General features: G+C 41.7%; 88 protein-coding genes, 3 tRNA genes, 3 rRNA genes, 5 pseudogenes and 2 other annotated features (2 of these 101 cut by a window edge). Of the genes and pseudogenes, 24 read left to right on the top strand and 75 right to left on the bottom strand.

The features are described 5' to 3' along the window. Together DTOX_RS21360 and DTOX_RS07025 are read right to left on the bottom strand one after the other, a co-directional pair. Nucleotides 1-508: the beginning of a DEAD/DEAH box helicase gene (locus DTOX_RS21360; protein ID WP_015757027.1), read on the bottom strand. The gene continues 2,168 nt to the left of window position 1, outside the view; only the first 508 of its 2,676 coding nucleotides appear in the window; it begins with the start codon at nucleotides 506-508; its stop codon lies off the left edge, out of view. Between the two features lie 18 nt (nucleotides 509-526). Then, nucleotides 527-1,843, bottom strand: a complete 1,317-nt coding sequence (locus tag DTOX_RS07025; RefSeq protein ID WP_042315517.1) for a radical SAM/SPASM domain-containing protein — start codon at nucleotides 1,841-1,843, stop codon at nucleotides 527-529. A gap of 581 nt (nucleotides 1,844-2,424) precedes the next feature. On the opposite strand from DTOX_RS07025, the gene DTOX_RS07020 reads away from it, so the two are divergent. Then, a complete protein-coding gene (locus DTOX_RS07020) occupies nucleotides 2,425-3,981 on the top strand; it encodes an IS5-like element ISDce1 family transposase (protein ID WP_015757025.1) in 1,557 nt (518 codons plus the stop codon). Nucleotides 3,982-4,372: 391 nt separating this feature from the next. On the opposite strand, the pseudogene DTOX_RS22070 reads toward DTOX_RS07020, so the two are convergent. Next, nucleotides 4,373-5,149, bottom strand: a pseudogene (locus DTOX_RS22070) (transposase); the annotation flags it as partial. Nucleotides 5,150-5,171: 22 nt separating this feature from the next. Further along, nucleotides 5,172-5,332: a sequence feature (23S ribosomal RNA rRNA prediction is too short), on the bottom strand. Between the two features lie 247 nt (nucleotides 5,333-5,579). Here DTOX_RS22070 and DTOX_RS24745 point away from each other — a divergent pair. From DTOX_RS24745 to DTOX_RS06980, 9 genes and pseudogenes are all read left to right on the top strand, one after another. After that, nucleotides 5,580-5,867, top strand: coding sequence for an SOS response-associated peptidase family protein (locus DTOX_RS24745; RefSeq protein WP_083773526.1), 288 nt, complete (start codon nucleotides 5,580-5,582; stop codon nucleotides 5,865-5,867). Between the two features lie 74 nt (nucleotides 5,868-5,941). Beyond that, complete coding sequence (gene tnpA, locus DTOX_RS07010) at nucleotides 5,942-6,238, top strand: IS66 family insertion sequence element accessory protein TnpA (RefSeq protein WP_015757024.1); 297 nt, start codon at nucleotides 5,942-5,944, stop codon at nucleotides 6,236-6,238. Beyond that, on the top strand, nucleotides 6,232-6,594 hold the full coding sequence (gene tnpB, locus DTOX_RS07005) for an IS66 family insertion sequence element accessory protein TnpB (RefSeq protein ID WP_015757023.1): 363 nt from the start codon (nucleotides 6,232-6,234) through the stop codon (nucleotides 6,592-6,594). The genes tnpA and tnpB overlap by 7 nt, the downstream gene beginning before the upstream one ends. Nucleotides 6,595-6,714: 120 nt before the next feature. Beyond that, a pseudogene (gene tnpC / locus DTOX_RS07000) lies at nucleotides 6,715-8,055 on the top strand (IS66 family transposase); the annotation flags it as partial. A gap of 140 nt (nucleotides 8,056-8,195) precedes the next feature. Then, nucleotides 8,196-10,121, top strand: a complete 1,926-nt coding sequence (locus tag DTOX_RS06995; protein ID WP_015757021.1) for a tyrosine-type recombinase/integrase — start codon at nucleotides 8,196-8,198, stop codon at nucleotides 10,119-10,121. Further along, nucleotides 10,118-11,089: a tyrosine-type recombinase/integrase gene (locus DTOX_RS06990; RefSeq protein ID WP_015757020.1), complete on the top strand. Its 972-nt coding sequence runs from the start codon at nucleotides 10,118-10,120 to the stop codon at nucleotides 11,087-11,089. The genes DTOX_RS06995 and DTOX_RS06990 overlap by 4 nt, the downstream gene beginning before the upstream one ends. Further along, nucleotides 11,079-12,107, top strand: coding sequence for a tyrosine-type recombinase/integrase (locus DTOX_RS06985; protein WP_015757019.1), 1,029 nt, complete (start codon nucleotides 11,079-11,081; stop codon nucleotides 12,105-12,107). Before DTOX_RS06990 ends, DTOX_RS06985 begins: the two co-directional genes overlap by 11 nt. Nucleotides 12,108-12,224: 117 nt before the next feature. Continuing rightward, nucleotides 12,225-12,389 (top strand): annotated as a pseudogene (locus tag DTOX_RS22060) (IS66 family transposase); the annotation flags it as partial. Between the two features lie 144 nt (nucleotides 12,390-12,533). After that, entirely contained in the window at nucleotides 12,534-14,216 is a 1,683-nt protein-coding gene (locus DTOX_RS06980) for an IS1634 family transposase (protein ID WP_015757018.1), read from the top strand. Between the two features lie 576 nt (nucleotides 14,217-14,792). Here the strand turns inward: DTOX_RS06980 and DTOX_RS06975 are convergent. From DTOX_RS06975 to DTOX_RS06910, 14 genes are all read right to left on the bottom strand, one after another. Next, a 23S ribosomal RNA gene (locus DTOX_RS06975) occupies nucleotides 14,793-17,728 on the bottom strand. Nucleotides 17,729-17,918: 190 nt separating this feature from the next. Next, a 5S ribosomal RNA gene (gene rrf / locus DTOX_RS06970) occupies nucleotides 17,919-18,033 on the bottom strand. Between the two features lie 103 nt (nucleotides 18,034-18,136). After that, nucleotides 18,137-19,707, bottom strand: a 16S ribosomal RNA gene (locus DTOX_RS06965). Together the 16S, 23S and 5S rRNA genes form the textbook arrangement of a ribosomal RNA operon. Nucleotides 19,708-20,259: 552 nt before the next feature. Further along, nucleotides 20,260-20,649 carry a hypothetical protein gene (locus DTOX_RS06960; RefSeq protein WP_015757017.1) on the bottom strand — a complete coding sequence of 130 codons (390 nt, stop codon included), beginning with the start codon at nucleotides 20,647-20,649 and terminating at the stop codon, nucleotides 20,260-20,262. Nucleotides 20,650-20,899: 250 nt separating this feature from the next. Further along, nucleotides 20,900-21,772, bottom strand: coding sequence for a hypothetical protein (locus DTOX_RS06955; RefSeq protein ID WP_042315510.1), 873 nt, complete (start codon nucleotides 21,770-21,772; stop codon nucleotides 20,900-20,902). A gap of 48 nt (nucleotides 21,773-21,820) precedes the next feature. Beyond that, complete coding sequence (locus DTOX_RS06950) at nucleotides 21,821-22,201, bottom strand: hypothetical protein (protein WP_042315508.1); 381 nt, start codon at nucleotides 22,199-22,201, stop codon at nucleotides 21,821-21,823. Between the two features lie 42 nt (nucleotides 22,202-22,243). Then, nucleotides 22,244-22,747 (bottom strand): hypothetical protein, encoded by a 504-nt coding sequence (locus tag DTOX_RS06945; protein WP_015757016.1) that lies wholly within the window; start codon nucleotides 22,745-22,747, stop codon nucleotides 22,244-22,246. 377 nt (nucleotides 22,748-23,124) lie between these two features. Beyond that, entirely contained in the window at nucleotides 23,125-23,832 is a 708-nt protein-coding gene (locus DTOX_RS06940; RefSeq protein WP_015757015.1) for an MAE_28990/MAE_18760 family HEPN-like nuclease, read from the bottom strand. Beyond that, a complete protein-coding gene (locus DTOX_RS06935) occupies nucleotides 23,819-25,018 on the bottom strand; it encodes a DUF262 domain-containing protein (RefSeq protein WP_015757014.1) in 1,200 nt (399 codons plus the stop codon). The genes DTOX_RS06940 and DTOX_RS06935 overlap by 14 nt, the downstream gene beginning before the upstream one ends. Next, entirely contained in the window at nucleotides 25,011-26,309 is a 1,299-nt protein-coding gene (locus DTOX_RS06930) for a DNA methyltransferase (RefSeq protein ID WP_015757013.1), read from the bottom strand. Before DTOX_RS06930 ends, DTOX_RS06935 begins: the two co-directional genes overlap by 8 nt. Before the next feature lie 181 nt (nucleotides 26,310-26,490). Continuing rightward, a complete protein-coding gene (locus tag DTOX_RS21355; protein WP_015757012.1) occupies nucleotides 26,491-27,675 on the bottom strand; it encodes a hypothetical protein in 1,185 nt (394 codons plus the stop codon). Continuing rightward, on the bottom strand, nucleotides 27,672-29,753 hold the full coding sequence (locus tag DTOX_RS06920; RefSeq protein ID WP_042315506.1) for an AAA family ATPase: 2,082 nt from the start codon (nucleotides 29,751-29,753) through the stop codon (nucleotides 27,672-27,674). Before DTOX_RS06920 ends, DTOX_RS21355 begins: the two co-directional genes overlap by 4 nt. A 257-nt stretch (nucleotides 29,754-30,010) precedes the next feature. Further along, complete coding sequence (locus DTOX_RS06915; protein WP_015756644.1) at nucleotides 30,011-31,144, bottom strand: IS630 family transposase; 1,134 nt, start codon at nucleotides 31,142-31,144, stop codon at nucleotides 30,011-30,013. 60 nt (nucleotides 31,145-31,204) lie between these two features. Continuing rightward, nucleotides 31,205-34,933, bottom strand: coding sequence for a hypothetical protein (locus DTOX_RS06910; RefSeq protein ID WP_015757010.1), 3,729 nt, complete (start codon nucleotides 34,931-34,933; stop codon nucleotides 31,205-31,207). 492 nt (nucleotides 34,934-35,425) lie between these two features. Between DTOX_RS06910 and DTOX_RS06905 the strand changes: the two genes are divergently transcribed. Further along, the gene (locus DTOX_RS06905; RefSeq protein WP_042315505.1) at nucleotides 35,426-35,764 is read left to right on the top strand and encodes a UvrD-helicase domain-containing protein; all 339 of its coding nucleotides are present in this window, start codon (nucleotides 35,426-35,428) and stop codon (nucleotides 35,762-35,764) included. 177 nt (nucleotides 35,765-35,941) lie between these two features. On the opposite strand, the gene DTOX_RS06900 is transcribed toward DTOX_RS06905, so the two are convergent. The 21 genes from DTOX_RS06900 to DTOX_RS06800 form a co-directional block, all read right to left on the bottom strand. Further along, nucleotides 35,942-38,062 carry a UvrD-helicase domain-containing protein gene (locus tag DTOX_RS06900; protein WP_015757009.1) on the bottom strand — a complete coding sequence of 707 codons (2,121 nt, stop codon included), beginning with the start codon at nucleotides 38,060-38,062 and terminating at the stop codon, nucleotides 35,942-35,944. Next, nucleotides 38,055-44,465 carry a DEAD/DEAH box helicase gene (locus tag DTOX_RS06895; protein WP_015757008.1) on the bottom strand — a complete coding sequence of 2,137 codons (6,411 nt, stop codon included), beginning with the start codon at nucleotides 44,463-44,465 and terminating at the stop codon, nucleotides 38,055-38,057. Before DTOX_RS06895 ends, DTOX_RS06900 begins: the two co-directional genes overlap by 8 nt. Beyond that, on the bottom strand, nucleotides 44,462-49,135 hold the full coding sequence (locus DTOX_RS06890; RefSeq protein ID WP_015757007.1) for an Eco57I restriction-modification methylase domain-containing protein: 4,674 nt from the start codon (nucleotides 49,133-49,135) through the stop codon (nucleotides 44,462-44,464). Before DTOX_RS06890 ends, DTOX_RS06895 begins: the two co-directional genes overlap by 4 nt. A 2-nt stretch (nucleotides 49,136-49,137) precedes the next feature. Then, nucleotides 49,138-51,975 carry a DEAD/DEAH box helicase gene (locus DTOX_RS06885; RefSeq protein ID WP_015757006.1) on the bottom strand — a complete coding sequence of 946 codons (2,838 nt, stop codon included), beginning with the start codon at nucleotides 51,973-51,975 and terminating at the stop codon, nucleotides 49,138-49,140. A 509-nt stretch (nucleotides 51,976-52,484) separates the two neighbouring features. Next, nucleotides 52,485-53,435, bottom strand: a complete 951-nt coding sequence (locus tag DTOX_RS06880) for a tyrosine-type recombinase/integrase (RefSeq protein ID WP_015757005.1) — start codon at nucleotides 53,433-53,435, stop codon at nucleotides 52,485-52,487. Then, entirely contained in the window at nucleotides 53,407-53,787 is a 381-nt protein-coding gene (locus DTOX_RS06875; protein ID WP_015757004.1) for a phage integrase N-terminal domain-containing protein, read from the bottom strand. Before DTOX_RS06875 ends, DTOX_RS06880 begins: the two co-directional genes overlap by 29 nt. Nucleotides 53,788-54,182: 395 nt before the next feature. Next, complete coding sequence (locus DTOX_RS06870) at nucleotides 54,183-55,064, bottom strand: zincin-like metallopeptidase domain-containing protein (protein ID WP_015757003.1); 882 nt, start codon at nucleotides 55,062-55,064, stop codon at nucleotides 54,183-54,185. Nucleotides 55,065-55,161: 97 nt separating this feature from the next. Further along, nucleotides 55,162-55,845, bottom strand: coding sequence for a RadC family protein (gene radC / locus DTOX_RS06865; RefSeq protein ID WP_015757002.1), 684 nt, complete (start codon nucleotides 55,843-55,845; stop codon nucleotides 55,162-55,164). Nucleotides 55,846-55,959: 114 nt separating this feature from the next. Continuing rightward, nucleotides 55,960-56,430: a DUF5348 domain-containing protein gene (locus DTOX_RS06860; RefSeq protein WP_015757001.1), complete on the bottom strand. Its 471-nt coding sequence runs from the start codon at nucleotides 56,428-56,430 to the stop codon at nucleotides 55,960-55,962. Between the two features lie 10 nt (nucleotides 56,431-56,440). Then, the gene (locus DTOX_RS06855; RefSeq protein ID WP_015757000.1) at nucleotides 56,441-57,412 is read right to left on the bottom strand and encodes a toprim domain-containing protein; all 972 of its coding nucleotides are present in this window, start codon (nucleotides 57,410-57,412) and stop codon (nucleotides 56,441-56,443) included. 843 nt (nucleotides 57,413-58,255) lie between these two features. After that, nucleotides 58,256-58,957 (bottom strand): hypothetical protein, encoded by a 702-nt coding sequence (locus DTOX_RS06850; protein WP_015756998.1) that lies wholly within the window; start codon nucleotides 58,955-58,957, stop codon nucleotides 58,256-58,258. 60 nt (nucleotides 58,958-59,017) lie between these two features. Continuing rightward, nucleotides 59,018-59,677 (bottom strand): MarR family transcriptional regulator, encoded by a 660-nt coding sequence (locus DTOX_RS06845; protein ID WP_015756997.1) that lies wholly within the window; start codon nucleotides 59,675-59,677, stop codon nucleotides 59,018-59,020. A 36-nt stretch (nucleotides 59,678-59,713) separates the two neighbouring features. Continuing rightward, nucleotides 59,714-60,562, bottom strand: a complete 849-nt coding sequence (locus tag DTOX_RS06840) for an RNA-binding protein S1 (RefSeq protein ID WP_015756996.1) — start codon at nucleotides 60,560-60,562, stop codon at nucleotides 59,714-59,716. 36 nt (nucleotides 60,563-60,598) lie between these two features. Then, nucleotides 60,599-63,082: a VirD4-like conjugal transfer protein, CD1115 family gene (locus DTOX_RS06835; protein ID WP_015756995.1), complete on the bottom strand. Its 2,484-nt coding sequence runs from the start codon at nucleotides 63,080-63,082 to the stop codon at nucleotides 60,599-60,601. Continuing rightward, complete coding sequence (locus DTOX_RS06830; RefSeq protein ID WP_042316865.1) at nucleotides 63,069-63,437, bottom strand: hypothetical protein; 369 nt, start codon at nucleotides 63,435-63,437, stop codon at nucleotides 63,069-63,071. The genes DTOX_RS06835 and DTOX_RS06830 overlap by 14 nt, the downstream gene beginning before the upstream one ends. A 52-nt stretch (nucleotides 63,438-63,489) precedes the next feature. Continuing rightward, nucleotides 63,490-64,557, bottom strand: a complete 1,068-nt coding sequence (locus tag DTOX_RS21350) for a hypothetical protein (protein WP_157862869.1) — start codon at nucleotides 64,555-64,557, stop codon at nucleotides 63,490-63,492. Between the two features lie 35 nt (nucleotides 64,558-64,592). Beyond that, entirely contained in the window at nucleotides 64,593-64,784 is a 192-nt protein-coding gene (locus DTOX_RS06820) for a M23 family metallopeptidase (protein ID WP_042315500.1), read from the bottom strand. A 53-nt stretch (nucleotides 64,785-64,837) separates the two neighbouring features. Next, nucleotides 64,838-65,755 (bottom strand): conjugal transfer protein, encoded by a 918-nt coding sequence (locus tag DTOX_RS06815; protein WP_015756992.1) that lies wholly within the window; start codon nucleotides 65,753-65,755, stop codon nucleotides 64,838-64,840. Nucleotides 65,756-65,838: 83 nt separating this feature from the next. Beyond that, nucleotides 65,839-66,270, bottom strand: a complete 432-nt coding sequence (locus DTOX_RS06810) for a DUF4878 domain-containing protein (RefSeq protein WP_042315498.1) — start codon at nucleotides 66,268-66,270, stop codon at nucleotides 65,839-65,841. A gap of 575 nt (nucleotides 66,271-66,845) precedes the next feature. Further along, a tRNA-Pro gene (locus DTOX_RS06805) sits at nucleotides 66,846-66,923 on the bottom strand. Between the two features lie 77 nt (nucleotides 66,924-67,000). Then, nucleotides 67,001-68,083, bottom strand: coding sequence for a CapA family protein (locus DTOX_RS06800; protein WP_015756989.1), 1,083 nt, complete (start codon nucleotides 68,081-68,083; stop codon nucleotides 67,001-67,003). Nucleotides 68,084-68,263: 180 nt separating this feature from the next. On the opposite strand from DTOX_RS06800, the gene DTOX_RS06795 reads away from it, so the two are divergent. Continuing rightward, nucleotides 68,264-68,617 (top strand): CGGC domain-containing protein, encoded by a 354-nt coding sequence (locus tag DTOX_RS06795; protein ID WP_015756988.1) that lies wholly within the window; start codon nucleotides 68,264-68,266, stop codon nucleotides 68,615-68,617. Nucleotides 68,618-68,685: 68 nt separating this feature from the next. Here the strand turns inward: DTOX_RS06795 and DTOX_RS06790 are convergent, their stop codons facing one another. The 18 genes and pseudogenes from DTOX_RS06790 to DTOX_RS25265 form a co-directional block, all read right to left on the bottom strand. Further along, nucleotides 68,686-69,264, bottom strand: coding sequence for a 5' nucleotidase, NT5C type (locus tag DTOX_RS06790; RefSeq protein ID WP_015756987.1), 579 nt, complete (start codon nucleotides 69,262-69,264; stop codon nucleotides 68,686-68,688). Between the two features lie 95 nt (nucleotides 69,265-69,359). Beyond that, nucleotides 69,360-69,647: a hypothetical protein gene (locus DTOX_RS06785; protein WP_015756986.1), complete on the bottom strand. Its 288-nt coding sequence runs from the start codon at nucleotides 69,645-69,647 to the stop codon at nucleotides 69,360-69,362. Nucleotides 69,648-69,759: 112 nt separating this feature from the next. Then, nucleotides 69,760-70,755: a hypothetical protein gene (locus tag DTOX_RS06780; protein WP_157862867.1), complete on the bottom strand. Its 996-nt coding sequence runs from the start codon at nucleotides 70,753-70,755 to the stop codon at nucleotides 69,760-69,762. A 57-nt stretch (nucleotides 70,756-70,812) separates the two neighbouring features. Then, nucleotides 70,813-71,448 carry an OLD family protein gene (locus tag DTOX_RS06775; RefSeq protein WP_157862865.1) on the bottom strand — a complete coding sequence of 212 codons (636 nt, stop codon included), beginning with the start codon at nucleotides 71,446-71,448 and terminating at the stop codon, nucleotides 70,813-70,815. A gap of 19 nt (nucleotides 71,449-71,467) precedes the next feature. Beyond that, on the bottom strand, nucleotides 71,468-71,731 hold the full coding sequence (locus tag DTOX_RS06770) for a hypothetical protein (protein WP_015756983.1): 264 nt from the start codon (nucleotides 71,729-71,731) through the stop codon (nucleotides 71,468-71,470). Between the two features lie 12 nt (nucleotides 71,732-71,743). Continuing rightward, nucleotides 71,744-73,324 (bottom strand): AAA family ATPase, encoded by a 1,581-nt coding sequence (locus tag DTOX_RS21345; protein ID WP_015756982.1) that lies wholly within the window; start codon nucleotides 73,322-73,324, stop codon nucleotides 71,744-71,746. 27 nt (nucleotides 73,325-73,351) lie between these two features. Then, complete coding sequence (locus DTOX_RS06760; protein ID WP_015756981.1) at nucleotides 73,352-74,326, bottom strand: metallophosphoesterase family protein; 975 nt, start codon at nucleotides 74,324-74,326, stop codon at nucleotides 73,352-73,354. Nucleotides 74,327-74,340: 14 nt separating this feature from the next. Further along, a complete protein-coding gene (locus DTOX_RS06755) occupies nucleotides 74,341-76,161 on the bottom strand; it encodes an ATP-binding protein (RefSeq protein ID WP_015756980.1) in 1,821 nt (606 codons plus the stop codon). 16 nt (nucleotides 76,162-76,177) lie between these two features. Then, entirely contained in the window at nucleotides 76,178-77,161 is a 984-nt protein-coding gene (locus DTOX_RS06750; protein WP_015756979.1) for a DNA double-strand break repair nuclease NurA, read from the bottom strand. Nucleotides 77,162-77,235: 74 nt separating this feature from the next. Beyond that, nucleotides 77,236-77,310, bottom strand: a tRNA-Gly gene (locus DTOX_RS06745). An 11-nt stretch (nucleotides 77,311-77,321) separates the two neighbouring features. Then, nucleotides 77,322-77,398, bottom strand: a tRNA-Asp gene (locus tag DTOX_RS06740). A 155-nt stretch (nucleotides 77,399-77,553) separates the two neighbouring features. Beyond that, nucleotides 77,554-77,931, bottom strand: a complete 378-nt coding sequence (locus DTOX_RS06735) for a DUF3307 domain-containing protein (protein ID WP_015756978.1) — start codon at nucleotides 77,929-77,931, stop codon at nucleotides 77,554-77,556. Further along, the gene (locus tag DTOX_RS06730) at nucleotides 77,922-79,544 is read right to left on the bottom strand and encodes a DNA methyltransferase (protein ID WP_015756977.1); all 1,623 of its coding nucleotides are present in this window, start codon (nucleotides 79,542-79,544) and stop codon (nucleotides 77,922-77,924) included. Before DTOX_RS06730 ends, DTOX_RS06735 begins: the two co-directional genes overlap by 10 nt. 9 nt (nucleotides 79,545-79,553) lie before the next feature. After that, complete coding sequence (locus DTOX_RS06725; protein ID WP_015756976.1) at nucleotides 79,554-80,858, bottom strand: phenylacetate--CoA ligase family protein; 1,305 nt, start codon at nucleotides 80,856-80,858, stop codon at nucleotides 79,554-79,556. Nucleotides 80,859-80,891: 33 nt separating this feature from the next. After that, nucleotides 80,892-81,305, bottom strand: coding sequence for a PaaI family thioesterase (locus DTOX_RS06720; RefSeq protein ID WP_015756975.1), 414 nt, complete (start codon nucleotides 81,303-81,305; stop codon nucleotides 80,892-80,894). A gap of 141 nt (nucleotides 81,306-81,446) precedes the next feature. Then, nucleotides 81,447-81,719: a binding site (T-box leader), on the bottom strand. Nucleotides 81,720-81,791: 72 nt separating this feature from the next. Beyond that, nucleotides 81,792-81,968, bottom strand: a complete 177-nt coding sequence (locus DTOX_RS23625) for a hypothetical protein (RefSeq protein ID WP_169306029.1) — start codon at nucleotides 81,966-81,968, stop codon at nucleotides 81,792-81,794. Nucleotides 81,969-82,207: 239 nt separating this feature from the next. Next, a complete protein-coding gene (locus tag DTOX_RS06715) occupies nucleotides 82,208-82,471 on the bottom strand; it encodes a DUF3243 domain-containing protein (protein WP_015756974.1) in 264 nt (87 codons plus the stop codon). Nucleotides 82,472-82,556: 85 nt separating this feature from the next. Next, nucleotides 82,557-82,850: pseudogene (locus DTOX_RS25265) on the bottom strand (winged helix-turn-helix domain-containing protein); the annotation flags it as partial. Between the two features lie 800 nt (nucleotides 82,851-83,650). Here DTOX_RS25265 and DTOX_RS06705 point away from each other — a divergent pair. After that, nucleotides 83,651-84,808, top strand: a complete 1,158-nt coding sequence (locus tag DTOX_RS06705) for a hypothetical protein (RefSeq protein ID WP_015756972.1) — start codon at nucleotides 83,651-83,653, stop codon at nucleotides 84,806-84,808. Nucleotides 84,809-84,820: 12 nt separating this feature from the next. On the opposite strand, the gene DTOX_RS24740 is transcribed toward DTOX_RS06705, so the two are convergent. Further along, nucleotides 84,821-85,501, bottom strand: a complete 681-nt coding sequence (locus DTOX_RS24740) for a lytic transglycosylase domain-containing protein (RefSeq protein WP_278184574.1) — start codon at nucleotides 85,499-85,501, stop codon at nucleotides 84,821-84,823. A 139-nt stretch (nucleotides 85,502-85,640) separates the two neighbouring features. Then, a complete protein-coding gene (locus DTOX_RS06695; RefSeq protein ID WP_015756970.1) occupies nucleotides 85,641-88,451 on the bottom strand; it encodes an FAD-dependent oxidoreductase in 2,811 nt (936 codons plus the stop codon). Nucleotides 88,452-88,709: 258 nt separating this feature from the next. Here DTOX_RS06695 and DTOX_RS06690 point away from each other — a divergent pair, with 258 nt between their 5' ends. Genes DTOX_RS06690 through DTOX_RS06680 form a run of 3 tightly spaced genes read left to right on the top strand, consistent with a single transcriptional unit; the run spans nucleotide 88,710 to nucleotide 92,018 of the window. Continuing rightward, on the top strand, nucleotides 88,710-89,849 hold the full coding sequence (locus tag DTOX_RS06690; RefSeq protein WP_015756969.1) for a trypsin-like peptidase domain-containing protein: 1,140 nt from the start codon (nucleotides 88,710-88,712) through the stop codon (nucleotides 89,847-89,849). A 58-nt stretch (nucleotides 89,850-89,907) separates the two neighbouring features. After that, nucleotides 89,908-90,585, top strand: coding sequence for a response regulator transcription factor (locus DTOX_RS06685; protein ID WP_015756968.1), 678 nt, complete (start codon nucleotides 89,908-89,910; stop codon nucleotides 90,583-90,585). 56 nt (nucleotides 90,586-90,641) lie between these two features. Beyond that, nucleotides 90,642-92,018, top strand: coding sequence for a sensor histidine kinase (locus DTOX_RS06680; protein ID WP_242652560.1), 1,377 nt, complete (start codon nucleotides 90,642-90,644; stop codon nucleotides 92,016-92,018). Between the two features lie 95 nt (nucleotides 92,019-92,113). On the opposite strand, the gene DTOX_RS06675 is transcribed toward DTOX_RS06680, so the two are convergent. The 3 genes from DTOX_RS06675 to rnhA are packed head-to-tail and all read right to left on the bottom strand — an operon-like array spanning nucleotide 92,114 to nucleotide 94,753. Then, nucleotides 92,114-93,322 (bottom strand): cofactor-independent phosphoglycerate mutase, encoded by a 1,209-nt coding sequence (locus DTOX_RS06675; protein ID WP_015756966.1) that lies wholly within the window; start codon nucleotides 93,320-93,322, stop codon nucleotides 92,114-92,116. A 57-nt stretch (nucleotides 93,323-93,379) separates the two neighbouring features. Continuing rightward, entirely contained in the window at nucleotides 93,380-94,261 is an 882-nt protein-coding gene (gene hslO / locus DTOX_RS06670; RefSeq protein WP_015756965.1) for an Hsp33 family molecular chaperone HslO, read from the bottom strand. A 27-nt stretch (nucleotides 94,262-94,288) separates the two neighbouring features. Then, nucleotides 94,289-94,753, bottom strand: coding sequence for a ribonuclease HI (gene rnhA / locus DTOX_RS06665; protein ID WP_015756964.1), 465 nt, complete (start codon nucleotides 94,751-94,753; stop codon nucleotides 94,289-94,291). A gap of 162 nt (nucleotides 94,754-94,915) precedes the next feature. Here rnhA and DTOX_RS06660 point away from each other — a divergent pair, with 162 nt between their 5' ends. Next, complete coding sequence (locus DTOX_RS06660) at nucleotides 94,916-95,569, top strand: nitrite/sulfite reductase domain-containing protein (RefSeq protein WP_015756963.1); 654 nt, start codon at nucleotides 94,916-94,918, stop codon at nucleotides 95,567-95,569. A 168-nt stretch (nucleotides 95,570-95,737) separates the two neighbouring features. On the opposite strand, the gene DTOX_RS06655 is transcribed toward DTOX_RS06660, so the two are convergent. Further along, a complete protein-coding gene (locus tag DTOX_RS06655; RefSeq protein WP_015756962.1) occupies nucleotides 95,738-97,333 on the bottom strand; it encodes a stalk domain-containing protein in 1,596 nt (531 codons plus the stop codon). A 509-nt stretch (nucleotides 97,334-97,842) separates the two neighbouring features. Between DTOX_RS06655 and DTOX_RS06650 the strand changes: the two genes are divergently transcribed. From DTOX_RS06650 to DTOX_RS06640, 3 genes are all read left to right on the top strand, one after another. Beyond that, on the top strand, nucleotides 97,843-98,379 hold the full coding sequence (locus DTOX_RS06650) for a hypothetical protein (RefSeq protein WP_015756961.1): 537 nt from the start codon (nucleotides 97,843-97,845) through the stop codon (nucleotides 98,377-98,379). A gap of 69 nt (nucleotides 98,380-98,448) precedes the next feature. After that, on the top strand, nucleotides 98,449-99,054 hold the full coding sequence (locus DTOX_RS06645) for a PilZ domain-containing protein (protein WP_015756960.1): 606 nt from the start codon (nucleotides 98,449-98,451) through the stop codon (nucleotides 99,052-99,054). Nucleotides 99,055-99,138: 84 nt separating this feature from the next. Continuing rightward, the gene (locus tag DTOX_RS06640; protein ID WP_015756959.1) at nucleotides 99,139-99,525 is read left to right on the top strand and encodes a YidH family protein; all 387 of its coding nucleotides are present in this window, start codon (nucleotides 99,139-99,141) and stop codon (nucleotides 99,523-99,525) included. 104 nt (nucleotides 99,526-99,629) lie between these two features. On the opposite strand, the gene fusA is transcribed toward DTOX_RS06640, so the two are convergent. Further along, complete coding sequence (gene fusA / locus DTOX_RS06635) at nucleotides 99,630-101,642, bottom strand: elongation factor G (protein WP_015756958.1); 2,013 nt, start codon at nucleotides 101,640-101,642, stop codon at nucleotides 99,630-99,632. Nucleotides 101,643-102,011: 369 nt separating this feature from the next. On the opposite strand from fusA, the gene spoVB reads away from it, so the two are divergent. Further along, nucleotides 102,012-103,562: a stage V sporulation protein B gene (spoVB, locus tag DTOX_RS06630; protein ID WP_015756957.1), complete on the top strand. Its 1,551-nt coding sequence runs from the start codon at nucleotides 102,012-102,014 to the stop codon at nucleotides 103,560-103,562. 50 nt (nucleotides 103,563-103,612) lie between these two features. On the opposite strand, the gene surE is transcribed toward spoVB, so the two are convergent. The 3 genes from surE to folE are packed head-to-tail and all read right to left on the bottom strand — an operon-like array spanning nucleotide 103,613 to nucleotide 105,172. Continuing rightward, nucleotides 103,613-104,389 carry a 5'/3'-nucleotidase SurE gene (surE, locus tag DTOX_RS06625; protein WP_015756956.1) on the bottom strand — a complete coding sequence of 259 codons (777 nt, stop codon included), beginning with the start codon at nucleotides 104,387-104,389 and terminating at the stop codon, nucleotides 103,613-103,615. Nucleotides 104,390-104,413: 24 nt separating this feature from the next. Further along, nucleotides 104,414-104,596 (bottom strand): YpmA family protein, encoded by a 183-nt coding sequence (locus DTOX_RS06620; RefSeq protein WP_015756955.1) that lies wholly within the window; start codon nucleotides 104,594-104,596, stop codon nucleotides 104,414-104,416. Nucleotides 104,597-104,605: 9 nt separating this feature from the next. Continuing rightward, nucleotides 104,606-105,172 (bottom strand): GTP cyclohydrolase I FolE, encoded by a 567-nt coding sequence (gene folE / locus DTOX_RS06615; protein ID WP_015756954.1) that lies wholly within the window; start codon nucleotides 105,170-105,172, stop codon nucleotides 104,606-104,608. 245 nt (nucleotides 105,173-105,417) lie between these two features. On the opposite strand from folE, the gene DTOX_RS06610 reads away from it, so the two are divergent. Beyond that, nucleotides 105,418-105,807 (top strand): TIGR04086 family membrane protein, encoded by a 390-nt coding sequence (locus tag DTOX_RS06610; protein WP_015756953.1) that lies wholly within the window; start codon nucleotides 105,418-105,420, stop codon nucleotides 105,805-105,807. A gap of 75 nt (nucleotides 105,808-105,882) precedes the next feature. Here DTOX_RS06610 and DTOX_RS06605 read toward each other — a convergent pair whose 3' ends face one another. From DTOX_RS06605 to DTOX_RS06595, 3 genes are all read right to left on the bottom strand, one after another. Then, a complete protein-coding gene (locus tag DTOX_RS06605; RefSeq protein WP_242652558.1) occupies nucleotides 105,883-106,836 on the bottom strand; it encodes a hypothetical protein in 954 nt (317 codons plus the stop codon). 97 nt (nucleotides 106,837-106,933) lie between these two features. Next, nucleotides 106,934-107,902 carry an anti-sigma factor family protein gene (locus DTOX_RS06600; RefSeq protein ID WP_015756951.1) on the bottom strand — a complete coding sequence of 323 codons (969 nt, stop codon included), beginning with the start codon at nucleotides 107,900-107,902 and terminating at the stop codon, nucleotides 106,934-106,936. A 1-nt stretch (nucleotide 107,903) separates the two neighbouring features. Next, the gene (locus DTOX_RS06595) at nucleotides 107,904-108,413 is read right to left on the bottom strand and encodes an RNA polymerase sigma factor (RefSeq protein WP_015756950.1); all 510 of its coding nucleotides are present in this window, start codon (nucleotides 108,411-108,413) and stop codon (nucleotides 107,904-107,906) included. 190 nt (nucleotides 108,414-108,603) lie between these two features. Between DTOX_RS06595 and DTOX_RS06590 the strand changes: the two genes are divergently transcribed. Then, on the top strand, nucleotides 108,604-108,813 hold the full coding sequence (locus DTOX_RS06590; RefSeq protein ID WP_042315487.1) for a hypothetical protein: 210 nt from the start codon (nucleotides 108,604-108,606) through the stop codon (nucleotides 108,811-108,813). Next, a pseudogene (locus DTOX_RS22680) lies at nucleotides 108,777-108,989 on the top strand (DUF4368 domain-containing protein); the annotation flags it as partial. The gene DTOX_RS06590 and the pseudogene DTOX_RS22680, both read left to right, overlap by 37 nt. A 177-nt stretch (nucleotides 108,990-109,166) precedes the next feature. Here DTOX_RS22680 and DTOX_RS06585 read toward each other — a convergent pair. The 6 genes in view from DTOX_RS06585 to DTOX_RS06560 are tightly spaced (at most 43 nt apart) and all read right to left on the bottom strand, a layout consistent with a single transcriptional unit that may run on beyond the window. Next, the gene (locus DTOX_RS06585) at nucleotides 109,167-110,018 is read right to left on the bottom strand and encodes an FAD/NAD(P)-binding protein (protein ID WP_015756949.1); all 852 of its coding nucleotides are present in this window, start codon (nucleotides 110,016-110,018) and stop codon (nucleotides 109,167-109,169) included. Continuing rightward, the gene (locus tag DTOX_RS06580; protein WP_015756948.1) at nucleotides 110,011-111,051 is read right to left on the bottom strand and encodes a 4Fe-4S dicluster domain-containing protein; all 1,041 of its coding nucleotides are present in this window, start codon (nucleotides 111,049-111,051) and stop codon (nucleotides 110,011-110,013) included. The genes DTOX_RS06585 and DTOX_RS06580 overlap by 8 nt, the downstream gene beginning before the upstream one ends. Before the next feature lie 43 nt (nucleotides 111,052-111,094). After that, complete coding sequence (locus DTOX_RS06575) at nucleotides 111,095-112,057, bottom strand: 4Fe-4S dicluster domain-containing protein (protein WP_015756947.1); 963 nt, start codon at nucleotides 112,055-112,057, stop codon at nucleotides 111,095-111,097. Further along, entirely contained in the window at nucleotides 112,054-112,488 is a 435-nt protein-coding gene (locus tag DTOX_RS06570) for a hydrogenase iron-sulfur subunit (RefSeq protein ID WP_015756946.1), read from the bottom strand. Before DTOX_RS06570 ends, DTOX_RS06575 begins: the two co-directional genes overlap by 4 nt. Beyond that, nucleotides 112,479-114,461, bottom strand: coding sequence for a CoB--CoM heterodisulfide reductase iron-sulfur subunit A family protein (locus tag DTOX_RS06565; protein WP_015756945.1), 1,983 nt, complete (start codon nucleotides 114,459-114,461; stop codon nucleotides 112,479-112,481). Before DTOX_RS06565 ends, DTOX_RS06570 begins: the two co-directional genes overlap by 10 nt. Nucleotides 114,462-114,496: 35 nt before the next feature. Continuing rightward, a protein-coding gene (locus DTOX_RS06560; protein WP_015756944.1) for a CoB--CoM heterodisulfide reductase iron-sulfur subunit B family protein crosses the window boundary here: on the bottom strand, nucleotides 114,497-115,343 show its 3' portion. It continues 11 nt past the right edge of the window; the window shows 847 of its 858 coding nt (coding positions 12-858); its start codon lies off the right edge, out of view; the stop codon is at nucleotides 114,497-114,499.

The following is a 115,343-nucleotide window of genomic DNA, read 5'->3' as shown; positions in this document are numbered from 1 at the left end:
TTTGGTTAATAATAAAAAGATGATTACGTGTAAAAATGAATGTTTCCCCGAAAACATTAAAACAATAGCTTTTTTTGTTAAGATAGATGTGTTCTCCACCAGAAATTTCGAGATAGAGCCGCCCCCGAAAATTTGAAGTATCGCCGGCAGCTATTTTGAATTCGGCCTTATTCAGACCGTCCAATTCATATAGAGATCTATCGTAAGACGTGCAAAAGATCCCTCTGACATTGTCCAATAATGAAAGAAATTTTATAAAATGCGAAAATGAAAGCAGGTATTTATTCTTTTTAATTTGTCGCGACTCATCACGGAGGAAATCCTTTATTTCTTCCAACAAATCATCAGATAGATTCTTTACACAATCAACCAACAAGACATCAACTGCCTTAAGAGGTCCTGAAAATGTCCGCTTTTTCAGGACCTTTAACTGGCCAAGATATGTCTCAACAAGGCAGTATTGCTCTGTGGACTCTTTTAAATTTATCTTAATAATTAAATCGTTCACTGTAACATCCCCTAAGTCCTACCAATAGAATAAGTGGTTTGCCGCTATCATTTTATTATACAATTTTATCCTGTCGGACTCAGAGCAACCCTCCCTTTGAAAAACAAGCTCCGAATACGGATCAGCCTGTAAAATTGACGGGACATAAGCAATCCTGCAGCCACCTCCACAAATATATTTAAGGTTACAGTCTTTGCAGGGCATTAAATTATCAACATCCGACAGCACGCAGATTTTATCCGCAAGCTGAGCAATTTTTTCAAAAGTCATATCTCTTATGTTTCCGTAACATTTTAAATCAGACACCCTATTGCAAAAAAACACACCACCGTCTGCAGCTACCGTCAGTGCTCCGTATCCGCAGTTGCTGAATAACATTTTATTTTTGTGATTAAGGGCAAATTTTTCAAGTTTGTTACCCGGATAAATGAATTCCACAATGTCCTCGACAGTTTTACGATATGCCTCATTATCAATATGAGTTGATGAATAATCCCGCCCCCCCATAAGCTCATACGAGAATTTTATGTTGAAATTTTCGCTACAAAATGTATCCATCAACAGTTTACCAAAATTAATGTATTTCACCTTATCAATGGGGTACATAGGGGTTACTGCAACTGTTACACGAACTCCTTTGTCAAATAAACGTTTAACAGTATCAAGAGCTCGTTGAAATTGTCCGATACCTCTTATTTTCGAGTTACTCTCCTCATCATAACCATCAATACTCACTTGCACTTCGGCAACTTTATCGGAAATATATTCGACTAAATCATCGGGCCAATCGGTTCCGTTGGTAAGCAAAGTGGTTTTTAGATGAAGTTCGTTTGCTGCTGAGACAATTTCTCTCAGATCCTCACGATTTGTAATCTCTCCGCCGGATAAAATGAGATTACATCCACCGTACCGTTGAAATTCTTTCAGCAAAACAAGTATTTCGTTTGATTGCAACTCATTCTCCAGCGGCGTGCCCGCAAACATATAGCAGTGTCTACAGCAAAGATTGCACTTGTTCGTCATATATAGATTTAGGCTTTTCAATCCCTGCTCTTTCTGCTTGTCGGATTCAAATTGCTTTGCTTCCAATTCAGTCAGCACATACAAGAGGTCGTCCAGACTCAGGTCAGAACTTTCAAGCTGGTTTAGGACATCTTCAATAGAATAGGCAATTAACAAGTCAAATATCTTTTCCTGCTCATGATTATGCAACAAAACCCAATTGGCCGTATCAACAGAAATTATTAAAATACCATCCGGCAAATATTTACGAGATAAGTTATTCGGCATGTTGTATTGTTTTGTAATGTCTAATTGCATCTCACGTTCATCCATAGTCACGTACATACTCCCTCAAAAGAAAATAATCTATAAAAAAAACGATTTATTCATCCTATTTACCAAGCGACAAATAAATCGTATCTATATAATATATCTCATATCGATCAATACTATGTAGAACTAATTTTGGTTCTTTTCACAGCTTTTAAAGCAATACATCGCGCTTACTCGAGCACTGTCTTTGATTTTAGCAACTTTCCATTTTAAAGTAATTTTCTTCATTTTATCAACCTTCCTTATATTAATATTTTTTAGGAACATTATACCACTAACTACATAAAAGTCAATAATATTAATATATAAAGTCCTTTAAGGCTTTATTTCGCACTTTCGGCACATACAAATGTCTATAAATTAGTGCAATAATTTTTACATTGAAGATCATCAGAAACAATAATTCCCTTTAATATTTGCCTCACCTAGGAGACTGTTTCAAAAATCAATCTCCCTAATATAATGTATAGATATTGCAAAGCAGGCTTTAACCTAATTAATAAGATCCAAAGAAAGTCCCCAAAAATACGAGTAAATATGGTATAATTAAAATAAATAACCATATGCGGGGGTATTTAGCCATGATGGGTAAACTAACAAATCAAATTAACTTTTCTGATACAGATGAATGGTATAAACGAATACCCCAAAATTCATTTTGGCATAAAGTGCGTCAATGGGCAGAAGAAAATCTGTCAGATGATGACTTTGCCCATCTATATTCCAGTAATAGGGGACGCCCGTCATTACCCCCGGTGTTTATGCTGAAATCCATACTGATACAGCTTGAAAAACAATACTCCGATCGTGTTATGGAAGAATCAGCAATGTTCGATGACCGCGTAAAATATGCACTTTGCCTTAGCCGTACCCCCCAGATAAAACTTGACCATGCCACATTATGCAGATATCGCAAAATATTCTTAGAAGACGAGCAGGGAAAGAAAATATTAAAGAAAACAATAGAAAATGCAGCAGAAGCAGGGCTATTCGAAGAAGCTAATAAAGATGCTGTCGACTCATTTATGATTCATGGAGCGGCAGCCCGTCAAAGTACCTTTACCATGATCCGGAAAGCCACAGCCCGGGTATTACGCCAGGCTGACGTTGAGGGCTTTATTGAAGATATAAGACAAAAACTCAATCGTGATGATTACCTTAACAATAAAAAACCCACTATAGACTGGGATAACATAGAAGCTCGCAATAAATTACTCACAGAAATGGTCCTTGACGCCAGAACAATAGCCTTATGGGCAAAAGAGAACAAAGCCAAAATCAGTGAAGAACTAAACCAATGCATAGAACTTTTGCAAATAGTAGCAGAGCAGGACATTGAAGAAAAAGATGGAAATATAGCCATCCGTCAGGGTGTAGCTAAAGACAGAATCATATCAGTAGAAGATCCGCAAATGCGTCATGGACGCAAAACAACGAGCAGTAAAACAGATGGTTACAAGGGACACATCATGTCCGGCGGTATAGAAAACAAGATAATAACAGCTGCAGAAATAACTGCTGCTAACGTTCCGGACAGTGAACCTGTACCTGACTTAATCAAGCAGCGTCAAGAAAATACAGGAAGTAAACCTGATTCCCTTAGCGGTGATACCGCATATGGTGGTGCTGAAACCAGAAAACACATTAAAAAAGAAAAAATCAAACTAATCGCCAAAGTACCTCCGTCAACCAATGTAAATGGATGTTTTAATAAAGACAAATTCATCATTGATCTGGATAACAAATTTATAGAATGCCCTGCCGGAGTTCGACTTGAAATAGATAAGGAACTGGGAGAAAAGGAAATATGCTGTAAATTCCCAAAAGAACAGTGTCAAAATTGCGATCTAAGAAATCAATGCACCAAAAGTAAAGATGGCAGAACAGTAAGAATACATCCGCATGAAGCATTATTGCAAAAGGCACGTAAACAACAACAAACAGCAGAGTTTAAAGAGGAGTATCGTTTCCGTAGTCGGATTGAGAGAATAATTTATTGTGTTACTAAAAATGGAGCCCGAAAGGGTAAATATAATGGACTTGAAAAAAATAGATTTAAGTTGCAACTCCATACGGCTTTACATAATATCAAAACAATACTTTCTTTAGCTAAAAAAAATCCTGCGATAGTTGTATAGGGATAAGTGTGTCTATTCGTTAGGAATTATATGGAAAATGGTGTTGTGTATGCTTCATTATGCTGTTTAATTAAATTGTTTGATGCTCTTTTGATAGAAACAATCACCAAATACTGTGGTTTTATCTATTAATTCCAGTTGTGTAGTTGAAATTATTAAGGTAAATCAAAAAAAGAGTATTTTTGAAACGGTCTCCTAGGAGAGTGTTTCAAAAATACTCTTTTTTTATTACCCTCTTCAAGCTAAGTTTATTATGTGCCAATATTAGGCAAATATGTTCAACTACTGAAGATAATTTAGTAAAATCTTAGTACTAATATGGTAATTTAACTATATAAATAACTAACATAGGGATATATCTCAATTTTCTTATAAATGGGCGCACTTCTCCCTATACAACTGAAACAGGATTTTTTTCAGCTACAGTGTGAATAACTTTTATATTATTTATGGCTGCATGAAGCTGCGACTTGAATCTATTTTTTTCATGCCCCTTATATCTACCCTTCCGACCCCCGTTTTTTGTAACACAATAAATTATTCTTTCAACGCGACTACGAAAACGGTATGTCTCTTTAAACTCTTCAGTTTGTTGTTGTTTGCGTGCTTTTTGTAATATTACTTCATGTGGGTGTATTCTTACCGTTCTACCATCTTTGCTTTTGGTGCATTGATCTTTTAATGGACAGTTTTGACACTGTTCTTTGGGAAACTTACAGCATACTTCTTTTTCTCCAAGTTCCTTATTTATTTCCAACCGAACTCCGGCGAATTCTATATATTTGTTATCTAGATCAATGACAAATTTGTCTTTGTTAAAACAACCATTTTTATTTATTGCTGGCGGTACTTTTGCAATTAGTTCGATTTCCTCTTCTTCCATATATTTTCTTGTTTCTGCGCCACCGTAGGCGGTATCGCCACTAAGAGTATCAGGATTTTTACCTGTATTTTCCTTGCGTTGCTCAATCTAGTCTGGTATCGGTTCACTATCCGGGACATTGGCTGCAGTTACTTCTACAGCTGTAATTATTTTGTTATCTTTACCACCGGACTTTATATGGCCCTTATATCCATCTGTTTTGCTGCTGGTAGTTTTGCGTCCATGACGCATCTCCGGGTCTTCTATTGATATGATTCTATCTTTAGCTACACCCTGACGGATGATAAGAGTCTTATTCTTTTAGAAGGGAAAACTAATCTTAAGGTGGGCTTCGCGCTTAGATGCTTTCAGCGCTTATCCCTTCCGGATATAACTACCCGGCATTGCGTGGCGCGACAACCGCGGTACACCAGTGATCCGTACATCCCGGTCCTCTCGTACTAGTAGACTGTTCCGTAAATCCTTTCCTAAATAATTAACTAACTCAACTAAATATTACGGAACCCATGTTTTAACATTAGCACAAAAGCATAAGTAAAATCAATTACAACCATTAGAAAAATTGATCCATAAACTGGTAGGATAAGTTCTTTTTATGTCGAATCATATCCAATAGAACTTAAATATAATTGTTTTGAGATATGCACTAATAATTTATTTTTTTCTATTGGGACTAAGTTGTTTATGAGCATAAAGAATAAACAAATTGTTTTACATGTGCGGTCGATTTACTTTAACAACTGATGTAGCAAAAATTAAAAATCATTTTCATCTTAATGCAAAAGAATTTAAATATAATCCAAGATCTCTAAATCAAAGGGTTATTTCCCTGATGCGATGGGGATTAATACCTCGCTGGGCAAAGGAACAATCTATCGGTTATAAGTTGATAAATGCCAGATCAGAGACAGTAGAACAAAAACCAGCCTTTAGAGATTCTTTTCATCAACGGCACTGCCTTATACCAACTGACGGATTCTTTGAATGGAATGTAAGCGCTTAATTTAAAGGCGCATGGTCAACATACTTTATCTGTGAGAAAATATCTCTATTAAGCCACGGGATGGAGGTATAAAATTGGATAAGCAAGAACAGCATGCACTTGTAGTTGAATGTAGGGCTAGCGGAATGACCGCAAAGGCGTGGTGCCAAGCAAAGGATATCGAATATAGTCAGTATCTTAACTGGGCAAGGAGAGTAAATCGAGAAAAGCAACATGCGCTGCAGCAGTGGGCAAATGTAACGATAGAAAAGGAAAAATGTATCCAAGGTGAAATCCGGCTTAGCTGCGGTAAATGGACAATTTGCGTTGAATCTGGATTCAGTCCTGCCCTGCTTGCAGACGTGCTTAGAGTCGTTGATGGCGTATGCTGAAAGACATCACCAGCTATGACGGGATCTTTTTGGCTTGTGGAGTTACAGATTTAAGGCGCTCGGTAGACGGCCTGGCTATTATGGTAAAACAGCAGTTTAATATGGATCCATTTAAAAACCATCTTTTCCTGTTCTGTAACCGAAGCCGCAATCGTTTAAAAGGCCTAAGCTGGGACAAAAACGGCTTTGTATTATACTACAAGAGGCTAGATGGTGCAGGAGCCCGATTTAAATGGCCTAAAAAGCCGACCGATGTGAGAAACATAACAGTTAAGCAACTACAACTACTCATGGAAGGCATGTCCATAGATCCACCAAGGGGTTTTGGTGAGATAACTGCCAGGAATTTTTACTGAGAAAATTAACTGTAAATGCACAAAAATTATCTGACATAAAAGCACGAATATTTTTATAAAAGTGCCTTAATCCCCTGATATTGCTAGAAAAATAGGCATTTTTGTGGTATAATTACAACTATGGAAAAGATAAATTTGACGGGTCTTACACCCGAGGTAACTGAATATATTTCAAAGCTTGAAACTCAACTTCAGGAACAGTTTAAAACAGTTGAATTACAAAAGGTACGTATTGATCGGCTAACTGATATATTAGTCAAATTCCAGAAGTCTATGTATGGCCAATCCAGCGAAAAAAGCAAGTATGTGCTTGGGGAGGATAATAATCAGCTGTCCCTGTTCAACGAAGCGGAGGTCGAGTCAAACCGACATGCTCCAGAGCCCAACAAAGTAGCTGTTGCCGGGCACACACGGAAAGCCAAGCGGACCAAGGAAGAACTGGCGGCAAATCTTCCCGTAGTGGAAATCCTCTGCGAACTGGAGGAAGATAAGCTTCTTTGTGAAGAATGCGGCGGAGACCTGCGGGTTCTCGGCAAGGAAACAGTTCGGGAAGAATTAGAAATCATTCCGGCACAAGTTAGAGTTCTTCGCTATATTCGGCAAAACTATGTCTGCGAAAGCTGTGAGAAAGAAACGGGTGAAGCAACCATTGTGAAGGCGCCCACTCCCGCACCTGTCATCAAACGCAGTCTGGCTTCAGCATCTACGGTGGCCCATGTCATGTATAAGAAATATGTTAACGGCATGCCACTGTACCGGCAGGAAAAAGACTGGGCCAATCAGGGTGTAATACTCTCTCGAGCAACTTTAGCTAACTGGATCATCCGAGCTGCAATCGACTGGTTGGTACCTCTTTGGGAGACCATGAAGTGTCATCTCCTGAAGCAGGCAGTAATTCATGCTGATGAAACTGTAATCCAGGTGCTGAAAGAGGAAGGAAAGAAGCCATCCTCAGAGTCTCGGATGTGGGTCTACTGCTCGGGTAATACCGGAGATTCGCCAGTAGTGCTGTTTGAATACCAACCCACTCGGTCAGGCGAGCATGCGAGGCGGTTTTTAGACGGTTTTAACGGTTTCTTACAAACTGATGGTTACAGCGGATATGGCAAAGTTCCGGAGGTAACCCGATGTGGTTGTTGGAGCCACCTGCGCCGGAAATATCAGGAGGCAATACCCAAGAGTGGAGATGTTGAAGGCTCTGTTGCGGCGGTGGGTTTTGAATACTGTAACCAGCTGTTCGCCATTGAGAGGGATTTGGCACAACTCTCTCCGGAAAAACGAAAATTACAGCGTCAGGAACGATCCAAACCAGTTCTTGAGGCTTATTGGTCATGGCTTGAAACAGTAAACCCTCTAAAAGGCTCCCGACTTGCCGAGGCTATAACCTATTCAGTTAACCAAAAAACATCGCTGAATACGTTTCTAGAAGATGGATGCATTGAATTATCCAATAATCGCGCTTTATCCACAGGAATATATAATTCTCAGGATTTGCAGAAAACCCTTGTTATTAGCGGAGTTTCTGCCTGAATCCTGAGGATTATGTTTACAATTCATCAACGGCATAGGATACTAGTGGTAAAACTACGAGGAGGGTTATCATGGATCTATGTTATGATGAAGCAGTTCAAGCCGGTCTCAGCGCATATCGCACGCTTGAATATGCAGAAAGTTGCCGTTCTGCATTCCGGGTTGCCTCTAGGGAGTTCAAAGTATATCTGGAAGCAACCGGTCTTCAACATTCCCCCGAACTTGCCCAACAGTGGATTAATGACAGTAAAGAACACTGGAATAACTCCAAACTCAAAAGTTCAAGAAAAGCGATGAGCGTACTGGCAGACATTATGGAAAACGGTTGTGTAACCAAGAGTCTGCAAACTAAAATTGAACGTATGCCACCCTACACTCAGCTTCCAAATTGGAGCAGAACATTGTTGGACAACTATCTTACAAGGATAACTTGCGTCTATGGAACTTTATACCTGAATCAGATAAGAAACGCTTGCTCGCGTTTCTTTTTATTTTTGGAGTATGCAGATATAAGTCAGCCCTCTGAGATTACCCATGACATTGTGAAATCATTTTTTATCAAAGATAGCCATATTTCATCAGAGTCTAAGGATCGATGTAACAATGAAATTCGCCATTGTCTTATGTATATGGCTGACCAGGGACTAATTCCTAAAACCGTAGGACTTGCACTCAACAAATTTGTCATTCCCGATCTTATTATTGTTTCGGAATTACCGGAATCAGAGCGCAATAGATTCTCAAGGTTTTTTAATAATATTGAGAAAGAAATCTCCCGGTCGAAGATGGAATATGACGCGGCTACTACTCAACTAGCTGAAATACATAAAATTTGGAAATATTCGTTCTCTATTCGAAAGTCGTTTATTCAGGCTACAAGAGATTTTAAAGTTTTTATGGATGCAAACTTATTCGCATATTCCAATGATTTGGCTTTGGAATGGCTTGAGTTTCAAAGAGCAAAATGGTCCCGAACAAAGTACCTGGTCTTTAGAAGAGTTCTTCTAAGCATTAATGAGATTTTAATAACGGGGACTCTGTCAACCAGTTGCTTTTCAACTCATAAACCCAAATACTCACTTCCCGGTTGGGGCAACAACTTGTTATCCCAGTATCTCCTGGAGAGAAAACGCGAAGGTTGCGCCAGTTCCACCCTGGGTATGATACTCCATTCCTGTTCCCGTTTCATTGTTTTTTTAGATAATCACGGTATTATCAGTGAAAAGGGGATTACGCCTGAAGTTATTAAGCATTTTCAGGCTCAGGATAACCACAGTACAGTTGAAGGAAAGAACGCCTATGCTATTAAGATCCGTGGTTTTCTAAGGTTTCTTGCCAGAAGAGGTCTGGTACCTGAGACACTCGAACTTGCGGTGTCTACAGAAATGGCACCGCACATATCTATTGTAAATATTTTATCAGATAACCAAATCGACGCTATCTATGCCTTTCGGCAAAACGCTGACCGCCCGATTGAGATGAGAAATGCTGCAATTATTATGTTGGGGCTCAGAATGGGTTTAAGAGCATCCGACATTGCAAACCTTAAACTGACCGACATCTCATGGAAAGATAGTTCAATTTCTTTTATTCAGCAAAAAACAGGTGTGCATTTAAAACTACCATTACCTGTTGATGTAGGTAACAGCCTGTACCGTTATATATGTGAAGGTAGACCCCAAAGCAATTCCCACCATATCTTTATTCATCACCGGGCTCCCTATTGTAGATTTAGTAGTGCTACCTTTGGAAGGTTATTGAAAGCAGCGGTAACAGCTCAGTGTGAAGATGAGGCAATACACGGTTTCCACGTGACCAGAAAAACATTTGCTTCAAAGCTTCTGGCAACTGGCAATCCTGCTACAACAATCGCTGCAGCACTGGGACATGTTGGCGTCGATACAGTTGATGAGTATCTTGCTACCAATGAAGACCAAATGCGTTTATGTGCCATTGGGTTAAAGGGTATCGAATATTCAGGAGGGTTCAGTCTATGAAAAACTATGAGTATCAAAGCCAATTGGCCCCATATATTTCGGGCTTGATCCGGCAAAAACGGGCTGATGGCTATAGCTACGAATTTGAAGCGTATATGCTGGAACGCTTTGATCGATTCTGTATCGAAAACGGATATGATAATGGCAGCCTGACAAGAGAGCTGGTGATGGCCTGGGCTGAGCAAAGGCCATCGGAAAGTAAAAATTATCGCAATCAGAGGGTTTCTTTCGTCAGGCAATTAGCTCTGTATGTGATTTCTTTAAATATGGAGGCCTACATTCCCCGCGCTTTCGAGTCAAACGAAATTTCAGTCCCGCATATTCTATCATTCGATGAAGTACATGAGTTTTACAAAGCTGTTGACAACTTCCTACCTTGCCAGCCAAATTTTCGGCGTTTCTCATTATCATACAGTGTGTTGTTCAGGCTGTTCTACTGCTGTGGGTTACGATTGTCCGAAGGCTGTTATCTAAAAAGATCCACAGTCAACCTCGAAAATGGCTGTCTTTCCATCTACCAGTCAAAGGGGCATAAGGACCGTGTGGTTTTCATGTCTGGAGACATGCTGCAAATGTGTAGGAACTATGACAGGCTCATGCAGAAATTGTTGCCTGACAGGGATTGGTTCTTCCCGGGGCGGGATGAATTTAAACCATTTTCGAAAACAAGCATTGATAAAAAGTTTAGCGAATTGTGGAATATGACTCCTTATGCGGGAAAGGTTGATAAAAAACCTACAGTTCATTCCCTCCGGCATACATATGTGGTAACAAAAATGAATGACTGGATGAAAGAAGGCAAGGATTTCGAAGCCATGATGCCTTATTTGAGCCGATATCTTGGACATGCCTCAATTGATGAAACACAGTATTATTATCATCTGGTTGTATTCGCATTTGAAATAGTCAGAAAGCACGACAGTGTTGCTAAAAGGGTTATCCCCGAGGTGGTCCCCCATGAAGAATAGCAACAGTAATCTGTTTTTCTCAATGACCTATGAGTTTCTTGACATATATATGGTAAAGCAAGTGGGACGGAGTCCTGACACGATAGAGTCTTACAGGGATGCTCTGACTATTTTTCGCAGATACGTGCTGAACGAGCTCAATATATCCATAACTAAATTTACATTTGCACAGTGTACGCGGAACTGCATTTTCGGGTTCCTTGAATATTTGGCAGCTCAAGGGAATAAGCCCGGCACACGTAACCAACGCCTGGCGGCGCTCAAATCCTATCTATGGTTTGCAGCAGACAAAGATGTGACCCTGCAATCCATCGCTCTTGAGCTAAGCCGTATTCCCCAATTAAAAAACCCTGTGACTGAGAAATTCGTACTTTCTGAGGAAGCCCTAAATGCCATTTTTATCCAACCAGCCAGTAGCCGTATGGGATTAAGGGACCGAACTATTATGATCTTATTATACGACAGCGCTGTCAGGCTTGCGGAGATATTGAACCTTCGGGTAAATGATATCTGCTTGAACCAAGATAATCCCTACATCCGTGTTATGGGTAAGGGCAGCAAGGAGCGCGTTGTTGCAATTAACATCAAAACCGTGAAACACGTTAATCAATATCTTGATGTTTATCGCTCAAGGGACAACCCGGATAGCAATCTGCTTTTCTATACAGTCATTAAAGGCAGAGCCGGGAAAATGTCGGAGGGTAACGTGGAACGGTTCATACAGCAGTATGCTGACAAAGCTAGAGAATCTTGTCCGGATATACCGCTACGTGTATATCCCCATATGCTGCGGCGAACAAGGGCTACAAATCTGTACCAGAACGGAATTGAGCTTGCACTTATCTCCAGGATACTGGGCCACGCCTTTCTCGATACTACACGGGTCTATTACGCAAAGCCTTCCTTAGCCATGATGCGCGAAGCGATGGATTCTGTTGAAGCTCCCCAGACGAGAGAAGAAAAACCGCTTTGGGTTGGCTCTGAAGAGGAAATGGCTAAGCTATGTGGTCTTAGGTGAAAAACATAATCCTCAGGATTCAGGCAGAAACTCCGCTAATAACAAGGGTTTTCTGCAAATCCTGAGGATTATATATTCCTGTGGATAAAGCGCGTAATCCAATGTTTTGGATTACGCGCTGAGAATGCAATACGTCCATTTGTAGTCGGACGCAAAGGATGGCTGTTTGCTGCTACGAAAAAAGGAGCCCAAGCGAGCGCAGTGGTTTACAGCATTGTAGAAACAGCAAAAGCGAATCAACTCAATGCATATATCCCACATTCCGTACCCTTAAGGAAATAAATCAATAATTATTACAAACAGATAAACTTAGGCTGAAATTTAAATATTTTTTGTTGAAAAATGCAATGGTAATAGATGTTTTTTTTGCAGGAAAAACAAGCAATGATGTCAAATGCCTCCTTAATAGATTAGGGGGGTAAGTAAATGGAAAACCAAATACTACAAAATATTAATAGCTTACAGGTGGGGCCCAGCGCAATAATAGCTGCACTTACCCGAGAAATAAATTTAGTACAAATCATTAACAATCAGGTAATCTGGGATGAAAAACAATGTAATAATTCACCAGGCCTTTATGTAGAAGCCATGATTATAAACATATTGACAGACCGAAAACCTTTGTACCGAGTATCTGAATTTTTTAAAGATATGGACGTAGAAGCATTATTTGGTCCAACGGTACAAGCAACTGATTTCAACGACGATGCTTTAGGAAATACATTGGATCGATTAGCTGAATCAAATCTAGACCATTTGTATTCTAACATAGTTTTACAAGCACATTTAAAACACCGTTTTAGAGTAGATTTAGCACATGGTGATACTACATCCATTACTGTTTATGGAGATTATGCCAATGCTTCGTCGGAGACATTAAACATAGTTCGAGGATTTAACAAAGACGGCCATCGGGACTGTAAGCAAATAGTAGCTGGTGCAGTAGTAACTCCCGAAGGAATACCTCTTATGGGAACAATAAACGATGGCAACTTAAACGATGTGAAATGGAATCAACAAATAATCGAACAATTGCCGGAAATGTTAAAATCACTTAATAGTCCAGAAACCATATACGTAGCTGATTCAAAACTGGTTACCATAGATAACCTAAAACATTTAGCCAAGAAAAACATTCGCTTCATATCCCGAATTCCTGAGACATTTGGAATAGTACCGTCACTTAAAGATTGGGCCTTTCGCCAAGATAAGTGGCAAGAAATAGAGAATATATCGCTGGATAAAAACGCTGCTGTATATAAGCTTCAGTCCATAAAAGTGAAATTGGGCGACCGTCGTTACCGGTTTATTATCGTACATTCATCAAATCTTGATCAAAAGAAAGAAAAAACATTGAAACGTACTGCTGAGAATGAACAGAAAAAATTAGAAAAAATCTGTAAAGAAATTGGTAAACGAGAATTTGCTTGCGAAAAAGATGCCATCTCGTACTTAAGACATATGAAAAAGAAACAAGACGGACAGTTCTACCATTTAGATGCAGAAGTAATTGCTGAAGAAAAAAAAGGTGTAGGGCGCCCCAAAACAAAAGAAAAGTCCCCCGTAAAAATAATTTATCGCATAAAGGCTATAGTTAGTGTAATGAATGAAACGGCTTGGCAAATGGCAAAAGAAAGGGCATCAACATTTGTACTGATCACCAATTTAAAAAATCCAAGGGAAAATACAGCAGAAACAATCCTTCGGCATTACAAAGAACAAAACACAGTGGAAATGCGCTTTCGCTTTCTAAAAAACCCCGCAATATTAGGTCAAGTCTTTTTGAAAAAGCCGTCAAGAGTAAAAGCACTTGGATATATATTCTTGATAACCCTGTTAATTTATGCACTTATGGAACGTAGAGTTAGACAAAATCTAGCAGCAGAAGGGAAAGCCCTTCAATTAAGCTATCGTTCAAAAGTTAAACAACCAACAGGAATGTTGATTTTGCAAGAGATGACGAACTTTACAATAATTCATATTACCTATAAATTAGGAAAGAAAGAGAGATATTTACCAACCAAAACAAGCAAACAACAATTAGAAATAATCCGGTTGACAGGATTTGATGAGTCGATATACCTAAAAGAATTATATATAGTATCATAAACCCATAACTACTCACCCTAAAATGTTAAATTTGTTTATTTAAAAACATTAAGGTGGTTTGCATTTATTGCAATGTAAATATATTGAATTAATGTAAATATAAAATTCAATAGTAAGGTATAAAAAGTGTAAATTCAATAATATGTCATGTTAATAAAAGTAAATTTATCGGCCTAAAGCAAAATTGCTTGTGTTTGTATATGCTAGATGCGGAACGTGGGATATATGTATCTCGTACATATCTTCAGCAAAATGCCAGGTTTAGACTTTAAAAGCGATCTGTCGTTACTTGAGGATTTGATGCCCTGGTCGCAAAAGATTCCAGATTGCTGCCGCAACACAAAACAATAAAAAGAACTCCCGGTACCTGAGTTGTACTGGGAGTTCTTTTTTTAATGCACCCTTAAATTAAGCGCTTACGCTCCTTTAGAGATTTTGTCGTAATATGTCGTATGGCAAAAATATTTTACTATAGGAAAAAACATCGGTAAATGCAACAAACCCCTAGAGAATATCTCTAGAGGTTAATATTGTATTATTTATACAGTTCCATCAAAACTGCACAGCGTGAATATTAAGGTCAAGCGTTCGACCTATTAGTACCGGTCAGCTAAACACATTACTGTGCTTACACACCCGGCCTATCTACCTGGTGGTCTTCCAGGGGTCTTATTCTTGCGAAGGGAAACCTAATCTTAAGGTGGGCTTCGCGCTTAGATGCTTTCAGCGCTTATCCCTTCCGGATATAACTACCCGGCATTGCCGCTGGCGCGACAACCGGTACACCAGTGATCCGTCCATCCCGGTCCTCTCGTACTAGGGACAGCTCCTTGCAAGTTTCCTGCGACTACGATGGATAGGGACCGAACTGTCTCACGACGTTCTGAACCCAGCTCACGTACCGCTTTAATGGGCGAACAGCCCAACCCTTGGGACCTACTACAGCCCCAGGATGCGATGAGCCGACATCGAGGTGCCAAACCTCCCCGTCGATGTGAACTCTTGGGGGAGATAAGCCTGTTATCCCCGGGGTAGCTTTTATCCGTTGAGCGACGGCTCTTCCACTCGATACCGCCGGATCACTAAGCCCGACTTTCGTCCCTGCTCGACCTGTATGTCTCGCAGTCAAGCTCCCTTTTGCCTTTGCACTCTGTGAGCGCGATTTCCAACCGCGCTGAGGGAACCTTTGGGCGCCTCCGTTACTCTTTGGGAGGCGACCGCCCCAGTCAAACTGCCCGCCTGACAATGTCCACCGGCCAGTTTCATGGCCGTATGTTAGAACTTCAATACTGCAAGGGTGGTATCCCAACGTTGACTCCACCAAGGCTGGCGCCCTGGCTTCTCTGTCTCCCACCTATCCTGTACATGCAATACCAAAATCCAATATCAAGCTGCAGTAAAGCTCCACGGGGTCTTTCTGTCCTATCGCAGTTAGCCGGCATCTTTACCGGCAGTTCAATTTCACCGAGCCCCTCGTTGAGACAGTGCCCAAATCGTTACGCCTTTCGTGCGGGTCAGAACTTACCTGACAAGGAATTTCGCTACCTTAGGACCGTTATAGTTACGGCCGCCGTTTACCGGGGCTTCAATTCAAAGCTTCGAGTTGCCTCTGACCTCTCCTCTTAACCTTCCGGCACCGGGCAGGCGTCAGCTCCTATACTTCATCTTAGCGATTTAGCAGGAACCTGTGTTTTTGGTAAACAGTCGCTTGGGCCTTTTCTCTGCGGCCTCTTCACGCTCCGAAAGTTAAATCTTCACGCTAGTGAGGCACCCCTTCTCCCTAAGTTACGGGGTCATTTTGCCGAGTTCCTTAACGAGGGTTCTCTCGCGCGCCTTAGGATTCTCACCCTACCTACCTGTGTCGGTTTACGGTACGGGCACCAATTAGTCTCGTTAGAGGTTTTTCTTGACAGTATGGGTTCAACCACTTCGGTACTTGTTTTCCCTCCCCATCACTTCTCAGGCTTTGTGTCAGACGGATTTGCCTATCTGACGCCCTACGAGCTTGGACGCGCTTTTCCATCCGCGCGCTTGGCCTTCCCTCCTGTGTCACCCCATCCTGTTAACGACTTTTGGTGGCATAGGATTTTCAACCTATTGTCCATCGCCTACGCCTTTCGGCCTCAGCTTAGGTCCCGGCTTACCCTGGGCGGACGAGCCTTCCCCAGGAATCCTTAGGTTTTCGGCGGGCAGGATTCTCACCTGCCTTTTCGCTTACTTATACCGGCATTCTCACTTCCATACGCTCCACCGCTCCTTACGGTACGACTTCGCTGCATATGGAACGCTCCTCTACCATGTCTTGCGACATCCGTGGCTTCGGTGACATGCTTTAGCCCCGTTACATTTTCGGCGCAGGGCCACTTGACCAGTGAGCTATTACGCACTCTTTGAATGGTGGCTGCTTCTAAGCCAACATCCTGGTTGTCTGTGCAACCCCACATCCTTTTCCACTTAGCATGTCTTTGGGACCTTAGCCGACGGTCTGGGCTGTTTCCCTTTTGACTATGAACCTTAGCACCCATAGTCTGACTCTTGAGTATTTTTTAATCCGGCATTCGGAGTTTGATTGAGTTCGGTAACCGGTGAAGGCCCCTAGCCCAGTCAGTGCTCTACCTCCGGATTTTTTTCTCAAGGCTAGCCCTAAAGCTATTTCGAGGAGAACCAGCTATCTCCGGGTTCGATTGGCATTTCACCCCTACCCACGTTTCATCCGCCTCCTTTTCAACGAAGGTCGGTTCGAGCCTCCACTTTATTTTACTAAAGCTTCACTCTGAACATGGGTAGATCACCCGGTTTCGGGTCTACTCCAACGGACTTGCCGCCCTGTTAAGACTTGCTTTCGCTTCGGCTCCGTCTTTTTTGACTTAACCTTGCCCGTTAGATGTAACTCGCCGGTCCGTTCTACAAAAAGTACGCCGTTAGACTTTTAACGTCCTTCGACTGGCTTGTAAGCATACGGTTTCAGGTTCTTTTTCACTCCCCTTCCGGGGTGCTTTTCACCTTTCCCTCACGGTACTTATCTCTATCGGTTGCTGCAGGTATTTAGCCTTGGGAGGTGGTCCTCCCTGTTTCCCACGGGGTTTCTCGTGTCCCGCGGTACTTGGGATCCACTCTAAACTTCTCGCCTTTTCGTCTACAGGGTTGTTACCTTTTATAACGGGCCTTTCCAGGCCGCTTCGACTAAAGCAATGGTTTGTGATGAGTGTCCCGCTACCCCTAAACTGCAAGCAGTTTAGGTTTTGGCTGGTCCCTTTTCGCTCGCCGCTACTCGGGGAATCGCTGTTGCTTTCTTTTCCTCAGGGTACTAAGATGTTTCAGTTCCCCTGGTGCCCTCCTGTAACTTATGTATTCGGTTACAGGTGACGAGGGTTTGCCTCGCCGGGTTGCCCCATTCGGATATCCACGGATCGTTGCCTGCTTGCGGCTTCCCGTGGCTTTTCGCAGCTTGCCGCGTCCTTCTTCGGCCTGCAGCACCTAGGCATTCGCCGTATGCTCTTTTTTGCTTGACCTATTTTTTGCGCTTGAGAGTTCTATTTGTGTTTCTTAAATAGAGCTTTCTTTTGCTTCACGCTGTGTAGTTTTCAAAGAACTTTTTTTACCGGTTTGTACCGGCAAGATGTTATTTTAACTCAAATCAACAGCTAATTTCTGGCTATTGATTATGTGTTAGAAAAAACCCCTTTTAGGGGCAAATTTAGTTTCCGGCAACGTCTTACTCTCCCAGGGGGTAACCCCAAGTACCATCAGCGCTGAAGAGCTTGACTTCCGTGTTCGGGATGGGAACGGGTATGACCTCTTCGCTATTGCCACCGGAAAAAGTCTTTCAAAACTAAACAGTTGTGTCGATGGATGACCGACCAATATTGAGAAGCCGGTTAGGTCATTTCTGATTGCTAACTTACTTCCAATATCCTTAGAAAGGAGGTGATCCAGCCGCACCTTCCGATACGGCTACCTTGTTACGACTTCACCCCAATCACCGACCCCACCTTCGACGGCTCTCTCTCTTGCGAGTTAAGTCACCGGCTTCGGGTGTTGCCAACTTTCGTGGTGTGACGGGCGGTGTGTACAAGGCCCGGGAACGTATTCACCGCAGTATGCTGACCTGCGATTACTAGCGATTCCGACTTCATGTAGGCGAGTTGCAGCCTACAATCCGAACTGGGACCTGTTTTAAGGGGTTGGCTCTACTTCGCAGTTTCGCTGCCCTCTGTTCAGGCCATTGTAGTACGTGTGTAGCCCAAGACATAAGGGGCATGATGATTTGACGTCATCCCCACCTTCCTCCGTTTTGTCAACGGCAGTTCTGCCAGAGTTCCCACCTTTATGTGCTGGCAACTGGCTGTAGGGGTTGCGCTCGTTGCGGGACTTAACCCAACATCTCACGACACGAGCTGACGACAACCATGCACCACCTGTCTCCGTGTCTTAGTAAACTAAGAAAACCATATTTCTATAGCTGGCACGGGATGTCAAGCCTTGGTAAGGTTCTTCGCGTTGCGTCGAATTAAACCACATACTCCACCGCTTGTGCGGGCCCCCGTCAATTCCTTTGAGTTTCAGTCTTGCGACCGTACTCCCCAGGCGGAGTGCTTATTGTGTTAACTGTGGCACCGAGGGGGTCGATACCCCCGACACCTAGCACTCATCGTTTACGGCGTGGACTACCAGGGTATCTAATCCTGTTTGATCCCCACGCTTTCGCGCCTCAGTGTCAGTTACAGGCCAGGAAGTCGCCTTCGCCACTGGTGTTCCTCCTAATATCTACGCATTTCACCGCTACACTAGGAATTCCACTTCCCTCTCCTGCACTCAAGTTTACCAGTTTCAGAAGCAGTCTCCAAGTTGAGCCCGGAGTTTTCACTTCTGACTTAATAAACCACCTACTCGCCCTTTACGCCCAGTAATTCCGGACAACGTTTGCCACCTACGTATTACCGCGGCTGCTGGCACGTAGTTAGCCGTGGCTTCCTCTTATTGTACCGTCATTTTTCCCTGCTATTAACAGAGAATCTGTTCGTCCAATATCACAGAGCTTTACAACCCGAAGGCCTTCTTCGCTCACGCGGCGTTGCTCCGTCAGGCTTTCGCCCATTGCGGAAGATTCCCCACTGCTGCCTCCCGTAGGAGTCTGGACCGTGTCTCAGTTCCAGTGTGGCCGGTCACCCTCTCAGGCCGGCTACCCATCGTCGCTTTGGTGGGCCGTTACCCCACCAACTGGCTAATGGGACGCGGATTCATCTGTAAGCGGCAGCATTGTAAAGAGGCCACCTTTTCTCTTCAAACCATGCGATTTAAAGAGGTTATCCGGTATTAGCACCGGTTTCCCGGCGTTATTCCTGTCTTACAGGCAGATTATCCACGCGTTACTCACCCGTCCGCCACTAAGTTAAGTAAAAAGTAAACTTTTTTCTTAACTCCGTTCGACTTGCATGTGTTAAGCACGCCGCCAACGTTCGTCCTGAGCCAGGATCAAACTCTCCGTTAAATATGTGAAAAGTTTGATTGCTCATTTGTGTTGGTCTTACTTTTTTCATTAAAAGCTTTCGCTTTTGACGAGGTTTATTAATTCATCCATCTTACACTGTTAGTTTTCAAAGACCTGTTTGTTTGGCCGGTTTTCCGCCGGCAAGAATTTATTTTAGCAGGTCTTGTCCTTTTGGTCAAGAACCAGTTTTTGTTATCTCCACCGCAGCGGCGACAATATGTATCTTACCGAAATTTAAAGTATAAATCAATAGGTAATATTTGAAAATAGATATTAACTGTAATTAACCCTTGGTCCTTCTATATAAACAACAACCCATATTGTGTATTCCGGCTAGTCTGGCCGGATGTTACCGACACATATTATTTATAACTGTGTCTAATATGCTTTAACATAATTCGTAGATATTATCTTATATTAGTTATGGTCTTGTACATTAACTAGCAACCAGAGTTAATCACGAATACCTATTATTTACTCGGACAACAATTTCTTGTGACTCAAAAATCATGCATTATATGAAAAATGGGAAGTAAATTACGTTATGCGATCTTACACCCTGGGAACCTCCCCCAACTTATTCTCAATCATTTCTTTCCCTCCACAGACAATAAATTGTTCAGGATAATCGTAGTTACCTAAATTAGCTGAAATGGCAAGGCAATACTTACAGTATAAGCAGTCATCGATTAGATTTGCATATGACTTCCCTTGCCACATCCTAATATTTATCGGACAGTCGTCAACATGCAGAGCTAATCCTCTTTCAATTTTATATTTTTTCTCCCCTACTAGCTTAACAACTTCGCTAATATATTTTTCGATCTTTTCTTTTTTGTCTTCATATATTTTTATTAATTCCTCTAGCTCTTGTTTCTTTTTTTGGCTATAACCTCTAATCCCTAGTAATTTGCATTTTTCTCTAAGCTTTTTTATAGACACAAGATTTCCTCCTTAAGAGTAGATCATTGTTTTAAACTTATTTTTATCTTCAATTTCTATAAAGCTAAATAATATTAAGTTTTTAAGGATAGGAAAGTTATTTTACTAAGCTATTTGAACTGTGTCTCTCCTTAATGCTCGTTTTTTACCCCGGATTATAAAAGAGCGTAACAGCCTTAAGATTAGCAAGTTAGCCCGGAGCATTATAGAGATCATATTGTAAGCGGGGTAAGATGATATAATCCTATTTTTATCTTTCTCGATCATTATCCAATGGACTGGGTATTTCTTCCAATAACTCTTGCTTGTTCTTAAACTTCAAAAAGAAGAATAAAGTTGAATCAATGATTCTGAGCCTTCTATTCAAACGATCATAATCAAGCAATGGGGGAACTATTATTTTATTATTTTGGATTTCTGACAATCCATGTAATACATATGATATATCACTCGGCCTTACGCTATCAGGTCTATAATGTATAGCTTTAATTTTATCTTGAAGATCCATACGGCTTAGTCCATCCAGCAAATCAGTTATATCCATCTCAATAATAGTTCTTATTACATAGTAAGGCATAGACAATCCTTGAACTTGAACTCCTGCAGTAGCAATGCTTTCTAGTGCTCTTAAATGGCGGGAACTATATTCCTCTACCTTAATTTTTATAGCTTGCTCAATAAAATCCTGATTGTTAATCTCAAAATGAGATAAAGTTTTAACTCGTATTCCTGCCACAAAACATAATTCCTTGCATAGTTCTTGAACTGTTCCAATACTCCCAAAAGCAACGGATATTATTCTTGATATAATTTCGGTTCCTATGGATATGTTTAAATGAGCACATCCATTATCAATAACCGTTTTAAATTCGTGTTCCACCCATGGCTCAACTGGTATTTCCATGATTCTGTCAACCAAATCTCCATTAAATTGAATAAGTCTGTTTTTCTCTCTCCAAACCCCTAAGATTATAAACCGGTACCCCTTTTCCTGGAAAAGGCGCAAATCAAAAGCTAAAGCTTTTTGAATCTCTTCATTTAAATTGTGGAAGTTATCTAGTATTATGAACTTTTTAAATTGACATTTCTCTAGTAGTTCGCTTATAACCTGGGCAATACCCAAATTAAACTCTATAGCCTTATAAGTGATGTCTTGACCTAATTGGCCTCCTTATTCAGTATCTATACCGGCTTTCCCTTCCCCGAAAAATGGAATCATTGCCTTAAACGATGTTTTAATTGCTACTTTCCCGCTTGTCCCTGTTTTCTCGATATTGGTACTTTTAATCTTTACACCAATCTGCCTTAATACAGAACTATAAATTGACTCTGTATCAGACCTTGGTGTGCACCCTACAGCTAAAAAATCGTTCTTATTAAGGTGTTTATGAACAAGTGCTGATTTCCCTTGCTTTGATGAACCATATATAACCATATGTTTATCTGACTCAAGAGCTAATTTAAATCTACCATCTACCTGCTCACGTTCCAAATAACTTAATATCATATTCCTACTTACACCAAACACTTGATCAACACTGATTTCTTGCATATTAGCATCCCTCCAATCTATAACAATAGAGTTTTTGTGTCCCTATCCTCTATTTCTACATATCTCAATTAACATCTCTTTTTCACCTTCTGTAATCAATTTTGGATTTAATGTTTTATCTTTAATTGATTCTAATTCACTGCAACCGGAGGCTAATTTTCTACTAAAATATGCATCGTCAGCTTCATAAGATTTAATTTTTCCAATTAAAATTTTATCCAAGATAACCGGTATTGTTAATATTTTTGAAAAATTCCTGCTACCTATAATGACTACTTCATCATCTTTTGCATTACAGTTCAATGCTGCAATTTCATTATCATTGATTCCTTGAAACAAAACTTTTTCAACATAAAAATATGCAGTGATATACCTTTTATCACCTATCCTAGCATTAAAAAAAACGTATGAGCCTGGTTTAATATGATTCTTTAATATGGTACCATTTTTGCCACTGTTTCCGTAAACAAGTTGCGTAAAACTTGGATCTACATGGCCTGCCTCAGCACATTCAGCACTGTAAGTAATAATAATATGTTCGCTCATTAGCTAACCATCCCCATTCTAAAAATTCAAAGTGAGTAGTAATTACTAGGTCAATCGCAGGCAAAGGATATCTTTTGATAGATTAATAAATCTTCAATCCCTTAATTACGGTATTAGATAATATTTGACTTGACTAATACTAGACTTAACTTAACATTATAGACTCCCATGCGGCACACTATGCCACACCATCAAATAAATAAAAAGTTAATTAACTTTACAGAGTAGACATTAGTTGGTTATATTGATAATGTGAAAGTATATAGAAAATATAGTCCTACCTCCCTTGATCAAAATACAATCTACTACAAAACAAGTAACGTGTAATACATTCCCTGAAAACTACTTACCTATGATCAAAATTTCATTTTCTATATTTAAACTGTTTTTAAATATTTTTGGTTAATATAATTATCACAAATGATAATTTTAATTTCTTCCATCAACATAAGTGCTTTTTTTCTGTAATTGTTATATTCATCTATTGACGGTGGTCTCACCAAATCTCCATGTGCATATGCATTTCTCTTATGCACTAACTCATTTATTTCTTTTTGATATGAATCTACTATAGTAAAATCCATATCTAATTGAAATAATAACTTTTTCAAAACATGTGATTTAAGATTGGATTCAGTATCAACTATATCATCAGGTATCTTTAGCTTTTTTGACATTACTTCACGGTATGTGGTCATAAACTCTTTACGCTTTCCATACATTTGTAGTATTCCATCCGCTTTCAGAGCATTTTCACCTAGAGTAATCGGCTTGTAATTACTGTCGTTTAATCGTCTAAATTCCAATAATATATTTGATGCAGCAAGCCCATCTTTTACATTTACAGTAAGTAATTCACCTCTATTAATGTAATCTACATATATCAACAGCACTTTTTTGCAAAAACCTTCAAAATGGGAATATAAAATGATTATTAGCGATTTTCTATATAGTCCCGCAAAATCTTCATCTCCTGTATCATTTAATTTATAAAAATTCTCCATAGATACCAATTCATAATGCCTTATGGAATATTCATTCTCAATTTCTTGTTGAAGCTGCTCACACATATCATTGTAATTCATGAATTAGTTCTTCCATTCCTTTCCTAACAATACTTACTCTCTGCCTGAAAACACCTATTGAATTTTTACCACCACCAACTGTAGCAGATTTGAAATCTTTGTTCTTTTTAATCTCCATTATTTTTTCACGAAAGTTTTCAACACTAATGGTTTTATCGACTAATTGTTCTAAAACTATTTGCATTCCAGTTGTTATTGCCTCATATTGATAAACATTAAATCCGCTCAAATTTTCTGAATTACCTTTATAAGCCGAAAAGGATTGTTTCCCTAACGCTGCATTTAAAGTACTAAATGTATTCTCAAAAATATCTTTTTCTTTATCATAATCAAATATAGGTTTCTCACTTGAATCTGCCAAGGAAACTATTTCCATATAATTAGTTAAGTATGAAGCAACGTCATGTTTAAAACCATTTTCATCATTTTTTAATGCGAGGAATCGTAGGACAAGTTCTTCCGGAAGTTTCTTCTGTTTTTTTGAACTACTAATATATGCAATTGTCTGAATAAAATCTTTATTTCTACTTAATTCATTGATAAAGTTTATAAACTTACTATTAACTAGCCTAATTGTACAATTTCTTATTTCTTGTGGTTCTAATTTTTCTCCACCAGTATTCAATCTTTTGAACATATGATATTTTAGTTCTGGATTGATTCCTTTTCTCAGAATTTCCATCCGTATATACGAACGTTTCAATTTTATTTTTAAAGCTGCTTGCAAATCCTCAAAAACACAACCATTCAATTCTTTTATTATGTCACACCCTTGCAAAGCGAATGGTGCAAAGTCAACTGTAATTATAGCATCTTCGTCATCTATCTCTATCTCTTCTGATTCAACGTTTTGAACTAAATTAGTTTCAACTTCATCAAGCTTTTTTAACATACCACGATAATTTAAGTATGAAGATATTCTTTGCAAACCATCAATTAGTTCGTATATTCCTTGTTCCAATTCTATAACATAAATAGCTGGTATTGGCATTTCCATTAACAGGGATTCAATAAACCTTGACTGTTTTTCTATATCCCACCTGAATGTTCTTTGGTAGTCAGGGTTAATAATTAATTCATTCTTATCGTACATATCAGCCAATTCATTAAAAGAAATATCAAGTGCTGTAATCTTTAATTCTCTAATCTTTTTTTCAATGATCTCAGTTATGTTCACATTATTCATTTTTACACCCTTTTCTGAAAACAAGTACGAATTCACAATTTGTTTTTTCTTTTCTATAATTATTACTTTTTGTGTTTACATATCTCATATTATTTGTAACAAAATTATATTCGCTATTTATAAGTTCTAAGCCCTCATTTTGGCACATTTCTGTCACAATATTAGGCAAATCAATATGAATGTTTTTAAACCAAGAGTCTTGAACTACAATTATAGCTATCCCTTTTTTTTTAAGAACACGATTAATTTCTCGTAATGAATAGGCCATATCTCGGAAATATTGATAATAGGTTTTATAATAATAACTTTTTGCTGCTTTTGAGTCATGACACGCTATCCTATTCAAAGTTTTACCGCTTAAAGAGTCAATATTACTTATTATGTAATTGGTATTACCTGTAATTGTGGGAGTACCGATCATGTGTTTTCTCAATAAATTAATATCTTGATCTGTGTATCCAAGTAAAGACAGCTCAACTTTTGTATATACTGCATAATCAATTCTAGTACAATAAGGGGGCGAGGTAATGATAAAATCTACACTATTGTTAGTAATACAAATATTTTTAGAGTTGCCGATTTTTATTGTAGCATTAATATCTGGTATTTTTTCAGATATATTTGCAGTATTTTTAAATATATCTACATATAATTCGCACAGATTTTTATAAGTTATACTTATTTTATCTTTTTCTTCTATTTTAGATTTTATCCAGGTAGGATTTGAGCAAACAAAAGGCGTTGTTAGCTTACGTAACAAGATAAATAAAACAATATAGTAAAAGGAAAGTTCACTTGATATTGCTTCGTAGTCCCATAAGGATTTTATATGCTGCTTGCTTTGGGATAAGCCAAAAATTGAATGTATTGCATTTTCTAACTTCCTTATAGCAGATGTCGATTGTGGATCAAACCACTTTCTTAGCGGATCATTTATATCTCTTATTTCTTTGGCTTTATTATTACTTCCAATAACCAAAGACATTTTATTTATATCATTTGAACCTACATTATACAACTTTGCCTTTGCAACAATTACCATTACTGGATTAATATCAAACCCGTAATTTGCATACCCCAAAATGCTAGCAACTAGCGTGGTTGTACCTGAACCATTCCATGGATCTAGAACAATAATATCTCTGTTTTTAGGACAATAAACATCAAATAATTCTTTAACAAAAGCATCAGAAAATCCAGCATAATAACAATACCAATTACTGTTTGCATAAATATTATTATTTTTTAATTTGGGAGTGGTTTTTAATTTAACTAATTTAGTATCATCCATATTATTCCTGCTTCTTTGCGAAATATTATACTCAGTATAGCTCTATATAGATAGAAATATTTATAAAATATTCATTACACCGGCAAATGCTTCTCGTTACAAATAATATGTTAAAATAATATAACAAAATTTACTACTGAGGACAATAAAATATTTCATCTCCACCTTCGCATTATTATTCTTAGCCTTCTATTTGAATTTCTAAATCGTCCAACAAATCTTTGGTCAACTTAGCTAATGGTCGTTTTCCTAAATCCGGTTCAGTAATATAATAACCAAATACTATTCGAAGCATTTCTTCTTTATTTTTAAATAGTCCACGGAAGTTTGTCAAATATTCCGCACATTGGCTATCATTATATATCTGCGCTTTTCGCACCAGCTCTTGGACATAATCTTTATGTGACTGATAGATTTCCCGAAGATGAAATGTATCAATTGAGTTTTTTATTGCCTCCAAATTATTAAGATTCTCTATGGTATATTGGGGTTCGCCGCCCAACAAACAGTCGATATTCTCAAATTTAAATTTCCCATCTTCGCCAAACCCCCGTTCATAAGGATAAATATGCTCTTTATGTCCAAAATCTGAAGTTAACTTAAAACGCGAATTGCATATCTGGCAGCTTGGTATAAAATTGTACATTGACAAAGCCAAAAATGGATATTGTGATTTGCTATAGAAGTGGTCGATATCAGCGGTAGCACGAGCAGATTCACGCGCTATATAATTTGTAATATATTGTCTGTTACAGTATGGGCATACATCAACATGTAATGCTGATAACAATTGATCCCTATACTTTAGTGCAAAAGTATCATAGTCAAATATTTCAGATAACTGTGTGATAACAAGTGATACCTGATCATCACAACATAATGTAATTTTCTTTATTCGATCCACGCTTGAATATACAGTATTTCTTCTTGGTTCGATTTCTAAATCATCCCGAGAGATACCTTGAAACAAGTGAACATTGCCTATATTAATAACGGTTAAGATAATTTTTTTTCTCTCTGAAGGGCGGGAATATTTTAAAGCTTTTTGCTTTGTTACAGGCCAGGCATATATTAAACTTGAATGGCACCTATCTTCTGGATGCAAAACTAAAGATATTCCTTCATCAAATTCCTTAATTTTTTGCGTCAGATTTTGATTAAGAAGATACTTAGAAATTTTCGACGCTGATATTGAGCCACAGTCAAAAAACCATGACGTTAACAGTTGCTTGACAACTTCAGATGTTTCTGGAGCAGTATAATATAGTTCTATTTTTTTAAACAATGAACATATGAGATTTCCAGTGCTCTTAAATATTTCATTTATTATTGTCCATTCAAATCTCTTTGTATTTATTTGGATCATTCGATATCCCCCGAAATAGACTCTATCACAGCTAACGCATTTTTTAACGATTCCTTCAGCTCTTCGATTTTCTTTTTGTCCGGATTCTTTTCATGTAAAGACTTTTTAAGGGCTTGTACCTGTTTACGGAAGACCTTCAACTGAGTATCTTGCTGGTTTTCAAAATATCTGAAAAACATATGCTGCAATTTTTTATGAATGAGTGGCTCTCCAATTGATTCAATTATCCGGCTATATTTTTCGCATTTTTTTCGCAATTCACTGTTTCCTGGATCAAGGCTTAAAAGAATTAAGTTATCACTTATTTCTTTGATAATTTCTTTTGCATAATCTCCAATCGTGCTTTTCATAAAGAAAGAATCGTTTAGGAGAGTATAAATGTTGTTTCCGAAAGTTTGAGCACGGCTGTCAGCATCGATCAAATGAAACATTCCCTCTTTTGGTTGAAGATAAATGGTATTCTGTCTCAGTATATCCGACAACACAAGCGGTGAGTGGGTAGAAATAATAACTTGTATTTCTTTGCCTTCAAATTGTGTGGAAAGTTCATTAAATAGCACTTTAATTAATTTTCTTTGCCACTCCGGATGCATATATAAATCTATTTCATCAATAAGCAATAGCGCACTTTCCCTAAGCCGAATGGGTTCCCCCTCAATAAATTCGTCAAAGAATGGAAGCAAATTAAGCCAAGAAAAGAAGTTTTGAATCGCTCGCTCTCCGGAGGACATATGAAGGTTATCAATCTTTATGTATTTAAGCAAAACGGATTTATCTTTACGAGCTAACTGGTTAATAAAACGGCAAAACAATAGGTATTGCTTCTTATTGCTTTCATATGATATTACCTTATCAAAGCGATGAGCTAAATCATATTCTGGTACATTGGAATATATCGTTTTGCAATCACACAAGATTGAATTTAATTCTTCAATCTCCTTTAGCCCCCACTCATAATAATCTGATTGATTCGAATCATATCCTTGCTGTCTCTTATACGAGTCAATAATATCAGTTATAACAGCAGGAAACATTTTCATAGAGGTAACGGAGTGTTTATTAAGTTCAATGTTATCCCAGCAATAGAACATTTCAAAGATGAGATTAAGGCACTGTTTAGTAAATATCTCTCCCCTCATTTCTATCGGAATCGTATAACACCACGCGGAGAATTCTTTGATTTTTGCCGATAGCCTGTTTATATGTGGATCTTCTGATTTAAAATCATCCTTAGCAATATACCTATAATTTTCCACTTTCTCAATTATCGGAATTGTGCAGGAAAAATCAACATAAAGGTCTTTGCATAGTTTTGATATATATAAATCAGTGTATCCTCTCGAATAAAGGTGATGATAATACAAAACATCACATACTTGCTGAAACTCTATTACAGTCTTATTTTTTATTAGAATACTTTGCAATATATTATACGGATTAAGCTTTATTACCAACCCCTGCGGGTGCTGCACAATCTTTCTGTAGAACCTACCAGATATATTTTTCAGAGAATCTGCTGTCAAACTAATCTTATTGAGATTTCCATGAGTTCCATATCCATTTAAGTCGGAGGTATATCTACTATTGGAAAGATAAATAATCGTTTGCTGTTCTAATAATTCAAGTAAACGGAGTCTTTCCTCTTGGTCAGCTTCATTAATATTGTGAACAACAAACGGAGTATTGTTTACAAACCTTCCCAACTCCAAGTTGTGAATAATTTCAATATTATTTCCAAATTGATATATTAGAATTCTCTTGCTCATTTCATAATCGTCTTGATTCATTTGATGATACTTAGGATCATCGTGTTGTTGATATGGAAGGCAGCTACCTAAATAGATACTTTTAAATAGCGTTGTCTTTCCGGAACCGTTTTCACCGACAATCGCCGTAATATTTTTTATGCAGCCTGTGCAGTACAGGTCCGATCCAATTAGTGAGGCTCTGCTTTCATACGATAATATGTACTTTTCTCTGACCTGCAATGTAAAGCGATGCTCACCATATAGGTTAAAACCTTCGTTCACAATAAAATTGTTTTCGCTATTGTTTATCCAAATATACAACAGTTCCATAGTCCCAACCTTTTCAAATGCATTTTGAACCAAAGTGCTATTATCTTTCGGTGTCATCTATAATATTTAATTGAATTTCTTGCATAAACTGAAGGGTTATTAATTTTTATTTTCTTAACTCTACTTCTCTATCCTGCATATCAGCATCGTATTCATAACTCTTAGCAATAGAAAAGATAATCGCAGCCGTTCTAGTAGAACGATTCCTAATTAACATATCAATAAGCTAGTTAAATAATATAATTTCTACTAATAATTTAAATTATTTCAATATCATCCATTTTGTACTTCCAGCGGTAAACAGTAGGACAATCATTAATTTCTTTTATATATTTGTAAATTCTATCTTTTAATTCTTCTTTAGTTTTTACCCTAATAGCCCTCAGCATTGATTTAGCCATTTTGCCAAAAAATGATTCAATTAAGTTCAACCAGGATCCATGTTTTGGTGTAAAAACAAATTCAAAACGATTTGGGACAGTACTAAGATAAGCCCTTGTTTCTTTTGAAATATGAGCGGAGTGGTTGTCCAATATAATTACTATTTTCTCTATATCTTTGTAGTACTCACTTATCATTTTTAGAAACTCTACAAACTCAATACTACGATGGCGGTCTTCTACTTGAGCTAAGATATGACCTGTTACCAAATCAATACCGGCCATGAGACTAAGTGTACCATGGCGAACATATTCATAATCACGAGCAAGACATGAATACGTTCCAGGAGAAGGAGAAAGATCCGGAGCAATATTTTCTATAGCTTGAATACCGGGTTTTTCATCATATGATATATAAGCATACATTGATTGTTCATCATTTTTTGATACCATTTCAACTTCTTTATAGACATATAACACGTTAGCCATTTTTTGTTCAAATTCTGGATCCCTTTTTTCCAAGTAATATTTAATTTTATGTGGCTTAACTTTGTTTGCTGAAAGTATTTTTGATACTGTACCTTTTGCTAGATTTTGCAGGGTTGGATGGCCATTTTCTACACAATGATTTCGTGCATGTTTGGCTAATAAATCTGTTGTCCATAATTCATAGCTATATCCAAATTCCTTAGGTTTTTGGCAAGCAAGAGAAACAAGCCACGCTTTATCTTCTTTGGTTATTGTATCCGGCCTGCCTGAACGAGGAAGATCATTGAGTGCTATATCTAAGCCAAATTGTAAAATTTTATCTATATGTCGTTCTACTTTTGCACGGTTAGTCTCTAATATTCTACCAATTGAAGCTATTGTTTCTCCTTGATGATACAAGAGAAACATTTTAGCCCGTTCAATATGACTCACACTTTCTGTTCTTGAATGTATAATTTTTTCTAATCTATTTATTTCTTCTGTTGTCAAATCTAATTTTGCTCTTTGACTTATGAATGGCATAGTTTGGTCTCCCCACCTGTTATGTATTATAGGAAATTATATACCATGCCGATTTGTGGTTCAATGATAATTAAGAATTGCTCTACTAGGTGATACCAGTTGAATTTTTTCAGCATCTTCACGGTACTTTTGGGCCAACCTACGTTCTTGATCACCACCGTCATAGAGATTTCTCGAAGTTGTACCTCTGGAATTTAATCGACCACACTCCATTGCGACATCCAGCTGTTTACTTCTTAACTTCTCTATAATCGTTCTGACAGATTCATGTGGCCAAATACCATCCTTACCAACTGGGCAACGCGATAAATAAAAACCGATTCTATCGTCCCCTATTTCTAAACGCCCGGCCTTTTCCAATGCTTCTCTAGCTGCGTTCACCCATTCACTTAGAACTTTTGTATCTATATCTGCACCCTTTTCACCGGGAATAACTGAAATCGTATCAAGTAATTCCCAAGCAATCTCCGCCCTTTGAGTTATTAGTTCCTGTTCTAAATCTTCTTTAGGGTCTTCTTGACCATCATCTCTTTTATATACCCAACACACTAGCTGGGTAAAGAAATTCGGATCCTCAGCAACACTTCTCATCAAAAAGCGCGGTGTGATTTCTTCAAATCTTAAGATTTTTAGGTATAACCATTCAATTTGACACATGACTTGCTCCGGAAGCCCATCAGCATCTTGTAGAAATTGAATAGCTTTAATGATTTCGTACCGGATGGTCTGAATAGATATTTTTTCGGTATTACTTAAATTGGTTACAATTTTGACCAAAATATTAGCGACTAACCCTGAATCAAGTTGAGCTAAGTCATTATTTCCAAATAGTACTCTTGAAATCGTAAACATAGCAGCTAAGGGCCGATCATTTTTCAGGAGTTTAGAAGCAACATAAGAGACTATCTGAGTTTCTTTATTCGGAACATGGTAATAGTTAAGATTAGTCCAGAATTCTTTACTTCCTAAAACAGGTAATTCATCAATGATTTTCAATGTTTCTCGGTTTAAAGGCATACATAATAGATATCTGGCTTTGGTAATTGGTGGCCAATTTTCGTTTTTTTCTAAAACTCTTATCGCATGTTGCAAATCTTTATTTGCTAAACTAGAAATATACCCATTGGAAAATTCTCTTGTCTTTCCTTCGCGATTTAACCAATCTAAAGCAAAGGGGAATACATCTTTTGAAAAAGACGAGTTAAACGCACAGGAACCTAATATATAAGGAAATCCACTCACACCCAATAGTTCATTGATACCATCAATTCCGCGTTCCGAATATATAGCTTCTATGGCGGCTATACGCCTATCCAATATCAAACTTTCGCGTTCTTCATAGTTGACTTCTTTCCTACTAATTGGGTCAATTAGTTTTGGCCAATATTCACTGAAAAGAAAAGATTTTACTTTAATTATGTCATCATAAATTAAATGATTGTATACCTGTTCTAACCGTTCTAATAAGGTGCTTGGCCAGGACCACTGAGCGTCAGGAAATTCTCTGTGGTGTGCCAGAGTAGCACGTAGTTTCTCTAATATTTGATCTCTTATTTCTTTTTTAATTTCCTTTGGATCAATCAAAAACATTCGTTCAATGATTCTATTCTGCTGTTGCTCATTAAAAGAGTTGAATTTGTCAATAAGATCAAGGATTTTAATTTCACTACCTATTTCAAACTCTTGAAGAAGCAACTCAACAATCTGTGAAACATATGATGAATAATCTTCCCCGGACGGGCGTTTTTCTATATTTCCGGACCATTCCCGATACTCCGGTTGACATATTCCGGAGGTCACATGCCTATTGTTCATTAAGATTGAAATCATTAGCCGCCAGGCTACTTTTGGCTGACTGGGTATTAAAACCTTTGTTAATACTTGAATACGTTCTGCATGTGTAGCTGATGTATTATTAATCCATCCCAAATAAATATCAATCAGGGAATTAAAAGGGCGGTTAGCCCAATTTCCACCGGGATCAATTTCCGATAAGCGTGCAAGACACAAACTTGTCCTAGCAAAATATTGTTTATTCCAAGAAAGCAACTCTAAGGCCCATAATAAACCTGAATGGTAGCAACCACTAAATGTACCATTACCTTCAGTTTTAAATAAACCTAGCAGCGGAGATTCCTCACCAGAACTTCCATTCTCTACGGCTTCTAGAAAAACATTAGGAGCAGCTTCGGCTAATAGCTTGGTGATACCACTTATAGAGTACCAAAAAGGGGTATTGTTATTATTATCAAAAATCTTCTTAATCCAACCACTTATCGTATCAGAAGGCTTTACTCCACCCAACTGCTCAGCATATTCATCTCCATACACTGACAAAATTGTCATACTATCAGCTAAACCATGTCTAATAAACTTCGAATAGCGTGGAAGTACACCAATTACCCCCGCCATGTACCGTTCTTCTGAGGGTAAATCGTATGATGGATCGACTTCAGGAATAACTTCTGAGATTACATTACCGAATCTCTCTATATAGGGCTTTGCCACTAATGGAGCTATTAAAAACCATAAATCCATCTTAGATATAATTTGCCAGACTGAGCCAACTTTACGTATTGGCTGGTCTTCCGCATTTGAGAGATTAATGATTGCTCTTTCAAATTCATGATATGGCATACCAGATAATTTCGATAAGATATTCTTATCGTTTTCGTTATCTTCGTTCCACTCCGTTGCAAAAAACATTGCGAAAAGTACTTCCGGAGAGGCCTGACGTTGCCAGCTAGGCGTTACATAATCTATCGGTTCCATTAAGTTATGGCGCAGCAAGGGTTCAATGTAGCCTTTGGTGTCCTGATAGATTTGAGAAGCCTTTTTATCATCAAATCCAAGTTTTTTAATTGCTTCCTGTCTAATTGTCCGGGATTGGCGTGTAAGAAAAACGGAAGCATCCTTTGAGTCCGCTTCATTTACTACTAGTAATACCTTGTGACCTTTCGATAAAGCAAAACCTACCTGGTTTGGCTTAAATCCATTTGGTATTAGAATGAGTGACTGATCACTACCCGCCATTAAATCCCATGATGTTTGATTCCTAATAATTAAACAGCGTGACCTTAGGACATCATCACTTTGTATAACCGACAATACAAAAGCACTTGCCTCAATTGAAGACCTAGATTTAACTTTACAAACGCTTGGAGAACCAGCCAATAGGTTTTTAAGTAGCTTCTGTTCATTCTCACGACCGTATAAAAAGAACTCCGGCTTTAAATTGTTCGCCGTAAGTGAAGCGAACGATTGCCACGACTGATCAACATCCCAAATATCGGCACAGCGCTTGCCAATTACCTCGGCAAACCAACGATGGACCGATGGGCACTGTTCAAGCCAATTCTGTAAGGTTTGAGCATTTATGCCTTTAACATCTTTCCATTCGTTTGTGGATTGTTTAGCCCGAATCCAGGCATCACATTTAGTCCATAAACGAGAAGTCACAAAAACAAATGTTGTATCAGCTGCGTTTAACGGATTAGGATTAGTAAGACGTTTGGAATAGTCATCATCAGCTTTATCTTTAACATCGCTATTAGTACCAAACTCCCATCCCGATATTCCTTCCGGTATATATTCATTGCCTTCCTCAACCTCCAATAGACCATCCCAACCTCCTACCGATATAGAATCACCTGAAGGAAACTTAATTGTTTTAGGTCTACAGGATGCTAGAATTAATTTTTTGACTAGCAAAGGCAAAGTTTCTTCTGCCCTACGCTTTTCTGTAGCGGTCCAATTGGTAATATCGTTAACTGTAACATACCATCCCATATATTCACCTCCATTGCCTTATTTAACTGGTAGCCAAAGCACTCACTTTAATTATTAATGCAAAAATTTATTAGACATAATGAAATAATCCGAACAGAAGTAATCAAAAATAAGAGTCATATATAGTAAATAATATCTTCTTATCCCTTCGAACAAGCGATAATACATAAGCTAAGTGAATTACAATTCAGATCGCTTCATTGCTTAGTCATCCTAGAATTAGCTGAACATTATTACTATTTGACTAAATATCAGCACTACGCCTTCATTTTTTACACATTCATCGGATTGCTAATATATTTCTATAAATTACCTGAAATTCCTTTAAATATTTCAAAAAGCCCAATATTAATCCCACAATAACAAATTAATATTAATATTAAAGGCTTAATGTGTTATTACGTTGAATTATTTACAACATAATCCTTAGAAAACTCATAATAACTGGACAGGAGATGGTTTGTTGCATAACCTGCATATCGGACCAACCGGGTGTCCGGTAAAACCACGGAACTAAAAAAAAGATATCTAAACCTTCTTAAATCGGGAATAAACTCAGACAATATACGGGTATTTACATCTACTGCACAGCAGGGCAGTAAATGGCGGGAAAGTATAAATGTTTCTGCCGCTGGTAAATTAAATATCTATACTTTCTTTGGCTTTGTACAACGTGAATTGCGCAGGTACTGGAACCTGGTAAATGCAAATCATTCTGTGGAACCTATTTTCATAAATATAGAATCTTCTCAATTCCCGACCAGGATTGTGTTAATCAACTACGCAAAAATAATAGGTTCTTTCAAATCAATGCCCCGGCCGGGCGTGTAGCAGTAGGCGGTAAGAAAAGACAACACCATCCTCTACAAAAGTAACCGTTACTCGGTACCGGTGGACACATACAAACCGGGACTAGAATTAGAGCTTAGCATTAAAGATGATTGCATTATTCTCTATCAGCTTTTTACCGACCTCTATAAAAAACACCATGCGATAAATAACGGATTATTATATTAACAAGATAAAGGGGCTGGGCTTCCCGCAGCAGGTAATCACAACCTCTCTCTTAGCCCTAGTCGCCGCCACATAAAGCAGTGCCCGCTCCCTGATTTCATGTTCTTCCCTGACCACCTGATCACCCGATACCGCACCGCTCACAGGCAGCGGCACCACATTATCATTAACCGAAGCAAGGATCATAAACTCAAATTCCAACCCCTTGACCCGGTGCATAGTAGCAAGCCGGATGCCTTCCGCTGCCCTATCATCGGAATTATGCGGGTTGATCTGAAATACCGGAAGTCCCGCAGCTTCAAGCAAACCCTTATAAGCCTCCAGCAGCTTGCCCGTCCTGACTACCAGGCAGGTGTCGCGCCAGTTCTCCTGCCCCAAATGCTGAAGATAATTAACGATAAATCCAATCTCCTCATCCTCTGAGGCAAACACCCGGATAACCGGAGGATGGCCGTGCAGCAGAGACTTGTAACCCTTCTGGTCATCCAATTCCCCGTCCAGATCATCGATCGGCAGATCATTAAGAATCGCCACCGACCACTTGCGAATCTCATCAGTCGTCCGGTAATTTATGCGCAGCTTTCTACTCCGGCCCCGAACATTAATCCCGCACTTGGACAAAACAACCTTGTGCCGGTAGATGCGCTGGTGTGCATCACCCACTATGAATAAGTCGTTCTCCCTCTCCTCCCCGGCAACCGCCCTGAGCAGCCGCATTGCCTGCACACTCATATCCTGAGCCTCATCCACAATGACAGCCTTATATTCCGGGATCTGATACCCTCTTTCGATGAGAATACGTGCGTCCCTCATCGCATCTGCCGGTTCCCGCTTGCCCGCCGACTGTAGCAGCAAACGATACTCCTCAAATACCGGCCAGATGGCGGCTCTCACCTTGCGATCAACACGGGTTCCCCGTCCCAGCCGGGAAGCCTTCAAGTATTCTTCCCTACTGCTAACTTCCTGGGGTTGAATCACACTCTCCCATTCTTCCAGGTAGAACTCATCCGAAAAACCAAGCTCAACCGGAGCCATTGTCAGAGCCTTCCTCCAGTATGATCTTGCTTCCTCGCCGTTAACCAGAAGTGTGGCTGCAATACCGTTTTGCTTCAAAAAACCAGCCACCCAGCGGTCCAGATTGACAACCTCAATCCTGGCCATTGTCCCGGGTGAACAGATCCTGCGCAGTTGATCTTTTATATCCGCCGCCAGGTTGCGGGTAAAAGTGGTGAACAGAATGCGATCTTTACTCCCCGTATACACATTTTCCGCCAGATAGCGAGCCCGGTGAATCGCTGCCACAGTCTTTCCCGTACCCGCCCCACCGAGCACACGAACCGGGCCGTTCCAGTTCTGCTCCACCAGCTTGCGCTGGGCAGGATGGAGAAACACGCGCCACTTTTCCAGAGGCGCCTTCAACATGGCGTGCAATTCCTCATCCTCTTCCACTACCATAAAGCGGCGTTGAGAATTCAAATCAGCCAGTGCCGCCAGAAAATCGTTTTCGTCCACCTGCTTGTCCGCCTCTGTTTCCTGGCTTTGCAGGACTTCCTCCAGAGAATAACCGCAGGACAGGAAAAAGAGGGCCTCAAAAGCCTCCTGGGGCAACCTGCCCGCAGTTTCCTCCAGTTCCTCACCATTACGCAGGGACTTTACCAGCGGCAGCAACTCTTTGGGAACACCCAGTTTCAGCAGGTGGCGGTCGCTGATGCCGGAAAACAGTCCGGGCTGCCGGACTTCCCCCGCTGCCTGACCGGTCTCCTGCGGGCTGTCCCAGACATCATAGACCTGAATACTTCCTGTTTCCGGGTTAATCTTGCATTTCTTACGCTCAGCCCAGGCATAAGCTTCATCATGCGTATCCACCCAGAGCAGCAAATAGACATTCCCCTGCTCCGGCTTTTTAATAATTCCCCGGTAGGAACCACTGATCCGCACTGATCGAAAGTCAGGATCCCTGGCTCCCTTGATTTTCTCATAGTTAATGCCGGAAGAAGTGGGATTAGTGCGAAATTTATTAATAAACTCGGCCACTTTATCTTGTTCTTTGCGTGGAATACGAGAAAAACAGCTTAAAAAATCCGCAGCAATGGCTACAGTTATACGATTACTCAAGCCTATCCCTCCTTAATACTGATTGAAAATCTAAAGGGATTGTTTCCAACGCCGTTAATTCAGACAGGGCAAAAACCCGCCATCCCTCAGAAGTCAGTTTATCAACCAGCAGCAGATATTCCTCTTCCAGAACAGCAATGCGCCGGTCTTCCCAGGCTAGTTCGGCCACTGCCACAACCCGTCCCCCGCTCTGGATTTCCAGACCGGCCTCCGGTACCTCACAACCGTCAGCAGCCAGAAGTTCCAGCAGAGGGTGAACTTCAGCAGCCACAAGGTCTCTCACCGCAGCCCAATCTTCCGTAACCATAACTTCCAGCCCGGCTGCCGGGGCGCTTTTCCCCCTGAAACAAATGCCGTCATATTCATGCTGCTCCAATCCCTCATTGGTTACAGCCAGAGCATTGGGTAGGAAGTGAAATAGATTGTACAACCGCAGAAAACCATTCCACACAGCTTCGTTATCAGCCCCCTGTTCCCCGGTCAGGTCATGCAGTTGCAAGAGGATAAAGGCTTCCACAGCGTCGGCATGCTGAATTGCTGCCGGAGTTGCCGCCGCATAAACGGTGATCCCGGGCACATCCCTGGCTCTCTGCAGGACAATTTTTCCGTAGAATTTTCCTTCCTCAGGGAGCAAATTACCGGCACCGGCCGGCAGTAAACTCTGCACCTGCTCCTGCCAGTCAGTTAAATCCTCAGCATCCTGTGGATTGACGGAAGCCAGCAAATAAGCCAGTGCACCCCTGCTCCAGGCAGCACTGTCGGGATCTTTGAGATAACGTGCCAGCATTGTAAAGCTGTCCTGCCGCTCCATCCGGGCAAAAGGCCGCGTGAAAAATCTCTGCCAGACCGGTGCCAGCATCGCACCGTTTAAAAGAACCTCCGGGCGTAAACCGTCCAGGTAATAATCACCCTGACCGGCACCGTAATGATGTTCAACATCCTTGTAACTCAAGGACCAAACCTGAAAACGCCCGCTGACCGCAATTGCCATACGCTGGGCCATATCCTTTCCCACACGCCGGTTATGAAAGGCGTAACCATCCGTAAACACAGCTATGGGCAGCACCTGTTCCGAAGAACGGGCGGGCCGGAGTAGGAAATCAGCCCGGCAAGGCAGCGAGACACCGTCCGCCTGGTCGAGGTTGACCTGCGGTTCGATTAGCCAGACTCTCCCATCTACGGTCAAAACATACCCCGGCTTGCCGTTGACAATATCTTTGCTCACCTGCACACCGGCACCACCCCAGTGATAGCGCTCCAGTGTCTCAATAAAACGCCGCTCCAGCTCACTGTCAAAAAGCGGGTTCATCTTCACGCTGCCCAGATCCTCAACTTTCTGCAGCTTGTCCTTTTCCGCAACAATTCCTGCCAGCAGCTTTATAGCAATACGGCGCGAGATATTGTTCATCCGGGAACTGCTTTTGTAGCTGTAAAGGCAGCGGTAGCACCCGTCCTTTTCCGGCACATCCTTACAGGAGCACTGCTCCAGGATTTCCAGTGCCTCGGTCAGTACTCTCATTAAAGAGGTTTCCTCCTGCATCAGCTGTTTGAGATATCCTGTTCCCCCGGGAACCCGGTCATAGATGACAAGGTACTGCCTGCGGTAAGAGGCACCGGGTACAGGCTCCTCCTGCAAGGTCGTACTCAGGTGGTCAACACTGCCCTGAAACACCCGCTCCAGGCCCAACTGCAGGGCTGCCACAATAGAAAAAAGTGCAACCTGGATATCATCACCCCATTGTAGGACCGGCAGCAAAACACGAACAGCTTCCGAGGCCATTTCCCGGTACAGGCAGACAAATTCCGTCAGCTTGTCTTCCGTTGACTGCCGGCGGGTTTTGCAGGAGGGAAGATGGCGAATTTCCTTACCCGGCAATTTAACCATACCGCAGTGGGGACATACCTCAAAGCCTTTACTGCGGTAGGTATTCCCGGCAATCATAAACCCGCCGGTAAGATCCTCGGCCAAACCCAGATTTACATCCCGGAAGGTGGCCCTGGCAATATACTCGTAGCCAAAGGGAACATCACTGCCTGCCAGTGCATAGGACTCCTGCACCTGCCCTGGCCCAACCTCAACCAGAAAGGCCTGGTTGAAGAAAGTCGTCTCCCGGTTATCGCTGCTGTCAGTAATATAACTGACCTTGTCCTCAGTAGTTGCATAAACCTGGCGCAACCTCAGAATCTGGCGCACCTGCCAGGCATCCGCCCACCTGGTATCTCCGCAAGAGCGACAGGACCCGCCGGGTGGTTCCAAACCCTCGCGGACGGCATGAGTGCAATTAGGACAGAACCGCCACTTCTCCAATTCGGAGATGCCCAGATCCAGCCTATCCACCACCACTCTGCGCCCGCCGGCATAAAAGGTGCTGGCCGGTGCCAGTTCCCGCATCGCGGCTGAAGCTCCCCGCTCATAATCATAAATAAAGTTTTCGTAAGTGCTTTGGCCTTCCGTCACAGTTTCCCGGCGGCGCCAGATTATTGAGCGCAGAGTAACTCCCGATTCCGGAAAAGCATAGTTGGGCAACAGCCCCTCGTCGGTAAAAAAGTTAAATGTGTCACATTCCCTGATCTTGCTGATAACACTCTGTAACGCTTCTTTTTCACTGAGCAGTTCTTTTAACTCGCTTTCCGTTTCCACATCACGCGGTTTGGCACGATTGGCCTTGATCTGGCTCCCCAGTTTGGTCACTTTTTTATTCAAGACATCCAATTCCTTGAGGATTTCCTCCAACCGTTCGGCCACCCTGTATCTCAGATCACTGTCGCCTGCTTCACCCTGCAGAAAAACACGCAAGCGGTCTACAGTAGACAACTCCAGAACATCATCAAATAGCGCGATAAAACCTGCCAACAGGGCAGCACTGTTTTCATGCACATAGGTCAGAAAGTTTACCGGAAAGCGTGTACTTCTGTCCTTGCTTTTCCATGCCGCTAATACCTGCCCTAATTTGCGCGGGATAGCAGTAACCGGAATTCCGGTATTAACCCACTGATCCAGGCAATAAGCTGTAAGCTGCCTTTCTAGAACTGCCGGAGCATTGAGATAAATCCCCGGCGTGGGAACACCTCCCTGCATCATCTCCTGGGGCTCCAGGAAAAAGTGCAGGTCGTGCGGCTTCGCATTGGCCACAGTAGCATGAAAGGCGTTACCGTCACGGCGTCCGGCACGACCTATGCGCTGGGTATACTGAGCCTGTCCCGGCGGTACCGAACAGAGAATCAGCGAAGAAAGATCGCCAATGTCAATACCCATCTCCAGTGTCGGCGTACAAGAAAGGAGATTGGAAAACCAGGGTTTGCGCGTGGTAATGCCAGACTTAAATTCCTGCTCCACCTTTTCACGATCTTCGCGTTTAAGTAAGCCAGTATGCTCTTTGGCAAATACCCTCTGCACCTGCCCGGAAGAATAGAGATGCCCGTAGTAGTTAACCTTGCCGGACAACTCCCTGTCATAACTGTACTCACCGGCACAACCGGCACGGGTACAAGGTGACCCCTCCATATTGGGCAGAAAAGCAAGGGCTACCGCCATCACATGCCCACACTCCCGGCAGCGGAGCTGCGCCACTTGGTCACTCACAAGGCTGTGCACCGGGTTTAAACCCCAAACCTTCCTGCCCTGAACCTCCCGCTGCACTAAAAGCCCAGCAGCGGCCATTTCCGCAAGGACAATCCTGAATACCTCGTCGATCAGTGTGGCGTACAGGACATAAGTTGACCCCAAACACTTGTCATACCAGCGTTCATACCAGGTGGACCCGTGGCTCCGGTGCAGTGTGTCAAAGCGGCTCTTACGGGTTACAGTCTCGGAAAAGAAGGCAGGCAAACGGGTACCGGGCCCGGCCGTGGGCAGCCACTTGAGCAAATTGCCCAAGTGCCAGGGTGACCCGAAATTTTGAATATATGAATCCAGCATCCACTGGTCAATAGCCCCGTTATTTTTCAGACGCAGCCACAAACCGGCTACCAGCCAGGTGGTTTTAACCATATCTGCAGATCTCAAGGCCTCTATTTCACCGGCAATCCGTTCCTGAATAACCTTAATCACCCCGGCCAGCCTGTCAGAATCGGGCATTAAGACAGAACAGCCTGACTTCTCCAGGGTTCGGCCAATGCGGGCATTCAAACCATACTCGGAATGAATTTCCCAGACCAACCGTTTAGTCACATCGGCAAGCAGCGTGGATCCTGGCTTCAGCCTGCCCGTGCGAAGCATCTCCTGGTAATCGTTAAACCAGATTTTATCCGGCGGCAGGAAGGTAGTGATAAACTCCTCCGGTGTCATTCTGTTCTGCCAGTAGGCCGCAAAGCCCCCGGTAAAGTCATCCAGAGCCAGTCCGCTCCCCCCGTCCTGCACAAAACACTGGAGGGCCGTCCTGAGATTGAAACGATAGGTTCTCGCTGAAAAGAAACCGGCCCGGTGGGCGGCATCCTGCACAGAATCCGAGAAAGCCAGGAGTTTCTTATCATCGTTGTGCGGAGAAGCAAAAACCTGAGAGATCATCACGCTGGAAAGCCCGGCACTCCGGTAGCCTAAAATGGTCAGGCTCTTCTTGCTGCCGCAGAAGGGGCAATCTTCCGTAATATGTACCTGCCCGGAAGCTGAACTCTCCAGCATATTTGGCATAAATACCGGTATAACCTCCCGGCTGCCGCAAGCTGCACAACTCTCTTGAAACCGCGGGTCGGATAAAGTCAAGCAGCGGCTGCAGAGCAGGTAGTGCTGACCTTGAACTTGCTCCTCATTCTCAACCGGAAAAAGATAAGCAACATCCGGGTGTTTGGCAAAAAACAGCACATAAAAGGCTTTTAAATCCTCCAGGGCAACGGAATCATACAGACCTTCACTTTTCTTCACCGATACCCAACCGGTAGCCCAACACTCCCGGCAATGGATTACCGGCAGGGAGCGGCGAAGCTGTTCATGCTTAAGATCATCGGAAAAATGGAGTTCCGGCAGAAATGGCTCACCGTCATTTTCGGCCGGCTTGATCACAGTGCCTACCATGCGTACAAGTTCCCGCAGCCAGAAATTCACCTGCAGCTGCAGGAAAGGCCGCCAGGGCCTTGAGCCGCCCTCTGCTTCCCGCCGGCTTGCATCTTCAGGAGTTTCCTCCTGCCAGATACATGAGGCCGCAATCAAAGCCAGCAGGCCGGTGAGCAGCAGTTCCCGGTACCTACTCCCTCTCTCACCCCGCTCCGGCAAAAAACGCTCCATCTGCTGCAGCACTTCTTCATAACTGAGAATTTTGCTGTCCACTTGTTTCATGATATTTTGAAACAGGTAATGTCCTTTTAACCGCTCCGCCAGTTTGACCTGCCAGTCCGGCTGCTGCATTTCAGCATCCGCAAGCTGCCAGTCAAACCACAGGGCAATCTGGCTACGCAAGTATTCCCCTTCACTCTCATACCTCTCCGGGTCAAGTTTTTCCAGGCTGCTAAAGTCAGGCACAGACATGGATTCTATAAAACTGCTGGCCAAAAACTCGGCTGCACTCAGGCGATCCTCTGTGATAACCGCTTCCCGCTCAAACTCTTCGCCAAAAAGTTGAGCCGCATAACCGGTAAGTTCACTAAAAGAACTGTCATCGCCCAGTGTGGCGGAGGTTCCCACACAACACAGGCAGCCCGCCGAAATATCCAGCCGGGCTTTGAGCCGGCGGATCAGGCAGGCCAAATCTGTTCCTTGAGCACCGTCGAAAGTATGAAGTTCATCCACTACCAGGTACTTCAAGGTATGCGGGCTGTTACCCCGCCACAATTCCCGGTCTTCAGGACGGATAAGCAAGTAATCCAGCATCTTATAGTTGGTCAAAAGAATGTCCGGTGGACTTTTGCGCAGGGTAAGCTTATCCGTGATCACACTGTCCCGCAGCATTACCCTGGACGGATTCTGCTCACTCTCACCCACATAGAGACCGGCAGTAATTTTATTATCGCGCAGTGCAGGTATATCGTGGATTAATCTGGCAATACGGATAGCCTGATCAGTTGCCAGAGCATTCATCGGGTAAATAAAAATAGCCTTAATACCTGAAGTTCCCGCGTGCTGCAGACAGTGATCCAGGACAGGAAACAAAAAGCACTCGGTCTTACCCGAACTGGTTCCGGTGGCTACCAGAGTTGACCGGGCAAAATCACCGGAAAGCCGGTCAAAAGCCTTTTCCTGGTGCAGATAAGGCGTATAGGGCAGGGGAATTCCGGTAAAACGGTTCCGGTTACCGGTACCCTTGCGAAAGGGCAGCCGGATGGTAAGGTACGGGCCCTGGAACAGCTCTTTTTCCCGCACCAGAAACCTCTCCAGCATACCGCTGAAATATGGCGTGGAGGTGGGAAAGGTGGTGCGCAGGAAGTCCTCCACTCCCTGCCTCACCTGTCTTGCCAGTACGGATGGAATCATCTCCGGTTCACTCCTTCCCCGCGCCGCTCAAATTCTTCCCAGGCCGTACGGTAATCTTCCTCACGGTTACAGCAGTCAAACGGTGCTGCATAGGTTATTGTGCGCTCATGCGGGCCGCCGGGAACTGTATCATCCTGGACGGTAACGGAATATTCGCTTTCAGTCCAGTCTTTGATGCTCTCCCAGCTGGGACGGTTCAGCCCGATTCCGGGCAGCCCCTTGTTTGGCGTAAAGACAATGCGGCCCGTCCGGTCATACCAGGTATCATCTTCATAACTGCGGAACACCGGGAACTGCAGCCGGTAGATTGTGCAGAGCTCTTCCAGGGTCAAACCTACCGCCCGGGCTACCAACACATCCAGTTCGAGCAGCGCTTGCCTGCGGGTATAGTCTGTGCGTAGTGCACACTGCCGCTGCCAATCCTGTGTAAGGTTACTGAAGAAGGTGTTGTCAAGTCTTGGATCTTCTTTAGTCCAACGATCTTGGAGGAATTCTTGCTGCCAGCAGTCACACCATAAATCGGCATAGTGAGTTGTAAGGCAATTAAGCCCAAGAATACGAACTATTACATCGTTAGTCAAATCAATTTGAGGTAAGTTCATCCATGTGGTATAAAGATAACTACGACCAGTTGTCTTAATATAGAAATCACCGATCAGGGATTGTGTTACAGCAGCAGTACTCAATAGAATTGATTTATCCTCAAAAGTAACAGAAACAATGCCATGAATATGAGCTACTCCTTTGGCTATAATTGCAGAAACTATAGTCCTAGATCCAGACTGAGAAAGCATATTCCTAAGAGCCAGTCTATAGTGTTCTATCACATTACTGCCATCCCACGTAATACTTGGTATGCGATTACGGTATTCTTCTTCAGTACAAGCAGAAACGTAATTTGAACGAGGGAGATAATTATCAGTAATTCCTGTCAGGTCAATTGGATCATAATCCCCGTTAAATTCACAAATACTTCGAGGTGTTTTAAAAAACGGTGTCGCAACATTAATATGTGGGCCATTTAGGATCAACTCGGATAGTATATCGGGAAACCTGGTTTCACGGCGAATTATTCTGTCATTTTGAGCATTCGTTTCATGCCAAAATTCTGTAGAATAAATTTCACCCGATTTATCACGAATCTTATGTGGATATTCAGATATCCGATACAAAACGCTTAATTGACTCGCCGCATGCAAACCGGGCATCCTGGCTTGTAACACGGGAGTTCCTTCCTCGTCATATAAAGAAGCAAACAAGGCAAGTTCCTCTTCTGAAACATGAATAATTCGTTTAAAATGACCTCTTGTATTCCATTTTCCCTTATCGTTTTTTATGCCTGTTACTAAACCGGTACCATCATTCTCGAAACACTGGTCAACAGTTTTCGGTACATATAAATTTGAAATAGTTTGAAAACTAACTTTCCCGGCCATGTCATTACTGTGAATATTGATTCCATACTGATTATGGTGATCAATTCCTGAAAAAAGCATCAGTTCATTATAAAAGCCAAAATGATAACGCAACCGGTAATATATTTCCTGCCGCAAAACTCCGCCGCGCGCATCGTCATAGACACCCTCAGGATGCACAAACCCAGACACCCCGCGAGCATTTAAAACCATCCACGCCTGTGGCAAAAAGCACTTGTACAGGTTGGTTTGAACCCCCTGCAACAGCGGATAATTCACCCAGGCATTAAGGAAATTCTTAGTACCGGTTGCCTCCTCATAGGCAGCAAGATACTGCCATTCTAGGCTTTTTTGCCGGGCCAGCATATCAGCACGCCGCCGCGACATCTCAGTTGCACTCATTTTGCGAATCACCAGCAACGGATCCCCGTCACCGAGAACATCACCCTCTTCCCATTCCACCTTAATCCAGGGCGGGTTCCCCAGCACCAAGTCAAAACCTCCACGGTCAGCAAAGATATTGGCAAACTCCAACTCCCAGTGCATAAAGCGATATCGTTCAGCCAGTTCTCGCACCAACTTCAGACGCGGCGATTGCTCACACAGACTTGCCAGATCCACTCCCTCACGGGCAAAGAAATTTAACGCCATCTGCTTGGGCAGGGTCTCAGGAAAGAGCGATAACTGTCCTTTCTCCTCGGAATCATAGATATTGCCTTCCAGGATGAGCGATAGATCCATAAGCCATTCCGAACGTGTGGGCAGTTCTTCTGCTGCTTCAACGGGCCAAAACCACAGGGCACACCAGTAATCCATAACCATTTTCAATCTCAAGTAAGGGCTCGACCTGCGCAAGCCCTCTGAAAGAACCTCCTCACGGAAAATACGGTCTTTCATCTGGTTAGGCAGCGGGCTGACCTCCTCCTCGTCATGGCCAAAAACGCTCAAAGCATCCTGTGTGCGACGCTGCACTTCCCGCAAGTGCCCGGTGTGCTGCTCCCAGAGCACATCGATACAGTCCGAAAGCCGCTGTAAAGTCTGCACTTCACTCTGTTTGAAAGGCTTTTTCATACCTTTCAGCCATTCCTTAGTTGCTTTTATTTTTTCAAGACGCAGCTCTTTAATTATCTTGTCAGTGTAATTGACCATTCCTTTGTCAGGGGTCAAAAAATGATAGATCCTTCCCTGCTCCCTACCGGTACCGGGTAGCACACGGGAGGGAACTTGCTTCAACCAAACCGGATCATCGCGTTTTTCAGGCTGCAAAAGATGAGCGGCAAAGACCTGCCGCCGTGCACCTACCAGGGAATTGCCACAGCGCAGTTGATTGCCGAACCAGGGAACATAAGCACCCTTATAGATAGTATTCAGCCAGAGCGACACCTCCGCCAGTTCCACTGCCACAGGGTTTAAATCCACTCCGTAGACGTTGCGGTCAGCTATAAACATCTTCACTTTCTGCAATTCCCTGGCCCGCTCCTGGTGCTGAACAACCTCTCCGGTCTCTTCCTCCCTGCGTTCCAGGTAAGCTTCTGCCAATTGATTGACTGCCTCATTGAGGAAGGCCGCGCTGCCCATAGCCGGTTCGCAGACAGTTAAAGTCAGAATCTCATCCGCCGTCTTACCCTCCAGCAGCTCTTTCAGGGCATATTTGACCAGACATCTGGTTAAAACTTCCGGAGTGTAATAGGATGCCGATCTCTGGCGGTCACGCCCGGCCATGCGGTAGATAAACTTACCTTCCTGGTGTTTTTTCAACCTGGCTCCACCGGCTTCATACACACGCTCGTTTTCCTCGTACTGTGCCAACTGTTTTTCGGTGACAAAGTAGGCAGTATCAAGTTCAGTCGGGTTGCTGCCGGCTTTTTTGACCTCGTACAAATCTTCTTCCGCGAAAAACCCCCGGTAACTGAGAAGTGACTCGTACACGGCACCCAACTGGATGATGCCCAACTGTGCATAGGAGATCCGTCCTCTCAGTCCACCCCGGCCCTTGCGGGAAAGAGACATCAGCCTGATTATTTTCTGCATAACAAAGTTTCTGATCTTGACCTTGTTCAGAAGCTTGGTCAGATTCGGGTCAAACAGGTGCGCCGCCAGAGGCGCGATGACAAAACCATAATCAGTGCCGGGGCCTTGTGCAAAAAGACCTGCGTTCTTATCAATATGAGGAAAGCCCTGGTAGATCATTGCAAAAAGGGTCTTCAACGTTTCATGGATATAAGTACCGTTGCGGGCTTCCTCAGTAGTAAGCTGCACCATCTCCAGATTACGCAGGCTTTCCAGGCTGTAACCCGAAAAATATGTTTGTGAATTTACCGGCACATATTCCAGTTCAGGCCGGGATTCCACATACAGCAAAAACAGTATCCGGTACATAAACCGCAGGCACTCGCGGCTTAGTTGTTCTGCCAACTGCCGTCCGTACACGCCCCTGTGAGCTTGCAATTGCGAGTAGACAGCTTCGTTAGCCAGGAGTTCGATAGCCTCGCGCAGGGAATATTTGAGATCCTCGGAAACGGCAAAAGCATGCCGGTGAGAATTCTCGTCCCATGCGTCCAGCAAAGACTCCCCTTCCGCTGGGCACAGGCTATCTGCGGCCAAAAAAGCAGCCATAGCCTGGAAGGTTGTGGTTTCCCGGCGGGAATAAATCTCTGCCAGGTCAAAGCGCATAAGCCGCTTGGCATTCCATTTCTCCCTGTCCAGCAGCACAAGCTGTGTGTGCCCGGCCAGGATTAACCAGCGCGGCGGCTCGTCTTGGGAAAAAATCATACCCGCATAATCTGCCCAAGTTTCCCCGCCATCCGGTTCAAGCTCACCCTCTGCAAACTGGGACGGATGCAGAGGCAAATCCAGCAAATCGGCTCCCTCATCCTCAATATCAAAAGCCTCGGCAATCCACAGCCTGGCAGCACCGTTAGCATGCTTGATTTCCGCATAAAAGGGCAACCGGTGGCCGGTGTCTGTTTCAACATATAAAATGTCGTGTACCAGATAGCCCAATACTGTCAAAAAAGACTCCAAAAACTCCCGCTGGCCGCCCAATCGCAGTTCGGAGCGACGGGATCGCCGCCACTCTTCGCGCATACGGTTGAAATCACGGGACAAGACCCTCAAACTCTCATAGGGCTGGCGATCTGCCTGGTGGGCCAGGGCTGTCCTCCAGGTTCCCAGATCGTTTTCAAATATTGCGGCCAGATAGTGCTGGCTGTAAAATTCATTCTCAATCCTGATGCCGGTCAGATCAACAGGCATAATTACCGGCCTCCTTTGAACACGGCAGCCACCTGGATATAGGGAATATTCTCGGCTGTCATGGTATCACGTAACCAATCCTGATATTCCGCAAAGACCTTCTCCGCTTCCCTCTGCTTGGCTTCTTTGCGGCGAAGTGCCATTGTACCTGAGTCACTGCCAAAATCAAATTCCAGTTGCTGCATACGGCTGCCTTTTAAAAGCGCGAGAGCCTCAAGCTGCCTGTTAATCTCCGGTAGTGTACGCTCTGTAAATTCCTTTAGCTTGTTTGTCAGGTAGATATGTGCCTGGTTAATTGACTGGCCCAACAGTGACCGGAGTGAAGCCAAATCCAGACCCTGCCCAGTATTGGGTATAACCTTTTTCCCCAACCCTGTGCGCCGGATTACTTCCTCCAGGGATATGATCTCCTTGTATTTATGACCATCAAAGAGTACTCCAAACCACTCATGAATCAGAGGGTGCCCTTTACGATTGGGAACCAGCCCGGAGATAAGAAAAATTGTCTCTTGCCCTGGTAATTCCGGCAAAAGCAGAACAGGCGCCTCCTGCCTTCTCAGCGAGGAGTTTACTTTATCCGACACCCACTCCAGGACCGGGTGAAGCGGCCACAGATAATGAACGGCGGGCCAGGTCCGGGCATCTTTCCGGCTGCGACGGATTTCCACGTCCATAGTTTCACTCCGGGCTGAAAGAACAAACCGCCCGTGTTCAGGGTAAATCTCATCCGGTAAATATTGAAAGCGGTGGGCCAAATCCGGCGGGGCGGTCATTTTGATTTCACGCCGCCTTGTATCCACATCATATTGCAGGGGTTGCAAGCTGTTCAGATACTGCAGTGCATCCTGCAAAAATTCAAACTCGCCGGCATAAAGTGAAACCCGCTGCCGCTGCACCTGCTCCCCCGGCTGTTTGGGAACATTCTGCTGGGCTGAATTAAGAAATAGCTCCAGGAGATCATCAAACTGCGGCTTAAGCTGCTGATCAAAGTCATCGGCAGACATTTCCCGCTCAATTGCCGCAGCAGTAATAGCCGTTTCTTTTTCTTCGTCATACACCCCCATAATGGCAGAAGGGTCACCTATATTCTGCATCGCCTGCAGGTCTTTCTGGATTAAGACCTCTAAAATCCGCACATCGCCACGGATTTTCGGATTACTTGTCTCCGTGACAAGATAATAGATCTCCGGGGTACACTCCTGACCGTAGCGATCAATACGGCCGTTCCGCTGTTGAAAGGTCATCAGAGACCAGGGAATGTCAAAATGAATCAGACGGTGCGACAAAAAGTGGAGATTAATCCCTTCCGAGGCCACGTCAGAAGCAATAAGCAGGCGAACCGGTGAGTTTTCCTGTCCGAAAGATTCCACCACAGCCTGCTGCTCCCCGTCCCCCATCTCACCGTAGAGAACGGCCACAGCATCCTGAGGTAGTCCCAGATCAGCAGGAAGTTGACGCTCCAGGAAGCGCAGGGTTTCAATTCGTTCCGTGAAAATAACCAGGCGATCCGTGGTATCCTGACCTGTCCAACCAAAGGCAGCACTTTTCAGCAATTGCACAAGAGACAGATACTTGCCAAAGTGTGACACTGTAACCGTTTCCAGCGCGGCTTGTAACTGCTCCAACGACTGCCTGTCCCGCTCCGCAGCCGGACCGGAATCCTTGGCCAGGCGGCGCAGGCGGGCTCCGATTGTTTGCAGGCAAGCCGCAGGACTGGAAAGGAGAGCCTTTTCCAGCGTGGTCTTGAAAAGCTGCCCGGCAGAACGCCGGTCATCCAGCATCTCGAATTTCATTTCCGCAAATAGATCAAACACGGCTTCCTCCCACTGAGTCACCGGGCAGGGATAATTATGAACCGTGCGAACTTTAAAAGCATTATCCACCTGGGACTGAATGTCTTTCTTGAAGCGGCGGATATAGAGCTGCTTAATGTCCTCAGGGCCATAGCTTTTGGGATTAGCAATGGCCGTGGGATCCAGCATGTTCATGAGCGAGGCAAAACTCTCCGCACTGCCGTCGTGTGGTGTAGCTGAGAGAAGAATCAGCGTGTCAGAGCGGGAGGCTAATAATTTAGCCAGTTTAGAGCGCAACGAGTTGGTGCCCCTTTCCGCCACGTTATGAGCTTCATCTATAACGATAATGTCCCAGTAAGCAACCTCCAGATAGCACCTGTATTCCCTGTCACGCTTCAGAGTATCGATAGAAATAATTGTCTTGTCGTAATAGTAAAAAGGGTTCTGGTTGCTGGGGATCTTGCTGCGTACCCGGTTAATCCCGGCTGAGTCGAGACGGACCAGGGGAATAGTGAAACGGCTCCACATCTCCTTCTGGAACTGGGTTAGCATGCTTTTTACAGTTAGGACTAAAATACGCTTGCCTTTACCGCGCAGAATCAGTTCGCTTATGAGAACTCCTGCTTCCAGCGTTTTTCCCAGACCGACAGCATCCGCGATCAAAATGCGCTGCCGCGGGCGGGCGAGTGCCTGCAGGGCCGGGTCCAACTGGTACGGTACTGCATTCATGGCGGCCCGTTGTCCGACGTACAGGTTACCGTCTGTCGGTGCCGTCTTTTGCAGCAAACTCTCGATATATAGAATAGAGCGGCGATACTGCGGCGAGTCATCCTGTACCAAGATGGTCTCTTCAGGTCGAAGCGCCCGGATTTCTTCTGCTTCGGTAAGAAAGGTCGCTTCTACATCGCGCACAAGTTCTGAGAGGCCGGTGCAGGCCAGCGCGTACCCGCCGGAAAAGGTCGTATCCCTCCGGCGAACTAGCCACTCTTCACCCCGGATTTCTACACGGGCTCCGGGGGCATAGTTATTGATTAATTGCAGTGTCATTTACACACCACCAAAAACAATATAAATGATATTATTTGTCCTTAGATTTTAGCTTTTGGGTTTTCTAAAGACATAATTAATTTTACCATCGTTAAAGGAAATATTTACTCTTTCGATATTATCTCTCATAATTCAACAATACTATTAAGAAAATGTTATTATATCAATTATTATTACAACACTTATTACATATACCGTTTCAAAAGTATTCGTAAAAACACAATTCGTGTCAGGACAACATGCAGCCAGAGATGAAAAGGGACAACTAAGCACTCTGTCTGCATCCTGCCCTTTGTTTAGGGTCTTTTGCATGTAAATTCTCACGGGCTCCGTCAGTGCAGGCTTCGGCCTGTGAATGTCATTCCTTACGAGTCCTTGGGGCCAGGCTGATGTTTATTGGTAAGTCTTTATCATTTACACAGTTTTTATTTAAGGAACTAGCAAGGGACTACCGTACCGTTGAAGATATCCAGATAAACTATTACCACTCAGTACAGTTTATAGAAACATTACTTAACATAGTTGAAATTTAAATGAGATGTCCCTAAATAAATCTTAGTAACTTCCGGACGATTATGGCCTAAAATCCGTGATACTTCAACTAACGCCCGTTGTATATCCATCCCTCTATCAATTCTCTGAAAATACTCCTTCCTTGCAAATGTATGCCGGAGCCCATGAAATGTCATATTCTTTTCCCGATCTTCCAACTCCCTAAACTTATCCCTATGCTTGCTAATAAACCCCTCTATAGATTTTTTAGCACTATGAGTTTTTTGTCCTGGGCGAACGAAAAGCTTACCTGCATCATTATTAATTCGAACCGAAGCTTCACTCAAAGCCTGTAACGCTTCAGAGGATAACTTTAAATCTCTTTCGCGTCCACCCTTTCCTTTAACATGCAGTATCCCTGTTCTGAGAGCTGCCTCTGCATCCTCTTTACTTAAACGTAAACATTCATGTATTCTCAATCCGGCATGTTGCGCTAAACGCATGGTAAAGGCTACATCTTGCCTTCCCAACTTTTCTGCAAAATCAAGCATTTTTTTAAACTCTCCCTCCGTCCATGCCCGGTCAACTCTACCGTCCGGGGTTGACTTTAATCCGAAAACTTCGTTATCGGATATTCTATTTTTTGCTTTCGGGGTATAGCGGTGAAATAACCGAACAGCCCAAATATCATTTTTTATTACCTTTTCATTTATTCCCTGATCTCGCCGGTACTCGATAAAATCTTTAATGTGCTTGTCCTGTATATTACGGATGTTTTGCATCCTATAATTATTAGCACAAAAAAACAGAAACTGGCGCATACTACTCTTACATCTGTAGATAGAACTCTTTGCCCCAGGGTAATCTTTCCTTGCAGAGTTGAAAACTTTGTCAAATTGTATTAACAGGGTTTGATATATCCCATCTGTTGCTCCGGAATTACCACTTCTGCCTGAACTCCTGGCCATTCAACAGCAACTCCCCCAGTAAAAGTTTATTAATTGGAATCAGATATCGCCTCATAGGTATTTGGCGATGCCAAAATCTAATAGTTGAGATATCAGTAAAAACAGTCTTATCGCTAACCTTTTCATTTTCCAAACGATATTTAATATATGCCTGCACATGCATAGGCTGAATATCCCTGATATCTTTTAATCTGAATCTTGATCCTAAAAAATGTATAAAGGGCTTAACCTGGTGATACCTAACCCGCCTTGTCTTAACCCAGCCAGCCCGGCTTTGCCGGGCAATATCAGATAACTGATCCAGCAATTGATTGACCAGCATTTCAGGATATTTCTTATAACTTGCTCTCATTCCAACCACCATCCTTCTTTAAAAATAGCAAAACTAAATCAAGCCCTCGGACCCGCGTCTTTCTACCTCCGGTATTTGTATTAAAACCGGTTCAATAAAAACCCGCCGACCCAAGAACAACAAGACTCCAACTTCCAACCAGGCGCCCCGTCACATCCGGCCCTATCAGACCAAATGTGACGGGGCAATACCCCGTATACCAGCGCCCCCGGCCTATAATCCATCGTCTTCCGACGTGTAGCCTTCTGCGCTATTTTTAGGCTGAGTAGTGATGCGCAGCCATCACCATTTTTTTGCACGTACAGCACTATTGCTGCTTACCCGCTTTTGCGGGTGTATACCAGGTATACTGCAGCCGGTAGATACCTCGATTCGAGGTGCCAGGCAACCCAGCCCTACCGTGCCTTTAAGCCTTTCGGCCCCGTGGGGTGGCGAACCCCACAGTTCCCGCACCATGCGGGCATATTTTCCGCCGCTGTATTTCCAGCAGCGTCACTTGCATTCAAAATTAACTCGAGCACTGCTTGTACATCAGCCAATACTTTCATAATAGCCTTAACGGCCCCGTTAGCAGAATGCTCATCAGCATAATGTTTTATATATTTATACCCATGATAAACATAGCCTTCATAGCCATATAGTATACAAAGAACCGTTGCTACCGTTTCAGCCACTACTTCCTGTTCTGAATGCTGTCCGCCCTTTAACGGGCGAATGGTAGCGTGTACAGCATGGGCTAATTCATGAAAGAAGGTATCTATATCATGAGTACATAGTAAAATGCTGTTATCCTTTGACCGGTAACAACCATAAAAACGTCCTGTAACCGGACCATAACTTACTTTAACACCATACCGCTCTGCCACTTCAATTAGAGGTGGCATTTCCGCAGGTGAATATTCCACTGTAGGCATATCTGTCCCTTCAGTATCCTCATACCGGAAAACCGGTATACTTTTAAAACCGGTTATAATTACTTTCTCCTCTCCTGTTTCTTTATCTGTAACTTTTTTATTACACGGACCAAGTATATATATAGCCATGGACCCTTTTTTGACGAAGCGCCCAACCTTTTTCCACTGTTCAAACCCACGAGCATCAGCGGTACCGGATGCTAACATTAATATTTGATTTCCCAGAGACCACTTTGCCGAGGGAACATCTTTTTGAGGAAAAAGCAATGTTTTAGCGATTGCCTCCGGCAGATTGCCGCTGGAAAACATGTTAAACAGTTTATTCGTAGCTTCTTCAATCCGGTCTTTTTTATCTTTATTCATATAACACGGTACACCGGCCCCGTGGCCTGGTGTACCAATTCACCTCCCAAGAAGTAAATTGCCAGGCCAAAAGGGCAGTACATAATTAATTCACTTTTTAGAACAAGCCTTTAGCTTTAAGGCTTACAAACTTTCCATCACCAATCACGATATGGTCTAAAACGTCAATGCCCACAATCTTTCCGGCCTCGCCTAGACGTTCAGTGACATCAATATCTTCACGGCTGGGAGTAGGATCTCCGCTGGGGTGATTGTGAATCAGAATTATAGCTGCCGCACTTCTCTTGATAGCAACTTTAAACAATTCTCTCGGGTGTACATTGGAGGAATTCAATGTACCCACAGAGATAGCTTCCAGGCTTATTACCCGGTTCTTGGTATTTAACAGTAAGGCTTTAAAATGCTCACGATCCATATATCTCATTTCTTCCATTACATAATTCACAGCATCATCAGGTGTTTTTACTGATGGGCATTCCATTGCCTTGGTTTTCGCAATCCTCTGTCCAATCTCAACCGCAGCCTTTAATGCCAGCGCCTTACTATTACCAACACCTTTCACTTCTGCTAACTGCTCAACAGATACATCCATTAGCCCGCGTATACCGTTGATTATGTTTATTAAATTCATGGCCTTTTCCAGATTAATGCCAAGCAGTGTCATAACCAATTCTGCATCATTTAAAACTGATGTACCGTAATTAAGTCCCCGCTCGCGTATTTTGTTTAAACCAAAACATTTATTTACAGGAACAGCATCTCCGAATAAATTTGTTTTCATTTTATCAACACTCCTTTTGCTCCCCCTTGACAGGGGAGTATTTTTCCCCCTGCCGGGTTTGTAAAAGGTTATAAAGAGCCTGAAAACATATCATGTAGCAATCCGAAAAACAACTTACGACTCTCTTATTGCTGCCTTCATTCCGGTTGTCAATTTATGATGTTCTATTCCGCTTTCATTAAAGAAATAGTATCCACTAAATTCTTCTGAATGCTCCACTCTGCCGAATTGCCAGCCATAATCATCATGTTTCTTGTCCTCAACAAAAATTTCAATTTTATGTCCGGAAGTAAATTCACGGGTATTATTATCTAAACTAAACCGGCCATTTGACTTTAACAGCAAGTTACCCTCCACACGTCTTTTTGCCAACCGTTCTACCCTTTCAGTAAAAACCGATAAGTCATCACTAAAGTATCCTTCGCATAATGCAATTAATTTTTTAATTTCAGCTTTTTCAATTCCTTCTGACTTGTCTATATAGGGATACAGAAGTGGGATTTGCTCAATCTTAGCTTTAAGGGTTTCTAACATCCGGGTTAGTTCGTTCACTTCTTTATTAATTAGTTTTTTAACATTTGTCATGGTATACACCTCACACTTCCTCATATTTGATATTAACACCGCTTACTACGGCATCATCAATTCCTTTCGGGCCTATCCAGGTGGCTAAAGTAACCTTGTGACCACTTAGGGATAATTGACCGGATAACTCTTTCACAGCCCTGCCAACCCAGCAATTGCTTTGCTGGTCCATATCAAAGGCTATAACTACCTCCGGTTTTCTACTTTTCAGAATCTCAGGTACCGCTCTCCATGTTGTGGCACCAATAAGGCCAAGCACTACTGCTTCCAGGTATTCAGCTGCTACTGTTGCTTTAAGCGGTCCTTCTGTGATCCATACTCTGCGGTCTTTTATTTCTCTTGGTATTGCTACATGAAGCGGAACACCGCTGCATGAACCAGCTCTCTTATTTGAACTGCTAAAGAGCCGGTATTTTCCCTTGCTGTCCGGGCGATCCAGTCTAATCTGAAGCGCTTGTATTTTTTTAGTTTTATCCTTGATTGGTAGGATAAATCCCGGCTTCATTTTGAATGTCCAGTAATAGCCTCCATGCTTATTAGGCGCTCGATAGAACCCGGGAACACCTCTTAGCTCGTAACCCATATCAATAAGCTTTTGACATATTAACCAGGGTTTTTCTGCTGCTGATAGAGATCTCATTTCTTTTATTTGATCTGTATTTAAGCCCCTTTTTAGCAGTTCTTGGATATGCTCCGCTGATAAGGTTAGTAAGTTAAGAAAACGCTTATAAATTTCATCCCTTACCTCTAACGGTGCAATTTCTTTTTTATCTTCTGTTCTTTCAGCCAGCGCTTCCGCTAACAGCGGTTCTGAAAGCTTGTGTAACCAACCCCCGTTTTTAATTGGGTATTTACTTTCAACCCGCATACAAATAGCTATGGTGGAGTTAAAAGCACACCAGTCCGGTTTCCCACATACCGGGCATAAATGTCGCTGATTAACTCTTTGAAACGGTTCATTTATCCTTTTTTCTTCAATCATACTGTTCATCACCTCGCATTTTTATTGTTAATAATCGCAAACAAAAAAAGAGAACGATCAGGAAATATAACTCCTGCATTCGTTCTCTTTCTTTAACGGCTAAAAGCCGTTATTATTCCGTTTCTTCATACTACTTTTTTCCTCACGGGCGCTCTTAATAATAGTCATAGGCAATATAAAGCACAAAAAGACACCTCAATATAACAAGCCAAATTACTTGACTGCTTTATACTGCCAGAGTGTCTTTCAAACTTTTAAATATCCATTATTATCATTCTAGTTTCAGAAACATATAACAATCAAAAAATTTACAGAAGGATTTCCTTCACACGGGGAATAATACATCCAATGTGTTTTGACATTTAACACCGCAGAGACATATTCCCATTGACCCTGTTTTATGCGGTGCTTAGGACGGTAATCTTTTATCGGTACTGCTTTTAACGTATACCGGTAGGAGTCCACCCTACATACGTCAACCTCATAAGAGATTTTCAGTCCCGAGACCTGTTCTAGCCGGTCTCTGCCAGGTTCCTCCTCGCTCTTCGCTCTCAGCAGGAACCATTTTGCCCAGTTCGTTGGGTCCCGTACGCCTAACTTTCGCTCTTCGCCTTCAGTTAGGATTTAATCATGCCTCGCTCTTCGCCTTTGGCACGTGCTCCAGTAAGATAAAATCTCGCTCATCGCTCTTGATTTTGTTCTCCTGGCCAAAGTTCTTAGTTGCAATCTCGCTCTTCACCTTCGATTGCACTCCGGTACCTCCAACCGTGCTACACTCGGATAATGTAACAAAGAACTTGTGAAAAAAAATAATTTAATTGGTATGTAAAAACTATAAACTTGTTAAATCAGGTTGTCAATACCATATTTTTTTAAATATAAGTCATATACTTTTACTTGGCTACAGCTTAATTCTGTTAGATATTCTTTTACTTCCTGTACTAAACCTAGGGATAAAGCTATAGAACTGTCGTATAAAACAATACCTTCTTCCAGGTGGTAACTATCCCCTACTATATTTTCAAAAAGGGTTAATCCCCGTGGTACTTCTTTATAGCCGTTCTCAACAATAAATATATTACGGCGGCAGATATTTATCCTTTGATCAATGCCCGATGTATATAATAATTTGTTATAGGGAATCTCTGTTTCCTCCAGGGCAAAAATCCCCCCGGTATCAACAAAATAAAGTTTATCATAAACTGTGGAACCGTCCTTATCTTGCGGGGTATTCTCACATAGCAGTCCAAATCTTACGCACTCATCTAAATACGCAAAACAATCGTCACTTTTCATAGCAGTAACTTTCATTAATTGTTGAAAATTAACAACCTGGAGTCTGTTAACTGCAATAACAAGCTGTAAATGAATCTCATTCAAACGCCAGGCACGAAATAAGCCGGCTATTGTTTCCTTACTGCAATAACCGGGCAAATCAGGTGAGTCACCTTCATCTAAATCCGGCCTGATATTATAACGCCTCCCTATAACTTTTTCTATCTGCTTACAAATGTGATATATTTCAAATCTCTTTTTCAATACCACCTTTTTGCCTCCTGTATAATTTGTAGTTATTGCGGCCCTGATGAAGCAAACACTTATTTTCTATGCTTTTTCAAATAACCGATTAGCCAGTAGCTTACCGTTTTTTTCTAAGAGGTGGAAGTCAGAAGTATACCTTTTACCAGACAGCACTAAGCTATTAGCTTCTTCTATAGATGGAAATATTATTATACCGGCCTCCGGCCATGGTTTTTCTCCGCGCCTGGGAGCATCAATAATCATTTTTGCTTCTTTTCCGGTGTCCCTTGCAAGGTAAGTCATCTCTGCCAACAGCGGTGTCTTAGGTTTTCTTATTAAACGCCAGGAAAAACCCGGTACTTCTTTTCTGGCCAGTGCATAATAAAACCCGTATACTGCCATGCGGCAGGCCTCATTAGAGGTCTTTGGCGGCTTCCTGTCAGCTAACATCCATAATTTAAAAACGGTGTTATTACCGCATACAGTAAGCCATTTAACCATGCAGGAACTGTAAAGAGTTTTTAACACCCGACCGGCTGCTGCCCGGTTATGCTTGATTAACGTTGCTAATGCTGTAACTGTTAACCCTTCTGCCTCATTTAAGTAGTTTACTACTTCAAATGCCCGTACTGTTAAAGTAGTTGATTTAATCTCATGAGATAGTTTAGGCGCCATCATACTAACTCCAAAAGCATAACAACTATCCTTGATCGGTATTTCCTGCGAAGGCTCCTGAAACGACATTTCCCTGCACCTCTTTCCGGACTATTTATCATCAGCTTATCTGGCTACAAGCTGCCTTCGCTTGTTTCGACTCTTCTCTCTCTTACGTTCAGCAGCCCTCCGGGGATTCCAAACAGTCAGGTGAAGTTTTCTCTGAGCTCTGTCAAAGCTAATTACCTGAAGCTCCAGCTGTTTACCCTCTGCAAAATACTCATTGGGCTTACAGGAAATAAGCCCGATTAGGCCTGGTTTTACCGTTGCATAAACCATCAGCCCCCGCACAGCTGCTACCTTTCCTAAAATAATTTCTCCCCGCTTGAACTCCCAAACTTCCCAGGGGTCTACAGGTTCAATCTGAATTTCTCTAAGATCTTTATTTAGTTTGGTTACCTTCACTTTCATTACAACACCTACCTGGTGCTGCACATCCAAAGGAACTCCGGCAGACAACCGGGCTTTTTCACGGGGGATATTTATAATTACTCCACCGCCCAGGTCCAGAAAAGTATTATATTCTGTGACTATCCGGATCAGAGAATTGATAATTTCTCCTTCTTCCAACTGCCCCATCAGACGTCCCAGTGACATTTCTACCGCTTCTCGACGGCTGCAGGCTACCATGCTGTTTTTCTTATCGATACTCTTAATTTTTACCCCTACCAGCTTACCTACAAAAGCAGTCATTGGGCATCTTGGAGGAAGACCGCTTTCGGCTGCAGGTACCAGTCCGGTAACACCTGGGCTGTCCGGAAATTCCAGTTCCCAGGTTTCTCCCTGGCCTTCAATATGCCGCAAGCGGCTGACCTTAGCTTCAACTACTGAACCAAGTTCTCTAGCCTCATAGAGAGCACCCCAGACATCGAGTTCTCTTAAATTAAAACCTTCCGGTGCCAGTTTAAAAGTCATCTAAAACCATCCTTTCATATTGTAATTATATGATATTTACCAGGGGGAGGCAGCCTCTCGCGGCCTATCTGAAGCAATATCCGGGTATCCTTCCTCAGCTCTGTGATTTTCAATTTTTTCACCGGACGAAGATTCTGCACAAGAAATCACCGGTAAAGCTATTTCATCAAGCACCGTTACTTTTTCGTGAGTAGTTTCATTACATAAAATTGCCTCATTACTCTGCAAAATGTCGTGCCCTGTATCCATCGTTAAATTTGGTTGTGAGTAATGTATCGCTGTCAAATCACTTTTTTCGCTCTGCAACAACGATTTTACCGGAACATTTAACAATTCACTTTGCTTGTTATAATCGGATTCCCCACTAAACCTGCTATCAATTGAAATAACAGTCTGCCCGGATGCATTGACTGGAGGACCTTTCATGCAAGTAGGAATACCTACTTCAACATTGTTTTTATTCTCACCGTTAATCGGATCTAGCTTCTTTTGTAGGAATAACAAGGGGTCTTCTGATACCTGCACCGGCTCTTCATCATCAATCTCGGGTAAACTTACCACAAAATCACGCACCGGTATTACCTGCTCTATAGGCAGCATGCCACACTCCTGAATTACTTTCGCTTGCGGCAGTTTTGTCCAGCCAACCTTCCTGAGATATACAGGATAAGACCACTGCAGGAGGGCTATACTGTCCCTTGGGTTGAGCCGTAATATTTCATCCAAAGTCATTAAGGGCCTCTCGATTACTGTCCTGACTCTCTTTTTAAACTCAAAATGCTGCATGCCAGGTATGGTTATATCCTGGCTGACTATATCAGCTTTTACTGCTGCACTACCCAGTTTCTCACTGAACATCCGGGCAAGTTCCCTATCTGCGGGGGCTATACCAATTAGCATAACAGTCGGACAGTTTCCAAGAATCGTTTTGGCTTCTTCAATACCATACACATATTCCAACTGTGTGGGTGTCTGCAAAATCATCTGTATGTGAATTCCCTTACTGCGAGCAGTTGAAATAATCTCGGGCAACCCCGGTATCATGCCTACGTTGGCCGTTTCATCCCATATATTGCGAACTTTTACCGGCAGTGTTTGACCGGAACTGATAAAGGCCAGCTTGTCCAGCCTCTTAAACAGAAATTTATAGAAGATAGATAATATCGGTTTTAAATAAATTCCCTCTCCACCGGTTGGAATGATAAGAAATAACGCTGTCTTTTTTCTGCCAATGTCCCAGAGGTCAATTTCCTGCTGACTCATTAATGCTGCCAGTGGTGCTGTAGTCAGGTTTTTTAAAACAGCTGTCAGATTGGAAACCGCGTATTCATAATTTTTCTTTACTACCCCCCTCCATCTTTCGTATATAATGGGACTGATTTTTCCTGACTTAAAGGCAGTTCTAAACCTGTTATCCAGTTTTTCTTCCGGCCAGGAAGCAAGACTCATTAAAGACCGCATGTGCTGCTGCTTAACAGGAAAATCACCCTTCAACAGACCGATTAAGGCTTCCATTAGCTCTAATGCTTTAAGCATAAAATATGAATCGCTGCCGCTGGCTGCATTTTTGGAGAGTGTATCCACCATTTCTGAGATTTCTGCATCATCCCGGCACTCTATGATAGGATTCCACCTGTGGCTGTGCTCGGGTGTCATAAAATTTAAAATCCAAACATTTTCGTAACCCATTGTTTTCAGCCACCCGGCAAAGGTTTTAAAAAGCTCGCCTTTGGGATCGATCACAACTATGCTTTGACCATCAGATACTGCAGATATAATATTGCCGGAAACAAAACTAAAAGACTTACCGGAACCGGTTCCCCCGTATGCAATGGCGTGCGGGGCTGTTTTCGGTGTAGATTTAGGCATTTTTTCAAAATTAACTCTGACCATTTTTCCATCCAGTTCTCCAATTAAATTTCCACCGGGGAAGTTAACCTTGTTCCTCGTATTTTTCTCCGCCGGCACCGGTGGCCCAAATTCACAAAATTTTACTAAATCCTTAATGCCTGCCCAGCGTGAGGTACCAAATGCGGGGTTATCAACAACCTTTAAACCATGTACATATTTCGAATTGTTTTTCCTCCCCCCTTTCCATCTACTGGCCAAGATACCTAAACCGCATACCATCAGTACTAAGGCATTAAGCCACTGCCATAGAGACTTTACCCCAGGGTGTGTTAATTGGTCCGCCGGTTTTGTTAACCAGTTCCACCCCACCTGCAGGGGATGAGAAAAATACCACAACCACAGTTTATTGTGTGCTACATCCGTGAAGTTCTGGTCCAATACCGGTAACTGGCTAATGCCGGGTAACCCTGATGCACGGGAGTTGAATATTGCCGCTGCACCGGTTCCCAGAATCCATACATCGAAAAAATAAATAAGCGGCACAGTAACCGGTAAACCTCCCAGTAGCAGCGCTGCTTTTTTATGTTCCTGCACCCATTTTTTTATCATATCCCCCGGCTTTTTATCTAAGATTCCACCGATCTTAATAGATACTTTATCCTTTGGCAATTATTGCACCCCCGTATTCCCTGGGCGCCACAATTCGGACAGCTATCTCCTGCCCGACTCCTAAACGTTCCAGCACGTTTTTGTTGACGTATATAAATCCCATTTCTCCTTGCTCAATAATGTCTTCAGTGTATCTCACCTTCTTTGCTGTTTCTTTGTCCTGCACAAACTTCGCAGCATATCCACCAGGAGAAAAATAACTTTTATCCGGTGCCAGTTGAAGAATTATCTCACCCCCGATATTCATTTTCTCCAGCAATGGGATAGGCAAATATATTCGACCGATCCGGTCCATGTTTTCCTTGAAACATGCTTTACATTTGGTTGTTTTCTTTAATCGCAGTATAAATTCCATAATCGCCAAAATTTCTACCTCCTTGATCAGGTTTAATTGAGTTAAAAAAGCCCTAATTCATGTAAAGACTTTCCAGCAATCTTTTTTGTTTTTCACTGGCTGCAGCTGAGTTACCTTCTTTGATTTCGCTTGTTAAACCTTTGGCCGTATCCTCAGTTTTGATAGTTTCAATGACTGAAAAAAGAAGTCCCATAAAACTTTTCTTAACCTTACCCTGAGCTTCAAATTCCTTGGTTCTTTGAACAGCACGGCAGACTTGTTCCTTAGAGGCACCGGTTCGGTTAACAAGTTCGGCTAATAATTCTTCTGTATTACTGAAATGAAGTGGTAGCTCAGTATCTACTCTATAATCGATCTGGCTATTTGGTGGTTTTAAGTTTTCCTCGTCAGTCAATCCATCAGTAAATGTTTCTGCCGGATAGATTGATATTTTTTCTTTGTTAGTAATCTCTGTAGTAATCTCTGGTATTGCTTTTCGATTTTTTGCTGTTTGATTTTTTGTTTCAGAGTTTGGATTTTCTAAATTAGAAACTCCATTTTCTATTTTCGAAAATGCATTTTCAGATTTAGAAAATGGAGTTTCTGTTTTAAAAAAAGGTATTTTATAGTCCTGCAAAACGTAGCCTAAGTCCCATAAATCATTTTGAATTTTCAGTAAGTCTACCCTGTATTGCTTAGTTCTGTCCCATTTATGGAACGGATTTGTTCTTTCAAGCAACCAGCCTTTGTCAATTAATTCTTTTAAGTGTTTTCTCATGCTGCTTGCAGACATTTTTAACATAGTTTCTTCGGATAGTTCTTCAGCTGATTTATATATCCAGCCTTTGGTATACTCAATATTTATTTCTGTACCGGCCTGCTCAGCCCTGGATCTTTCCTCGGATATAAACTTATCAAAGTCCTGCACTCTCTCACTCCAGTAGATAAACTGGTTTAAAATAATGGCTTTAACTATGTCACCTGTAAGGGCTGTTAATTCCTCTTTAATCACTACCCTTTTGAGTTTTTTAGGTCTAATACTACAAGAATCTCTAACTTCCATAATTAAGCCTCCAAATGTAATATAAACAGGGCTATATACAAATTTTCTTAAGCAAAAAGAGAGAACGTTAAAATGCACGGTTCTCTCTTTTTGCTTAATTTTATTGATTTTTTCTATTCTTCACTGTTAGCTTTTGACTGTTCTTTCAGCCATTGTTCGGGATCCGTTGCGGTGCCATTAACATAAACTCCAAAGTGCAGGTGAGGGCCGGTGGAGTTACCCGTAGAACCAACAAAACCGAGGACCTGGCCCGCTTTAATAATATCGCCTTTATTAACCTCTATACCGGATCTCTTCTTAAACATTCCTATAACCACCTACCTCAATAATTGTGTTCTTAGCTCTGATATCTTTTTATTTAAATACTGCCCAGTTCTTCAACCAGGTAACTACCTCCGGTCGGGTGCAACTTTAAGTAAACAACCTGGGTAAGTTTACTGACACCCGGAGCAGACACAAGCACTTGTACACAGGCCTGCGTGGGGTTTTTCTCATTATTTACGCGCACTTCATTGACGGAATCAAGTTTCCATTCGAAAACAGGTTTAACATTAGCTCCCGGCATAACAAAATTAGTCAGCGGTTGACCGCTATAGTACATATTCATAAATTGGTTAATGAAGGTTACAAATTCAGCCGAAGCTAAAGTTTTACATTCATTGGACTGCTCTATAACGCCTCTGGGATAGTCAGGAGCTATGATTACCGGCCAACCGGCAACCACCGGTTGTTTGTTTACTAACTTCACCGGTACTTCTACGTAAAGCAAGAAATCTTGCCAGGATAATGCAGGCTGCTGTGAAAGATCCAATGATATGTTGCTTTGCAAACGCGCTAAATCTTCTCTTGTGACAGGAACAAGTGTTATCGGTACGCTGCCCGCATTAGTAACCGGAACTAACCGGTGGGTATGTAATAATACCCTGGCACTGTAACCATCATTATCTTTCAAATTTACTGACAGTACTGTTGCTGCCGTTACTTCCTGTATAGCACTGGGAGGAGGCAGAGTAGGAACTTTAGTCAAAAATAAGCCCGTTCGTTGGGCATAGTTGTCAGGGTTTCCATTCCACGTGGCCCACTCCACAGCAAAGGACCGGGCAGTATCTCTGACAAGGGTAATGATTTGCTCATTTTCTCCTGTTAATGCATTTGCGGCTATCCGCCCTGTTCTGTTGACTATATTTACACTTCGGATAGAGATAACGACTACAATTAAAAGCAGCAGCCACAATACCCCGCTGGCCAGCCAGCGGTATAATAATCGACGGTTCATAAAAACCTCCTTTACACCAACATTACATTTCTAAACACATTTCTCAAAATAAATATTTGATTGCATTTGTTCACTTTGCAGTATTACTGTATTACATAGCCGCGTGAAGTAAGCCTCAGTTTCCATATATCATCTTCTTTGCTCATCGGTATTTCAGAATCGTAAGTTGTCTCCTTTCCATCAGGTTTAGCTGTTATTTTCACCTTTACTACAGCTTTAGTGCCGTCTATTTGTTCTGAAATAACTTTTACGCTTGTCCACCTACTGATGTTATCAGGGTTTCCCCCCTTAGACATTAAAGTCAGAAAGGACGGTATATCTGTTTGGTACTCAACTGCCGTCTGTGAGGATACATACTGGGCCGCTTGTGTATAATTACCTTCTTGCATTTTTCCCCAAAACAATAAAAGGGTTTGACCGGGACTGTTTGAAGAAGAAGAATTATTACAACCGGTTAAACAAATTATTAAACAAGCAGCAAAAAATATAATACTCCTGGTTTTAATAATTACCAACTCCTGTCTATTTGTTTTTGCAATCCTACAGCATCACCTCCGAATTTTAAAATTAAGATTGATGAAATTCCCTTATGACAATATTTTTTGTCGGATAAATTCATCAAAAAATTTTTTGACTCATTATTTTTTAAAATCTTAAAGACCATTGATAAATCCAACTCCCTAAAGTAAAAAATTAATAATTATAATATTAATAAATAATTATTTTGGTTTATTTGACATAAATATACATTTAATTCCACCTGCATATAGATATATACCTAATTCAAGTTATTTTTTTATGGTTCACTTCAACAAATTTAGATAAAAATAAATTAAATATTTTAAACTCTTATACTAAGAAAAAAACCGGTTACATATTAAGTAACCGGCAAATGAGTTAACATATATTATTCAGAATAACTTCTTGTCTGCATTTTTGTCTGCACCCTGTCTGCATGCTGTCTGCATGGCTGTCTGCATAGTTCCGGGAACCCGCGAAAATCAAGGGATACGTAGGGAGCTATATAAACTATCTCAAAAAATCAAAAAACCCGTGAGCCCTTGTATTTCAAGGATTCACGGGTTTTAACTGGTCGGAGCGACACGACTTGAACGTGCGGCCTCTACCACCCCAAGGTAGCGCTCTAGCCAAACTGAGCTACGCCCCGATAAATATTGTTCAACTGACAGATTCTATTGTAACCATTTTGGTCGTAAAAGTCAAGAATAAAAATATTGATAAAATTTAAAACTTCAAACCATATTCCAAAGCACTGCTGTATATTCGCAGCCTGTTCAGCACTCTCTCAGCCTCTTCGGCCTGTAGAAGCACAGGTTGGTAATTATTCCGCCAGTTGACTGAAGAAAGAGAAGCCGGGATAATGTTTGGTGCAGCTAGGGTTAATTCACCCTCAGGACTGACAACAAATTTTTGTTGAAAGATAAAGGTATCCTTATCAGCAGGATTTTTGTTACCGCCAAAAACAAAGTTGCCCAGACTGTAAACAATATTTTTGCCGTTATAGTTTTCAATTCCCTGTATCACATGCGGGTGGTGGCCTAACACTAAATCAGCTCCACAATCTATAGAAAAACGCCCCAAATCCATCTGTGCATTGTTAGGATAATTTACCCCTTCATTACCCCAGTGAAAACTAACGACAACTATTTTTGCTTGTTCTTTAAGCCCCGCTATATCCTTGCTGACCCTGGTTTTGAAGGCGGCATTGTTTGACCAACCCTGGTATCCAAGCATGCCAACTTTCACGCCTTTAATATCTTTTACAAGCCTAATATCCTCTCCAAAGAACCCAATACCAGCTTGATTCAAATTCGCCATTGTATCCTGATAACCTTGTTCCAGGTAGTCCATGATATGATTATTAGCCAGGTTAACGGCATCTATTCCGTTGTTTACAAGCATATTGCGGTATTCGGGCTTGCCCGCGAATTTAAATTTTTTAACTGCCCTGTTCTTAGAATCAGTTAAGGTTGTTTCCAAGTTGGCAATAGTCAGGTCATCATTTAGAAATAGGCCTGCTACATTTTTATAAGGGTAGTCTATACCGTTATAATCAACTTCTTGAATAAATGAACCGGAGTAACCGAATGCAGTATCATAGCCTATTGTGTTATCACCAATGGAAGTAATAGTTATTTCAGTATTGCTTATTTCAGTTGCCTTATTATTGGCCATTTTCTCAGTATCGCTTATCTGTGCATTCTGAAGTGTGTTTTCTAAAATTGCATTCGATAAGACCAATGTCCCTGAACCGTCTATTGATGATACTGTCATAGCTAAAAAAAATTGCAAATATAACATTAACATAGTTACTCAACCCTTCAGATATTATTTACATATTTTATAATATAATCTATTAATTAGCAATCAAAAATAAACACTTAATTTATCAAATATTAAAATTTTTTAATTTAAAGCAGGATTTTTGTCGATTTCAGGGAAGTAGGTAATGTAATAATTTCAACCAGCTTATGAGGAGATGAGAATGTGGCAAATGTTTTAATCGTGGCTTGCAATAAGATCCGTGATATCAGTTGCATAGCCTGTTTGAAGTGTTTTAAAGCTGCTCAACTGAAGGAAGGTGAATTTGCACGGTATGACTCAGTACAAATAGCCGGTCTTAGCGGCTGCGGGGATTGTCCCGGATTGGTTATGCCCAAGGTCGGGTTGGTTATGGAAATGGCTGATTATCTTTTACAAGATGTAGATGCTATTCATCTGGCTACCTGTATGGTGAGAGCAAAAAATACCGCTGCTTGTCCCATTGATCTCAATGATATTAAAGCAAAATTAGAGGCCAAATACGGTAAACCGGTAGTTATCGGTACACATAACTATTAATAAATCCGCCTCTAAATAATAAAAGAAGCTCATTGATTATTTGACTGTAAATCAATGAGCTTCTTTTATTATTTAGCAGGAGTTACATTATCTATACTGCCGGTAATTTCAGTCCAGGAAAATTTCCTGTACACCAATGGCGGCAATTCTCCCTGGTTATAGGTTGCATCAAAAAGAAATACCGGTATTCCGGTAGAACTTATCTGAACGGCATTCTTCAGGCTATCTTCAATAAATAACTCCACGCAGGTATCCTTAACCTGGCCGCGTTTATCATGACTCCCGGTAAGCACAACATTGTCGAAACCAATATTGTGCCTGGCAAACCAGTTCAGCGTGTTTTGACGGTAGACAGGTGTGCGGGCTGATATTATATTAATCTCATATTTGTTAATTAACCTATTGATTGACGTAATTGCACCTGGCATAGGCCGAGCTTTTTCTATTAAAATAAGTTCTCTTTCCATAATAAATCTGTGCAGTTCCTGCCTGTTTATACCATATTTCTCCACAGGGTCAAAATTTATAAAATCTTGAACGGTATAGTTTTTAGCAAAGTATTTATTCAATTCCTCAATAATCACAGGCTGCGTATCGGCTATAACACCGTCAATATCTACACCTAACCTTCTTCTCAGTTTAATCAACTCCCATTTGCTTTAAACAATGACTTATCCATAGCTCTATCATAAGCATAACTTCCCAGCGTAAAAAAGAAGACCGTAAAGGTCTTCCTCTGGTTCTAATCCTGCGATGGTTTCTCCTTAATTTTTTTAAAACCGTCACCGAGAGACTTTAATATTTCGTCCAGTGAGAGGCCGTCCTTTTTCTGCTCAGAACCGAAATTTAAGGTACCGGTATTTGATAAGCTCTTTCCCGTAATATCTTCAATATAATGAAGAACCTTTTGATAGGCCAGTATCTGACCCGTATATACCGCTTTTTCCTGTTCCTGCTCGACACCGTGATTAATTTTTTCCTCAATTTCATTTAATTCGCGTTTTATAATGCGAGATAATATATTTATCATGAAATATCTCCTTTCAATTATCAATTTCTTTATTTTATCATGGTAAAAGTAACCGGTAAACTGCCATAGGATAAAATTCCTGTTACTATTAGACCGGTTCTAATATATAATATCAAATTGTTCTAACAATTTTCCAACTTTTATCCAGCTTCTCTAATTCATAGTTTACTATGACCGGTTGATTATTGCCACTCCAAGTTTCTTTGAGTTTAATTACAGCATGAGTAGGGTCTTCCATATAGGCATTTTCCGCACTGGCCTGCAACAGCTTTTTGTTAAGATAATTTTTCTTAGCTTTTGTATTGTTAAAAGTATTTTTAACCCAGTTAAAGCTTTCTCCACCGGCTTTTAAATACGGGCTAAGCCGCTCTATATTATTATCCAAATAGGTTTTAGACAGCTCTCCGTAGTATTGTTCAATGACACCGGCCAAACTTTCTTTCAGTTCCTCTGTAGCCGGCATATATTCGGTACTGGCCCTAAGATTAACCGGCATTTCAAAGATAAGCTTTTGCGCACCCTCTAATTGCATGAAAGCCGTGTGAGAATAACCGGTAAATGCAAGATAAGTTATAGGATTCTTACCGTCACTGGTGCCTAATTCTATACTCCCGCTTTTTAGCACCGCACCCTTGGTTTTGGTGAAGATGCTTATTTGATCAATAAAAGGGGTGGCATCAAGGCACCAGTCGGTTAACACCCTGTTTCCTTTGTTAATCATCTTAATACTGTATTCTTTAGTATTGGCTTCTCTTATGGTTTTTATAATAAATTTATCTTTTGCCTTTTTAACTGTAATTATTTCTTTTACAGCACCCTGGTTTTGTTGAACTTTTACAAAAGCTTCTTCTGTCAACATAGGGCCTCTAGCTTCAAGAAACCTATAGGCTTCACGGTAGTTCCCCGCCTGCATGGCCTTATTGAAATTAGTTATAGCTATGTCCGGCGTGAAAGAAGTAATCAGTTTACTTGTGATAAAAAACAGTGCTCCTAAGACCAGAACTATAGTTATCAGTATTGCTGTAAAGATAAGCTTTCGTTTGAACTTCTTCTGGCGAATCTTACGTGCCTGCATTCTGGTCAGACCGTTTATTGGCTGTTCAACCATTTTCCTCACCCGCAAAATTATTCCTCAGATAAATTGCAACATGCTCTTTATCTTTGGTTAAGTAATTTCTGTAACCAGGCTTTTAGCGTCCTCTAAGGTCACGTTATAGACTGCATCAGCAGCATCCGTTAAATGAGTGTTATGGGTAACCATGATTACTTGTCTGCCGGTATCCGATACTACTTTTAAAAACCTTGCCAGATTGGGAGCAAACTGTTCTGACAGGTGTTTGCCCGGTTCATCCATTAAAAGAGGTCCGGGTACAGCCGGGCGGGCCGCATGCAGCAAGGAGATGCGCAAAGCCAGTGAGATAACATCTACGACACCGCCGCCCCTTGAATCCTGGGGTGTATTCCTAACTTCAAAGCCGCCGTAGTTTGAAACCACGTAAAAATCTGCTTCGGGCTGGCCGCGTCTCTCGGTCAATTCCACTTTAAAGGACAGTTCCGGGCCAAAGGTGAATTGCAAAGCGTGTGTTACCATAGCTTCAATCTGGCGACGGGCCAATTCGCGGGCGTAGCCTGCTGACTCTTGCAGCAGAAGTTTTACCTGCTGCAACAAATCAATTTTATTCTGTATTTCTTTCTCTCTCGCCAGCAGCTTCGCTTTTTCTTCCAGCATAACTTCCATCCTGGTCTTTTTGCTGGTATAGTATCTTTCCAGTTCTTTAATCCCGCCATGCAAATCTTTCATACCCATATGCTCACCGGCCTCATTGCTTGAATTTAGACAACAGATCCCAGGGGATGATGGCTTCAATTTCAGCAATCATTTCTGCAATTTGTTTTTCCAGCCTAGCAATTTCATCTTCCAATTTCTCCGGGTCAACCTCATATTTGCTTCTTAATTCTTTAACCAGTTCCTGTTCTTGCGCTTCCAGTCCCTCCAGTTTGGTTAAAGCCTTTACTCTCAGATCTTTGGCTTTCTCCAGCCCGTCTTTTAACCGGGTTAACTTTTCCGTATAATCAACAGTCACGCTGCTGCCCCCTTATTTTAATTCCGAGACAATATGCTCAATAGTAAACTGGTCCAACTTACTGAAACAGGTGGGACACTGGCCTAATTCTTTCAGCTGAGTGCTGTATTCCTCAATAGCTAAGAGTATTTCGGCCTCTCTTTGCTGCAAAAACTCATGGCCCTTTTTAATCCTTTCCCTTAGCTTTTGGTTCTGAAGCAGGTAGTTTTTTAGCTGAGACAACTTATTCGTTAGTTCTGATATCTGCTCATACTGCTTTTGAATTGCCGACAGGCGATCTGTCCGGTTTACAAAAATATTTTCTGCTGTTATTTCCTGTTTGAGTTCAGACAACAGGCGTTTTATATTAACCATAGCTATATATTTCTGCTCAATCTTGCTGACCAGATCACGCTTAACAAATGCCAGTTTAAGGTTATCGGTTTGGTTCATTACGGCCAGATATTCTTTTTGCCGGCTTTTTAAATCTTTTAATTTCTTTTTTACAGTATCCAAACTGCTATAGACATTAACGCTGTCCTCCAGCAATTGCCGGCGTTTTATTGCGGCCGGCACCGGCTCGGTTTGCCGGACAGTTTCTGCAAGAAGCCGCCTGGCAGGTTTTATCCTGTTAAGCTTGCCGTAATAAACAGCCAAATCAGCTTTAGTCAACGATATTTTGCTTAAAAGCTCAAATTGCTCTTGACCCTGTTCTATCCTGGCTGTAGCTTCTATCATTATACGAACTGCTCGCAATTGGTCCGTTGTTGTGTTTAATTTCCGGCAGATCGCTGAAAGTTCTTGTTTTTTACCGGTTAAGTTTTCAGCAGTTTGACAGAGCATGGAAGCCCGTTCTAACCGATCGAGTTTTTCGGCAGTCAAAGCAAGCTGCTCCTTCTCGTTATACAGCAAATTCAGTTTAGACTGCACCTGCAGCAGCATGTTTCTTCGTTCCGTAAGTTTATTCATATTTTCCATTAGCCGGCCGGCTTTTTTCAGCCTGGCTTCAATATCCGGCAAATCCTCAAATTCCGCCAGCTTTTGCTCCAACTCACTTAAACGGCTTTCTATCTGCGCGCTTTCTTTGCTTAGTTTGCTAATATCCTGCGCGGCATCTCTGATAGCCGCGTCAATCAGGTGAACTCTATATAAGCGGCCTATGGCCTTAGCTTTCAAAGAACCGGGAGAAGTCAACAAAAAAGGCCCGTCTAACTGGGGAGCAATATTCAAAGACACCTCCAGGTCATTGTCCAGTTTCGCTTTGGTTACGCCGTGGGCGGCAATAACTTCCTGCGGTATTTCATTTCTGAAACCTTCAAAGGTTTCCTCCCTGCCGTCGGCATATCTTACAATATAACGGTTCCTGGTTGGCGTACGTTCTCTCGTTACGACAACTCCTTCATCTGTCTCCACTGAAACCCGGCAGGACCTGGTGCCTGCCCGGATAAACTCCGTACCGCTCGGTTCATTTTCAAAAACCCAACGCAGGGCTCTGATTATAGCTGATTTGCCCCTGTCAGACTCGCCCACAATGATAGTCAGACCGGGCGGCAATTCAATTTCCGTGCTGGCATGTGATTGAAAATTTTCCAGACTGATTTTTTTAATAAACAAGCTTATACCACCTACCCCAAAAAACTCTTAGCTTAAAGTCTCCTGAACTGCGGCCAGGCGTTTTAAGGCTTCCTCTCTCACCTCATCCGGCAGCTTTTTACTGACGGCTATATTGTTGACAATATCGTTAATGTCAGAGATTTCATATTCTCCCGCGGCTTTAATGCTTTGCACAAAAGCGGCCAGTTTTTCTTCCTGAAAAACCTTAGCATCTATGTGTGATCTGTCCAACACCTGTTCGCCAGGCAGGGCAGATTGTAAAGGTATCTTGCTGTATTTGGCTGCAGCAGAGGAAAAGTCCAGCAAAACAACTTGAGGCCTGCGGCTAATCTCTTCCGGCATCGCGCTGAGCCTGACCATGGCGCCGGGATTAATAAAATAGCGCTCGTTTATTTTGGTATCAGCAAAGCCCAGATGTGCATGACCGCACAATGTAAAGTCAGCCTGGGTATGAGGGGCTATATGCTCAATCAAAGTATACAAAGCTCCCGGGAATATATTTTTTTGCAAAAGCATGCCGTGCACCATATGAACGGCCAAATCACAGTCTTTCTTGTCTGTCAGGTAACCCCGGCGGGGTTCTTCCCTGTCCAGCTCGGCATGAAAATGCTGCCCTGTCAATTGAACTGTTAAATTAGGTGATTTGAAGTAAAGCCTTTCTCCCGGCTGCAGCAGTTTAAGCAAGCCCAGCCTGGCCAGAAAGCCCAGCATAGTACGGCCCAGTGTTGCCGGGTTGTAAGCAAAAAGATCGTGGTTGCCGGCTACAGCAATCACCGGCGCGCGGCATTGCTTTAATATATCGGTAAAAATACCCGTAACAGCCAGGGTTGGATTAGGTGTGTCAAACAAATCACCCCCGTGCAGCAGGGCTGCAACTTCCAGCCGGTTGGCCAGTTGGACAACCTCACTGAGTTTTCGAGCCAGTGTTTCCGGAAAATTGTCCAGCCGTCCCTGCGGGCTGTTGCCCCTGATATGGGTATCAGTCATGTAGAGAAACTTCATTAACCAACACGTCCTTATTTATTGTAGAGCAAATACTTATTGCCGAATAGTGCCTTTTCCTTTAATATTTTACCTTCCGCCACGTACTTCTCCATTAAGGCAAACATCTCTTGAGCCGTAATATTTTTACCCAGTTTTTTCTCCAGTAAGGGTAGAAAAATATGCTCACCACCTTCTTCGATAGGGAGCAATTCGCGTACAGCCGACCATAAGGTTTGCTCATGATCGCTAAAATACTCGGCCAGCTCGTCAAACGGATTGATCCCATGCGGGCTTACCGTAGAAGCACACCTGAACCTGATGGGGATGGCCCGGCCGGTAATGGCGGAGGAAATGAAGGCATTGCCCGAGTTCAGATAAGGCAGCCGCCGGCTCTCCTCCGGGCCCAAATCAGTTTCTTCCTTAATCACATCTATATCATGGGAGCGCACGGTACGAAAGATAATTTTGGTATTCAACTGAGCAGTCACCGTGTCATCCAGCAGAGCCGGCCTCTGTGTGGCCAGGCAAATATTAACCCCGTATTTGCGGCCTTCCTGGGCTATAGTTTTAATCACCCGTTTGGAAAGAGTGTCCCGGTCACCTTTCATGGCAAAAGAGTGAGCTTCGTCCGTATATATGACAAAAGGCGGAAACCAGTCGCCTGACTCCCCTTTCTGGCAGGCATCGCGGTAATCTCTGCGTTTTTTATAAAGACGGTCAAAGACATAGGCACCGTAAATCTGTAAGAGTTTCAGCGGGCCTCTCAGCACAGCTGTTTTACCGGCCATCAGGGCGTCCTCAATCGGTCTGGTATTAGAGGCAAAAAGACCCTCATGGAAGAGGTTGTTTAATCTCCAGGCAATACCTCTTACTGTGGCCAGGTGGCCGACCCGGTCTTTTATTTTTAGCATGGCCTCATATATTTTCCGTTCCGCGCCTGCCAATCCCTCAGGTTCGGTTCCCTCCAGCGCCAGCATCATATATTTGATCTTTGAATTGAAAGAAGTGTAAGAATCCTTCCTGCTGTGCAAAACCCCTACAGCGTTGTCCATTGCCTCCGTAAGCTGCTCTCCCGCTCCCAGCAAACCTTTTAAGGCACCCGTATCCAGGTCCTCAAAGTTGACACCGACCTCACGGCCTACGGAAAACAGTAAAAACCTGTCACGGTAATTATAACATTGTTCCGGCTTCAGACCAGGAAAATCTCTGGAAAAATCCATTTCATAATGAGGGTCTAAAACCAGGCCGGGAACAGGCTTTTTCATAAATTCCTCAATTACTACCCGGAGCCCAAAGGATTTACCCGAACCCGACCCGCCGAAAATACCGATATGAGGATATTCATTCATAGCCTTATAATTAAATACGAAAGGCACCGATTTCTGCAAGGCAACCCTGTTTCCTTCATACATGGCCAGGACCTTTTGCAGTTCTCCCGGCATTGTGGAAAAAAGACTGCCCGTGCCCCTAATTTCTCCCAAAGTCAGTCCTTGCTGCGGTTTCACTTGAAGCAATAAATCACTGACTTCACCGAAGTCAGGCAGCCTGACTTTGGAACCGACGCTTACAGGCGTGCTGATTTCACCGATAATCCTCAGCTTGGCCAGGTTTATTTCCTCTTTATCTATTTCATAGCCCACTGCTTTTAAAGCAAGGATTACCTTCTCATCGACAATAGCATTATGTTCGGTGGACAGGGGAATATACCTGTTAAAGGACTGAGTCTCCACCACTTCGCCGCAGGGGTTGCTCCTCTCACTGTCTTCAATCAGTAAAATTTCATTTATCTCAAACTTTCTATCACGTGAGGCGACAAATATCTCCTGCTGAGTTGTTACACCTACAACCTGCATCTTCTCACCTGCCTGCTTAAAAATCTCGTCGTTTCCTGTTAGCTATCAAGTATTTTTCCCTGATATCAGAATCCAGGCATACCTCTGCCAGCATCTCCATTTCCTTATGGGAGATTTTAATTTCTGCATCAACGATATCCAGCAGCAGTGGTATGCCCCGTGAGCCGGAAGGGGTAATCGCATAGAGGTAGTTCATGATTTGTTCTGCCTGTCCCTGCTGCTCGTCCAGAAAATCACAGGCTACAGCCTGAGGAGATTGAGAAAAACGAGCAAAAGCAGTATAATAACCCCGCTTTTTTATTACATTCCCAAAGTCAGGCAAAAAAGCCTCGCCCGGCTGCAGCAGGCCAAATAATAGTTCCCGGTCATAAACCTGCGGATTGCTGCCGGATAAACCCAGGGCGGTTGCCAGACCGAAGGATTTTGCTTCCTCTATGACTCCAACTGTCAGCACTCCGCCGGCCAAGGCCAGCTTTTGGTATTCCTGCCAGGCAGCAAAAGCATATCTTTCAAACCTGGCAAAACCCCCGTCAAATAATATTAAAAATGGGTGATAGGTTTGTACAGCCCGGATGGCCGCGGCTAATTCCAACTCAGTCAGGACAAGATCCTTTTTTTGCATTACTGCTTGCTCGGGCAATGTCTGCAATTCTTCCGCCAGATTAGAAAGCTGCAGGTAATGCTCAGGCACCAGGGGAGAAAATATTTCTGCCAGCACCTCATTTTTGCTGTCTGAGATCATGGCTTGGGCTTGCAACAAATATATTATGTAGGGAAAAACTGAGCCAACGGAATTTACGGAGCCATCAACCGCGGCCACGGGGCGGCCACCTGTCCATTTTACTATTTCTTCAGCGTTAAGATTGCTCAGTTCTTTTAAATTACCCAGGTTATCGGCCAGCTTTTGGCGCAGCTCAGTTTTTGACAAAAAACCGGTGAAGCGGTTTTTAAGCTCAACATTTATCTTTTTCAGTTCTTCGTTAAGCTTAGTTGCAATCAAAAATATCCTCTCCCGGATAAAAGATATAAAATTAAAAGCTGCTACTTGTAAGTAACAGCTTTACGGCTTTTAAATGGAGCGGAAGACGAGATTCGAACTCGCGACCCTCGCCTTGGCAAGGCGATGCTCTACCACTGAGCTACTTCCGCGTGTGTATGTATGGCGGAGCTGACGGGGGTCGAACCCGCGATCTCCGGCGTGACAGGCCGGCATGTTAGGCCACTACACCACAGCTCCAACTATTATATTCCTTGCGTTTTTTAGTATATAAAAAAAATGAGTTCCTGTCAACAGTTTTAAAAAGTTAAATGACTAAAAATTATACTAACCGAAGCAAATCAAGGGCTAAACCAAGTCTTTAGACGAAACCCCGGTTTAGCCTCAAGATTCTTCTAAAAAAAATACACCAGACCCAGAGTTGCCAGGTGAAGCAACTGGTCCACGACATCTACTTTGGTTAATCCACCTAAACTGCCCGGAGTAGGCTTAAAAAAAGATTTCAGCCAATCAATAATAAAATGAGTAATATAAAGGAAAAGCATTTTCCAGAATGCAAAAATCTTTAAATATAGCAGCACAAAACAGATCATGGCAGTCCACAGAAACACGTGCAAGCCCAGTGCCCAAAGATGTTTTCTCTTTAATTTGGAAAGCCTGTTCATCTGCAGCAAAACATCACCCGCAACGTGACCGGCAAATATTAGCGATAAATGAAATAATATTGTTAACGCGGCATGGGCAGCCTCATTGCTGCCGGTTATTATTTCCACGTGTACACCTCTAACTCCTTACCACGATTTCCTGTTTGTTCTATCTCTCTAACCTGTTCAAAGTGTTTATTAAGTATTTGCTCCAAATTCTTTTGCAGTACTTCTTCTTCGTCCAACAGGCCGGTATTAGCAAATAAAGGCACTAACTCCCTGTAGACCAAGTCAGTGGTAACCTTTTTCTGCCCGGTCAACAGTTCTCTTGTTTTGCTGAGAACTGTTGCCTCAAAATTAAGCCCGGCCGGTTTAAATATATTTTTTGAAGGTGATTTAATAAAATTCAGGATAAAGTCTCCGGTGATTCTTTTTTTATGGTAAAGTCCCTGGGATGAAGACAGTTTGGCCTGAGGCTGGTGTACCAGGTTAACCATCGTAAAACCTGCTTCCCGCACACTGTAAAGCAGGGCCCTCCAGGTACGCAAATCCTTATTATGAAAGGTTATAGACATGTAAGAACCGTTTTTAAGTTTTTTATATATTTCCGAAAAAGCAGCCAACAGCATTTGGCGGTAGTTTTCCAGGGATTTATTGTACGTCTCATTTTTGCTGACAACAATCTCCTCCCGGTAATTCAAGGAAAAACCTAACCAGGCTGCCCAGAGTGCGCTCATCTCCAGGTAAGGTACTGAACCGCCATAAGGCGGATCGGTAAAAATATAGTCCACACTGTTATCAGCCAGTTGCGGCAAGTCGGAAGAACTCTGCTGAAGCAGGCAATAATCAGTTGAGCTTATTAATTTATTGGTTTCAGTCTTGCCTCGTAAAACACGCTTATATTTATTGGAAAAGTAATGCCAAACATTTAACTCCTGGGAACCTTTATCAAGCGGAACCCAGTATCCCATTACCTTCCACCCGGGGCCCTGTCCCCTGGCATGCAATATCATTTTAGATGCTTGCACTAAAGAAGCGGAAAAAATAAATCGCATAAGCTCTCTGACATCTTCGGAGACTATTTCTTCGATATATTTTTTTAAAATGGCCAGCACCAAAAGATTGCGCCTGGTAAACAAATCTATGACCCGGTAACCGGGAGCGTTAATCTGACTATTTTGGGGTAATTCCCCTGTAGGCAGCAAAATATCATAAACATTAACCAGTTCGGCAAAATCTCTCTCAGTAGCTTCCAACAACTCCTGATCGGCAGTGGAAAAAGCTTTGGTTAAGGACTTTCTCCCGGAGCTGCAGCTGCATTTATAACTTACTTCTCTGGGTTCTCCGTTAAACCATTGATAGGAAACAGCAATGGCAGGTTTTCCGCAGTGTATGCAGATGGTCGAATAAAACTTGTTAATAACCGGAGCAATATGACCGGACAATAATGTATAGTTTTCTTGCAGTTCAGACAGTGAAACAGGCACAATTGTATTTGTGGCAATAAAATGTGCTACCGGGTTTATATCAACCCCGCATACTCGACGTTTTAGCTTAAGTGCTTCTATTACTGTTACTCCGCTTCCCATAAAAGGATCCAGCACTAAATCGCCCGGCCCGGTGAAATGTTTGATATACGCGTTAACCAGATTATGGGGCTTCCTGGCCCAATACTTATGCATCAAGTAATGAGCCGGGTGAGTCTGGGCTTCAATTGGATAGTCTATAGGTCTAAGAGGCATGTTTTTACCCTAAGAAAGCTCTCTGCGGTCTACTATACGCTTAGCCTTACCTTCACTTCTGGGTATTGTATGAGGCTCTACCAGCTTGATGCGGGCGGAAATACCCAATACAGATAAAATTTTATGTCTCAGCCTGTGTTCTAAATCTTCCAAAAATCTTACCCTGTCTGAGAACATGCTGCTGGAAAGTTCGACCCACACCTCCAGATTATCCAGACTGCCTTTTCTGTCCACTACCAATTGATAATGAGGCTCTGTTTCCCCAAATTCAAGCAGAACGCTTTCAATTTGAGAAGGAAACACATTAACACCTCTGATAATCAGCATATCATCAGTCCGGCCGGTGATTCTCTCAATACGGGCATGTGTACGGCCACAGGCGCATTGTTCGCGTCTAATCACAGAAATATCCCTAGTGCGGTAGCGAATAATGGGCAGGGCCTCTTTGGTCAAAGTGGTAAATACCAACTCACCCCTTTCCCCGTCAGGCACTTGCTTTCCTGTTTCCGGATCTACGATTTCTACAATGAAGTGATCTTCAAAAATATGCAGGCCATCTTTCACAGCACATTCACAGCCCACTCCCGGTCCCAGCACTTCACTTAATCCATAAATATCCAGAGCCATAATACCATATAATTCCTCCAATTGGTTGCGCATCTGATTTGTCCAGGGTTCCGCACCGAAAACACCGGCTTTCAGGGGCAGAGTTTTTAAATCAATACCGGCTTCACAGGCAGCCTCTGCCAGGTGCAGTGCATAGCTTGGTGTACAGGTCAAGATGGTAGTTTTAAAATCCTGCATAATCATGAGCTGTCTGGAGCTATTGCCGCCTGAAATAGGAACTATAGTGGCCCCGATACGCTCAGTACCGTAATGTACGCCCAGTCCCCCGGTAAAAAATCCATAGCCATAAGCATTCTGCACCAGGTCTGTCCTGGTAGCTCCTGCCATGGTTAAAGCCCGTGCCACCAAATCCGCCCAGATGGTTAGATCATTTTTTGTGTAACCGACAACGGTAGGTTTGCCTGTTGTCCCTGAGGATGCATGTACTCTTACAACGTCCTGCATAGGAACAGCAAACATGCCAAAGGGGTAATTATCGCGCAAATCCTGCTTAGTGGTAAAAGGCAGGTATTTTAAATCTTCCATAGATTTGATATCGGCCGGTTTTATGCCAGTCTGATCAAAAGACTGTTTGTAAAAAGGAACATTCTCATACAGCCTGACTGCCAGGTTCTTTAACCTTTCCAATTGAAGGGCCGCCAGCTCTTCCCCGGACATTGTCTCGTTTTTTTGATCCCAATACTTCATCTCACTACACTCCCTGGTAAATATATTCTCTATTTATTTTTTATCCTTTACATAGACCAACCCATCAACTACAGCTATTTGCTCACCTGACTCATCTCTAACCGTGACTCTGTACAGGGCTGTACGGTAGGTTCGGTTAATTTCCTCCGCGGTTGCAGTTATTGTCTGTCCGGGAACAGTCTTCTTGATGAAATTCATACTGAAATTTAAAGCAACAGCCGGCCTGCCGTAAGAGTTGCTGGCTATACCTAAAGCAGTATCAGCCAGAGTCAATACAATTCCTCCATGGGTAATACCGTGAAAATTGACCATATGTTCTTTTATTTCCAGGCTCACACTCGCATAACCGGGTTTTATTTCAAGAAATTCAATACCTAAATGTTTAGGGAAAAGATCTCCGGAAATAATTTTGTTTTTAAACTGTTCTATATTATCAATATTTGACAAAATAATTCACTCCTTTCAACTTCTAAATAACACTAATCTTGCTCATGGAACATAAATTTGCACTTGCAGCAAACATTGACTTAACCGCAAATTTATCATAAGCATAATTTCCCAGAGTACAAAAAAATCCCGTAGTATAAACTACGGGACGAAAGTTCTGTCTTTCGCGGTACCACCCATATTAATCTGCGTCTTAGATCCGGCAGACAACTCTATAAGTAACCGAAAAAAATATTTCCGATACCATCTTCTTTTAACGGTGAAAGTTTCCGATCAGGCCTACTTGCAGGTGTTTCAGCCTGATAACTCAGGAGCGAACTTCAAACGGTGAATGCTTAGGGCTGCTTACAGTCACGGCTAACCCCTCCCTGAAAGATCGAAAACCGTCCTACTTTTCTCCATCATAGTTTTTATGATATTTTTTATCTTTTGAGATATGTTAACATTTCATTAGATTCGCGTCAATATTTTTTTGTTCTTCCCTTCTTAATCGCAGCCACAGCGGTTGGTGAGAGATTGCCCCCATTCATCTGACTGCAAAATACGGGAAACAAACTCATCACAGGGTCTCGAATCGCAATCAATTGATTGGTTTAATTTTTCGCAAAACGCAGTATTAAAGGAGTACCACTTTTTAAAATACTTACAGTCTTTGCAGTGCAAAAATATGACCTCCCTAATTTTTCTTACTTAAAAACAACACAGCACAGGTTGAATTATCTCCATACATTATATTCTATATTTTAAGTATGTGTTAAATTATTAATTCTATGTTAAATTAAAAATACCTTTCTAAAAACACAAGAAATTCGCATTAAGTGAATTTCTTGTAGCCACAGACACTCGTGCTATTTCCCAGAGCATAAAAAAATACCACCCTGCGGTGGTTACAAATATTAAGCTCATAGATTACCTCTATCCTCTTTATCAGCCAGTCTGACTACTACTGAAGCAATAACCCGGCGTTCCTGACTGCCGGCTTCATCCCACATTTCTTTCAAAAGACACTGTTCCCGGTTAGCGGGATCAACATTTTTAGATAAAAAGTTTCCCACATGATAAGCAGCACTGTCAATAGTATCTTCTGATGCGCCAATTGATTCAACGGCATCAACAGCTCTGCCCAACATTTTTTTCCATCCGTTCCAAGACACATCTATTTCCATTCTGCTTCACCTCCTTAAAGGTAGCTTTTTCTTCTAACTTGTTCCTTATACAAGCAATCCGGAGGTTACAGCAAAAAATATTTGGTTATATATATAGTTCAAAACGATAGCCTACACCCCAAACTGTTTTAATATATCTGGGTTTATTGGGGTTTACTTCAATTTTTTTTCTGAGCCTTCTAATATGTACTGTTACTGTATTATCATCACCTGCGCTATCGGCTTCCCATATGGTGGTTAGCAGGTTGTTTCTGGTAAAAATTTGATTAGGGTGAGATGCCATTAACCAGAGAAGCTCGAATTCACGAGAAGTCAAACGCACGTTCTTTTCATTGACAGTTACTTTTCTCGTTACCGCACATATTTCAAAGTCAGGATAAACTATCTTCTTAGTAATGTTTATATCCGACAAATGTGGGGTCAGGTTTATTCTTTCCGCACTCATAGCTATCATTAAGTTTTCTTTAGGACTGCCGGTATTAACTGGACTAACAATATTTTTAACGTTTCTGCCGCTCAATTTTTGATTTAAGATATTAATTTCACCGGTCAATGTGGTTATTCTATCTATATATTCTATTTTTGTTGAGTTTTCATTAGCCAGCAACAGATAGTACTCTGTTAGTTTTATTACAGTAATCTCCAGGTAGCTAAGATTTCCGGCAAAAGAAAAAAACATCTCCCAGTTAAAAACACAAGTTTTTTCCTCCAGTTTTTTAAACAATTCCAAAAATCTTCTATTATCATAAACTATATAGTTAATTAAGTAGTTGTCTACCCAGTTGGGAAATACCTTCTCAGCTTTTTTGCTAACAGTCAGAATTTTACCTAATTTATCAGTTACTACAGCAATGCAATCCTCTAAATCATAAATTATTTTCATTAAGTCAATTTGTACAAGGAGAGATTTATTGAACATAGCTGATCTTCCTCCTTTCTCTATTATTGAACACAGAGATCTACTTCACTGAATATTCCTACAATTTGGCTTTATGCCTGCTTAGTTTATAATTTGACATTGTTTTCAATATTCCTTTGTTATTCATTCAATTTTGCAATAATTTTTATAATATTTGTATTTGGAACCGTAACTAATATAAACAAGATTTATAGGAAAGTAATCTTGCCCGGCAGCATATATTTTCTTGTAAATCTTAAATAAAGAAGGTGACTAAAGAATTGCCAAGTGATGATGAGCAAGAACAGCTAACCAAAAGGAAAGATGAACCAACGAATAATCGTGAGGAAATTAAATCATCCGAGCATAAAAAATCTCTAATATTTAAAGTTAAGCCTGTAGTATTGCTGCTGATTATAATTTGCTTGACCATGCTTCTGGCCGGAATTCTTATAACAAATAATCCGAAGTACAAGTACATTAAAACAATTTCTGATAAGCCTTTGGCTATTGACCAGGCAGAAATTTTTGGTCACATGGATATTGAAAAATATAATTTAAATTTGGCTGCTTCATATATAAAAGGAAAATATATGATGAAAGCGCCGGATATAAGCGGCACTAAAATTTTCTATAACGGAAAGTTAAGCTTTAAACCCCGTAAAATGACTGTTGATTTGTCTATTGACTATTTGCATCACCGGTACAGGTTAAAAGCTTATCTGACAGGCGATCAACTTATATTAAACACTCTTGGTTTTTTAGAATTATATCAAGTAATAGTACCTGAAAAACAAAAGCCTAAACTGCCTGAGTACATATATACAGACGAGGAAACCAAAGATTATATACATATATTGTGGAACAGACTGGAGAACACTTTTAATAATCCCAACAAAACCGGGCAGCAGGCTGCTGTTGAACAGTTAACAGAGTTTATCTTAAAATCTGTACCGCAAAAATACTTTTCACAAGACAGTGAAGGATGGTTTAGCCTGAGTTTTACCCAACCAGGTTTAAAGGAAATTAGCCTCAGCCTGGTTGAAAAAGTTTGGAACAACAGTAGGACATTTGCCGGATTAATCAGTCAGACAACATTTGACGGCAATTCAATGGAGAACAAGAGAATTGAAAAGGAGATAATAGAAGTTATTAGCAATAATAATCTCAGTGATGTAAAAACAAATATTAACCAGGCCTGGTTAAGCTTTAATCAGGTAATTAATCTTAATAAATTTTCTCTTTCTATAAAAAATAACCCCCCTGAATATAATACTATTTTAGATTTTGATTGCGGTATTGAGAAAAGCCCTGTTTTTCCCAACGGAGGAAGTATAATTTTTAAAGGAGCGAGTACAACTGTTGTCAAAAAGCTGGATATAAGTTTGCCTGATATTAATGAACAAAATAGTATTAATATTAAAGATATAAAACTTTGAGCGGAACCCGGTTCAGGTAACCGGGTTTCCAAAATCACTGCTGTAATTATCCGCATTCTGTGTAACCTTTTTAACGTAATGAATTGTTTCTCTAAAAGGAGGTATTCCCCCGTATTTATCCACATTACCGGGACCGGCATTGTACGCGGCTAAAGCCAGAGCCTGATCACCATTATAGCGGTTAAGCATCTGGCTTAGATATTTAGCCCCACCCTCTATCGCCTCTTCCGGCTTAAGCGGGTTTACACCCAGTGAGCGGGCTGTAGAAGGCATCAACTGGGTCAAACCAAGGGCACCTGCACGTGAACGGGCAGCCTCATCAAAATCCGACTCCGCTTTAATCAACCCCTTGAGAAGAGCCGGGTTAATTTTATATTTGCCTGCTGCAACCACAATCAAAGAGTCATACCTTTTGTCGGAGGGTAAATATTCCTGTGGAACAGCAAGATCAGATGTTGCTTTTACACAGTCCGGTTTTATATTATTTTCTGCCTGTGCTGTCTGCTCAAAGGGCAAACGATCCACAGTTACAGAGCGGTTTAAGGAGCAATTATTGGGTGATGTTAACGTTCCATAATTTAAAACACTGTTTAGATCTGCTTTTTCAAGCATAGCCCTGGCCAGCATAATTTCAAAATCCTTTTTATTCGCCTGGGAATCAACAGAAGAGGAGTTATTTAAGGCCTGATTCATAGCATCCAGGCTAAGCAATTTCATCAATATGCCAATATATATAACAATACCCCCCTATATGAAGAATGCTAACTTAATGTTAATTTCTATATAAATATACTTTCTCCTTCTTAGTTCGAGAAAATAAAGGACTTTAAAATTAAAACTCAACAGGAATAAATAAGCTCCTGATCATCGCCATCATTATCTCATCACTCATATTCTGCAGTTCAATTGCCTTATGCGGGCACTCTACAGTACATATTCCACAACCCTTACACTGCACCGGGTCAATAAACACCTTGTTATTAATCACTCTGGGTATGCCGTAAGGACAGACACGGGTGCAGGTTAAACAGGCAGCACATTTGCCGTTATTCACAGCAACAGGCCCGGCAGACTGCAGGTAATCCTTATATAAGATAGTACAGGACCGGCCGACTGCCGCTTTGGCCTGAACAATACTCTCCTCAATTGATTTAGGCGCATGAGCCAGACCGCAAACAAAAACACCGTTTGTATTAAAATCAATAGGCCTTAATTTCATATGAGCTTCCTTAAAAAACCCGTTATCCTCCAGGGGCAAGCTAAAAATACGGGCCAGCTTGGGATTTTCCGCTGAAGCGGCCACACCGGTAGCGAGGCTGATTATATCAGCCTCAATTTCCATTTTCTGTCCTAAAATGTGATCGTCTATATAAACTTTCAGATTTTCTTCAGTTTTTTCTAAAACCGGTTTATTATTTAAATTATAGCGAATAAAAATAATTCCCTTAAGCCTGGCCTCACTGTAATATTTTTCAAAAGTTCCATAAGTTCTGATATCCCTGTATAATATAAAGATATTCTTGTCGGGATACTGTTCCTTTAGCTGCAAGGCCAGTTTTAATGATTTAGTACAGCAGATCTTGCTGCAATAGGTCCTCTGGTCTTTATCCCGTGATCCGACACATTGAATCATAACTATATTTTTAGCCTTTCTGACAGAGGCATCATTCTTATAAATGGCCTCTTCCAACTGCAATTGGGTATAAACACGAGGATCTTGATTACAATAGTATTCATCGCTGATATATTCCTGTCCCCCACTGGCTATAATGGTGACAGCATGCCTAACAACTTCACCGCTGGATAAAAGAGACTTAAAATTACCCACAAAACCTGAATGACTTTTCACCTGAGTCTTCAGATAAATCTTTATATTAGGCTGATTAATCACCTCATTAACCAGGTGCTGCAAATGGACGGAAATGTTCTCACCTTTTAAACCGACTTTGATCCGTGCCACTTTCCCCCCCAGCACAGCTTCTTTTTCCACCATGTGTACCCTAAAACCTAGTTTAGCCAGGTATAGCGCTGAGGTAAGGCCAACAATTCCACCTCCCACTATTAAAACTGCGGGAACTATATGGCTAAATTCTACAGGAAGAACAGTGCTCATACTTGCTTTTACGAATGCCATGCGAATCTGTTCAAAGGCCTTTAGAGTAGCCTTTGCCGGTTCATTTGCATGCACCCAGGCACACTGTTCCCGAATATTCACAATCTGCAGCAGGCTTTCCGGCAAACCACATTCTTTTACTAATTGCTTCATAAAAAAAGCACTGGTTCTGGAACCGCAAGCAGCAATGATAATATGACTGTATTTCTCATGCTTGATAATATTTTGAACAGCAAATTTACCCTCCCGGGTACAAATTTCAGAAACTATATGTACTGAATCCGCCCCCAGTTTCTCTGCAATTTTCCGCAAGTCAAGTATGCTGTCCAACTGGTTATTACAGGTACAGATAAATACACCGGTACGGGGGTTCCATGGTAAATTGTCTGTTAACGGCAATGGCTCCCCTGAAATATATTTTTCCTCCCCTGCTGCCAGAGCAACCTCGGCTACACAGGCCGAGGCCTGAGCTATAGTTTCCGGGATATCCTTTGGGCCGGCAAAAGCGCCTGCCACAAAAATGCCGGGAGCAGTTGTGCAGACTCCCGTCAAGTCGACAGTTTTAGCAAAATTAAACCTGTCTAAGGCAATACCGAATATCTCAGATAATTCCAGAGCGTCTTCCGGGGGTTCCATACCGATAGACAAAACCACCAGGTCAAATTCCTCATAATACAAGGTACCGTCTTCCGCGGCATAACGTATACCCAAATTATGGCTTTCTTCAATTTGATTAATTTCAAAAATTCTGGAAGCAACAAAATCTATCCGGTAATCCTTCTCCGCTTTTCTGTGATATTTTTCATAACCCTTGCCATGTATACGCAAATCCATAGAAAAAATCTTCGTTTTAATTTCAGCGGAACATTCCTTGACCATCATAGCTTCCTTAATGGCAAACATACAGCAAATAGAAGAACAATAGCCTTTATTTAATTTTTCATTTCGGGAACCCGCACACTGTATCCAGGCAATTTTTTGCGCAGGTTTATAGTCTGACGGTCTTAGAATAGCTTTTTCTGATGTCTTAGAAGCTTTCAATATCTCTTCAAATTCCAGGCTGGTTACAATGTTAGGATAAATTCCGTATTTATAATAGCTCAATTCACCCGGATCAGCCACTTTAAAGCCGGGACTTAAAATAACCGAGCCTACATTAACAGTGAAGGCTTTTAAATCCATGCCTATTTTACAGGAATTCAATGGCTCCGTAGGTACACTGCAGGTTCCGTTGAGAGTAACTTGAAAATCACCGGGCCTTCCGGTAAAGTCTAAAATTTGAGCATTAATGATAGTTCTAATGTTCGGGTGCCTGTTAACTAGCGATAGCTTACAACCCATGTCCATAGAACTAGGCGATAAGGTGCAGATTAAGCAATCATGCGTAGGAAACATTTTATCCAGCTTAGGCATAGTTCCACCGACAAAAGGCAATTTTTCCACCATATATACATCAAAGCCGGCTTCCGCCAAATCCAATGCAGCTTTGGTGCCGGCAAGACCGGCGCCTACAACCAGAACGGCTCTCATAACAACACCTCCTTGCAGTTGCATTGCTCCATATTTGAACATTTTAGTAAGGCTTACTGTATCATTTCCGGTAAAACATATGCAGTTAAACTATCTATTATATAAGGGATATATTAATTAGAACAATTCAATATTTTTAGACACATTCCTGCCAGATTTAAATAGCAAAACCAAAGTTATTTTATTTCCTTTTTTAATTTTTTTTTAAGCTTGCTCTATGAAAATATAAGAAGATAAATCTTAGGGAGGGATTTAGAAGTGGTATTTAAAAACAGAAAAATAACTTTAACTAATTTACTTCTGGTTATCCTGATCTTCACTGTCATAGCCGCTACGATCACAGCCAAAAGGTCTTCCGCCGAAGAAGACACAGGCAATACGGCACAAACCATCAGCATGCCGGCAGTCGGCCCAAACACCATAGCTGATATGGTGGATAAAGCCAGTTCAGCAGTGGTAAAAATAAACACCACCGTTGAGCAGCAGGTTACCGGTGTCAATCCCCTGTTTAGTGACCCGTTCTTCAGGGAGTTTTTCGGTCATCAATATCAAGTGCCGAGCAGAACCGAAGTACAGCACGGTATTGGCTCCGGCTTTATTATTTCTAAAGAAGGCTTGATTTTGACCAACGAGCATGTCATCGACGGCGCCAGCAAGATAGAAGTATTACTGGATAATGATAAAAATCCCCTAACCGCCAAACTGGTTGGTAAAGATAAAGATCTGGATTTAGCCGTGTTAAAAATTGAACCGACTAAGGATTTACCGGTTTTAAAGCTTGGCAATTCCGACAATACCAGGGTTGCTGACTGGGTAGTGGCTATCGGTAATCCTTACGGGCTTGATCATACTGTAACTGTAGGTGTGGTCAGCGCTAAAAGCCGCCCGGTGGATATTGAAGACAGGCATTATAAAAACCTATTGCAAACTGACGCATCCATTAACCCCGGCAACAGCGGCGGCCCGCTCCTCAACTTGAAGGGCGAGGTAATCGGTATAAATACAGCCATCAATGCCAGCGCGCAGGGTATCGGCTTTGCTATACCCAGCAATACTGTCCAGGCAGTACTAAATGATCTGGAAACCGGACAATTGAAGCATCCCTGGCTGGGAGTATCTGTACAGGCATTAACTCAGGAGCTGGCTGACGCTCTGGGCTTGCAAAACACTCAGGGAGCGCTGGTCGGCAGTGTCTCTTCCGGCGGCCCGGCGGAAAAAGCCGGACTGCAGAGGGGGGATGTTATTATCAAGTACAATGATACACAAATCGATAATGAACAAAAGCTGATTGATTGCGTTCAGAAAAGCAAGGTGGGAGATACCGCCGTAATGGTAGTTGTCAGAAACAAAAACAATATTTTTCTGACGGCAACTATTGAGGACAAGAACAGCCAGTAGTAAGATATAATTAGGGTTAGCGTTTCCTTATGGCTGCTAAGTAACGGAGGGGTTGAACTTGTCAAGCAATATTTTGGTTATAGATGATGATCCCAGGATCACAGCTTTGTTAAAGAGAACTCTTCTTTTTAACGGATATACGGTTGAAGCAGCCAATGACGGAAAGGCAGGGATTACTCTCTTAGAAAATAATCATTTTGATTTAGTAATTCTGGACGTGATGATGCCCGGTCTGGATGGCTGGCAAGTCTGCGGGCAAATCAGGGAATACTATGATTTACCCGTTTTAATGTTGACCGCCAGGGATGAAGTGGAAGACAGAGTAAAAGGGCTTGATTTGGGAGCCGATGATTACCTGGTCAAACCTTTTGCCATGACTGAGTTACTGGCCAGGATCCGCGCGCTGCTGCGCAGGAGCGGTAAAACGGAAGCTCAGCCGGCAATACTCAGTTATGCCGATTTGTCCATGGATACCGGCACCAGAGAGGTATTCAGAAATAAAAGACAGCTTAATCCAACTGCCAGGGAATATGAACTGTTAAAGCTTTTTATGGAAAACCCCCGACTGGTACTCAACAAGGAATTGATCATGGAAAGAATATGGGGTTATGATTACCAGGGCGAATCAAATGTTTTGGAAGTTTATATTGTCATGCTGAGAAATAAATTGGAGGCTTGCGGTGAAAAGCGCCTTATTCATACAGTGAGAGGAGCAGGTTATGTATTAAAAGAATAAAGAACAATATTTCCATACGTCTGCGTTTAACCCTCTGGTACAGCAGTGTATTAAGCTTGACTCTTCTTTTGTTCGGCATGCTGGTATATGTTTTTTTAAGGCAAATGCTGGTTTCGGAAATTGATACCTCCATAGCCGGAAGGGCTAAAAAGGTAGTTCAATCCATTACCATTATCGGTCCTTTTGATTTTCCGTTGCAACAAATCATCCTGCCTGATATAGATGTTTTCGCTTCTCCTAACACTTATTTGCAGGTAATTGATGCCCACGGAGTGCTAAAAGCCAGCTCGCATAATCTGGGACGGCAGGCTTTTCCTCTCGGTGCGTCAACCATGAAAAAGGCAAGCCAGGGCAACGCTTTTTATGAGACGGTTTACTCGGGCGAGCAACCCCTGCGCATTTATAACCTGCCTTTAATTTTGGGGGGGAAGTTTATCGGAGTTTTACAGGTGGGTCAATCCCTGGTGGCTATTGAAACACCGCTCAGTCGGCTTCGTTTTATTCTTTTTACCGGCAGCGGTGTAACTGTGGTACTGGCAGGTACACTGGGCTGGCTCCTGGCCCGTACCGCACTGCGGCCAATTGATGAAATAACCAAAACAGCCTCGGCCATTCAAGAAGCACATGATTTAAACCGGCGTATCAAATATGACGGACCAGGAGATGAACTGGCACGTCTGGCTGAAACCATTAACGCCATGCTGGAGAGACTGAACTTTGCCTATCAGAAACTGGACCAGTCCTACCGCTCGCAAAAGCGCTTTCTGGCTGATGCCTCACATGAGTTACGCACACCCTTGACTATCATCAGGGGCAATATAGAATTGCTGCAGCAAATGGGAGATGCCGAGCCTGAAATAAGAACTGAGGCACTGGCGGATATTTCGGAGGAGTCCAGGAGAATGTCCTGGTTGGTTGAGGACTTGCTGTCCCTGGCCCGGGCTGACGCCGGGCAGAAAATGAGCGAAGAGCTTGTATCACTCCGGGAATTGCTGGCTGATGTAATTCACCGGGCAGAAAAACTGGCCGGCCCGGTTAATCTTGAAGCAACTAATATTTTTGTTAGCGAGGACAATTATGTTTATGGCAATAAAGAATACCTGGCCAAGCTAATCTTAATTTTATTGGACAACGCATTTAAATACACAGAACCGGGCGGTTCCGTGCTGCTTAAAACAGAACTGGCAGATAAAGAAGCCTGCATTGCCGTTATAGATACAGGGACAGGTATTGCAGAAGAAAACCTGGAACAAATCTTTGAACGGTTCTACCGGATCGACCAATCAAGGGGATCCAGAGGAACAGGACTGGGACTCTCCATCGCTAGGTGGATTGCCGAGCAGCATGATGCCAGAATCGAGGTTAAGAGTACTTTAGGCCAGGGCTCTGAGTTTACCGTCCGGTTGCCTTTGCATGAAAATATAAAAAACTGACCCAAAAGAAAAATACAGTTAATAAAACTCATAAAATACGCCCGTACCACCAAAATGTACGGGCATATTTATTATTCTGATTTTAAGACAGCCTTTTAACCGTTGATAAAGTAATTCATCAACTCATGCCCGGCAGCAAATTTTAAGCCGCTTTTCGCTGCATCCTCTTCACAGTAGGTGACATTGCTCTGTTTCTTCACACCCTTGCGCAGAATAGCAAAGGGTACAGGGTCTTTGGTGTGCGTTCTGATAGCCAGCGGGGTAGGATGATCCGGAAGCAGCATTATTTTGTAATCATCGAATTCCTCCAGCCCCGGCAGCAAAACAGACAGCATTTGCCCGTCTATTTCTTCTATGGTTTTTATCTTGGTATCCAGTTCCCCCCTGTGTCCGGCTTCATCCGGGGCTTCTACGTGAATATAAACAAAATCCTTGCCTTTCTTCAGTTCCTCCAGAGCAGCCAGAGCCTTTCCTCTAAAATTTGTATGTGTACCGCCCGTCGCCCCTTCCACTTTAACCACATCCATGCCGGCACACTTGCCAAGTCCCATGATTAAATCAACAGCTGAAATGACTGAGCCTTTAAGCCCGTATTTCTTATAAAAGTTTTCCATTGAGGGCTTCTTGCCTTCACCCCAAAACCAAATGGAATTGGCAGGACGCAGGTTATTCCTGCGCCTGCTCCTGTTTACCGGGTGATCATTCAACAAAACATAGCTCTTTTTCATCATCTCCAACAGTACCCGGCTGTGCGGGCCTTTGGGCAGGTAATCCGCAATACATCTCCCGGGTATATCGTGAGGCGGTGTCAGTTCTATATCCAGGTGCCCGTTCTTCCATATCAATAAATGCCTGTAGCTGATACCGGCAAAAAACTGCAATTCTTCGGTAGACAGGTGTTTTCTTATTTCCCCTATTAACTCCCTGGCTTCTTCCGTAGTTATTTCATCTGAACTATGGTCGAGAATAGTTTTTTGCTCGTATTCTTCCGGCTCTTCGGTCAGAGTGACCAGATTGGTGCGAAAAGAAACATCGGTTTCACTCATGATAATACCCATGCTGTAAGCTTCCAGCGGTGAGCGGCCCGAGTAGCAAGTTTTAGGATTATAGCCCATAGCTGAGAGGTTGGCCACGTCACTTCCCGGAGGAAAACCCTCAGGCACCGTCCAGACCTGGCCTATTTCTCCGTTGGCAGCCAGGTAATCCATATGCGGCGTTTTAGCATATTGCAGTGGTGTTTTATCTCCCAACTCAGGTATTTTATAATCGGCCATACCGTCACCTAAAAGTATCAAATATTTCATAGCTTTATCTCCTATCCTAAAAATCACTTAATCCCGGGAGTTATTATGAAATATTCTTCATTCTTTCTTAATATCCTGCAACAATTTACCTAACTCCTGCTCCTGAATATTATATTTCTCCCCACAGAAGTGGCAAATTACCTCAACCTGCCCTGTTGTTTCATAAATATCTCTCAACTCCTGTTCACCCAGGCCCGCCAGCATGCGCTCAATTCTTTCCCTGGTACAAGAACAGTAAAAGCGCACCGGAGTATTATCTATAATATCTATATCCAAATTGCCAAGCGCCAGTTTTACTATCTCCTCAGGGATTTTTCCTTCATTGACCAGACTGCTTATAGGCGGCAACCTATTTAAACAATCCTCCAGCTCAGCCAACATGTTTTCTTCTGCTCCCGGCAAAAGTTGGACAATTAACCCGCCTGCGGCCCGCACACTATTGTCTGTTTCCACCAGCACACCTAATGATACTGCAGAGGGTGTTTGCTCAGAGGCCAGTAGATAATAAGCTATATCCTCACCTATTTCACCGCTGACTAATTCAACACTGCCTGTAAAAGGTTCTCTTAAGCCCAAGTCCTTAGAAACAGAGAGGGTCCCCTTCCCCACAGCATTTCCTACCCCTAGTTTGCCCGGCCTAATGCCCGGCACATGAATCTGCGGATTTTGCACATAGCCGCGCACATCACCGTGACCATTAGCTGAGACTATTATGGCTCCCAACGGACCGTCACCCCTAACTCTAACAGTCAACAAATCATCGCCTTTTAAATTGGCTCCCAGCAAAAGCCCGGCAGTTAAAGTTCTGCCCAGAGCTGCGGACGCCACGGGCCAGGTACTGTGCCTGCGCCTGGCTTCCTCTACCAAACCGGTTGTCACAGCGGCAATAACACGAAACTGCCCCTTTTTTCCAACAGCTCGAATAAGATAATCCTGCATGCTTCCTCCTTAATTTAGCGTAAAACACTATTTTTTAAAACCTTCATCCTCTAAAAGCGCCTGTTCCTTAATTGCCCTGACAGCTAAAAAATCACAGCGGTTGTTGTAGTAGTTATCTGCATGACCCTTCACCCAGACCCAATCAACCTGGTGCTGCTCCAGCAAGGGCAGCATTCTCTCCCATAGATCAATATTTTTTGCAGCCTCCTGTTTGTTGCGCATCCAGTTATTAGCCTTCCAGCGTTTAACCCAGCCCTTGGTCATGGCATTGACCAGATACTGGCTGTCACTATAGAGTGTAACCGTGCAAGGTCTCCTTAAAGCCTCCAGACCAATAATGGCAGCTAATATCTCCATCCGGTTATTAGTCGTTTTCCGGTAAGCGGCAGACAGTTCTTTTATCTTATCCCCGTATTTTAAAACTACACCATAGCCTCCGGGACCGGGATTGCCGCTGCAGGCACCGTCAGTATATATCTCTACCTGGCTCATTTTAATCCCCACTTTCCGTTGCCGTTAACCACCATAATATACCACAGCGATATAATTAAAGTAAAACAAAATTTTAATTTATATAATGTGATCAATATCATTGAAAAATCAGAGAAAACAACTTATTATGATACTATAAATTTCAGTCGAGGAGGCAGCAATATGTCGGATAAACCAAGAGGAGCAATACTGCAGCGAGACGGTCAAACTTACGCTATCGTACCTAAAATAAAGGGAGGTCTTCTGGATCTAGCGACATTAAAAAAATTAACCGCTACAGTAGAGAAGTATAATATACCTATTGTTAAGCTTACCAGCGCCCAGAGATTGGCCCTCGTCGGCATGAAAGCGGAAGATATTGAGGCTATTTGGACTGACCTGGGCATGGAACCGGCTCCTGCTACCGGTTCGGTTGTACGTAGTGTACAAGTCTGCCCTGGCAATGCGGTATGCAAAAACGGCCAACAGAATTCTTTGCAGCTTGGGATTAAAATTGATGAAATGTTCTCCGGTAAAGCACTGCCCGGCAAAGTAAAAATCGGTGTTTCCGGTTGTCCTTTAAGTTGCGCCGAACCCAAAGTGCGTGATATCGGTCTTTTAGGTAAAGCCGCCGGCTGGACCCTGGTTGCAGGCGGCAGCGCCGGAGCACGTCCCAGAATTGCCGATCAGATTACAGAAGGTCTGACTGATGAACAAGCTCTAGAATTAATTAGTAAAATAATTGAAGTATACGGCGAACAGGCTAAAAAAGGTGAGAGAATTGGCAATCTCATCGAACGTATTGGTTTAGATGAATTCAAAAAACTGCTGCTGTAGTCAAATATAAATTTGCACTCACATTAAACAATGACTTATCCACAGAGCCATCATAAGCATAATTTCTGGAGTAAAACAAACCCGTACCACTTTATCTTAGGTGATACGGGTTTGTTTTAAGATTTTATAAGCTATGTCTTGCTTTTCAATCAATCCATTAACTAAATTCTATTCCTGGGCTTTTATAATATACAAGTTGCCACCTGACAGGTTAATAGAAACACCCAACTCTTGCGATATGAAATCCATTAAAACCATGGTGCTATTGTTTTCAACATATGGCGCCATCTCAAGTTCTTTTTCTTGACCGTTGACAGTATAAGTCTTTTGGTTCACAAACAAAGTAATAACCTTGTTCTTACCGGTAATACTAATTTCATTGGGCTCAATCCAATTAACTTGATAACCTAAAGCCTCGGAAATAATTCTTACAGGCAGCATAATGCCTTTTTCAGCTATTTTAGGATTCACGGGGCAATCGATTCTTTTCCCGTCAATAAAAATATCCTTTACCTGTTGATTCGTTTTGCCTGGAGCCGGCATTATATCTGTAATATTTATACTGTTAGAGGTATTTAATTCCGGTACTTTTATTTGTAAAGCCTGATTTATTTTATCTTTTGATTTAATGGTTGCTCCGATATCAAAATAAACCTCTCCTGCGGCATTGTCTTTGGCAGTAAGATCCAGCTTCATGTCTGACGTTGCGCTGCTGGCTTTGTAATTAAAAGCCCCGGAAACGCTGCCGTCCAGAGTTTTTCTCTTGTCATCTTCAAAATTGATTTTGATTAGATATGAGCCATCGTAATTATCTTTATTAGTGACAGACTTAGATAAAATATCTATACTGCCTTTCACGGATTGATCAGGGGCCTTGATTGCCATGTTTATTTCAAAATTACCCGTTCCATAAGTTTGCAGTGAACAAGAATAAAGCAGACTGACATCTAAAAAACTGCCTATAGCGTGTATTTCCTCCCTGGTCGGAGGTGAGATCTCCGCAAAACCGGAAATTATTAAATTTCTAGCAGCCTCGGGGTTAAGTCCCTGAGCCTCAAAAGTATATTTATTGATTTTATAGATAATGTCAGCAAACCTTTCCTTTTCATTAAACACCTTGGTTACCAAACAGTAGAGCACATCTTCAAAACCTGACTGGTCCAGTTTAATGGTTATTTCGCCTGATGACTGGTTAATATACTTGTCCGGTATAGCTTCAACAATAAAGAGCATAAAATCCTGATACTCGACGGGCAACTTCTGGGACTGGTAGCTTTGCATCTGCTCCCAAACAGGTTTTAACTGGCCGCTTATCATATAAAGGTAATCAGGACCTTGTTCTAACAAAGGAAAACTGTCTAACTCATCAATATTAAAGTTCTTAATTAACGAGATAATATCCTTGCTGAAGATAATCCTGTCTTCGGTCAAGTAGATATCACCTTTACAGCTATTTTTTTGTATATTTGCATCATAGTTTAGTTTAATAGCCTTATTGGGTTCGTCCAATTGTACATTAAAGGCAATTTTACTACCCGTATAGTCACCGGCTTGCTCCTTAACAGTGCCATTAAACTTATTGATTTCTAAACTGATATCACTTGACGTCTTATTATAGAAATCCTTATTAAATGGTAATTTATAATTATTAATTTTATCAATAAGTAAGTCTTTAGCCGACAGCAACGCTGCAGATGAGGAAAATACTGCGCTAAAGCATAAGAGCAAACTGAGGAAAATAATAATAAACGGTTTGACTTTCAAAACGGCAACCCTCCTGATATTTATTTGCCTGAAGAAATCCTGCGCATTAAAACTGGCGTTAACAACTATGTCGCTTTATATTTCTTTCACCCCGCTTTCTTTCTTAGAGATAACTTTAAAAAATTTCTTTTGGTACTTTAGCTTTATGCAGGAAACTGCTGCCATATGTTGAAATATAAATTATCTGTATGTTTATTATACTACCATTTTAATGTTATTAAAACAAGATCATGGGGATAAAACTGTTGTTTAGGGCAGTAAAAGGTGTTTAGCTGCTTTCAAAAGAAATATTAATAAATAATCTTGTCAATCATTAATCAATAAGTGCCGTTAGCAATTTACGGCACTTATTGATTAATGATTGACTTTGTTGCCAATTGATTTTCCAACCGGGTAAAGTATAAAAATGAGACTTAAGTGAAACATTCATATTAATAACAATTAAAATCAAGTAAATCTTTATTATCGTTTCCTAAAATTAGGGTATTTAAAGCAGGAGGTCTATGTGAATGAATAAGAAAAAGGAAATGAGAAATTTAAGTCTGGTGAGGAAATGGTTCTTATTTCTTTTAATAGCCCCCGGTGCCTTTTTGATTATTTGGTTTTATATACAATCCGGTCAAAATAAGACACCTGATACAGGCTCGATTCCTCAAAATTTTATAGATGGTGGTATGGAAACAAGTTTTCATGATGTTATAGTAAGAGCAGGAGATTCCCCCTTGGCTATTACTTCTGACAGCATAAAATTGCCTCTTAATAATGTAACTGTGGAACCGGCATTTACCTTAATGGCTGTCCCTGTTTATATATCAAAACCAGAATATAAAATAAGATGGTTGTTAATCGATGAAAAAGGAAGGACCTATAATCCACTGCCTGTAGAGCAAAGCGCAATTAAGGAGTTAATCAATTCGAAAGTCAAGCTTAACAGTGTTCCTCAACAATACCTGTTATTCAAACCAAAAGAAGGAGAAAAATATTATTATTTAGTTGCTAATACTAAAGATAAGAAGATTAACTGGAGGTTTACGTTAAACCCATAGCATTTGCTCTGGGCATATTAACTTTTGATTACGTTATATTCTCGCAACTCTTGAAATGGAGGAATTAGATTGATCTATGGTAAAGATATTTTAGTGGTCAACCATAAAATTTGTATTACACCTGCTAATCAATATACTCACGAAGCAATTATCACAAGCATCGAAGAAAACATATTTTGGATTAATTTTCCAAACTATAACAAACAACCTTTATTTCTAACAATAAAACAAAATGTTGAGATAAGTGCGGCTTTAAAATTAGGTTTATATACGAGCAATACAACCTTAGAAAAGATTAATAACGACAGTAAAAAGTTCTATGGCTTTTTAATACCTGATAATTTTATTAAAACCAGAGAGAGAAAATACAGAAGATCACTTTATTCTAATAATCTTATTTTTAACGCGGAAAATCTTACAGCCTTTACAACTATGATTGATTTTTCCGCCGGAGGTGTTCAGGTATATTTAACTCCTGAATTAGAAAATATTATAAATTCAAAGCATAAAATGTTTGTTTCTTTACAAATTGAAAATAGCAGTTTTTATAGCGAAGTGCGTTTATCATGGCAGAACAAAACCAAAAATATACCTGTTGCTGGCTTTGAATTTATTAATAATGATAATTTACCCAGAGGTAAAATAGCAAATTTATCTATTAAATATACAACTTGATATATGGAAAGACATGCGCATGAGAATTTTTCTATTATAAAATTGTTTACATAAAGTACACAGAACTTTTTTGGAGAGGATATAGTGAGGGAAAAAAATCCGCACAGTAAATTGCCTTTTAAAGATAGATTACAGTTGCATATGGCAAATGAAAGAACTTTTTTAGCCTGGACACGCACTGCCCTGAATATGATTGCCATAGGATTTCTTGTATTTAGATTTAATTTAACCGGATCATCGATTATCTTAGAAAACAAGTTGAACTGGTCAAAATCAGCAGTATATGGTTCATTACTTATTATGCTGGGTGTAGTGATAAATCTGGTAGCAACAACCCGTTTTTTATTCTTCAGAAAAGAAATAGAAAAAGGTGAAGGTATTTTCCCTTACACAATAGATTTGATCATGACTGCTTCTGTCGTACTTATAGCCATTGTTTTAATAGCTTTTAGCCAGAATGCAATCAGATGATTTAATTTAGAAACAAAAAACCCGCACCACCTCTATGGTGATACGGGTTTCTTTTTGGTATTTGACTTAACTGTTGCTGCCCTTTCGGGTCAGTTGCTTTGTATTTATCTGCTCTCTTCTTTTTCCGCCTTAGCCTTTTTAATAATATCTTCTGCCAGGCGGGCCGGTACTTCATCATAGCCGGAAAAACTCATATTAAAGGAACCGCGTCCCTGTGTCATAGACTTCAAGTCAATAGCATAACGATACATTTCCGAAAGGGGAACAGTAGCCATAATCTTAGTCAAGCCTTCTACCTGCTCACTGCCCAGTACTCTGCCCCGCTTTGTATTGAAATCACTGATAATGTCACCCATAAAATTGTCAGGAACAAGTACTTCCACACTCATAACCGGCTCCAACAGTGCCGGAGAAGCCTTTTCGCAACCCTTCTTAAAAGCTAAAGATGCTGCAATTTTAAAAGCCATTTCCGAAGAGTCTACCGGGTGGTAAGAACCGTCGTACAAAGTAGCCTTCAGACCGGTTACCGGGTAACCCGCCAAGACACCTTCCGACATAGCTTCACGCAGGCCTTTCTCCACCGCGGGGAAATAATTCCTGGGTACTGCGCCACCAAAAACTTCTTCTGAGAATACAAATTCATCATCTGTAGATTCAAAACGAATCCAAACATGTCCAAACTGGCCTCTGCCACCGGATTGTTTTTTATGTTTTCCTTCCACTTCAACCTTACCGCGAATAGTTTCCCTGTAGGGAACTTTAGCATCGCTTAAGGTTACATCAACGCCATATTTATTCTTAAGCCTGTCCACAATGATATTAACATGCAGTTCGCCCATGGCTGTTAACAGAGTTTGCTTAGTTTCAGTATTTTTCTCCAGCTTTAAGGTAGGATCCTCATCCAGGATTTTAGACATGGCATCACTGAGCTTATCCTCGTCATTTTTACTCTTAGGATTAACTGCCGCGGTAAGAGTCGGAATAGGAAACTCTATACCTTCCAATACGACGGGATTATCCTTATCGCAAAGCGTATCACCTGTTGTGGTATCGTGAAGTTTTACCAGCACAGCAATATCACCTGTTGGCACTGCATCGGTAGCAGCAGTTGATTTGCCCCGTAAATAAAGCACCTGGCCAATTTTTTCATTAGCTTCTTTAACGCTGTTGTAAACAACTGAATCTGCTTTAAGCTTACCTTTAAATACTTTAAAAAAGTTCATTTTTCCAACATAAGGGTCACCAATAGTTTTAAACACAAGAGCTGCCATAGAGCCTTCTTCTTCCTGCGGTGCCGGGAAAAATTCCGCTATAAAGCTTGACAATTGAGCAACGCCCATATTTTTAGTAGCTGAACCACTTAAGACAGGCACTATTTTACCGTCGGCCAAAGACTTTTTAAACCCGCTTATGATTTCTTCCGGGGTGAGTTCTTCACCTTCCAGGTACTTCATGGTCAATTCGTCATCACTTTCGGCCGCAGCTTCAATCAAAGCCTCCCGATAACCGGCAACCGTATCAAGCAAACTCTCAGGTATGGGTATCTCTTTGCCTTTGCCGTCTCCGCTGTAGGCTTTTCCTCTGAGAACATCCACCACACCGGAAAATTTGTCAAAAGATCCTATAGGTATTTGAACCGGAACAAAATTAACATTAAACTTTTCTTTAAGTTCGTCTACTACTTTGTCAAAATCAGCATTTTCCCGATCCATCTTATTTATAAAAACCAGACGGGGCAACTCTTCTTTATTAGTAAAACCCCAGATAATTTCATGCTGAACTTCCACACCATCAACAGCAGAAACAACAAACAAGGCACCTTCTGCTACACGCAGAGCCCCTTTAACGTCAACAATAAAATCTGAGAAACCAGGTGTGTCTAAAAGATTTATCTTGGTATTTTCCCATTCAACCGGCACTATGCTGGTATGTATTGTTAACTGGCGGTTAATTTCTTCCGGATGGTAATCAGCAGTGGTGGTACCGTCTTCAACACGACCCAAACGAGATAATAACCCGGTATTAAACAGCATGGCCTCTACCAGGGATGTTTTTCCGGATCCCCCGTGCGCCACTACTGCAACGTTACGCAGCTGTGTGGTTTGATAGTTTTTCAAAGCTGTTGCCTCCTTTGTAAATAATGGTTTCCATATAACTATCCTTCTATACTTCTTAAGAGCCAAACTTGGGGAATAATGGTTTTATAATTTGAAGCTTATTTTTCTTTTAAAAATTACCCAAAATTTGTTCCGATACGGATAGATATAATTTTAGACTAATCCATTTCCTATTCTACATCTAGATGCCTAAATCCTTGTAGATACTAGCTTTTTAATAATTTTTTTTGCTTAGTCATAAAGATAAAATTACCTTAAAAAAGAATTCTTAAGGACAAGAATTCTTAGTTAAAATTTTTGAATACATAGCTTCCCACTGCTGGACATACATATATTTTGAAGTATACATCGTGGAAAGGAAAAAATCAAATGACACGTCAATCATTTATTTACGGGGCGATGGTTTTATTAGCCGCAGCCCTGATTAACCGCATCATCGGGTTTATATATCAAATTATTATGATTCGATTGATTCAACCTGAGGGCATCGGCCTTTTTAACATGGTTTACCCAATTTATGTACTGGTACTGGTCGTAGCTACTGCCGGCATACCCCTGTCTATTTCTAAACTGGTAGCCGAAGAAACGGCCCGTCATAACTTTGCCGGCGCCCGTAATATTTTTCATGTGTCTTTGTTTTATTTAACAGCATTTAGTCTATTATGCACTGCTGGAATAGTTTGGGCCGCTCCTTTATTATTAAAATATATTTTCCCAAATCCCAAGGTTTATTATAGTTTTCTGTGTTTAGTCCCCGGAATTATTATTGTTTCAATATGTTCTGCTTTCCGAGGATATTTCCAGGGGCTTCAACGCATGACACCCACAGCTGCAACACAAACAATTGAGCAATTAGTCAGAATAACCATAGGACTTGCCGCCGCTTACCTGCTGCTGCCGCGCGGACTGGAGTATGCGGCTATCGGGGTTTCATTAGGTGTAGTGTGCGGTGAGCTCTCAGGCTTTTTGTTAATGCTGATCATATATTTTCAGCATCGCCCTTATTTGCAGCATAAAAGGCAAAAAACCAGCTTGGAATTTGCCGCAAACAGCAAGAGGATTTTTCACCTGGCCGCACCTATTACATTAACCAGATTTGTAGCTACAGGATTAATGTCACTGGAAGCTATATTAATACCCCAACAGCTTCAGGCAATAGGCTTATCTCTTAAAGCATCTACTTCAATCTATGGTCAATTAGCCGGGATAGCTGAAACACTTCTATTCACACCCACCGTTATTACTATTTCACTGGCCACAGCTCTGGTTCCCGCTATTTCTGATGCCATGGCACAAAACAACATTACAATGGTTCACAACAGAATAAACAAGTCACTGCGTATTACAATTCTTACAGGCCTGCCCAGCGCAGCTGTTTTAGCGGTACTGGCTAATGAAATCTGCGGCATTCTTTTCGGTTATTCTGAAACCGGTTTTATTCTCAGCCTTCTGGCTTTGGGAGGACCGTTTTTATATTTTACACAAACCACTACCGGTATTCTACAAGGTCTGGGCAATGCAACCAAACCATTCAAGAATATGGTTGCAGCTTCTTTATTCAAAATTTTCGGCATTTATTATTTTACGGGCTTATGGGGTATCAGGGGGGCTGCCATATCATTGTCTGCCAGCTATTTAATTATGGCTGTTATGAATTATCTTGATTTACAATATCTTACAGGATATAAATTAAATCCTGTGATTCATTTATTCAAACCCTTTCTGGCAGTGACAGGTATGGCATATTTTATGTGGCAGGCTAATATTTATATAAATCATCACCACACCATTAATCTCTTTAGCTTAATTTTTATTTTATTATGCGGAACGGTGGTATATTTAAGCCTGCTCGTTGCCACCAAAACTATAGATATGGATGACTTTAAGCAAATTACCGGATTTTTAAAACCCAGGTTTTAAAATATTATATATAAAGAGCAGCCCATATCCTAAAAAAGAATTGAGGGATGCTAGTCCCTCAATTCTTTTACCCATTTATTAAGATTCTCTATTTCATCAAAATGAGTTAGATTAAAGTGGATTGGAGTTATGGAGATAAAATTATCTTTAACGGCTTTTGAATCTATATCCAGCAAACCCGTTTCCACATCTATAGGTTCGCCGGCCAACCAGTAATAAACCTTGCCTCTGGGATTAGTTCTCTTCTCAAAGCAGTTAACATATCGCCTGAGTCCCAACTGGGTAACTTTAACACCCGACGGTTTACCGGCGGGCACATTAATATTGAGCATTACCCCCGGATACATACCGGTACTGATAAAATTACTGACCATGTTTTCAGTAAAACCAACCGCGCAGCTAAAATCCTCAACTAGATCAGGCTCAAGACAATCATTGTTGGCCAGTGAAACAGCAATCGCCGGTATACCGTTAATAACGCCTTCAATAGCGGCGGAAACAGTTCCCGAGTATAGAACATCGGTACTCAGGTTTGATCCGTTGTTGATGCCGGAAATGATTAAATCAGGCCGGGCAGGCAATAACTCATCTATACCTAGCTTCACACAATCAGCAGGAGTTCCGCTAATCGACCAGGCGACAACATCCTTACACAAATGCATTTCTGTTACCATTAAGGGCCTATATACTGTAATACCGTGACCTGTTGAACTTCTCTCCCGATCCGGAGCAACAACAAACACTTCTGCTGTTTTGCTTAATCTCTCTGCTAAAGTTTTTATTCCTTTAGCATTGATCCCGTCATCATTACTTAAAAGAAGACGCATTTTTCCCTCCGGCACCAAGTATTTTTATGTTTCATAAATGGATATTGTCACTTCTTTAGTATTACTGTTTTTAGTTAAACCAAACATAACGTTTTTTTCTTTAAGTGTTTTATTCAGGAAATCAACCACTTTGTACATCTGATCATACTCTTTAAAGCTTTTGGCAGCAATTAATTCTAATTTAGGTCCATCGCTTCCCTTAATCATTGGGACCCCCTAATTTAATGTTCTGATTAATGCAAAGGCCTCTGCTCTGGTAGCATCGTTGCTTTTAAAAGCACCACGCACAGCAGATGTAACAGTTTTTGAGCCGGGTTTTTTAATACCACGCAAGGTCATACACATATGCTCAGCCTCAACAACAACTATAACTCCGTAAGGATTTAAATGCTTCATTATACAATCAGCAATTTGTGAAGTCAAGCGTTCCTGCAATTGTGGCCTTTTGGCATAGGAATCTACTACACGGGCCAGCTTAGACAGACCGGTCACTCTACCTTTATGCGGAATATAAGCAACATGTGCCTTGCCAAAAAAAGGAAGGAGGTGGTGCTCACACATAGAGGAAAATGCTATGTCTTTAACTAAAACCAATTCCTCGTGCTCCTCATTAAAAATTTTTCGCAAGTGTATATTAGGATCCTCAGATAAACCGCAAAAAACTTCTTTATACATTCTGGCAACCCGGGCGGGGGTTTCTAATAGACCTTCTCTTTCGGGATCTTCACCAATAGCTTCTAAGATCATATATACAGCCTTTTCAATCTTTTCTTGGTCGATCATTGCTTCCCCTCCTAATTTATCTGACCCCTTTGTTAATATACCTTAAAAATCAACCTGTAGCAATATAATTACTCTGACTATATTTATTTCGCCACATTTTATCAACGTCCTGCATGAAATAAACAAAATTGCGCGACAAAATAGAATTTTTTTAAATTTAGGTTCATATCAATGGTTATAAAGTCATAAATTACAGCTCAGAACATAGAAATATATAAAGAATTGATAAAGGGAGGTTTTTTTATATGTCCTTTAACCAGGATTCCGCAGCATTTATTCAGATTACCGCTGTACTCAAGAGTACCCTTGTGGCGCTTATGTTTTCCACTGTTCTAATTGCTTTATTAGGCCTGATTATTTATTATTCAGATATATCCGAAACAACCATTCCCTGGATAAGCGCCGGCATAATCTTCTTAAGTGTTACTTGTGGCGGACTATTCGCCGGTAAAATGAGCGGCACAAAAGGCTTGCTGCATGGCCTGTCTGTCGGTATTCTCTTTTTCTTAATCATCTGGTTAGCTTCAGCCTTAATCTTACCGGGACATATTTTGTTGTTATCTTCCTTGCATAAATTATTATTATCTCTCACTTCCGGCGCTCTCGGGGGAGTCCTGGGTGTTGGTTCCGCTTAACCTGCAGTGTCATCTCAAGACCCAAAAGCATTAAAACGCGTAGCTAAACAATTTAAATAGCCCCATAAAACTTTATTATTTGACTATATCATCCAAATCTACTTGATAATACTTGTCTTCAAATAACAAAGTATGAGTAAGTTTATCATAAACCATAAAGTTTTGGCCTACATTTTGGGCGGAACCCTTTTTAAAAAGTTCAATCCCATAAATGTTCATCTCTTCCTTGGGGATCCATCCATCTAAAGCTTTTTTAATTCGATTAACCCCTTCTGTATCCTGATTGATTAAGTTATCAGTTTTTAAGGAATTAACCAACACTTGAAAGTCATTAGGGGTTAACAGCCTTTCCTTTTCCTCACCTTTATTTCCCTTATTAATTGTCACGTAATTTATCACTCCAGCCCGGTCATAATTATTGATATCAGCTAATTCATCAAATACCTTTTTTAATAAATTCTCAAGTTCAGGATTGCTATAGTAAGCTATTCTTTCGCCTGCAACATGCTCTTCAAACATTCCCTGGACATAGCTTAATATTTTTGAGTACCATTCACCGGCCACCTCATAATCAATCCACATTGTTAAATAGTGAGAACCCTGCTTTTGTTCTTCACCGTCAACCACTTCCTTTAATTCCATTTTCCCGATTGCTTTCCCAAAGTCCTCTAGATATGGCTCCGTAATATAACCAGATTTATTTACACCACCTGCTGATGACGAACCAGCAGCAAACATAATAGAACTGCCTTTACTATTTGGTGCAATTACAATTTTCACAGGAGTAGTTCCTTCCATCTTGGCCACCAAATTTACAGCATGGACTCTAAATATACCTGCAATCATAAGTGGTGCCAAAATCAGTAAAATACTTGCTGTCACATAACTTTTTTTATGAAGCTTAAAACTTCTTTTTTCTACAATGATATTAAACAATAGATAAGCAAGAATAGCAAACACTACCATTCCCATAATATTTACATATATATCCGGAAGGTGGCGGTCGTTAATGGGCGGCAATACTCTCAACAGATTATCCCGGATAAGATCGCGGAAGAGGGATATACTCGAGTAATACCCCAAAAGGCCCGCCCCAATTATTGTGAATGCTTTATCCCGTAAAACCTTAGTCATTTTGTATCCCTCCTAATACTCTATTAATATATTCCAGTTTTTCAGGTGGAATTTGATAGGCGTTACCATCTCTCACAACCATTTCTCCACTATCGTTGTCCACAAAAATTGGAATTGTTCCTCCCCCGGAGAAATTTACTAACATTTCATAACCATTCTTCCCTTGGGGATAAATCTTTTTCCCGACTTTTTCTGCCTCGGATATTATAGTTATCAGCCTAGCATATTTTTCATTCATTAGTGCATCATTATCAATTGTTATCAGCCATGATGTATTGTTTTCTTCTATGGTATAAACGGTCATGGCGTTAATCCCCTCAAGATTATTAATTTTTCCTAATGCATGATTATATGTGCCGTAAAGAATACCAATCCAAACCAGCAAAATAATCAGCCAGGTTGCTGCGAACTTAATAATATGTTTGCGGGGGAAAACCCTTTTATCACTCAGTAGATAACCGATAATTACAGCAATAAATGATGCAATTATTGACGGCGTTACGGTAGTTGCCAAAATGTCCAGCATTGGATGATAAGGAAAAAGGCCCATTTTCCCCTGATAATGATAACCCCCCCCTTCCCAAAACAGTGGGACATTTCCTGAAAAGAAAATGCTTAAAACAAATTCCGCCAGTTTATAAGGCAAAGCCATAACTGCCTTCGTTAAGAAAAAATTATCCAAAGTATAAAATCTGGAGAATAACCCCAAGGTAAATCCTAAAAGGCCATATAGGGTAATTCGCCTCATCCCTTTTATCCTGGCTTTTATTTTACTAACTAAGACTTTGTCTTCCACATCCGGTGTCTCCGTCTCCAAATTCAGCTTATTATCAAGATAATTATCTAGTTTTGCCTGGCACTCCTTACAGCTCTCCAAGTGTTTTTCCATGGCTTCCATCTCCTTCTTGGGGAGTTTTTCTTCTAAATAATCTTTTATTTTTTCTATATAAGCACAGGGCATTTTAGAGATCCTCCATTTCCTTATAAATTCTCTGAAACTCTTTTCTCGCTCTAAAAATTCCAGTCTTAACGGCGTTTAACTCCATTTCTGTAATACCGCTTATTTCCTTATAGGATAAATTCTGAATATCCCGCAGAATTAAAAGTATTCGATATTTTTCATTCATTTTATTTAATGTCTTTTCTATAAGCTTCTTAGTTGCACTATTAACAGCATGTTCTTCGGGGCCCATACCCCTGTCTTCTAATTCATTAGCAAAAATTTCTATGTTGTCAATTGCCAATTCTTTTTTTCGGGTTCGAACATGGCCAAGATATGTATTCTTTGCTATTTTATAAATCCACGTCTTAAAGCTGGACCTGCTCTCAAATTTGGCAATGTTTAAGTATACCTTTAAAAAAACATCCTGGCATATTTCCTCAGCTACCGCCCTATCTCCGGCAAGATAAAAAATATAAGCGAATATAGGTCCTTTATATTTCTGATATAAAGTAGAAAATTCAGCATTCAAAATAAATCTTTCCTTTCACAGGTTACCGGTAAACCCATTTCACAATTATAGACTCTTCTGCTATTAAAAAGTTACAAAAACAAGAGACTTTTTCAAAGTCTCAGCAAAACGGAACTATATTTGTTTGTTCCAATTACAAAAGCAACACAGGAACATGCTCCGTTCATTTCATAAGGGAAGTTTAAAGTACGTGAGGCAGTTTGAGCAGGTATTTGTCAAGCAAGTAAGCAAGAAATCCGCTGATGAACAAAAGAGGCTGAGCAGAGGAATTTACAGAACAAAGTATTTGATTTACCAAGAGAACTATCTGCGGAAGAACAGCAGGCAGAAGATACCGATCAGTTTCTTGAAACAGTCAGAAAATATACAGATATACAAGAGATTACGCCAACAATTCTAAATGAGTTTATCTCGAAGATTATCATCCATTCACCTAACAAAAGCAGTGGTAAACGTAAGCAGAAAGTAGAGATTGTCTATAATGGCGTGGGCATACTGAATATACCTGAATTAACCGATGAAATGCTCAAAAAACAGACAGACGGCGTAGCCTCCCGGCCACACCGTCTTCTATAAAACTAAAACTTCCTTACGACATACCCTCTTTTCTCCGGTGTTTTTATTATTTAGACAAGAAAGTCGCCTTGAGCGACTTTCTTGCAGCCATAGACACTCGTGATCCTCGGAAATTATGCAATATTAACCTTAATTTATCCACAAATCCATCATAAGCATAATTTCCCGAAGTATAAATTAAAATTCCGGCGGCAGTTCCTTCAGCTGCTTCAATGTAAAAACAGGACCGTCCAGGCATACATACTTGCTGCCGATATTGCAGCGGCCGCACTTACCAATACCGCATTTCATTTTCATCTCCAAGGTGGTAATAATTCTCTCCTCAGTAAAACCCAGTCTTTGCAGGCTCATCAAAATAAATTTAATCATCACCGGAGGACCACAGGTAATAGCAACCTTATTATTTGATACTGGCTTTATTTCTTCCAGGTAGGCCGGTACAAAACCGACATGACCGCTCCATTCCGGCTCTTCCCGGTCAATAGTCGTATATACCCTGGTGTCCTTGCAGGCAGTCCATTTATTAAATAAATCCTCTTTAAAGCATATATCCGCCATGGACCTGGCACCGTAAAGAATCTCCACATTTCCATAGTCACTGCGGTTTTCCTCAGCCAACACATAATCAATTAGAGAGCGCAGCGGGGCCAGGCCGATACCGCCGCCCACAAACAGCAAATTCTTACCTTTCATCTCATCAAGGGGAAAACCGTTTCCGTAAGGCCCGCGCACAGCAACCTTGGCACCTGCCTCTATTTCATGCAAAACAGAAGTCAGCCGGCCTACCTTTTTGATACTGAATTCCAAGAAACCTTTAACAGTGGGTGAAGAGGTAATAGATATAGTTGCCTCCCCTTCACCAAAAACTGAAATAAGCGCTACCTGGCCTGGCTTGTGGGCAAAACTTTGTACTGCCAACGGATCATCAAAAACCACTTGAAAGGTTTTCACATCACCTGTCTCTCTCCTGATGCTTGCAATTGTGGCTATATTAGGCAGCAAAGGATTACCGCCGGTTAAATCAGTCATCCTTAACTACCTCCCTGATATGAGTTATTATTTGACTGATATCTATATTTACGGGACACTTGGCAATGCACCTGCCGCAGCCACTGCACCCGTCCAGATTATATCGATCCAGATGGTATTTAAGTTTATGCATAAATCTGTTTCGAACACGCTCCACTCTGGTTGGCCTGGGATTATGTCCACCGGCCATTTTAGTAAAACCGGGAAACATACAGGAATCATGGCAGCGGTAGCGACTGCCGGTTGCGTCAGGCCGGCTGGTGTCAATCATATTAAAACAATGACAGGTAGGACAAACAAAAGTGCATATGCCGCAGCCGATACATTTAGCCGCCAATTCCTCCCAGTAAGGGTGTTCAAAATTCTTATCCAGTATTTCTTTTACCCCCGATAAATCAGGCTCGCGCAGAAAAGCGCCTGCCAGTTTATCTCTTAACAGCTTTTTTTCTGATATAGCCTTATCCACTGACTCATCACTAAAAAACCCGCCGGCATTCTCAAGCAGACCGGCGCCTTTATCAGTCAGGATTTCTACCAAAAAACAATTTTCTAAACCTGTCAGCATTAAATCGGCACCTGACCCATCAGTTGGATCTGTACCAAAGGACTTGCAAAAACAGGTAGGCATTACCTCCTGGCAACTTAAACCGATAAGTATAGTTCTTTCCCTTTTCGGACCATAATAACTGTCCGGGAAATTACCGTTAAAAACCGGGTCAAGCATTGACATGCCATTGATATCACAAGGTCTTAAGCCAAATATAACCATGTTTTCAGCTTGTCTTGATTCTTTAATCTCAATTCCCCCATTTTCTGCAGAAAAAGAAAATAAATTCTCCGCAGGTGGGAAAAAATAATTTTTAGGAGGTATAACAGTATTAGTATAGTTTAGATTTATCTCGGAAGCTTGATAAACCCTCTTAAATTGACTAAAACTCTCATCTTCTGAGACAGGCGCCATCAGGTTATGTTTACTGGCAAGGTAGTCCAAAAAGCCAGATATTTTATCCTTCTCTAAAACTTTGTATTGCATCTGTCAACCATCTCATTTCCGGTAATAGATTTGAGTTGAAAAGCTACATAAATTCTTCCGGGTCTTCAGTCACAAAGCAGCCCAGTGCCGGGCCAGTTTCAAGGTCTGCACCGGGAATCGGGGCATCGTATAACTCCTGCAGATCTTTAAGTATCTTTTGGTTTAAATGTCTCAAGGGTATATTCACCGGACAGACTCGATCACACTCGCCGCAATCCACACAGCGCCCGGCTACGTGAAAAGCTCTGATTAAATGAAAAGAGGTGTTGTTGGACAGGTTATTTATTCTGTCTACCCAGGCAGGTTTAGCCTGATTGAAGATACACTCCTGGCAGGTACAGGCCGTGCATACATTGCGGCAAGCATAACAACGCAAGCAGCGGCTGAAATACATATCCCAGTATTCACTTTTTTCCTTAACGTTCAATTTCTCCAAACTTTCAACCTCTGAGTACTTAACCGCTGCCGGGTTTTCCTTAGCTGCAGGTCCCAGCATTATATCAAACACTACCGGATTATGATTATAACAGCTATAGCATTTAGTGATTAAGCTGTCTTTTGCAGCAAAACTGAAGTCACCGCTTGATGTATGCAAAGTAAACTTCTCCTCTTGCTCGCTGCACCTTTCCAGTTCCAATTGATAACCTGTTGTCTTGGCAACTTTCTCCGCCTCCAGAATACCGGTGCAGGGAACGCCCAGCAAAACGATTTTATCCCGTTCTATTTGATTATCTTGAATCAAACGGTTAACCGCACGTGAATCACAGCCTTTAATCACCACAGCTATTTTACCGGGCAAATACCTGTATTCAATTAAATACTTGGCCAGGTTATTAATACAAAAAGGATTCCAGATAAGGCTGTCCACAAAGTCCGGGTGGCGTACAAAAACAGGTGTTACACGGAAAGGGTCAGAACCCCTTCCATAACCGATAACCAGTTGAACAACCTGATCCTCTAATAACTTCCTGGCCTGTTTTCTTAATTCCAGAGTGATATTATTCATTTTTCTTCCCTCATTTTTTTGTTTGGGCCAAGCATGGCAATGTTTTCGCTTAACTCTTTAACGGTTTGAGCAAATTTATCCCCTTCTGAACCGGAAATCCAGCGTGTATTAAATCTTCCAGGTTCAAAACCTACAAATTCCATTAAACGCTTAAACACCTGATAACGCCTTCTGGTATAATAATTGCCATTAACATAATGGCAGTCGCCGGGATGTCAGCCGGAAACCATTACACCGTCAGCGCCTTTTTGAAAGGCCTTAAGTATAAATTGAGGGTTTACTCTGCTGGAGCAAGGCACCCTGATTATTTTTATGTTAGTGGGATAGCTGAGCCTGCTGATGCCCGCTAAATCAGCTCCTGCATAAGCACACCAGTTGCAGCAAAAACCTATAATTTTAGGCTCGTATTTTTCACCTGTGTCTACAGACATATAGCATCCACCTCCGCCAACAGCTGTTCATCAGAAAAACCTTTTAGATTAACTGCACCGGAACGGCAAGCTACAGTACACGAACCGCAACCCTGGCAAAGACCGCTGTTAACATGAGCTACGGTGCGTTCAATGACTTGCCCGCCTAAACGTTCAGATATAGTTTTAGCTTCGATTGCCTTATAAGGACATACTTTTTGGCAGGCCAGGCAACCATGACAAATCGACTGGTTAACTTGTGCCACCATAGGATCAGCTGCCATTTCCCTTCTGGAAAAGAGTACACAAACTTTAACCGCGGCGGCACTTGCCTGAGCTACGGTATCAGGAATATCTTTAGGTCCCTGACATGTACCGGCCAAAAATATGCCGGCTGTATTTGTTTCCACCGGCCTTAGCTTGGGGTGAGCCTCCTGATAAAAACCATCTCCGTCTACTGAAAAACCTACCAGCCTGGCAGTATCTTGCGCTGTTTTAGCCGGTATCATAGCTGTAGCCAGGACTACCAGGTCAGCTTCTACTTCCACCTGGCGCCCCATCAGAGTATCCGCACCCTTAACCAGTAGCCTGTCACCGCTGGTTAAGATTTTTGATACCCTGCCCCTTATATATTGAGCTCCTTCATCCGTAGTGCGTTTATAAAATTCTTCATAACCTTTGCCGGGAGTCCTCACATCAATATAGAAGACAAAAGCCTGTGCATCGGCAATTTTTTCTATAACCTGATGGGCATGCTTGGCTGTATACATGCAGCAGGCACGTGAGCAATAAGCTTTTCCTTTGGCCTCATCTCTGGAGCCGACACATTTGACAAAAACCACATTTTTCGGCTCTTTGCCGTCTGACGGACGGATAATCTTTCCGCCGGTAGGCCCCGAGGCATTAACCATTCTCTCAAATTGCAAACCGGTAATAACATCGGGATACTTACCGTAACCATATTCACCATATGCTTTAGCCCAATCAAAAAGTTCATAGCCGGTAGCCATGACTATAGCACCGACTTCTATTTCCAGGTTTTCATCTTTTTGCTCATAGTCTATAGCTCCCACCGGGCATACTTTCTGACAAACTCCGCACTTTTGCTCAGTTAAATACCTGCAGTTTTCCGCATCTATACTGGGCTTATTGGGCACAGCCTGGGGAAAAGGAATATATATGGCCTTACGTAAACTTAAATTCAGATTAAATTCACTCGGCACCTTTTTAGGACATTTTTCCCAACAGGTACCGCACCCGGTACACTTTGTATGATCCACAAAACGAGCTTTCTGCTTAACCTTCACCGTAAAATTTCCTATATAACCGCTGACTTCAACAACTTCACAGCAGGTCAAAAGCTCAATATTGGGGTGCTCAGCCACCGCGACCATTTTTGGAGTACTGATACAGGCTGAACAGTCCATAGTCGGAAAAGTCTTGTCCAGCATTACCATTTTACCACCAATGGTTGGCTCCTTTTCCAGCAGCACTACCTTGTGCCCGGCGTCTGCTATATCCAGAGCTGTCTGTATACCTGCAATACCGCCCCCGATAACCAGCGCCCTTTTTGTTATCGGAATGCTGCTTTCAGAAAGAGGTTCCAGATTAACAACTTTAGCCACCGCCCGCCTCACCAAGTCAATTGCTTTTTCAGTAGCTTTTTCCGGTTCTTTGCTATGGACCCAGGAACAATGCTCCCTTATATTAGCTATTTCCAATAAATAAGGGTTGAGACCGGCCCTGGCAATAGTCTTGCGAAAGGTTTGCTCGTGCAGGCGAGGAGAGCAGGCCGCAATAACCACTCTGTCCAGCCGGTGTTCTTTAATAGCATCAACAATCATTTTTTGGCCCGGTTCTGAACAGGTATATTTATAATCAACACTGTGCACAACGTATGGAAATTTGCCGGCTTCAGCAGCCAGTCTGGCAACGTCAACGACACCGCCAATATTTGAACCGCACCAGCAAACAAAAACCCCTACCCGCTTCATAAAAATCGCCCCTATAACCCAATTATTTATTCATTCTAAACAATCAGTTTGAGAATATGCTTGGTATCTATAAAATGATCTCTTAAGCACAAAGCCTCAGGCTTTATCCCCAGAGCCAACCCGACCAGCTGTGTAAAATAAAACACAGGCAAGTTGTAATCTGTTTCATAAGCTTTATTGACTTTCTTTTGACGCATGTCCAGATTAAAATGGCAGAGCGGACACGCGGTAACAATGCAATTTGCTCCGGCAGACTTTGCATCGGCAAGAATCTTATTGGCCAACTTTAATACTATGTCCTCATTTGACATAGCCAAGGCTGCTCCGCAGCATTCAGTTTTATAATTCCACTCCAGTGTTTGGGCTCCCAAATTCTGCAACAAGTTATCCATAATTGTCGGGTTTTCCGGATCATCTATCTGAATATCCCTGGGCCTAACCATCAAGCAACCATAATAAACAGCAATTTTTAGATTCTTTAAACTTTTAACTACTTTTGCCAGTATTTGTGATTGATTCATTTCAGCAATTACTTCCAATATGGATTTTACCTTTACTCCACCTCGGTAAGGTTTTCCAGTAATGTGGTTAATTTTTTCACAAAGTTGGGTATCATTTTTCATCTCTACATTAGCCATGGCCAGACGCTGGTAGCAAGCAGCACAGGAGGCGGTGCAGTCAAGTCCCATTTCCTCTACCAGCGCCAGGTTACGGGCAGACAAGGCTATTCCAAGCAGGTGGCTGGTGCTGTGTCCGGGAGTGGAACCACAGCAACTCCAATCAGGTATCTCCATCAACTCTATTCCCAATGCCTTGCAGACTGCTCTTGTAGATATATCATATTCTTTGGCGCTGGTATGATCACAGCAACCAGGATAATAG

It is taken from the genome of Desulfofarcimen acetoxidans DSM 771 (assembly GCF_000024205.1).
GTDB classification, from domain to species: domain Bacteria; phylum Bacillota; class Desulfotomaculia; order Desulfotomaculales; family Desulfofarciminaceae; genus Desulfofarcimen; species Desulfofarcimen acetoxidans.
Note: the sequence above shows the minus strand (reverse complement) of the source record. Positions and strands in the feature narration are given on the sequence as shown.

Coding starts and splice junctions, on each gene's coding strand:
- spoVB (WP_015756957.1), top strand. CDS start 102,012: ATGACACGTCAATCATTTATTTACGGGGCGATGGTTTTATTAGCCGCA.
- DTOX_RS06755 (WP_015756980.1), bottom strand. CDS start 76,161: ATGCAGGTTGTAGGTGTAACAACTCAGCAGGAGATATTTGTCGCCTCA.
- DTOX_RS06600 (WP_015756951.1), bottom strand. CDS start 107,902: ATGCCCTGTGCTTATATAGAAAAAATAAAAGATTATTTAGAAGAAAAA.
- DTOX_RS06695 (WP_015756970.1), bottom strand. CDS start 88,451: ATGAGAGCCGTTCTGGTTGTAGGCGCCGGTCTTGCCGGCACCAAAGCT.
- DTOX_RS06820 (WP_042315500.1), bottom strand. CDS start 64,784: ATGTTTAAGAAGAGATCCGGTATAGAGGTTAATAAAGGCGATATTATT.
- DTOX_RS06675 (WP_015756966.1), bottom strand. CDS start 93,322: ATGAAATATTTGATACTTTTAGGTGACGGTATGGCCGATTATAAAATA.
- DTOX_RS06890 (WP_015757007.1), bottom strand. CDS start 49,135: ATGCCTGTTGATCTGACCGGCATCAGGATTGAGAATGAATTTTACAGC.
- DTOX_RS06935 (WP_015757014.1), bottom strand. CDS start 25,018: ATGAATAATGTGAACATAACTGAGATCATTGAAAAAAAGATTAGAGAA.
- surE (WP_015756956.1), bottom strand. CDS start 104,389: ATGCGTCTTCTTTTAAGTAATGATGACGGGATCAATGCTAAAGGAATA.
- DTOX_RS06775 (WP_157862865.1), bottom strand. CDS start 71,448: ATGAAAGATTTGCATGGCGGGATTAAAGAACTGGAAAGATACTATACC.
- DTOX_RS06815 (WP_015756992.1), bottom strand. CDS start 65,755: ATGAACCGTCGATTATTATACCGCTGGCTGGCCAGCGGGGTATTGTGG.
- DTOX_RS06565 (WP_015756945.1), bottom strand. CDS start 114,461: ATGAAGCGGGTAGGGGTTTTTGTTTGCTGGTGCGGTTCAAATATTGGC.
- DTOX_RS06940 (WP_015757015.1), bottom strand. CDS start 23,832: ATGAATTACAATGATATGTGTGAGCAGCTTCAACAAGAAATTGAGAAT.
- DTOX_RS06910 (WP_015757010.1), bottom strand. CDS start 34,933: ATGGGATGGTATGTTACAGTTAACGATATTACCAATTGGACCGCTACA.
- DTOX_RS06980 (WP_015757018.1), top strand. CDS start 12,534: ATGGAAAACCAAATACTACAAAATATTAATAGCTTACAGGTGGGGCCC.
- DTOX_RS06650 (WP_015756961.1), top strand. CDS start 97,843: ATGAATAAGAAAAAGGAAATGAGAAATTTAAGTCTGGTGAGGAAATGG.
- radC (WP_015757002.1), bottom strand. CDS start 55,845: ATGAAAACAAATTTATTCGGAGATGCTGTTCCTGTAAATAAATGTTTT.
- DTOX_RS06990 (WP_015757020.1), top strand. CDS start 10,118: ATGAAAAACTATGAGTATCAAAGCCAATTGGCCCCATATATTTCGGGC.
- DTOX_RS06885 (WP_015757006.1), bottom strand. CDS start 51,975: ATGACACTGCAATTAATCAATAACTATGCCCCCGGAGCCCGTGTAGAA.
- DTOX_RS06785 (WP_015756986.1), bottom strand. CDS start 69,647: ATGATAAATATATTATCTCGCATTATAAAACGCGAATTAAATGAAATT.
- DTOX_RS06760 (WP_015756981.1), bottom strand. CDS start 74,326: ATGAAGTTTCTCTACATGACTGATACCCATATCAGGGGCAACAGCCCG.
- DTOX_RS06715 (WP_015756974.1), bottom strand. CDS start 82,471: ATGGAAATAGATGTGTCTTGGAACGGATGGAAAAAAATGTTGGGCAGA.
- DTOX_RS07025 (WP_042315517.1), bottom strand. CDS start 1,843: ATGGATGAACGTGAGATGCAATTAGACATTACAAAACAATACAACATG.
- DTOX_RS24740 (WP_278184574.1), bottom strand. CDS start 85,501: ATGAATCAGGCCTTAAATAACTCCTCTTCTGTTGATTCCCAGGCGAAT.
- DTOX_RS06870 (WP_015757003.1), bottom strand. CDS start 55,064: ATGAATAAAGATAAAAAAGACCGGATTGAAGAAGCTACGAATAAACTG.
- DTOX_RS07020 (WP_015757025.1), top strand. CDS start 2,425: ATGATGGGTAAACTAACAAATCAAATTAACTTTTCTGATACAGATGAA.
- DTOX_RS06995 (WP_015757021.1), top strand. CDS start 8,196: ATGGATCTATGTTATGATGAAGCAGTTCAAGCCGGTCTCAGCGCATAT.
- DTOX_RS06575 (WP_015756947.1), bottom strand. CDS start 112,057: ATGAATAATATCACTCTGGAATTAAGAAAACAGGCCAGGAAGTTATTA.
- DTOX_RS06580 (WP_015756948.1), bottom strand. CDS start 111,051: ATGCAATACAAAGTTTTAGAGAAGGATAAAATATCTGGCTTTTTGGAC.
- DTOX_RS06895 (WP_015757008.1), bottom strand. CDS start 44,465: ATGATTCCATCCGTACTGGCAAGACAGGTGAGGCAGGGAGTGGAGGAC.
- DTOX_RS06915 (WP_015756644.1), bottom strand. CDS start 31,144: ATGCCATTCATAAGTCAAAGAGCAAAATTAGATTTGACAACAGAAGAA.
- DTOX_RS06875 (WP_015757004.1), bottom strand. CDS start 53,787: ATGAGAGCAAGTTATAAGAAATATCCTGAAATGCTGGTCAATCAATTG.
- DTOX_RS06985 (WP_015757019.1), top strand. CDS start 11,079: ATGAAGAATAGCAACAGTAATCTGTTTTTCTCAATGACCTATGAGTTT.
- DTOX_RS06855 (WP_015757000.1), bottom strand. CDS start 57,412: ATGATTGAAGAAAAAAGGATAAATGAACCGTTTCAAAGAGTTAATCAG.
- DTOX_RS06945 (WP_015757016.1), bottom strand. CDS start 22,747: ATGAGCGAACATATTATTATTACTTACAGTGCTGAATGTGCTGAGGCA.
- DTOX_RS06725 (WP_015756976.1), bottom strand. CDS start 80,858: ATGAAGTATTGGGATCAAAAAAACGAGACAATGTCCGGGGAAGAGCTG.
- DTOX_RS24745 (WP_083773526.1), top strand. CDS start 5,580: ATGTGCGGTCGATTTACTTTAACAACTGATGTAGCAAAAATTAAAAAT.
- DTOX_RS06920 (WP_042315506.1), bottom strand. CDS start 29,753: ATGGAACTGTTGTATATTTGGATAAACAATAGCGAAAACAATTTTATT.
- DTOX_RS06730 (WP_015756977.1), bottom strand. CDS start 79,544: ATGCCTCTTAGACCTATAGACTATCCAATTGAAGCCCAGACTCACCCG.
- DTOX_RS21355 (WP_015757012.1), bottom strand. CDS start 27,675: ATGATCCAAATAAATACAAAGAGATTTGAATGGACAATAATAAATGAA.
- DTOX_RS06585 (WP_015756949.1), bottom strand. CDS start 110,018: ATGACTGATTTAACCGGCGGTAATCCTTTGCTGCCTAATATAGCCACA.
- tnpB (WP_015757023.1), top strand. CDS start 6,232: ATGCTGAAAGACATCACCAGCTATGACGGGATCTTTTTGGCTTGTGGA.
- DTOX_RS06830 (WP_042316865.1), bottom strand. CDS start 63,437: ATGGAATTTATACTGCGATTAAAGAAAACAACCAAATGTAAAGCATGT.
- DTOX_RS06840 (WP_015756996.1), bottom strand. CDS start 60,562: ATGACTTTTAAACTGGCACCGGAAGGTTTTAATTTAAGAGAACTCGAT.
- DTOX_RS06610 (WP_015756953.1), top strand. CDS start 105,418: ATGTCCTTTAACCAGGATTCCGCAGCATTTATTCAGATTACCGCTGTA.
- DTOX_RS06620 (WP_015756955.1), bottom strand. CDS start 104,596: ATGATTAAGGGAAGCGATGGACCTAAATTAGAATTAATTGCTGCCAAA.
- DTOX_RS06860 (WP_015757001.1), bottom strand. CDS start 56,430: ATGACAAATGTTAAAAAACTAATTAATAAAGAAGTGAACGAACTAACC.
- DTOX_RS06845 (WP_015756997.1), bottom strand. CDS start 59,677: ATGTCGTTTCAGGAGCCTTCGCAGGAAATACCGATCAAGGATAGTTGT.
- rnhA (WP_015756964.1), bottom strand. CDS start 94,753: ATGAGCCAGGTAGAGATATATACTGACGGTGCCTGCAGCGGCAATCCC.
- DTOX_RS06800 (WP_015756989.1), bottom strand. CDS start 68,083: ATGTTAATGTTATATTTGCAATTTTTTTTAGCTATGACAGTATCATCA.
- DTOX_RS06660 (WP_015756963.1), top strand. CDS start 94,916: ATGTCGGATAAACCAAGAGGAGCAATACTGCAGCGAGACGGTCAAACT.
- DTOX_RS06780 (WP_157862867.1), bottom strand. CDS start 70,755: ATGGTTGAACAGCCAATAAACGGTCTGACCAGAATGCAGGCACGTAAG.
- DTOX_RS06880 (WP_015757005.1), bottom strand. CDS start 53,435: ATGGCCAGGAGTTCAGGCAGAAGTGGTAATTCCGGAGCAACAGATGGG.
- DTOX_RS06930 (WP_015757013.1), bottom strand. CDS start 26,309: ATGGATGATACTAAATTAGTTAAATTAAAAACCACTCCCAAATTAAAA.
- folE (WP_015756954.1), bottom strand. CDS start 105,172: ATGATCGACCAAGAAAAGATTGAAAAGGCTGTATATATGATCTTAGAA.
- DTOX_RS06950 (WP_042315508.1), bottom strand. CDS start 22,201: ATGCAAGAAATCAGTGTTGATCAAGTGTTTGGTGTAAGTAGGAATATG.
- hslO (WP_015756965.1), bottom strand. CDS start 94,261: ATGCAGGATTATCTTATTCGAGCTGTTGGAAAAAAGGGGCAGTTTCGT.